The sequence below is a fragment of the Metaplanococcus flavidus genome (genome assembly GCF_042675885.1).
In the GTDB taxonomy this organism is placed as follows: Bacteria; Bacillota; Bacilli; order Bacillales_A; family Planococcaceae; genus Planococcus; species Planococcus flavidus.
Genome location: NZ_JBHTKI010000012.1, coordinates 1 through 112,958, shown reverse-complemented (window position 1 = coordinate 112,958; position 112,958 = coordinate 1). Strand labels below are relative to the sequence as shown.

Below are 112,958 nucleotides of genomic sequence, written 5' to 3'. Positions count from 1 at the left end.
AGCAGCTGCTCCAGCAATTTGAATTGATCGGTGTCCGTCACGCTCGTCTGTCTTCATTTTCAAAAGGAATGAAGCAAAAAGTGCTGATCATTTCCAGTTTGCTCCACAATCCGGACCTGTTGTTCTGGGACGAACCGCTAAGCGGGCTCGACGCCAACAGCATGATGGTCATCCAGGAAATTCTGTCTCAGCTGGCCGCTGAAGGAAAGACCATTTTTTATTCGTCCCATATCATGGACCTTGTCGAAAAGATCAGCAATCGTATCGTGCTGCTGGTGAACGGAGAAGTTGTCGCAGATGGCAGTTTTGAGGAATTGCAGGAACAGAGCGAGGAAGGTTCGTTGTCCGGGATTTTCAACCAATTGACCGGCTTTACGGAACATCGCGAGAAAGCGGCCCATTTCGTTTCTGTCGTAAGGGGAGACCAAGACGATGCGTGAGTTCCAATCACTCAAATTCATCGCATTGTTCAAGGGTCTGTTCAAACGTTTCGGTGTTGATTACGAAGTTATGATGATGATCCTGAAAATCAAATTGACGATGGACGAACGTCGGGTGCCGACAGTGTTCAATGAAATCGGCAAGAAAAAAGAAGGCAATCAATTCCTGAAGTCGCTGTGGATTTATGGGCTATATAGTTTGTTGCTGTTGCCGTTCCTGTTTATCGGCGAAAACTATATCTACCAGATGAGCATACAGTTCGGTATGATCCTGTTCATCCTGATGACATCGATGATTGCAGATTTTTCAGCAGTACTGCTCGATGTCCGGGATAAAAACGTGCTGCAGACGAAGCCGATTGATAAAAAGACGATTACCGTTGCGAAAACGATACATATTCTCATCTATATGAGCTTCGTAACCGGTGCTTTTGTGGCGTTGCCGGTTTTTGTAAGTCTATTCCAGCACGGTCCTCTATTTTCTCTGATTTTCCTGGGGGAAATTGTATTGGCAATGCTGCTTGTCGTAGTGCTGACATCACTGCTTTACTTGTTTGTGCTCCGCTATTTTGACGGGGAACGTTTGAAGGACATCATCAATTACGTCCAGATTCTGCTGTCGTTAGTTATGGTTATCGGTTACCAAGTGCTGATCCGGGCATTCGAATTCACCAGTTTCGATATGAGTTACGCATTCAGCCCTTGGCATTTCCTGATTCCGCCGCTTTGGTACGGTGCGCCGTTTGAGTTGATATTGAACGGCAATACGAGCAGCTACATGATTGCTTTCACCGTACTCGCGGTGCTGGTGCCATTCCTCGCGATTTATATTTACAGCCGTTTGATGCCGTCGTTTGAACGGAATCTGGAAAAACTGCTGAGCGATACGAAGGGACGGAAACCGGGAAGGTATCTAATCGATGGGTTTTGGTCGAAACTGCTCTGCTGCAGCAAGGAAGAACGCGTTTTCTTCCGGTTTTCCGCAATGATGATGAAAAAGGAGAGGGAGTTCAAGCTGAAGGTGTTTCCGAATCTCGGCATGGCGCTCATTTTTCCGTTTTTATTTATCTTCAATGAATTGCGAATCCGAAGCCTGGAAGATATTTCAGAAGGCAATATGTATCTGTTTATCTATTTCTGTAATATCCTCATTCCGGGTACGATTTTTATGCTGAAATTCTCGGGCAGTTACAAAGGCGGATGGATTTTTAAGGCGGCGCCGCTCGCCAGGGAATCAGCTGCCTACAGGGCGGCCGTCAAAGTGTTTCTCGCCAAGCTCTATTTCCCTGTATTCCTGCTGATCGGCGTTGTATATGTCGGCATCTTCTCGGTCCGCATTGTGCCGGACCTCGGTGTTGTGCTGCTGAGCGCGATCCTGCAATCGTTGATTACATACAACATGATGAAGGAAGAGGAATTCCCGTATACGCGCTCCTTTGAATTCGCACAGGATGCAGGCACCTCCCGTATACTCCTGCTTACGCTGATCATCGGTGCCTTCGTCGGCGTCCATTTCATCGCCAGAATGTTCGATTATGGCATCTATATTTACATGGCGCTGCTGATTGCAGCGATTATCGTCGGATGGCGCAAAGTGTTTCCGGAAAATCGGAAGCAGGCCGATGTGAAGGTGGCGTCTAATGCCGAAGCTGGGATATAAGTGCAGGAGAAATTGTTTGGAATATTATGCAATAAATATTTCCGAAGACTGAAATAATGAAACAGAAAGTATTTGGAACGATTTGGAAAGTATTCAAGTCGTTTTGGAAAGTATTTCGTCCAAAACAGAAAGTATTTCAAGGTATTCAGCAATTATATCCAAATAAATGGAAATACCAGCTTTCTCAGACGCATGCTTCTAAAATAAAACACACTGAATTCATCGGATGGTGGCTGCACAGCGGCCACCATCCCCGGAACATTCGCCCAGGCGAATGTTTTTCCGTTCCAAAGAAAAAGTCCGAGACGGCTGTGGCCGTCCGGACTTTTTTACATACTATGAAGCAACCCGATTACTCGTGAGTGCGTGCGTATTGTCCTCAGTGTCCACAAAGAAGGCCATCCAGGTTTCGGCCGGACCATTTTTGACGACGCAATGGGGAGGTCCGCTGAACACAATACCGCGTGATTGGAAATCGGCATAGGCTTGCTGAATATCCGCCACCTCAAAATACAGGACCGAACTTGCGTATGCGAATTCTTCTTTTTCCGGCAGGCTCAGCATGAGGCGCAGCCCCTTGCAGTCGAAAAATGCCATCGAATCCGTATTGAACATTATGGGAAGCTCCAGTTGTGTTTCATAAAATTGGATGGCACGCGCAAGATCTTTCACCGGCACACCGATCTGATTAATTTTTTGGATGGTAGTTCTTGTCATTGACTTGTTCCTCCTTCTGAAACTTTTCAATTTCTGCCATGATTTCTTTCAGTATATCGATGGAAGCAAGGGTCTTCCCAGGGATCTCCAGACTATGGTCGGTGCCGGGCACCAATTGAAGCTCCATTTGCGGATTCGTTTTTATTTGATTACAGCGTTCGGCATCATAAACCGGATCTTCATCGCCAATAAACCCTAGTGAAGATTGCGGAAACGTGCGCATGGCGTCAAATACATCTGAACGTTGAATGAGCGGTGTCAGCCAGATGGCTTTAGCTTCACGAAACACCGGACGCTCCAATTCGGACGCCATCGCAATGGTGCCGAGCGATTTACCGATCAGGCAGAAATTCTCGTAAGAAAATTCAGCCGTCACCTTGTCGATGATTTTTGCCACATCAAAGCGGATCGCGTCGCTCAGTTCTTCCATCGAAAAGCCGTCGTAAAACGGTTCGTTGTAACTGTAATTTACGATCAGCACATCGGAGCCATGATGAAGATGAATATTCGTCGCGTAATGCAGCAGTGGCGCCTTTGCTGTGTAGCCCGCACCTGGCAACACCACCGAAAGCCGTGCAGAAACTTCCTCTTGCCGGATCAGCAGATAATTAACCGTATTGCTCTTAAACCCTTCAATCGTTCCTTTTTCCAGTTTCATTGTTGTACCCCCTATTATTTCCAGTATAGCGAAATTTCGGAATTTTGAAACCGGAATTTAAAATTCAGCCATTTAAAAACACCTCATCAGGAGCAGTTGCTCCTGATGAGGTGTTCACATCTTTAATTCGTCCGCGTACGGTTATACTTCATCATCATCAAACGGTAACGGAGCGTGCAGCCGATGCAATAACCCATCAGCGCAATTCCGGCGGCGGCCATAACCATGATGCTGAAGATATAACCAAGCAGCGGAAGTCCTGCGATGAAGAAGGCGATCGATAATCCGAGGCACACCGTGGCAATCCACTGATTGAACAATTGCTGATCGCGGTCTTCCTGGACATATTGATCGGCCGGTTTTTTCAACAGCCGCTTAGCAGCGAGAATAACCGGATTTTTCTTTGTGGCCAATGTATAGACACCCACTGCGAAAGGCAGCAGCAGGAAGAGTGGTGTGATCAGCAGTCCGGCGATAACGGACAACACAATAAAACTTTGATTTATTTGAACGAGCGGTTTTGGAATCGTCATCATACAGCCCCTTTATTCTTTTGTTCATTATACCAAGTAATTTAATAGGAATAAAGGGAATAGAATTGGTGATTCATTTTTACATCAATTGTGAGATGAAAACTGTGGCGATGCCGAAATAGATCAACAGCGAAAGAATATCGTTGATTGTCGTGATCAGTGGGCCGGAAGCGATGGCCGGGTCAATATCTAATTTAAACAGAATCAAGGGAATGATGGTGCCTGCGATCGTCCCGATAATCAGCGTCAGAAGCAGCGAGCTGCCGACAACGAAGCCGAGCACGAGGCTGCCCTGCCAGAAATAAGCGATGCCGGTAATCAGCACGGCGCAGATCACACCGATGATGATGCCGACCCATAATTCCCGGACGATCAGTTTGATGCTTTGTTTGAAATCGGGTTTCTGCGACACGAGCCCGCGGACGACAACCGCCAGTGACTGTGTGCCAGTGTTGCCGGTCATGCCCGCGATCATCGGCATGAAGAACGTCAGGGCGACCACAGTTTCGAGTGTCGCTTCGAAGCGGCTGATGATGCCGCCTGACAGCAAACCGATGAACAATAAAAGCACAAGCCATGGCAGGCGCCGATAAGCAGCGATGACCGGTTTCGTTTTGAAATCGATCGATTTACCGGAAGCGGATAGTTTCTCGATATCTTCATTGGCTTCCTGCATCACGACATCGATTACGTCATCGACTGTTACAACGCCGACGAGCCGGTTATCACCTTCCACAATCGGCAAGGAGACAAAATCGTAGCGGCTGATCAGGTTGGCGACTTCTTCCTGATCCGTCAGCACATCCGCTTTCACAACCCGGGAGTACATGACATTTTTAATTTCTTCGTCAAGTTCACCCAACAGCAGATCCTTATAGGACACAACTCCTTCGAGGCGTTTATTGTCATCGACGACGTACAGGTAGTTCAGGAATTCGGCATAATGAATAAAGTGCTTGATCTTATCGATCGCTTCGCGGATCGTGTAATGGCTGGGAATCCAGACATAGCGAGGGTTCATGATGCGCCCTGCAGTTTCAGGCGGATAATTCATCAGATTCTGGACGATCGACGATTCGTCGCTGTTCATGTTCGCGAGTAATTCCTCGGCACGATGGGGTTCGATATCCGCAAGCAGCGAAGCGAGATCATCGTTATCCATCCGGTCGAGAACTTTCCTGGATTCGTCTACGCCCAGTTTTTGCAGAATTTCAAGCTGCTCCTCGCTGTCCAGCTCATCCATCAGTTCCGTCAATTGTGAAGTTGTTAAGTAGAGAAGGAACTTCGTCCGGTGCTTGACCGGAATCCGGAGGTAATGCTGCGCCATATCATACGGCTGCAACTCATCCATGACATCCTGGAACTCCAGGATCCGGCCTTCTTTCAGTGACTGGACAATCGCCAGCGTAATTTCGTTTTCGGTCATCGATAATGTCATGGGAATCTCTCCTTGAATCTACAGAACTTCAGCCATTCCCGCTAGCGGAAACACTATGTTCATTATCATACAGTATTCCCGGAATGCACAGACTTGAAAAGTGGATTTAAATAAAATAAAAAACCGCAGCCAAGGCTACGGTTTATCTGTCATTTCAGCTCTGTACGCTTTCTTCCTGGTATACCGGCACCCAGCCTTCCGACGTAACGAAGATGCGGACGGCGACGACTTTGCGGTCATCGGACAACGTGAAATAATGCGTGATGTTTTCCGGTACGGAAATCAGATCGCCCGGCGTCAGGTGGACTTCAAAAAAGCGCTCGTCTTTGCCTTGAATGATGAACACGCCGTGGCCGCTGACGATATAGCGGACTTCGTCGTCTGTGTGGATATGCTTGCGCTGGAAGTTCTTCAATAATTCGTCGAGCTTCGGATTGGAATCGGACAGGGAAATCACGTCAGCCGCTTTGTAGCCGCGGCGCTCGGAAATGTCATCGATTTCCGCTTTGAACGCCTGAAGAATTTCTTCTTTCTCCTCATCGCTCAAATCGAATTTTTCACGGAGCGGTTCCGGCAATTTTTCGATATCCCAATGCTCATAGACAACTTCCTGCTGCTCCAAAAATGCTGCGACTTCGTTTTGTGCTTCAATTGTTTCGTCGGTACCTTGAATTTTGATGATTGCCATTAGTAATCTTCCTCTCTGATTGGGTTTTATTTTAATTGGAGAAGGGCGAGCTGGTATTGAAATAAAAACTCGCTCGCTTCCAGCAATTTCTTCGCTTCAAACGCATCTTTGCCCCACACGGTGATGCCGTGGTTGCGAATCAGCACGGCGCCTTTATCGGCGGACAGATGTTCTTCGAAATCTTCAGCCAGCCGCGGGATACTGGCGTGGTTGGTAATGATCGGTATGGACAGCACCGCATCTTCGTCCCACAGGCCAAATGCCTTGATGAGTTCCTGCCCTTTAAAATCGATTTTGCCGTCGCGCCCGTAAAGCTCCGACAGGACGTTGTTGGCAACGGTGTGGACATGCAGGCTGCAGCCGGCGCTTGTTTTATTGAATATGGCGCTGTGCAATAAAGTTTCGGCGGAAGGTTTCAGGTGAGTGGTTTCGACCGGTTCGCCGTCCGCGCCGACGAGGAGGAAATCCTCATCGGTCCGTTTAGATTTATCCTTGCCGCTCGCCGTGACCAGAAACTGGAGCGGCTCACTGTTCACTTTGATGGCAAGATTGCCGCTCGTGCCCATGAACCAGTCGCGGGCGGCCAGCACATCTTTGACGTCCGCCAGCTCCGACCATTTTTCCTGTAAATGGTTTAATGTCTGTTGAGTCATGACCGCACCCCCAACTTCGCCTCGATAATTTCCGTAACATCTCCGAAATTTTCAAAAGGTTCATAAGGAATGTTCAGCTCTTCGCATTTTTCAATGAGGAAATCTCGGGCGATGACCAGGTCGGCATACTTTGCCGCCTGCAGATCGGTGATGGAATCTCCGATGACGATGCTGGTCGCACCATCCGCAAGCAACTTCCGGATGATTGATGGCTTGCAGCAGCCACAGCCCTGGCTCGCACATTGTTCGTCGCAGCCGTGCGGGAAATCGATTCGGATCAAGTCGCCGGAAAAATTCGCTTCATTGCAATAAATGCCTGCGAACGGTCCGAACGGTTCGAGCAGCGGATAGACGAAAAAGTCGATGCCGCCGCTGACAATATAGAGCGGAATATTGTGCTGTCTGGTGTAAGCGACGAATTCCCCGAAGCCTTCCCGAATCTCTGCCTGTTTGAGCACATAGGCGATTACTTCATCCTCTTTGGAGGATGGCAGGAGAGAGAACATCCTTTGGACACCTTCACGTATGGAGATGGTTTGTGCGAGAATCTCATCTTTGATGGGTTCCCAGCCAGGTGGATCGAAATGCTTCATGATGGCGATTAAATTATCGTTTGTCGTGATTGTGCCATCAAAATCACAAAAGATGATTGGTTGTTTCATAACTTACCCCCATAATTCCAATGCTGTTTTCAATTCCGGCTGCTGTTGGCTGGCATTTTCCAGTGTTTGATCCTTCAGCACCGCATCGACCGCCTGGCGGAAAGCTTTGCCGCCGCCTGCAGCACCGTCCGGATGTCCGTGGACGCCGCCGCCTGCATTGATGATACTGTCGATTCCGAAATCATTGACGAGTAACGGCACGAGTCCGGGATGGATGCCGGCGGAAGGAACCGGAAACGTCGGTTGCAGCAGGCTTTCGTTCGTCAACTGCTCGCCGAGAGAGAGTGCCGCTGTCTTCTCCATGGCAACACTGCCGTAAGGGGAGGGAAACAGCGAGAAGTCGGCACCGGCGTAACGCGTCAGCTTGCCGAGTGCCAGCGGAGCCGCAACGCCGTAGAACGGGGAAGAAGTGAACGCGCCGCTGAATGCTGGGTGCGCCATCAGCGGCAAAGCGATGTCATCGTCTTCCGCCAATTCCTGTAGCACATCAAGTCCGTATGCATGAACATTGAAGAGTAGGGCATCGGCGCCGAGTTCGCGAGCGCGTCTCGCTTTATCGCGAAGCTGGGATGTGCGGCCAGAAAGGTTGACTGCGTATAACGTGCGATGGCCGGTTTGGGTGTAGACTTCATGCAATACTCCTTTCGCTTCGGTGATGCGCTGTTCAAAAGGAGTCAACGGATTGTCGAACAGGATTTCGTCGTCCTTGACGAGATCGACACCGCCGAGCGCCTGCTGTCGCAGTTGTGCCGTTAAATAATCAAGGTCCCGGCCAATCACACCTTTGAAGATGCTCATGACGAGCGGGCGGCCATGGACGTCGAGCAATCCACGGATGCCGTCGATGCCGAAGCGTGGTCCCGGGAATTTTTTGAGCAAACCTTCTTCAAAATCGAGATCCAGTAATTTCACTTCGCCGTCGAGTGACAGTTTGCCGAAAACGGTGGTCAGGATGGCCGGCAAATCCGCCGAGAAGTTTGCGCTTGGATAAGAGATTTTGATATGTGCTTTGATTGCATCCGGCTTCAGTGGATGAGGACTTTGTGGAAATTCCTCCACCGATACCACTTCGCCTTTATGCTGCTTCAATTGTTCCTGCTCGAGTAGCGGCAAGTCGGTCCAGGATCCGATCGTCAGTCCGAGGGCGATGCCTTCCGCTTTCTTTTCAAATGACCCCGCTTTGCCGTATACCTGGTAGCTTGCTGACAGTCTGCTCATATATTTGCACTCCTTTATATAAAAAATAAAAAAACCTCTTCAAATAAGAAGAGGTTAAGGGCGTTAACGACTTCTTATTTCTCAGCCATAGCTTCTGGCTGCAAGAATTAGCACCGTGTCCATCGCTGGACCGGTTGCCGGGCTTCGTAGGGCTTGTCCCTCCACCTGCTCTAAATAAGAATTGGATATTCGGTTGGGTTTGTTGCAATAAAGTAATTCTGATTATTCCATGTGTGAAGAATTCTGTCAACAAGGAATTGTGAGAAACTTCTTAAGGAGAGATGGCGATGGGGAAATTGCAAAGTTGGAAGTGAGTGGGTGCCGCTCATGATCCGGCAGTTGGTGCAGCAAACCCATTCGAAATCACTGAATTCCCTAGAATCGGCCGGCAGTAAACGCCATTATTCCTCAAACGTCGAACATTTTTAGAGAAAAGCAGATGAAACCTCGACCGAAACCAGACTCCCTTTAACAAGCCCGACGAAACTGCTCCATAACCATAAAACAAGAAATGAAAAGCCTTCGCCTCCAGCGAAGGCTCCCTTCAGACACTGGAGTTTTTCGCACAGCGAAAAACATCCGCTTAAAGGGCTTTGATTTTTATAGGAGTGAGTGGGCAAGTGCAGATCACTAATCAACATAAATTCTTCAAAAAAATTTCCGTACAAATTTATCCGTATTTCTTCTATAAAAGTCTCTAAATTGGGATGTTAAGGGTCTTCACAATTTCAAAAAATCTTGTTGACAGTCAATTCTGACTCGTGATAGGATTCAACTCATAACAAAACTTCATACAAATTTTAGTACTCTTATCAAGAGCAGGCAGAGGGAAATTGGCCCTATGACGCCCAGCAACCGACCGTAATACCTTCGTGAGAAGGGGCGCTTTAGCGCCGGGATGAACATCCCGCAAGGCACGGTGCTAATTCCATCAGAAATTTTATTTCTGAAAGATAAGAGGCATGGAACCTCTTTATTCTGCGCCTCTTTCTTTCGGGAAAGAGGCGTTTTTATATTGAATTTGAGAGGAAGATGACCATGACAACTACAGCAATTTCCACATATGAGCCTTTGACGGAAGCGGCAGCCATCGAATTGGCGGCAGGGCTTTTGACGGAAGGCGCAAATCTTGAATGCCGGGAAATCGGTGATGGCAATTTGAATTATGTCTTCCGCGTGAGCGACCGGGAAAGCGGCAGAGGCATCATCATCAAGCAGGCGCTGCCTTATGCCAAAGTGGTGGGCGAAAGCTGGCCGCTGACACTGAAGCGTGCCGCGATCGAAGCGGCGGCACTCCGGAAGCACGGCGAGTTTGCAGCCGGCCTGGTGCCGGCAGTGTACGGCACGGATGACAAATTGGCCTACACAGTGATGGAGGACCTTTCACATCTGACAATTGCCCGCGAAGGCCTGATTCAAGGGAAGAGCTATCCGAAACTTTCCGCTCATATCGGTGAATACCTGGCGCAGACTTTATTCCATACATCCGATTTCGCTTTACATCCATTTGAAAAGAAACGACTGGCGGCGGAATTTTCCAATCCGGAACTGTGCAAGATAACGGAAGACCTGGTGTTCACCGATCCATTTTTCGACTACGAGACGAACGATTTCGAACCGGAGCTTCGGCAGTCGGTTGAGGCGATCTGGAACAATGACAGCTTGAAGCTCGAAGCGGCGAAGTTGAAACGCAGCTTCTTGACGGAAGCGGAGGCATTGCTTCACGGCGATCTTCATACCGGCAGCATTTTTGCTGATGACAATGAAACCAAAGTCATCGATCCGGAATTCGCGTTTTACGGACCGATCGGCTTTGATGTCGGCTTATTCCTTGCGAACTTAATTGTGCAAGGCATTACGCGGAACAGAGAAGGACGGGAGACAATCGTGCGGCATATTGAAAATACCTGGGACGTGTTCGAAACGCGCTTCACTGAACTGTGGGAAAGCAAAGGCATTGAAGACTTTAGGGATGTTCCGGGTTACCGGCAATCGGTGCTCCAAAAAATCTTCCGGGATGCGCTTGGCTTTGCCGGCTGTGAGTTGATCCGTCGCACGATCGGCCTGGCTCATGTCAAAGATCTCGACGGCATCGAAGACGCTGGACAGCGCATCCAATTCAAAAAACAGGCTCTCCGACTCGGGGAGACATTAATCATAAAACGCAGCGAACTGACTTCCATTCAGGATGTGACGGCGCTGGTAGAGGAGCTGTAGCAAATGGCGATTCCCTTATCAATTCAATGGATCAACGGCCAGTTGATCATTCTGGATCAGCAGAAACTTCCGCACGAAACGGAATATATTGCACTCAATACGATTGAAGATGTATATGACGCCATTGTTACCTTGAAAGTCCGCGGCGCACCGGCCATCGGCATCACGGCGGCATACGGATTGGCGCTTGCCGTGCAGCGGCATGACACAGAAACATTGGAAGTTTTCCATCATTACGTCAAAAAGGATGCGGTTTATCTTGGTTCATCGCGTCCGACGGCAGTCAATCTGGTGTGGGCACTTGGCAGGCTGCAGCAATCGATTGGATCGGCGCAAACAGTGGCAGCGGCAAAAGCGCAAATTCTGGCGGAAGCAAAACGCATCCATGAGGAAGATGAAAAAGCATGCCGCACCATCGGCGGCCATGCACTGGATTTATTGGAAGGCCGCTCGAGAGTCATGACGATCTGCAACGCCGGTTCGATTGCAACGGCGAAATACGGCACAGCACTGGCGCCATTCCATCTTGGCAAGGAACTGGGGCGTGAGTTTGAAGTTTATGCCTGTGAAACGCGTCCGGTGTTTCAAGGGGCGCGGCTGACGGTGTGGGAGCTGCAGCAGGCAGGCGTTGATGTGACGCTTATCACAGACAGCATGGCCGCCCACACGATTGGTGCGAAAGGCATCGAAGCAATTATCGTCGGCGCTGACCGCATCGCGGCAAACGGTGATACAGCCAATAAAATCGGAACTCTCAATCTGGCCATCCTGGCCGCTGCCTACAACATTCCGTTCTATGTAGCGGCTCCGGTTTCGACATTCGATCTGCAGATTCCGGATGGCAAAAATATTCCGATTGAAGAACGGTCAGCAGAAGAGATCACCCATAGTGCCGGGCAGCCCATCGCACCGAATGGCACAAAAGTCTTTAATCCGGTATTTGATGTAACGCCGGCACAATACATCACAGCGATTATCACGGAAAAAGGCATCATCCATCCGGATTATGAGCGGAATATAATCGATGTTTTTACAACAGTTAGTGGAAAAGGAGAGAAATCATGAAAAAACAATCATTTTTAATTATTGCGGCTTTATTATTTATCAGTATTGTATTGGCGGCGTGCCAGCCGAAAGGCGAGACGGTGACAGAAGCGGAAACGGATTCAGGGGAGAAATCGGAAGCGTCGGACCATGAGCTGGCAGGCAAGAACGTGGCATTGATCCTGCAGCAGAATCTGGGAACATTTTCAGCACAATACATAGCAGGCGTTGAAGAGCAGGCTGAGAAATTCGAAGGCAGTGTGACGGTTTTCAATTCAGAAGGGGATTTGGCGAAAATGGCATCCAATTTGGATGCTGCCATTAACCAGGGAGCGGACGCGATTCTGATTGACCACGGCACGAAAGAAGCTTTGAATCAAGGCGTGGAAAAAGCGGTGGAACAAGGGATTCCGGTCGTGGCGTTTGATGCGGGAGTCGACGTGGAAGGCGTTGTGTCACTTGAACAAGGCGACCAGCTGATGGCGGAACAAACCTTGCAGAAATTGTCGGATGACCATGACGGCGAAGCGAATATCGTGAAAATCTGGACGGCCGGTTTTGCACCGATGGAACGTCGCCAGGTCGCTTATGAGCAATTCCTGCAAGATAACACAGGCATTAAAGAAGTAGCGGCTTTTGGCGCTGCTACTCAAAATACAGCGCTCGATACACAGTCGCAAATGGAAGCGATTTTGAAGCAATATCCGAACGAAGGCGATATCACAGCCGTTTGGGCAGCTTGGGATGAATTTGCGAAAGGCGCGGTCCGTGCCATTGAACAGGCGGGGCGCACTGACATTAAAGTTTACAGCATCGACATGAGCGATGAAGATTTACAGATGATCCAAAAAGACGGCAGCCCGTGGGTAGCTTCAGCGGCAGTTGACCCGGCGGATATCGGACGCATCCAGGTGCGTTACGCTTACCAATTGATCAACGGCGAACAGCCTGAAGAGAAAGTCGTGCTTGAGCCTGTGTTCATCGATGCGGAGCAGCTTCCGGAAGAATCGGTGACAACGGAGAGCTTGAGCGAATACATCGAAGGATGGGGAGCAAGCGAGCAGGGTTATACGGATGACTTGCGGGAATTGGAAGGGCAATAATAAAAACGCTATCGGAGCCGCCATCGGAAATGGTTGGCTCCTTTCGGTGAAAGGAGGATTGCAGCGATGCAGCATTTATTGACCATGCAGGCAATCAGCAAGCATTTCGGCAAAGTGACGGCATTGCAAAACGGCGAGTTAACTCTTACGAAAGGTGAGGTTCATGCTTTGCTCGGCGTCAATGGAGCCGGTAAGAGCACAATGATCAAAATTCTGTCAGGTGTTTACGGTCCGGACAGCGGCGAAATCAGGCTCGACGGCAAAGTCGTTTCGTTGCGCTCACCGAAACAGGCAAAAGAGCACGGCATCTATTGCGTCTATCAGGAAGTGGATACGGCCATCGTTGCGGAATTGACAGTGGCGGAAAATATCCTATTGGACAGTTTTGCATCGGGCGGCAGTTTTCTGCTGTCCAAAAAGAAAATAAACAAACAGGCGCAGGAGGCGCTGGCTAAACTGCAGTCGGAAGAAATCTCGGTCACCCGAAAAGCAGGAACGCTTACTTTGGCGGAAAAGCAGCTGGTGCTGATCGCCCGCGCTTTGGTGCATTCGGCAAAGATCATCATTTTCGATGAGCCGACTGCGCCTTTGTCGCTGACGGAATCGGATAAATTGTTTTCAGTGATTCGGAAACTGAGCAGTGACGGCGTCGGCTGCATCTTCATTTCCCACCGGCTGCCGGAGGTTTTTAACATCAGCCACAGGATTACGGTAATGCGGGAAGGGGAATGGGTCAACACTTTCGTTACGGAAGAGTCACAATCCGACCAGATTATCGAATCGATGCTGGGGGAAGTGTTGAGCCAGGAACTTGAAAACCAGCCGCATCCGACCGGCGAGAATTTGTTGGAAGTCAAAGGCTTATCGGATGGCGGCAAGCTGCAGGATGTTTCCTTGCAAGTCAAAACCGGAGAAATTGTCGGCATTGTCGGACTCGTCGGCGCCGGCAAAACGGAGCTCGCAAAAGCCCTTTTCGGGGCAACGAAGACAGTCAGCGGAACGGTCGAAATTGCCGGGAGAAAAACGCGTCTTCACCATCCGGGCGATGCGATCCGTGCGGGAATGGCGCTGGTTCCGGAAGAACGCCGGAAAGAAGGCTTGTTCGTCCACGAGACGCTGCGTGCCAATGCATCTTTTCCGAATCTCCCGAAATTTTCAAAGCGGCTGTTCATGAATAAAACGTCAGAAAACAAATTTGCGGAAGACATCATCGATAAATTAAAGATCAAAACCGGCAATACCGAAACGCCGCTCATCCACCTGAGCGGAGGCAATCAGCAGAAAGTGGCCATCGGCAAGTGGATGAGCCTCGACTCGCTGCTTTACCTGTTCGATGAACCGACAAAAGGTGTCGATATCGGGGCGAAAGTGGATATTTTCAAATTGATCCGGGAACTGGCCGGAAACGGCAAAGGCTGCCTTTATTTCTCCAGTGAAATCCATGAAGCGATCGGCATATCCGATCGGATTCTGGTAATGTGCGATGGTCAGATCGTGAAAGAATTATCACGTCAAGAAGCGACCCAGGAAAGGATATTACTTTATGCAAGCGGTGGAAAAGAAGAGCTTACCCAAAACGAAAAACTCGGCGAAAGAAAACGCAGTCCAATTTCTGTTTAAATACGGCGCCATTATCCTGCTGATTGCCATCATCCTGTATTTCAGCAGCGTCAGCGACGCATTTTTCAGCTACGGCAACTTCTCGGACATTCTCCGGTCGATTTCGATCGTCACGCTGCTGGCGCTCGGTGTCACGTTCACACTGGTCGTGGACGGCTTTGACCTGTCTGTCGGTTCCACGATGTCCCTGTCGACTGTTGTGACGGCGTCTTTGATGGTGTGGTATGACATGCCGCTGTGGCTTGTACTCTTGCTGCCGCTATTGATCGGGGTGGCAGTCGGGCTCGTCAACAGCTTCCTCATAACCGTCATCGGCATTCCGGATCTCCTCGCGACACTCAGTATGATGTATATCGTGGCGGGCCTTCACCGCACGTATACGGAAGGTTATTCAATTTACAACAATATGCCGCTGACTTCCGGCGGCACGGCACCCGGTCAATTGTCCGAAGCGTTCCTGTGGATCGGCCAGGGTCAGATGCTGGGGCTTCCGGTGCCCGTGTGGATCATGGTGGTGATGGTGCTTGCGGCATATGTCATCTTGAACCATACGCGCTGGGGCCGCATTCTTTATATGACCGGCGGCAATGCGGAAGCCGCAACGTTGTCAGGTGTCAACGTGAAAAAGGTCAAGACTTCGGCGTATATCGTTTCGGGCGTTTTCGCATCAATGGCGGGCATCCTGTTTACGGCGCGCGTCGGTTCCGGCCAGATCGATGCCGGTGCGCCGCTCCTGATGGAAGCTGTCGCGGCAGTATTTGTCGGCTATTCGGTACTCGGTGCGGGCAAACCAAATGCACTTGGAACATTTTTCGGCGCAGCGGTCATCGGCATCCTGCTGAACGGGCTGACAATCCAGAATCTGCCGTATTACGCTTTCGATATTATTAAAGGAGCTGTATTGGTAGCAGCGCTTGCAGTTACGTATGTATATGCGAAGAATAAATTCGCGAAGAGTTAAGGGATTTTGGTTCGTAAATCTGATTGGAAAAAAGAGAACGTTCGTAAAGTGTGTAGACACGTTTGCGAGCGTTTTTGTTCTTTCCAGCTATTTTAATGTTGTTCGGAAAGGTGCAGTTTTACAAACAGTTATTTTCGTTAAGAATTATCTTTTCAACTTATATTTTAAAACTAATCTTCCGGCTGGCCCCAGCAGATACGCGTGCAGACGCCATCATGTTCTTCGTATTGAAAGAAAAGCTGATAACTCTTCTGGAGATAGTGATATTATTCTTTAACGATAAGGAATTTATTTTAATACCTAAAGAACCTGAGAATGAGACAATAGAACAAGTCAATAATAGGGTATGTAGAATATAAAAAGGAGGGGTTAGTATCAAATACCAAGCTATTAATCTAAATGAGAAATTTTCGAAATTCAGTGAACAGTGGTCACCAAAAGTCATTGCTGAAATGAATAATTATCAATTTAAACTCGTCAAGATAGAGGGGCATTTTGAGTGGCACGATCATCAAGATACCGACGAGGTATTTATCGTTCTAGAAGGTGAGATGTTCATTGATTTTCGCGATGGTCAAGTGAAAATTTCCCAAGGAGAGATGTTTACAGTCCCAAAAGGAATTGAACATAAACCTTTTGCGAACCAAGAGTGTCATATCATGTTAGTAGAGCCAAGGGGCGTTGTAAACACTGGCGATATTAAATCAGAATTAACAGCTGTAAATGATATTTGGATTTAATTTATTGAGTTACTGGTCGATTATATTATTAGACTTGCAGTTATAGAGCAAATTCTATTTCTACGCCCAATAAATTTAGTAATCTTTTCGTTTCGAGAAATAGTAATAATAACGCAATTATAGAACCATTAAATGTATTTAGTTCAGAATGAAATAGTAGTCAAAGTGATACCCTGAAGAAAAAGGATGTCCCATAAGTCTCTAAAATAAAACAGACGGAGAAGAAGAAGTCCTTTTTCTCCGTCTGTTTTTGATATAGCGTAGAATCGCCATCAAAATGTTAGGAGATAAAGAATGGGGGCTTTTCTTTGCACTAAAGAAAACTAATTTCCTAAATTTTAAAAATAATAAAGATTTATTAGGAAATTTATTGTAATCTGAAATAGATAGTACAAAAGGAGTGTGACCAATGGAGTGTAATAATTGTTCAGTTGCTGAGCTGAAGTTTGACATCAAGTTGGAAGGCGAGACCAATCTGTCCCTGATGGACATGATTGTGCACCATCTGCAACGAAGAGACATGGAAATTACAAGAAAAGACAATAGATTGCTTATGAAAGAGCCAGGGGCACAGGAATTTCTCGATTTCTGTCTGCATCTTATGGAACCGGAGCGGGTGCAGTTCCGCATCGATAAAGGCGAATGGAATGGGATTGAAGAAATGGAACAGGTTTTCAAAACGGAGTGGATCGATGAAGTGATCCGCAAGGAATTGCTCGTTTGCCATTACCAGCCGATTGTTACAGCGAATGAGGAAATTTTTGCCTACGAAATGCTGGCGCGTTTCCATCACGAGGACGGAACGATTATTTATCCGAATGAAATCTTCCCGGCTGCGAAGTCGCGCAGCAGACTCTACGCACTCGACCGGGTTTGCCGGATGGCGGCTGTCCGCCACGCAGCCGTTTTAAAAGATGTGAAAGCCTTTATTAATTTCATCCCGACTTCGATTTATTCGCCGGAATTCTGCCTGCGCTCGACGACGAACCTGGCGAACGAGCTGGGTGTGGATCCACGGCAATTGGTGTTTGAAGTGGTGGAGACGGAAAAAGTGGATGACATCGAACATTTGCGTGAAATCCTCGCTTTCTATAAGAAAAAAGGCTTCCAGTATGCGCTCGACGATGTTGGTGAGGGGTACAGCACAATTGAATTGCTGGCGGATCTGAAGCCTCATTATATGAAACTCGATATGCAATATGTGCAAGGTGTAGCGGAAGATGCGGGCAAACAGAAAACAGCACTGCGGTTCCTTGAAAAAGCCTTGGAAGTCGGTTCAATTCCGCTGGCGGAAGGGGTCGAAACAAAAGAAGATTTTGAATGGTTGAAGGAGCGGGGTTATCAATTATTCCAGGGCTATTATTTCGGCAAACCGGCAAAAGAGCCTCAGAAAATTTCAATTGTAGGAGCATAAGCGAGCATCTTTGGCGGAATTCATCACTGTTTCGGGTAAACTGAACGAAAAAGGAGCGATGGCCGTGTTAAGTTTTGATCCTTATCAACAGACAGAACGTGAGAATTATAAATTGCTGGTTGGCTCGATTATTCCCCGTCCTATTGCTTTTGTCACCAGTAAATCACCGAAGGGTGTAATTAATGCTGCACCTTTCAGCTATTTCAATATCGTGTCGTCCAACCCGCCGATGCTGTCTGTTTCTGTGCAGCGAAAAGGAGGGGAAGCTAAAGATACTGCGCGCAATATTCTGGCGGGCAAGGAGTTCGTCGTTCATATTGTCGATGAAGAGAATGTCTTTGAAGTAAATGAAACTGCGGCTTCATTGCCACCGGACGAAAGTGAAATCGATATAACCAAATTGACCTTGATCGACAGTGAAGAAGTTGATGTGCCGGCTGTCGAGCAGTCGAAAGTCCGTTTTGAGTGCGTCCTCCATCAGGCGATCGACCTGCCGAACACGGATCTTCTCATCGGCCGGATTGTCCGGGTCCATGTGGATGAGGCCATTTACAATGAAGGCCGCATCAATGCAGATCTTCTCAAGCCGGTCAGCCGTCTGGCAGGAACAAATTACGCGAAACTGGGTGAAATTTTTTCATTGAAGCGACCGGAATAACTTAGAAATTAGCTGTACAGAGTTCATGTTGGAAAGCGATGCTTTCCGGGATGGACTTTTCCTTTTCTATCGGGGTATGCAAAATTCAAAAGCTTAAGCGGATGTTTTTCGCTGTGCGAAAAACATCCGCTCTTTGAGGAAGTCGCCGCGAAAGTGGCGGCTTTTTCAAATTTGAAGTTTGGTTTTTTGCTGACCGCAACTAAAATGGCTGTAACCGCAACTAAATTGCTGATTTCCGCAACTAAAACAGTAAAAACCGCAACTAAATGACCGATAACCGCAACTAAATTATGAAATCGCGCAACTAAAATAAAATATACGGAAAATATTTCAAATTATTGTTCGCTTTTTTATATTTTTGCTTTGAATAATCCGAACACAAAAAACGCCATCTTTCCCACCGCAAAACGGTGAAAGAAAGATGGCGTTTTTTATGGAGCTTAATCCGAACCATCAAAAATCAAAATTATCCGGGTCCGGACCGGAACGTCGATTTTCATTCAATGCTGAAATACGTTCCATATCATTATCGGTCAATTCGAAATCAAATACTTGGCCATTCTGAATGATGCGCGGTTCTTTTGAAGATTTTGGAATGGTGACGACGCCAGTCTGAAGGTCCCAGCGCAAAATTACCTGTGCCGGCGTTTTCTCATTTTTCATCGCAATTTCTTCGATGACGGGATGATCGAGCAATTCACCTTTCATGAGCGGCGACCAGGCTTCCAATTGGATATTTCGGGCTTTGCAGAAAGCATGGAGTTCGCTCTGTGTAAGGTGCGGGTGGTATTCAACCTGATTGACCATCGGCACGATTTCCGCATCCGCCAGGAGGTCGTCCAGGTGATGGATCTGGAAATTACAGACGCCGATCGCTTTGACCCGGCCATCCTTATAGAGCTTTTCAAGCGCACGCCATGCGTCTTTGTATTTGCCTTTCACAGGCCAGTGGATCAAATAAAGATCGAGATAATCCAACTTCAATTTTTCAAGGCTCGTCTCAAAGGCGGCAAGCGCAGAGTCATAACCGAGATCCGAATTCCAGACTTTTGATGTGATGAAGAGATCGGCACGGGACAGACCCGTTTCTTCGAGAGCTTCGCGCACTCCTTGGCCGACGCCGGTTTCATTGCCATACATGGCCGCGGTATCGATACTGCGGTAACCGTTAATGATCGCCGCGCGGACGCAGCCGGCAGTCTCGGCGCCGTCTTTGAGGCCGGAGACGCCGAGGCCGAACCAGGGCATTTCGACGGCGTTATGCAAAGTGGCAGCAGCTTCCAAATTTTTCATCGGATGAACACCTCCAAATTGAAAATAACTCGTCTTTCAATATACCCATTCACCCGAATAAAAAACGGATTAGTCATTTACGATAGCTGTTTCACGCTTTTGCCGCCTGTCGTTTCTTTTCATTTTTATCAATGACATTCGACCCGACAAGGTCACCGGTCACATTCAGCATGGTTGCACCCATGCCGACAAGTGCGTCAATCGCAGTCAGGAGCGCGACTGCTTCCATCGGCAGACCAAGCTGGACGAAGACGGTGGCGATCATGACGATGCCCGCACCCGGCACACCCGCCGTTCCGATGGACGCTAATGTACCAACCAGCACCACCATCAGCATATCCGGCAAGGATAATGGATTGCCTGTTAGATTGGCGGCAAAGACAGCGGACACTGCAATGCGGATAGCAGCTCCGTCCATATTGATTGTTGCGCCGAGAGGCAGGCTGAAACCGTAAAGGCTTTTCGACATGCCGAGGCCCCGCGCCGCCTCAAGCGTCAATGGCAATGTGCCCGAACTGCTTTGTGTTACAAATGCCGTCAGCATCGGGGTCCGCGCATGCCGGAAGAAGAAGCCGGGTTTTATTTTAAATGCAATCAACAGCACGGTGTAAAGTACAATTTGCACCGCAATGGCGGTATACAGCACAAGCACCATTTCACCGAGGGACAACAGCGTATCGAGTCCCTGGCTGCCGACCACTTCCGCCATGATGGCGAAAATGCCGATCGGCACATATTGCAGGATCACTTTCAACACGACAATCGTCGCTTCATTCAAACCGTTGACGGTTTTATAGAGGTGCTCACCAAGATCCCCGAATTCCGTAGAACCGCGCATATATGAAATCGCCAATCCGAACGCGAAAGCGATGAAAATGATGCCCAGCAGATTCATTTCCGTAAAGGCAGTGAAGATATTTGAGGGCACAATATTCAGCAGTACGTTGATGAAACCGGGATTTTCCGGAACATCGAAGGTTTCATTTCCTTGCAGTGACATGCCGGAACCCGGCTGGAACAGGCTTGCGACAGATAGGCCGACAATAATGGCGAACGCGGAACTCAAAGCGTAATAAAGAAATACCTTGCCGCCCATCCGGCCGAGGTCATTCAACCGGCTTTGGTTCACCCCGACCATCAAAGTGAACAGAATCAGCGGAATGATCAGGAATGTCAGCAAACTCAGCAACAGATCTCCGAGAGGCGCCAGCACGGCTGCATCTTCACCGAAAATCAGGCCGACCGCGACACCCAGCACCAAAGCAATGGTGATTTTAACAATTAATGATGTATCCAAATAAGTTCTCCATAAGGTTTTCATGTGCTGCCTCCTTTAAAGTTATTGGCAAATATTTTAATCCATACAATATTACTTGGGATTATTCATTACGATAGAGGAAGGGGCAGCGGCTGTCAAAAGCATTGCTCAATTTGAAGAGTACATGGGGTATTAGAATAATTATATAAGTTGAGTCAATAATTTATAGGAACCGACATTCCGCAAAACAGCTTCGCTTGCCAAAACCCGTGCTCCTGCATCGCTGCGCTAGCTTCGTCGCAAAGAGTCGGCCGAACTTCCTTCGGCCAACTCTTGGCTCGCGCTGAGCTAACTCGGTCTCGTTTCACTTCGCCCGAGTGGATCTCAGCACTTCGCTTGGACCCCTGGGCGTCTGCGCTGTTTTGCTCCATATCTCTAGGAATTTCTCTCAGCGCCGATGCGACTGAGGAGCAGGCGGTTGCCAGCGGAGTAAAAGAGGAGTGGTCTTCTCGATTTATTGGGGGAGCATAATCTTTGCCCTTGACCAAAGTGCCGAAGCGTTATATTTAAGCTAATTCTTTATTTCATCAAATTAAAAAATAATAATCAAAAATTACTTAAGGCAAAAAACCCCCTACGAACGAACGGCAGGGGCTGATTTCTATAATCTCTTATGGGACATGGCTTCGCGCATATCCTGCAGCGATGCCTTTCCGGCGTCGCTTCGGGCAATCATCAGGTTCGTATACAGTGCATCGATCAGGCTCAGCTGGGCAATGCGGGAAGACAGCGCCTCAGACCGGAAATCGGTTTCCTCTGATATGGTATAGAGGCAAATATCCGATTCTTTCGTCAGCGGCGATTTTGCGAAATTCGTCAGGCAGATGATCGTCACACCTTTACTCCTCAGCACATGAAGCACATCCAGAATGTCGCGCGTCGAGCCGGAATGCGAAATAACGATTGCGGCATCCTGTTCATTCATCTGGGATGCCGACATGACCTGGACATGCGCATCAAGGTTCATCGCAACAGGCAATCCGAGCCGGATGAATTTATGGTAACCATCCATCGCGACGCTCGCGGAGCCGCCGTTTCCGAAGAATTCCACTTTGCGGGCGTTCAAAATGGTAGTGACAGCGTTTTCAATTGTTTCGCCATCAACAATCTGCAGCGTCGCTTCAAGTGTCTTAATATTGGAACGGAAGACTTTTTCAGCCACCGTTTTGACTTCGTCGCCTTCTTCAATCTGTTCATGGATATCTTTCAGCGGCGTTACGACTTCTGAAGCCAGGGAAATTTTAAAGGCCTGGAAACCTTTAAAGCCGATGCGCTGGCAAAAACGGAAAATGGTCGATTCCGCGATGTTCAGTTCATCCGCAATCTGGTTAATGGTTAAATGGATGATATTACGGGGGTCATTCAGGACAAAATCTGCAATTTTCTTTTCTTTTTCGCTGAATTGCGAATAGCTGCCGCGAATGGCCGCGAGCGCAAATTTTTGCTCTTTCATAGTAAGTTCCTCATTTCTGGACCGTTTCATACTGAATATTATACTATACTTCCCTTGTTTAAGGAAAAAAATTTGCTATAATAAAACCACTACGGAAAAAATTTCTTTAAGGGGCGGTTAAAATGGAAATTGGTTTGATTGGACTAGGAAAAATGGGCTTGAATTTGGCTTTGAATTTAGCAGATCACGGACATAAAGTGGTCGGATACGATAATTTTGCAAAGTTTGAAGAGGACAGCTTTGAACGTGTTTCTTCTATAGAAGAGATGGTGAACAGCCTGGAAACACCGCGCACAATCTGGCTGATGGTGCCGGCGGGTGACATCACTGAAACGGTAATCGGCGAATTGCTGCCTTTGCTTCAAAAAGGCGATACGCTGATTGACGGCGGCAACTCGAATTATAAAGATACGCTGCGCCGCGCGGCAATGCTGCAGGAACAGGGACTCTATTATTTCGATTGCGGCACAAGCGGCGGCACAGAAGGCGCGCGCAACGGCATCTGCTCGATGATCGGCGGAGACGAAGAGAAGTTCAAAGATATCGAACCTCTTTTCAAAGATATTTCCGTTGAAAACGGCTATTTGTACACGGGCAAAGCCGGCAGCGGCCATTTCCTGAAAATGATCCACAACGGCATCGAGTACGGCATGATGCAGGCAATTGCGGAAGGTTTCGATATCCTCAGCAAAAGCCAATTCGATTATAATTACGAAGAAGTGGCGGGCGTTTGGGATAACGGTTCGATCATCAGCTCTTACCTGATGGGCCTCACCCAAAACGCATTTTCAAAAGACGCCAAACTCGACGGCATCAGAGGCATCATGAATTCATCGGGCGAAGGTCAGTGGACAGTCGAAACTGCACTGGACCTGAAAGTGGCGGCACCCGTCATCACGATGTCGTTGATGATGCGCCACCGTTCACAGGAAGACGATACCTTCACCGGCAAAGTCGTGGCAGCGCTGCGCAATGAATTCGGCGGCCATGCTGTCGTGAAGAAATAAAGGATTATAAAAGTAATTTAATAATCTATAATAATCGATATTCCGCAAAACAGCTTGCTTGCGGGCCCACAGGATGTGGGTCATGCAGTCGGCGCGACAGGACGTCGCGGTGCCGACTGCCGGGGGCTCGCTCAAAACCCTTTGCTCCTGCATCGCTTCGCTGCTTCGTCGCAAAGAGTTGCCCTCGCAGGCTTCGTTCAACTCTTCGCTGTTTTGCTCCATATCTAAGATATCTCTCAGCGCCGGCGCGCCTCTGGACTGGGCGAAGCAATAAGACGAGTGGTCTTCTCGGCTTATTGCGGGAGTCAAGGTGTGCCATACGAAGATGGCGCCTCCTTTGCGACGAGCTTGGGCAGGAGCATAATCTTGGCTCTGTCCAAAGCGCCGAAGCGTTATGTGAAATATAATTCTGTAGTTCAACTTATATAGAAAGGCGATACCGGTTTTATTCGCGTATAATTTCAGTATATGAAAAGGAGGGTTCCCATGGCTGAACCATCGCATTATCTTGGAGTGGACATCGGGACGACTTCGACGAAAGCCGTTCTGTTCAATAAAACAGGGCAAGTTCTGGCGACGGAAACGATTCTGTATCCGTTGCACACACCAACACCACTCACGGCTGAACAGGATCCGGAAGAAATTTTCCGTGCAGTTCTCGGCACCATCCGGGAAACGATCCGTAAAAGTGAAATTGACCCCGCTTCACTCAAGCTGGTGTCATTCAGTTCGGCGATGCACAGCCTGATTGCGGTCGGAGCAGAGGATCAGCTGTTGACTGAAAGCATCACCTGGGCAGATTCGCGCGCGGCGAAACACGCCAGGCGCATCAAGGAAGAAATGGGCGGACACGCGATTTACCTGCGGACCGGCACACCGATCCATGCCATGTCGCTGCTGTCGAAAATCGTTTGGCTGAAAGAAGACAAGCCGGAGATTTTCTCGCAGACGGCAATGTTCGCAGATATCAAAAGTTTCGTTTTCCATAAATTATTCGGTAACTTCGTTGTCGACCATTCCATCGCTTCAGCAACGGGCCTGTTCAATCTTGAAAATCTCGATTGGGACACTGGCGCTCTCGAAGTCGCTGGTATCCATACTGGCCAATTGCCGCAACCGGTGCCGACAACACACTCCTTGAGCGGGCTGGCGACGGAATATGCCGCATTCATGGGCATTCCAAAAGATGTACCATTCGTCATCGGCGCTAGCGACGGCGTACTGGCCAATCTTGGCGTCGGTGCCATCGAGCCGGGCGTTGTCGCCGTGACCATCGGAACGAGTGGCGCAGTGCGCACCGTGTCACCGGTGCCGAAAACCGATCCGAAAGGGCGGACGTTCTGCTACGCGCTCACCGCTGATCACTGGGTTATCGGTGGAGCGGTCAATAACGGCGGCATCATTCTGCGCTGGCTGCGTGATGAATTTGCAGCGGCGGAAGTCGAAACGGCCAAACGCCTGTGCATCGATTCGTATGATGTGCTGACCCGCATTGCCTCGACCGTCAATCCTGGTTCCGACGGCCTGTTGTTCCATCCATATTTAACAGGCGAACGTGCGCCGCTCTGGGATTCCAATGCCCGCGGTTCATTTTTCGGCCTCAGCATCCATCATGAAAAGCAGCATATGATCCGTGCCGTGCTCGAAGGCATCGTCTATAACCTGTACACCGTCTTGCTCGCTGTCGAAGAATTGACCGGCGAACCGACACTCATCAAAGCATCCGGCGGCTTTGCCCGTTCCGAAATTTGGCGCCAGCTGATGGCCGACATCTTCGGCCAGCCGGTCACTGTGCCGGAAAGCTTTGAAAGTTCTTGTCTCGGCGCGGTTGTGCTCGGCATGTACGCACTCGGTGAAATCGACGACTTCAGCGTTGTCGGTGACATGATCGGGCACACACACACCCATCAACCTGATCAGGCGTCCACCGACATCTACAAAGAACTCTTGCCGATCTTCATCCGGCTGTCTCGTCTCTTGACCGATGAATACGAAAGCATCGCCGACTTCCAGCGTAAACACCTGGGCTGACGCGAATAAAACCCGGTACCCCGGTGAATGGGGTGCCGGATTTTTTTGGTTGTGAAAAATGAAAGATCCCCTTTTATATAGAAGAGAAATGAGAGCGGAGTTTTCGCTCTGCGAAAGCCCCGATGTTTGTAAGGAGACCTCCGCAGTTGTGGAGGTTTTTTCAAATTGGGGATTCGAATTTAGGGGGATAGTGAGGGAAGAGGCGCAATCCGATGGAAATATTATCTTTTATTTTTTCATTCATTGGTCACTTTCTCTATAACCCCAAGTTATGCGCGATTAGAAATTTATATGCGCGATTAAAAAATAATATGCGCGATTAAAAAAATTTGCGCACGATTAAAAAGATTTATGCGCGTTCCGCAAAATTTCCGCAATAAAAGCACAGTGGGGAGCTCTGTGAAATTAATTTTGGATAATATTTCCTAAAGTTAGAATGCAGCTTTCATTGTCAGAAAACAAAAACAATTAACTATAATTTACCATCTTGAAATGATACGATTAAGACAGAAAAAGCATCAACAAGGGGGAAACGGGGATGGAGTTCGATGTGATCGTAGTGGGAGCCGGATTGGCTGGATTGACGGCAACGGTGGAATTGGCGGATGCCGGCAGGAAAGTGTTATTGGTGGATCAGGAACCCGAAGCGTCATTCGGCGGACAGGCGTGGTGGTCATTCGGCGGATTATTTTTGGTCGATACGCCGGAACAGCGCCGCATGGGAATCAAGGATTCCAAAGAGCTCGCGTGGCAGGACTGGCAAGGAGCTGCGGGTTTTGATCGAACCGGCGACGAAGACTATTGGGGATTGAAATGGGCGAAGGCTTATGTCGATTTCGCAGCTGGTGAAAAGCGTCGCTGGCTCGCCGATCTGGGCGTAAAATTCTTTCCAGTCGTCGGCTGGGCGGAACGAGGCGGTTATCTTGCTGAAGGTCACGGCAACTCGGTGCCGCGTTTTCATATTGTGTGGGGCACGGGGCCGGGCATAGTTGAGCCGTTCGAGCGCCGCATCCGCGAGCATATGAAAAATGGTCTCATCGACTACCTTCCGCGCCACCAGGTGGACGGTTTATTAACCGAAGGCCACAGCGTCACAGGAATCCAAGGTTCGATTTTGGAACCGAGCGACGCGGCTAGAGGAGAAGTGAGTTCACGCAATAAAATCGGCAATTTTACATATAACGCAAAAGCTGTCGTTGTTACAAGCGGCGGCATCGGCGGCAATCACGAATTGATTCGGAAAAACTGGCCGGAACGGCTCGGCGAAGCGCCACAGCATATGCTGTCCGGTGTACCGGAACATGTCGACGGCCGAATGCTCGGCATCACGCAGCAGGCAGGCGGCCGCCTCGTCAATCGCGACCGCATGTGGCATTACACCGAAGGCATTAAAAACTGGAATCCGGTGTGGAAGAGTCATGGCATCCGCATTCTGCCAGGACCGTCTTCCATGTGGTTCGATGCCACAGGCAAACGGTTCCCGGCGCCGAATTTCCCGGGATTCGACACATTGGGCACTTTGGAAACAATCCAGAAAACCGGCTATAGTTATTCATGGTTCATTCTGACACAGAAAATTATCGAGAAGGAATTTGCTCTGTCCGGCTCTGAACAGAATCCGGATTTGACGGGCAAAAGCATTCGGCAGGTGCTGTCGCGCATCAAAAAAGGAGCAACGGCACCGGTCCAGGCTTTTATGGACAAAGGCGAAGATTTTATTGTCGCAGAGAATTTGGAGGATCTGGTTGCCGGCATGAACAATCTCACCGGCGAAAATTTGCTGGATGTGAAAGGTATTGAACAACAGATTATTGCGCGCGATCGCCAATTGGACAATAAATTTACGAAAGACCTTCAGGTGACGGCATTGCGCGGTGCCCGAAATTACAGAGGAGACCGGCTGATCCGCGTCGCATCACCGCATAAAATACTGGATCCGAAAAACGGTCCACTCATCGCGGTGCGGCTGAACATTGTCAGCCGCAAAACGCTCGGCGGCCTCCAGACAGATTTAAGTGCACGCGTCCTTAATGAGGCGGGCGAGCCAATCATAGGCTTATATGCCGCGGGCGAAGTCGCGGGTTTTGGCGGCGGCGGAGTGCACGGCTACCGCTCACTCGAAGGAACTTTTCTTGGCGGCTGCCTGTTTTCCGGCAGAGTGGCTGGGCGCGCAGCGGCAGAATTCAGCAGCTGAAATTCTGGCTGGTTTCTGACTTCTGTAAAATTGATGGAAGGGGTGATTGGATGAATAAAGATTATCTTAGGTTTACGTATGCAATATCAACAGCAAGCTTGATTATCGGCTTGGTCATGATTTTCAATAGCGTTTCCAGGGGGCAGTCTTTGGCAGATGCCGAGATTAACCGGCAATTCGGAAGCATGGACACCGATCAGTACAATATGGTTTATGAAGCCGGCATCAATCAATTTCTTGTTTTGGGAGGGATTTTTGCAGGCAGCGGCCTGTTGATCGCCATTCTGGTTTCTTTTGTTTTATTGCTTAAATCCAAGCCGGCAATTGAGGAAGAACTTCATGTTTGATATCTACTTCAGCTTTGCAAGTCCTTTGATGCCGGAATCTTTTGGATGGAGATTCACTTTGTTTATTGCGGGTTCAATATCGATCATCTATCTGGTCGATCTGTTTTTACGGAAGTTATTGGGTGTAGAAAAGCGGAAGCTCTTCAAAAGCCGTTACGTCAATGACCGGCATAAAAAAGTCGATTTCTATCTGCGAATAGCAGGGGCCGTCTTCTTAGTGGCCGCGTTGGCGTATGGGTATGAAAATGGCCCGTTGTATCCAATAGTCGCTACGATTGGCGCTGCACTGATGAGCGCTCTGTACCAGGCCTATATGGAGAAGCGATACGCCGAAAATCCGGGAGATCATCTTTATACAATTTTGGAGTTTCCTTTGACCATCATTCCTGTCCTGATTCTGGGAGGAACCTTGTTTCCCGAAATTCCTTTATATTAATAAAATACGAAAGCCACCTTAAAAAATGTTTCACGTGAAACACCTTTATGTCCATTTAATAAGAATTTGTCTGAATGAATTGCAGGAAGAAGGTGGGACAATGCGGGGCGAGAAGGTCCAACTGCATTTTTTAATGTTGAAAGATGCACAAGATAAATTGCAATTGGAAATAGATAATAAAGAATTCTTCGAAGAGTTTTCGGTCATCAACAGCGATGATTTTTATACTTTATTGATGCAGCAGGAAGTGATTGAACAAAGTACGGAAAACCGGGAAGCCGGCAGGGAATATAATTTCGGCATTTTTGAAAACGATACCGGTAAACTGGTAGGAACCATCAATTTATTTCGCATTTTCCGCGGTCCACTGCAGAGCGCAATGATCGGCTATGCGGTCGACAGAAACTACAATGGCAAAGGCTATGCCACAGAAGCCATCCGGCTGATGGTGGAGTATGCATTCAAGGAGCTGGGGTTGCACCGGATTGAGGCGGGTGTCATGCCGCATAATGCACCGTCGCTCCGTGTGCTTGAGAAGGCGGGGTTCGAACGGGAAGGAATTGCCAGAAAAAATGTGCAGATCAACGGCAAATGGCAGGACCATGTCGTGATGGCCATCATTAATCCGGAAGACGATTAAGGCCGTTGCTGAAACAGGAGATGTTGTATGGAAAATAAAGAAGAAATTTTGTCAGCTATTGCTGCAGACGAATGGATGATGAAAATACTCTGTACAGCTGAGACGCTCAAATTGCCGGATTGGTGGATTTGCGCAGGTTTTGTGCGTTCCAAAGTTTGGGATGCGCTGCATGGATACAGTAAAAGAACCCCTTTAGGGGATATTGACGTCATTTATTATGATAAAAATAGTATGGATGAAGAAATCGAAAAGAGATATGAAAGCCAATTAGATTTACTGATGCCCGGCATGCCGTGGTCGGTAAAAAATCAAGCGAGAATGCATAAGCTCAATGACTTGCATCCTTATTTGTCATCAGTCGACGCTATCTCCCGATTTCCGGAAACGGCTACAGCGCTGGGCATTAAGCTAGGGGCAAGGAGTGAATTGGAATTGACGGCTCCACACGGGTTGAAAGATTTATTGGCAATGAAAGTGCAACCGACCCCAGCTTTTAAAAGTGATGAGCGTCTGATGAAGACCTACAGGCAACGCATCTTTTCGAAAGACTGGACTCAAAAGTGGCCAAAGCTAACAATAGATTCAACAAAAGACGTGTTATAAGAAGGTGAAGACATGAAAATCGAGTCCGAAAGATTAATCTTTCGTCGTTACCAGGATGCGGACTTTCCATTTTTGAAGGCGATGACAGCGGATCCTGAAGTGATGAAGTATATCGGCAGCGGTGAAACGCGCGATAAAGAGGGGGCGCTGCGGTTTCTGTATTGGGTATATCAAGGGTATAAGAGAAATTCTGAAACCGGCCTTTTATTGCTCGTACGAAGGAGCGACGGAAAACCAATCGGCCATGCTGGGCTGGTATCTCAGGAAGTGGACGGAGCAGCTGAATGGGAGATCGGTTATTGGATTGCAAAAGAATATTGGTCTCAAGGCTATGCGACAGAAGCGGCAAGGACACTCCGGGACTATGCTTTCGAAAAACTCGGAAAAGAGCGGCTCGTCTCGCTGATTCATCCTGACAATAAAGGATCGCGGAAAGTCGCTGAAAATTGCGGGATGGTTTTGGACAAAAAGAGTCTGGTATCAGGCAGAATTGCATGTGTTTATGCAATTCACGAGGAGGGATAAGTATGAAATTCCCGGTATTGGAGACAGCTCGGCTCCGTTTGATTCAAATTGGGCCCGAACACATCGATGCTCTTTTTGGAATACTGTCGAAAGATGAAGTGACTAAATATTACGGAATGGACAGCCTGGAAGATCGGCTCATTGCGGAAAAAATGGTGGCTGCTTTTCAGTTCGGATTTGAAAGCCAGCGAAGCTACCGGTGGGGTCTTGAAGTAAAAGAAACCGGTAAATTTATTGGTACAGTAGGGCTGAATAACTTGAACCTGGAAGCCAAAAAATCGGAGATCGGCTATGAATTGCATCCGGCATTCTGGCGCAGAGGGCTGGCTAAAGAAGCAGTGATCGGAGTGCTCCGGTTTTCCTTCGAAGAATTGGGGATTTACCGGATGGGGGCCGTGACCTATCCGGCCAATGAGGTTTCGAGCGGTATGTTGAAAGGACTTGGGTTCAAAGAAGAAGGAACGCTGCGGGGTTATCTATACCAGCGCGGCAAATCGCACGACGCGCTGATTTTTTCTCTTCTTGAACCGGAATGGAAGACAGGGAAATTACAGGACGGAGCGATAGAATGATGAAAGTCGTGGATACAGCGGGATATTTTTTGGAACACTATGACGGAACGATCGAGTTTTTAAAAACATATTATGAGAAATATCCGGCGATTTTCGAAGAGTACTTCACTTATCATTGCAAAAATACAGAAGAGCGCCATCAACTGGCGCTCGGTAAATATCCGCTGTCAATTGAAGGAATTGAAGCGGCAAGGTGGCGGTTGCCGGCGATTATTGAAGAAATTGCCAAAGCTTATGAACGTCTTTATGGCATTAAGTTCCCCATCGATGTCAATTTACTGGTCGGCGGATACGGATCTAATGCCTATACATATCGGGAAATTATTCCGAATATCAGCTTCGCCCTGGAAAAGCTGTCTCCCGAACCCGACCATTTGCGGGTCATTGCGGCTCATGAATTTGGCCATGCAGCGCATCACATACTTTCTGACGGGGCAGGCACAGATTGGACGAAAATCCAATGGACCAGCCCGTTGAACTGGCTTTACCAGGAAGGAGTGGCAATTCATTTCTCAAGAAAGACCGCAACCGGAATGGATGCAGCAATGTATTACTCCTTCAACGATGAGGAAAGGGAATGGCTCCGCTATGCCGAAAAGAATACCACGGAAATAAAACGCGCATTTGCGGAGGATTACCTGAAATTGAATTCGACAGACATTTTCAAGGAATGGTTTTCAATCAATGGTGGCAAGCGTTTTGGCTTCCAAAGATTTGGTTATTTCCTGGGAAATAATCTGTTCCAGAGTCTAATTGAAAACATGGGTGAATTGAAAGCTCTGTTGCACTGGGGAAAAGAGGATTTTCAGGAGTCAGTTAAACACTGGCTCTATGAAGAGGAATGAAAATTGCACGGGTGACTGTCACCAAAGGGGGCGAAATGATGGAATACTTCAAAGAGCTTAGAAAGTTTGTCGGCCATCGCCCACTGATTTTGCCAGGGGCAGTGGTGCTGATCATCAATGAACAGAATGAAGTCCTGCTGCAGCACCGGATTGACGGAAATTGGGGGTTGCCTGGTGGGTTGATGGAGCTTGCCGAAAGCCTGGAAGGAACAGCGGCGCGGGAAGTTGAGGAAGAAACAGGATTAAAAGTCACGACTCTGGAGTTGGTGGGAGTTTTTTCAGGACCCGAGTATTACATGAAAGTGTCGAATGGCGACGAATTTTACTCGGTAACGGCCGTTTATGCCACCAAGGATTACAGTGGCGATATGGAGCCCAATCCCGACGAGACCCAGGACTTGCGCTTTTACGCATTTGATCAACTTCCCTCCGGTTTATCACAGTCCTACCGGAATTTTATCGAAGCTTATTTAGTGCAACAGCGTCAATAGCTGACGCAGGGGAATAAAGACAAACTGCTTTTATTGCCATGAGCGCCATAATAAACTGTACTGATAAGAATATGTTGAAATTTAGGTAATAGAAATTGCAGGGGGAGACTATATGCTGAGTAAGCAAGGGTTCGATTTATGGGCAAATGATTACGACCGTACCGTTCAGTTGAGCGAAGAAAATAACGAGTATCCGTTTGCGGGATACAAGGGAATCCTTAATTTAATTTTTAATGAAGCGATGCAAAAAGAAGGATCTGCTGTACTCGACATCGGGTTTGGCACCGGCGTACTGGCGGCCAAACTGTATGAGCGCGGCCATCAAATCGACGGCATCGATTTTTCCGAAGAGATGATTGCCATCGCCCGGAAGAAAATGCCGGAAGCGCGGCTGATGCAATGGGATGTTACGAAAGGCTTGCCGGAAACAGCGGCCAACAGCAAATACGATACCATTATCAGCACCTACGCGCTGCACCATCTGACGGATGAGGAAAAAGTGGTGTTTATCAAAATTTTACTGGAACAGTTAAAGCCGGATGGCCGGATTTTCATCGGCGACATCGCATTCCGGACGCGGGAAGGCCTGGCACAATGCCGCTTGAACAACTTTAAATATTGGGATGAAGATGAATTTTATTTCGCTTATGATGAATTTGAAAGAGCTCTCGGGAATAGTTGCACCAGTGAATTCCATCCGGTTTCTCACTGCGGCGGCGTCATTATTTTATCGAAATAAAATACTTACTTTTCGTCATTACAGAACATCGACAGAAATCGGAGGAATCCAGCCATGAAGTTTGCTGTGATAACGGATGTCCACGGCAACGCGCAGGCTTTGAGAACGGTGCTTGCTGAAATTGATGCGGCCGGGGATATAAGCCATATTTATTGCCTGGGGGACATGATTGCCATCGGCCATGAAACGAATCGGGTGCTGGAGTTGCTGTTCGGTCGCGATGATGTTTCGATGATTACCGGCAACCATGATGAAGCCGTACTGGCGCTTGCTGCCGGCCGGGAATACCCGAGAAGCCATCTGCACGTACTCGCGCATCACCAGTGGATAGCGGACAATCTGGAATCCGGTTATATCGGAAAACTCGAGAAATTGCCGCGCGTCATTCGAGAAGAATTCAATGGGCATCGTGTCCTTTTCACCCATTACCATATGGAAAACCGGAAAGTGAAAGCGCCGATCAGCGATGATCCGTTTTCGCAGATTGTCGAGCCGGATCTCGACAATGCGGAAAAGATGTTCAGCGGCCACAATGAGCGCCTGATTTGTTTCGGGCACCATCACCCGCAGCATTTCTTCCAGAATGACCGGACGATTTATCTGAATCCCGGAGCTCTCGGCTGCAATCATAAATCCGAAGCGCCATATGCCGTCATCAAAGCGAAGAATGACGGTTTTGATGTGGAGATTAAACAAGCTGTTTACGACAATAAAATATTCCTTGAAGCATACGAAGAGCTTCAGGTGCCGGAGCGGGATTTCATCCTGCGCATTTTCCACGGTGGCCAATCGAGTAGTGCACTTAAGGAAGAATAGGGTAATAATGAATGAATTTCCAACAGAATTGTCCATACTGTAACTTCACAGAAGATCCGAATCAGCATATCTTATTTGAAAACGATACCTGTTATTTCCTGCAGCATGAACGTCACCAGGGAGTATTGGAAGGTTCCGGTATCATCATTCCGAAAAGTCATCGGGAAAATACATTCGAACTGACAAAAGAAGAATGGAATGATACGTATGAGCTAATGCAGCAGGTACAGGAATACCTGAAGAAAAAATATTCCCCTGATGGCTTCACCCTTGGCTGGAATGTCGGCGAAGCCTCAAATCAATCGATTCAGCATAGTCACTTTCATATTATTCCACGTTACAATGACGAACCTTACGCCGGTAAAGGGCTGCGCCACTGGATCAAAAAGCCGGAAAACAAGCGGCCGCAGCTGAAGGATTGATTTTTTTCTGAATTCCATAGGGTGACTGTCACCACCAGAGCATATCTCCATTTTCCGGCATGTGCTTTTCAGTTTTTACTATTCTATGGTTGAAAGTAATAATTGGTGAAATTTTAAATTTCTTTTATAAAAAAGAATTTTTATTTTAATTACCATATTTGGGAACTTTTCTCCAATTTAATCGTAAAAGAAGAGTGGAAAGTAAAATTCGGAGGTGCACAACATGACAAAGCCGGCTATGCAATTGGTGAATTTGAAAAAGACGATCGGCAAGAAGCCGATTATCAAAGGATTGGATTTTGAAATCAGAGCAGGTGAAGTGTTCGGATTTTTGGGGCCGAACGGAGCGGGCAAGACGACGACGATCCGGATGATGGTCGGATTGATCGACATTACAGACGGGGATGTGCTGATCGAAGGCAAAAGCATCAAAACGGACTTCAAAGGTGCTATCCAACATGTGGGTGCAATCGTCGAAAATCCGGAAATGTATCCCTTCCTCAGCGGCTGGAAAAACCTGAAGCAATATGCACGGATGGTCGAAGGCATTACAGATGAGCGGATAAAAGAAGTGGTGGCTCTTGTCGGACTGGAAAAGGCCATTCACGAAAAAGCGGGACGCTATTCACTTGGTATGCGCCAGCGCCTGGGCATCGCACAGGCTCTTCTTCACGGACCATCAATTCTGATATTGGATGAACCGACAAACGGATTGGATCCTTCGGGAATCCGAGAAATCCGGAAATACATACGCAATCTTGCGGAACAGGAAAATGTTGCGGTTATCGTCTCAAGTCATTTATTGACGGAGATCGAATTGATGTGCGACCGGATCGGCGTTATCAAAAATGGTGAGTTGATTGCCATCGAAGAAGTGAAAAGTGTTGAGAATGAGGAAGCGCTGAAAGAGGTTTATATCGAAGTCGAGCCGATGGACACGGCTAAAGTCTACCTCGATGGCCACTTGGAGAATGAAGTCGGAGTCGGCACCAAGGAACTTTCCATGTCGGTCAAACGTGAAGAGATTCCTCAAATCCTGAGAAATCTGATGGAGCAGGGAATCAGTATTTACGGTGTGCGCGTCCTGCAGGCGACGCTGGAAGATAAATTCTTTGACCTGATTGGAGAGAATACCATTGAGTAACTTATTGAACTTAATCTGGAATGAACAGATAAAAATGTATGCCAAAAAAGGGACATGGGTCATGTTTGCAGTCCTGTTGGTCATTGCGATCGGCGGCGGGCTTATCACAAAATTCACGAGTGCAGAATCCGAATTCAAGGAATACGGTGACAACTGGCAGACTGAATTGCAGGAAGAAAATGCACAGCTGACTGCCGAAATGCAAGACGAAGAATTTGGCGGCTTCATGAATGAAATGATTATTGAAGAAAACAGTTATCATTTGGAAAACAATATCAAACCGACACCTTATGACGGCTGGGAATATGTGCTCGAAAACAGCTTCCTGACGTCGATCATCAGCTTGTTTACCATCATTGTGGCGGCCGGCATTATTTCGAATGAATTTAAATGGGGGACGATCAAATTATTGCTGATCCGTCCGATATCACGGACAAAGATTCTCGTGTCCAAATATGTGTCTGTCCTCATTTTCGCCTTTTCGTTACTCGTGTTCCTGCTGCTTTCCTCGTGGATTGTCGGCGCCATCCTGTTCGGACTGAACGGTTTGAATCCGGTGGTGGTTCAGGATATGATGCCTGGTTATGTGCAAAACGATGTACTGGGTGAAATTGCGAAATCTTATGGCTTCAGCCTCGTGACGCTTGTGATGATGGCGACTTTTGCCTTCATGATTTCCGCTATTTTCAGAAGCAGCGGAATGGCAATCGGCCTGGCGATCTTCCTGATGATGGCCGGCAACACGATTGTCGTGTTCCTATCTGAATACGAATGGTCAAAATACATTCTATTCGCCAACACGAACCTGAACCAGTATACGAATGGCATGGAACCGATGATTCCGGGGATGTCGCTGACCTTCTCAATCGTTGTACTGGTCGTTTACTTCGTCATCTTCATGGCAGCGGCCTGGACAGCCTTTACGAGACGTGACGTAGCAGGGAATTAGGAAAATTATTGCAAACGAAAAATTTTAGGAGGAATAAAAATGAAACGTACAGCAGAAGTAGTATTAGGGATTATCGGGGCGCTTGGATTCGCTCTCTCAGCAGCAATTGGCGGGTTTTTCCTGTGGTTGCAGGATAATAGAGATCTAGTTGAAGAATCAATGACTGAAACAGGCGATCCAACCACTGAATTCTCAATGGAGGAATTTGAAATGGCGATGGATTTCCTCGGCTCCGGCGGTTGGGTATTATTAATCTCATCTATCGCTGCAATTGTCTTGGGAATCGTTGCAATGGTCTTGCTGAAAGGCAATAGGAAGCCGGTCATCGCTGGAATCATCTTCATCGCAACTGCGGTAATCGTCTCAATCATTACAGCGGGCGTTGGAATCCCGGCCGGGCTATTCTACCTGATTGCGGGTATCCTCTGCCTTGTGCGCAAGCCGAAAACTACACTTGAAATGTAATTGTTAAGATAGAAGGCTTTTCGCTCAGCGAAAAGCCTTCTTTTTTTGTTTTTGGGGCTTGGGGAGAGGCGGAGATGTTGTGGTGGAGGACTTGCGTGCGATTAACTTCAGGTTGCGTGCGATTAAAATGATTTGCGTGCGATTAATCCCGGCTTGCGCGCGATTAGATGAGGTTATGCGCGATTAGAAAAAAATACGCGCGATTAGAAAAAAATACGCGCGATTAGAAAAAAATACGCGCGTTTAAAAATACTTATGCGCGTTCCGCAAAAAAAACCCTGGAAAAATAAATTTTCCAGGGGGCTCGCTATTACTTCTGCTGTCTCGGGCGGATCAAGATTTCATTCACATCGACATGCGCAGGCTGTTCGACTGCATAACCAATGGCGCGTGCGATATCTTCCGCCTGCAGAAACTCCATTGAAGGGCCGCTCGCAAATCCGGAAAGAATGTCTTCGTCGGTAATTGTTTCCGTAAGTTCCGTCGCCACCGCACCCGGTGACACGATCGTCGCGCGGATGTTCATCGCCGGATCGAGTTCCTGGCGAAGGCCTTCCGTAATTGCGCGCACCGCGAATTTCGTTCCGCTGTATACGGCGCTGCCTTTTGTGACATCATGTCCAGCCACGGAAGAAATGTTAATGATATGGCCTTCCTTGCGCTCTTCCATGTGTGGAAGAACAGCCGCGATGCCGTACAACACGCCTTTGATATTGACGTCGACCATTTGATCCCATTCGTCGATCTTCAATTTGTTCAGGAATGACAACGGCATCAAACCCGCGTTATTGAGCATGACGTCAATCCCTCCGAACTGCTCGATGGTCGCTTCCGCCAACGCTTTCATTTCAGCGGCTGATGTGACGTCGGTTACTTTATACGCCGCTCGTCCGCCGGCATCTTCGATTTCTTTTTTCAACTCGACGAGGCGGTCTTCACGCCGCGCTGCCAGCATGATGGAAAATCCTTTATTCGCTAGTTCTTTAGCTGCTGCTTGTCCGATGCCGCTGCTGGCCCCGGTGATGATTGCTGTTTTTTCCATCATCGATCCACTCCATTTCTGTATGCTGAATTGCCTCTTATGAAAATAAAGCAGGCAGGTAACCTTCAAGAGGTCCCTGCCTGTTAGTGTACGCTTATCATTTTTTCAGTTCAATTTTAACGTCTCCATTGATGTAGTTGGGGTAGGCGAATAGATCAACTCTCACCGGGTTGGCGTAGCCGTTGCCCTCAAATCCGATGCTAATCGACTGCACACCCTCTTGAGGTGAGGACAGTCCGGAATATTGCATAACCATTGGTTCACCATTGGTATCTGAAATTTTCCTGTCGAGTCCGTAAGGGAACCCATCCTCTGAATCTATTTTTAATGTCATTTCGAATCCCGTACGGCTGGATTGGATCAGCTCCAATCGGCCATCTTTCGGGCTGTGAAGCAATAGGTTCTTATCAGTATCGACCAGGAAATAAGAATCTTCTATATCCACCGCCTGCATCTTATTGATGCGCAAATATAGTTCATCCGGCGCCTCGAAATAATTGCTTTGGAGGTAAAAAATCATTTCACCTTCATCGATGTCCCCGGTTGCGGAAAGGCCATTTAAAATCGAACCCCATACTTCGCCGTTTTCATCTTCAAGGCGCATATCCTCAAATTGCAAAATCTTTTTCGTATTATTCGGGTCAAATGAAATCTTAATTCCGACACGCAAAGGGTGAACGGTCACTTCTTCAACGCTAAATTTTTGCCCTTCAACTTCCACTTCTTGATGCATGTCATAAGTGACACTTGGTTCGACATTTTCAGGTACTGTGAATGGCATAGAGAAATCAAAATCTTCACCGTCCACGGTAACTTTCAAGTCCAGGATGAAATCAAGGCTATCAAATTTCATTGGTTCCTGAAAGTTGAATCCCAATATATCCGTATAGATTTTTGGCGAGTCTTCCTGGGTCACTGGATGATTATACGAGATGCCGCCTAGAGGAATCTCCTGCTGGTTCTCCAACACTGGCGTATCGATGACAATATCCTCCATCTCCACCGCCGACTGGATCGTATAAAAAATATTCATCCCCGACTCATCCAAAATAACCCCGTCAATCGTCAGCGTCGCACTGCCAACTGTTTGTGACTCGCCGATTGGCTGGTAATAGTCATTTTCAAAAACAGCATTCAAACCTTTGTCATTTTGGATCAATTCCACAAACTTTTCCATGCCGGGAATTGACGCCACCGCATTGGCAAAAGCGGGGGATACCCGAATCGTCGCAGCTAAAGTTAAAACGAGCAAAGCCACCGCGGCCAAACTCCAAAGCGTTCGTTTGCGCGTTACTCGCTTCTGCATCTTCTCGCGTTTGGCGCGTTCCAATCCCTGAATGATTGCCCCGTCCGCGGCTTCCAAAGGGAGAGGGATCTGCTGAAGGCGATCTTTGAAATCATTCAACTTCTTTTCCTCATTCTCATACATTATCCATCTCTCCTTTCCCTTCGAAATGGCTGCGCAGCGTCCGCAGCGTTTTATGCAGCCGCGATTTTACCGTGCCTTCCGGAATCTTCTCGATGGCGGCGATTTCTTTGATTTTGACGCCTTGGAAATATTTCATATGGATCAAGTGCTGCTCATCAGCAGACAGCGTGCTCAACGCTTCCTGCAATTCCAGCTGGGTGGAGTCGAGGGAAACCGTAGACTCAGCGGATTCTCCATCTCTCACGTAATGTTTGTCTTTTTTCAATTGATCCTGGCAATAGTTAATGGTGATGCGGATTAGCCAGGTTTTCGCGTAGGCTGGCTCTTTCAATGTATGAATTTTCCTGAATGCGCGGTAGGTCGTTTCCTGCAGGGCTTCAAGCGCATCATGCTCATTTTTCAGAAAAGCCAAAGCCGTCCGCAGCAAGGCTTCTTTATGTAATTGCATCAAAGCGACAAATGCTTCCTCGTCACCATTTATCGCTTTTCGGGCGACTTCGACTTCGTCCACACCCAACACCTCATTTCTCTCTGGTTATACATTAGACATGGCAAAGCCGAAAAAGTTCATAAGAAATAAATTCTTTTATACGCATAAAAAAAATCCCGGTTCCATAACCGGGGCAATACTAGTCTTCAGTCCGGACACCCCGGGCTCTTTTCAGGATGAACCAATTCATGAAGAGGTAAACCGGATAAAGGAGAAGCACCAGCCCATAACTGAAAACCCAGTGGATATTCCCATCCGCTGTTCCGATAGTCATAGACTGAAACCAGCCGAAAATCAGCATCAGGCTGAGAAGGCTCGCGATGAAAATACTGATAAAGCCGATAAAAAGGTTCTCGGAAATTTTGGTGACGAACCAGGCAATCACCATACACATGACAGCTGCAGCGGCCAGAAAGAAAATGTACAGATTCAGAACCGTATCCACATCCATCCGCATGTCCCCCCAAAAAAATCAATTTAGAATCTGCCATTGGATTCCTCGTAGGCATTGCTGTAATAAATTCATTTTACCTCATTTGAAGGGAAATAGTGATGTATAATTGTGTATTAGTACAAATATTCCGAATTTTTATTGTAAATGAAGCGTTTGAACGGTAAAATTTACCTACACAGCAATCAAAAAGCTTCGCGGAACACTTCGAAACGATTGCCATTATAAAAGAAGGTGCAAACATGAATTTTACTGCAGAACCAATGACTAACGTGGCCGCCGCTGAAATCCTGAACTGGCGATATCCATATCCCTATGATTTCTATAATAATGAAATGACCGAAGAATCGTTGATCGAATTCCTGGATGGCACCTACAGGGCGGTTCGGGATGAAAATAGGAATCTCTTCGGTTTTTATTGCACCGGAAAGTCGGCCCAGGTTCCCGCTGGCAGAAAAGTAGGGGCTTATCCCGAAGGGTTCATCGATTTCGGCCTTGGCATGGAGCCCAAAGAAACAGGGAGGGGAAAAGGAAACGCGTTCTTCGACTTTATCAGGCTGGAGATTCACGAGCTGCAGCCGGAAAAACCTTTACGGCTGACCGTCGCTGCATTTAACGAACGTGCAATTCATCTCTATGAAAACTTCAGTTTCGTGAAGGATAAGGAATTTAAAACCGATTTCGCGAAGTTTCAGACAATGGTGGCAGACAGAAACAGAACGGAACCCGAGAAAACGCCTCGGCTGCTCACAATTACACATCTTGAGGAGATGAAATAAATGATCGATTACGTCATCAAAGCGCAAAAAGGCTATGCCGATAAAATTGGGGAACTGGTTTCGATGCTCGAGCACGCTCGCGCAGTTACCTTGTGGGAAATAGGAGGGATGGGCGAACAGGATCTGGATCATTTGCAGACGCGCGATGGCAACTCAATAGGCGCATTGCTGATGCATATCGCTTCGATTGAAAAGGTTCATCAGGTGATTTCGTTCGAAAAGCGGGAGTTCTCTGAAGAAGAAATGGAAAAATGGAGTTCTGCAGTGGATCTTGGGGAAGAAGGACGACGGGATATCAAAGGGCAGCCGCTGGAATATTACCTGGAAGAACTGGCGGAAGTCCGCCGTGAAACGTTGAAGCAGCTGAAGTCCAGGGACGAAGCCTGGCTGTTTGAAGAAAATACCTGGCCAAATGGCGTCATCTACAATAATTACTATCTTTGGTTCCATGTGCTCGAAGATGAAATCAGCCATCGCGGCCAGATTCGAATGCTGAAACGGGGACTGAAGAAAAGAAACAGGAAGGATTAAATGAAAAACCTTCTTTTAGATGTAATCAGGAACGGGTAAAGTAAGACGGCGATCTGATTTTACTGAAGAGGAAGTGGCATCAATGATTAAGTTGTGTTATTTTGAACCGGCTGACTTCAAGCAGCTGATTGATTGGGTGGAGACTCCTGAATTTATGCTCCAGTGGGGAGGGCCAAGTTTCGTCTTCCCGTTAAACAAGCTTCAGTTGCAGGAATATCTCAAAGGCGCAAACGGGAAAAATTCGGCGTCTTTTATTTACAGTGTGATTGATACCGAAACGGAAGCGTTGATCGGCCATATTTCCCTTACCCGAATCGACATGAACAATCGTTCTGCGCGGATCGGCCGCGTATTGGTTGGCGATCAGGATGCAAAGGGGACAGGGGTCTGCAAACAAATGATGCAGCAGGTGCTGAAAGTTGCCTTTGATGAACTTCAGCTTCACCGTGTAACGCTGGGTGTCTTTGATTTCAATAAACCAGCTATCGCCTGCTATGAAAGAGCCGGATTTCAGAAAGAAGGCTTGATGCGGGATCACCAGAAATTCGGAGATGAGTACTGGAGTCTATGGGAAATGGCGATTTTGGAGGATGAGTGGTTAGGGACTGCTGGGCAAGCGGTTATGAAGTGAAAAATGAGAAGAAAAGCCGAAGCCCGTGGAAAGGCTTCGGCTTTTTCAGCAATTTAGTGTATTAAGGGGAACCAATCTGCAATTATTTCCCGGGAAATATTCTGGAAGCAGCTCAACTCTATTTCATTTTTTCGAATTCCTGCACCATCTGGTTGTAGTTCATAGCGCCATATGCGATAAAGCTGATCATCCCATCTCCATCAATCAGGTATGACGTAGGGTAAGCCTTCACGTTGTAAGCAGAAGAAAGTTCACCTTCTGTGTCCATCAGGATGGGGAAAGTCAAAGCTGTTTCTTCCACAAATGATGCTACGTCTCCTTCGCTCTTTTCCGTATCCGTCAAATTGACGGCGAGCACTTCGATATCCATATTGCCGTAAAGTTTCTCCATGTCGGGCATTTCAGCGCGGCAAGGCGGACACCAGGTTGCCCAAAAATTGACGAAAACCGGCTTGCCGCGGAAGTCCGACAGTGATGCTTCTTCGCCATCAAGGGTCTGGAGCGTGAAATCCGGTGCGGTTTCGCCCACCGCCAGTCCGGTTTCAACAGCTTCACCGGAATCCGCTGACTGCGGATTATCAGAACTGTTGCCAGGCAATGTGAAATCATAAATGGCCCATGCCAGCATGGCGCCGATAATAGTGAAGAATAATGCCTTTTTCATTGAAATGCCTCCAAGAAGTTAATGTGTTTCGGAATGCGGTTCGTCCTGCGGGTCTTTGATGAGCAGCCCAAAACATGCGGCAAGCAGCAAAGCAAGAAACCACGGTTCCATGATATAGCCGAACAAAGTAAGATACGGCAGCATAAAATTGATGGCAAAGAATCCGGCAGCGCCAACAGCGAGCACAATGCTGATTTGGTTCTGCGGCTTGGCTCGTCCCTGTAAAAGATGGAACAATGCCAATAAAACGCCGAAAACGATGAGGTAATGAAACGAAAATGGATTGTCGCGCCACACAAATTGAATAAATTCATAAAAGAACGAAGCGGCCAAAAATACCTGTAAAAAAGAATGTGCCAGCAAAACACCGGTGATCTTTTTTTGCCTCCTTTTATAAAAAAGCAGAACACCGGTAAACAGTGTCGCCAGGTAAAAGGCTTCCGAATTGCTCGGATAAGCGAGTACAGCCAGCGGGTCCTGGACAAATAACTGCAGGTTCAGCAAAATTTTCGCCAGCCACAGAAACAATACGAAGTTGATCAACTGCGATATGATTTCGCCAATCTGCTCCTTCCGTTGCTCCTTGGACAAAGGGCTTATCAGATAAAAGGCCAGAAACGCCAGCGCAAAGCTGATTACAAGTATGGATATGATGGTTAATTTGCTGATGATTGCCATGGGAACCTCCGTCAGAATTCTATCTTTATATTTTAAACTTATAATCTGTAGTAGTCGATATTCCGCAAAACAGCTTCGCTTGCCAAAACCCGTGCTCCTGCATCGCTGCGCTGCTTCGTCGCAAAGAGCCGGCCTTGCAGGCTACGGCCAACTCTTGGCTTGCGCTGAGCTAACTCGGTCTCGTTTCACTTCGTCCGAGTGGATCTTGCACTTCGTCGGCATTCGCCTGCTCCCCTGGGCGTCTTCGCTGTTTTGCTCCATATCTATAGAGATTTCGCTCAGCGCCGGCGAGCCTCCAGAGCAAAAGACGAGTGTTCTTCTCAGCTTATTGCGACGAGCTTACTCAGGAACATAATCTTTGCCCTTGTCCAGAGCGCCAAAGCGATAGTTAAAATATAATTCTTATCTTCAACTTACATACCATATACTATACAGGGTATCCGAGAAAAAATAATGCTTTCTGCTTAAAAGCTGTGTCTACTGTCTGCAATAAGTATCAACACAAGTGAGCGGGAAATATTGTCAGACTATTACAGCTTCTGCTATAGTGGGGGTGAGGGTGGTATCTGCATGGAACTGCACCGGCATGACAAATGCACAGCCAAATAAATACATTCTGCCTTGATCAATCAATGACAGGGACGGAGGAAACCAGCTGATGACAATCCTGTCCTTCTGTCCATTTCTGGAACAGAAGGCTTTTATGTTCGGTTTTCTTCCTGAAAAGGAGAGAAAAAAGATGAAGAACACAGCCACATTTATGAAGATGAAAAAAGAAGGTGAGAAAATTGCGATGCTGACGGCTTACGATTATCCGTCGGCAAAAATCGCCGAAGAAGCCGGCATGGACCTCATTCTTGTCGGGGATTCGCTCGGAATGGTCGTACTTGGTTATGACTCGACAGTGAAAGTGACAGTTGAAGACATGATCCATCACGGCAAAGCCGCACGGCGCGGAGCACAGGATACATTCCTTGTAGTCGACATGCCGTTTGCTTCATTCCACGGTGACATTGACCGCACACTTCAAACGGCGGTTCGCATTTTTCAGGAAACTGGAGCGGAAGCGCTGAAGCTTGAAGGCGCTGATGAAGTTGTTGACGTTACTCGACTGCTGACACGTACCGGCATCCCTGTCGTGGCACATCTCGGTTTATTGCCGCAGACGGCGGGTGTACTTGGCGGATTTAAAGTTCAGGGCAAGACGGCGGATGCTGCAAAAAAACTGATTGAAGACGCCAAGGCATGTGAAGCGGCAGGCGCATTTATGCTGGTGCTGGAATGCATCCCATATCAATTGGCAAAAGAAGTGACAGATGCGGTATCGATTCCGGTCATCGGTATTGGAGCCGGCAGTGAAACGGACGGCCAGGTGCTGGTGTACCACGATACTGTCAAATACGGCTCGCACCATCTTCCGAAATTTGTACGTTCTTATGCAGAAGCCGGCGAAGTCATGAAAAAGGGATTGAGCGCGTACGTCAGCGAAGTGAAGGCCGGCGCATTTCCAGCCGAAGAACACCGTTTTACGATGAAAGAAGAAGAGCTCCAGCAATTATACGGCGATAAATCCTGAAGACGACGAAAAACCGGATCCCATTCAGATAAGGGATCCGGTTTTTCATGTTCTTTCAACTGACCGATTCAAGCGGCTCCAATGCCTGGAGAGCGGCTGACAGGCGGGCAGCAAAATCTCGCGGGCATTCCGTTGTCTCCAGGTGCAGGCAAACGATATTCGGATTTTTTTCACAGCGTTGCTTGAAATTTACTGGCAGCGGCCGATCGAAACTGGACCAGGCAACGTTAAATGCAGGCAGTTCTTCTGGTAATAAAAGAATTTCCGCTCTATTTAAGGCATGCTCATTTTCTTTCAAATTTTTGAACGAGATATCCAATTCCAGCAAGCAGGAAAAACTGGTTTGATCGGTATGGATATCCAAACGTCTTTTCTTTTTGACGTGGCATGTGTTTCCAATAATTTCAATGTCCGCATCCATAAGGGAAGATACTTCGTTGGCTGTTTCTTGTAACTGGTTCATATAACCCACCTCTTTCAGTATATTAATGTAAATAAAGTCACTAAAAAACGCCCAAAAGAATCCAATGATTCTTTCCGACGTTGCCACCAGCGCAATTGTCTGTGTCATCCTGTCCGAAGTCTGCTGGAAATGAATTTGAATAATAGTAAAATTAAAATTTTTCCCTTAAGCAGAAACGCAAATTGTTTTCTGTTCTATACATTTAATATCCAAGTATGATACGTGATTAAACCTGAATATAATAAAATGGTTCTTTACACACAGCAAGATCAAAATAAAATTCACCGAAAAATAAAGCCGCTTCCTATTAAACAGGAACCGGCTTGTGTTATTCAAATCGAAAAATCGGGTGCAGACTCATCTGTTTGCGATTCTTCTTCGGTCCGTACGACGAGGACGTCACATTTCGCATAGCGCACGATGCTTTGAGAAATGCTGCCCATAATAATTCTCTCCGCTCCAGTCAGTCCGGTTGCTCCGCAGATGATGAGATCGGCACTGGTTCGTTCAGCAAATTCCCTAGGAATCATTTGTTTAGGTACCCCGTATTCGACAAACGTATTGACTTCTTCCACACCGGCTTTTTCTGCTTCTGCTTTGTACTTTTTCATAATCTCTCTCGCAATGATTTTTGCTTTTTTCACGCTGTTCCGGTCATAAGCTTCTATCATGCCGAAGGATTGATTGTTGATAATATTTACCAGATTCAGCACCGCATGATTCCGCAGCGCGATGCCTACAGCTTTCTTGAAAGCCCATTCGGCTTGTTTCGAGCCGTCAACAGCCACTAATATATGAGAATACTTCAGGGTCATCCAATCTCCTCCTTAAATCTCTAGTAATAAGTGAATTCTCTATGCGTTTTGTAATTCCCTGCTTACAATGGTAAAGATTTATCGATAAATCAAACTGAGGTTTCGTTTTAATAGGAAATAAATCTCTGATTTTAGAGTTTGCAAATCGTTTTTATGATATTCTTGAATAAACTTAATTTTGGAAAGTGGGGACTGCATGAATAGACTAAATGTGGAAATCGATATGAAAAAAACCTTGCTGGATCTTGAAACAATCCGCCACACCAAAAGAAAATACGAGAAAGGCAGCTACCTGTTCCGGGAAGGTGATCCGATCAGAGGGATATACCTGTTAAAAGCGGGAAAAGTTCAGATTGGCAAAGTGACCCCGGAAGGCAGGGAACTGACTTTGAAGCTTTGCGGAAAAGATCAGATGGTGGGGGAAATCACTGTGTTTTCAGGACCTTCCCAATACCGGCTGGATGCCAAAGCGCTCGAAGATACCATATGCCTCAAGATAGCAATCGAAGATCTTGAAGAAGCGTTGCAGCGGTACCCAAATCTGGCAATCTCTTTCATGCGTTGGACAGGCATCGATCAGCAGAAAACCCAGACGAAATTCCGCGACCTTCTCCTGCACGGGAAAAAAGGCGCGCTTTACTCGACGCTGATCCGGCTGAGCAACAGCTATGGGGAGACACATGCGGATGGGGTGTTGATTGATATGGTGCTGACCAATCAGGAATTGGCCAATTTCTGCGGTATGACGCGCGAAGTGGTGAACCGCATGCTGAGCGACTTGAAGAAGGATGGAATCATCTCGATGAAGGAAGGCAAAATCATCATCCACCAAATTCCGCGGTTAAAAGACGAAATCAATTGTGAAGAATGTCCAATCTATTTATGTAAAATCGATTAAAGGAAGCTGAACCGGAGACGGGGAAGCTTCTTTTTTTGTCCAAAAATTGACACTTGCGCCAAAAAATGTCCGAGTGTGATATTTATCACAATGTCTGGAAGAGTAAAAGCATAAGCTGACACTATAGAACGAATGACGTAAGAGGTGAAATGGATGAGCAAAAAAAATGAGCACGACGAATTGGACCTACGGGGGACATTTGCCAGTGTCATGGTAGTCGGTGTCATCATCGTCGTAATGTGGGTTGTTGTGTACCTTATGTATTTGGGCAGATAGGGACAGAGGGGGAATATTGAAATGCATTTGCATAAATTTGAAAAGATTTGGCTGGTTTTTGGAATTATATCTTTAATTGTATTTTTAAGTATTGTGGGCGTTACCGCTTTTTCGCATGACCATCATCCGTCCGGCGGCACGGACACGATCGACCCGAAGAAAGTTGACCAGACAGCGCCATTTGATAACCCGGGGGTGACGCAGATTGATGAAGACACCTACCAGGTGGCAATTGTCGCCAGCGCTTTCAGCTATGCACCGCTGGAACTCAGAGTGCCGGCTGGAAAAGAAATCATTTTTAAAGTGACGAGCAAGGACGTCGTCCACAGCTTCACGATCGATGACACGAAAGTGAACATGATGGTCGTTCCCGGACAGATTACGACACGTGCTTACACTTTCGAAAAACCCGGTAAGTATTTGATCCTTTGCAATGAATACTGTGGAACGGGCCACCATTTTATGTTTACAGAAATTGAGGTGCACTAAGCATGATCGCTCTGCAAGATCGCAAATTGGCATTATGGTATATCGGCGTTGCATACATAGCTTTCCTGATCGGAACCTTGATGGGCTTGCTGCAGGTATTCATCCGCAACGACAAACTGGCGTTGCCCGCATGGCTTGATTATTACCAAATCTTAACGGCACACGGCGTGCTGCTCGCACTTATTTATACGACTTTTTTCATCTTTGCATTTTTTGTTACCGGTATGAGCAAGAGCATCGGCACATTCGGACCGAAAGTAAGACTCGTGTCCTGGATCGGCTTCTGGGTCACATTGATCGGAACGGTTATGGCGACTGTTATGATCGTCATCGGCGAAGCCTCCGTTCTCTATACATTTTATGCGCCACTGATGGCCAGTGGCTGGTATTACGTCGGTCTGGCGCTATTCGTCGTCGGTACCTGGATTTCAAGTTTTGCATTGATCGGCCATTACCGTGTATGGCGCAAGAACAATAAAGGCGAATTAAGCCCGTTATTCGCTTTCATGACCATCACAACGATCATCCTTTGGTTGATTGCGTGCCTCGGAGTAGTGGCAACGGTCCTGTTCCAATATATTCCGTGGGCATTCGGCTGGACTGATACTATCAATGTTGAACTCAGCCGTTCGCTGTTCTGGTTTTTCGGACATCCACTAGTCTATTTCTGGTTGTTGCCGGCTTATATCGCATGGTATGTCATCGTGCCGAAACTTTTGAACGTCCCTGTGTTCAGTGATTCGCTGGCACGTCTTGCTTTCGTTTTATTCATCCTGTTCTCGATTCCGGTAGGTTTCCACCACCAGTTGACAGAACCGGGTATCTCGAACTTCTGGAAATTCCTGCAGGTCGTCCTGACGTTCATGGTTATCATTCCGTCACTGATGACGGCATTCACGATGTTCGCGAACTTTGAAATTTCCGGACGCAAAAAAGGGGCAACCGGCCTGTTCGGCTGGTTCAGGAAATTGCCTTGGAAAGACGTCCGTTTCACATCCATTTTTGTCGCAATGGCGTTTTTTATTCCCGGCGGAGCGGGCGGTATCATCAACGCAAGTTTCCAGTTGAATGAAGTCGTCCATAACACGCTTTGGATTGTCGGGCATTTCCACATCACAGTCGGTACGCCGGTTGCGATGACATTCATGGGCCTCACATTCTGGCTCATCCCGTATTTGACGGGGCGCAAGTTCACAAAATCCATGCAGATCCTGGCATTCGTCCAGATTATCACCTGGTCGGTCGGCATGCTGCTCATGTCGACAGCCCAGCACATTTTGGGCCTCCTTGGTGCACCGCGCCGGACGGCATATTCCAATTACAATAACCACCCGAGCGCGATGGAATGGTTCGACGGCATCCTGACGAGCCACGTTACGATGGCTGTCGGCGGCAGCATCCTGTTCGTCTCCGCCATGATCCTGATCTACATCGTCGTCATGTCGATGTTCCTGTCACCGAAAGCGCTGAAAGTGGAAGACCAGGTCGAATTCCCAATGGCCGAAAGCGACAAATCGAACACACCGAAATGGCTCGAAAACTGGTGGATCTGGATCGGCATTGCTTTTGCCCTGATCATCATCGCCTACGCGATTCCGCTTTCTTCCATGATCATGCACGCACCACCTGGTTCAGAAGGATTCAAAACTTGGTAGGAGTTGAATAATTATGTTCACAATGGTCATTTCCATGATGCTGATTTTCATCCTGTTTACAGCGATATTAGTTGAAGTAAGTGTTTCCGACGAGGAATAAAGCGATTTTACCCCGTAGGCATATTAATACGGAAAAATTAAAGGGTTAAGAAGAGCTGGCTGCTGAAAAACAGCCAGTTTTTCTATTTGGAGAGTGACAGCGGGGGAGGTTTTTCTGGTTTTAAGTTTTTGTGTGTGATAATCGAGTTTTATGTGCGATATTTTGAATTTGTGTGCGATAATCGGGTTTTATGTGCGGTAATCAAGATTTGTGTGCGGTAAACAGAATTTGTGTGCAAAATGACATTTATATATGAAAATTATTAATTTTTCATTCATCCAGCATCCAGCAGCACTATTCCCGACAACCAAACGGATTAGTCCCATACCCGAAACCCAAAAACTCCAATCCCTTAAAGAAAGGCTTCGCATCCGCGAAGCCTTTTTCAAACCAGTCTTTCATCAAAACAAAAACAGCCTGCACATCAAATGATGCGCAGGCTGTCAGGCGTTATAGAGAGATATATTTTGCAGGGTTTACTGCATTTGAACGTGCACCGTTCCATAGGCCTTCATGGATTTCAAAGTGCAGGTGGGATCCGAAAGAACGTCCGGTATTACCCATTCCGCCGATTCTTTGACCTTGTGAAACAGACTGTCCTGCAGAAACTTCAATGGAACTTAGGTGAGCGTAAGCTGTCGCATATGTTCTGCCATTTATATAGTGGGTAATGATAATTACGTTACCATAACCATTCATCCAGCCGGCCTTTGATACTTTACCGCTAGCTGCTGCTTTAATCGTTGTGCCGACACCGTTGGCAATATCTACACCCTGATGGAATTCAGGGCCAGCTCCGATATTTCTCCAGCCGAATTTAGAAGTGTAACGGCCGGAAGCCGGAGTGATAAAGGTTGAACTTTGTGCCGGAGCTGACACTACTGGTGCTGAAGCGGAAGATCCGGAGTTCGAGTTGGATACCGGTGAAGTTGCCGCTTTTTCTTTCTTAGCTGCTGCAGCTTTTGCCGCTGCTTCTCTTTCTTCAGCCGCCGCTCTTTCAGCTGCGTTTTTGGCTGCTGCTTTTTCAGCTGCCGCACGTTCAGCCGCCGCTCTTTCTTCAGCCGCGCGCTCAGCTGCTGCTTTCTCAGCTGCAGCCTTTGCCGCCGCTGCTTGTTCAGCTGCCGCTTGTTCAGCCGCTGCCTTCTCGGCTGCAAGTTTGCGTTGGCGCTCTTCTTCAGCTTTTCTTAGCTCTTCAGCAATACGCTCTTGTTCAGCAACGATTTGGTTTTCGAGCTCTGAACTGACTTCGATAACGTCTGAATACTCTTCATTCAAAACAACTTTTTCGCTTTCAAGGCGTTTTTGTTCTGCTTTCAATTCTTCAGCCAGAACACCCTGTTCTTTTTTCTGGCCATCAAGGTCTGCTTTCAAACCTTTGAGTTCAGCGTTGCGTGCTTCCTGCTCCGCCAATTTTGTTTCGACAGAAGCTTTCTGCTCTGCCAGTAATGCTTTATCTTCAGCCTGTTCACTCATGATTTCGCGGTCGGCATCGATCAATGTGCTGACTGCTGAGAAACGGTCGATGAAATCAATGAAGCTGCTGGCGCCAAGAAGTACATCTATGTAGTCGACAGATCCGCCACTTTTTTGAATCGCGCGTGCACGGTCTTGAAGCAATTCAGTACGTTCTTCTATTTTGATTTTCAATTCTTCGATCGAATTTTTCAATTCTTCGATTTCCTCTTTTGTCTGGTCGATATCAGCCTGGACGCTGTTGATTTTGCCTTCAGTTTCCTTGACTTTATTGTTCAATTCTTCGATTTTACCAAGGATTGTCTCCAAAGTGGATTTCGTTACCTTGATTTCCTTGTCTTTTTCAATGATTCCCGAGTTCAATTCGTTCTTTTTCTGCTCGGCTTCCTGCTGTTGCTGTTCGAGTTCATTTAAGGTATTCGCAGTGGCGTTATTAGTTGGCAATAAGATTGAGATGGCCAGTAAAGATGAAATACCGGATAGCATCCATTTTGATTTCAAGTTCAAGTTGTTTTTCCCCTTTCGAATATACGGTCTCTTTCTATTTAATGAATCTATATAATACTGTCAAATAGTTTTTTTGGATAAGATTTTGATGCCTTATTATTGCAGCACGTTCATTATAACAGCTCTAAACCTATTTTATATTACAGTTGTATATCAATTTAGGCGCAATAATTACAGAGATAATGAGCCTAAAGACCTGCATGTAGATTTCTTGTAAATAAAATATAAAAAGACTGAACCAAAAGATGTCCCTTCTCGTTAAATTTTATGAATTAGAAAGAAAAATGAGCAGAAGTACAGTAGTCTAAAGGGTTTTCAATCTTTCGACCGGCCTTCCAAAATTCCCCCTGAAATTTGGAACAAAAAAGACGATAGGGAAAAATCGCATTTCACTCTAATAAACTGAATTATTGAAAACCAGAGAGGGTATATTCTCCTGCATTTAATTAGAGTAGAACAGGTCAGAAAAATTACTGGGACAGAAATACATGTTCAAGGAAAAGTTAGAGTAAAACTTATGGAAGGATAATGATTCTTAGAAGTTAATCTGGAGGGGTAGCCTATTTTCCGGGGCTGCCGAATGAGAGTGGGTGCCATGGGGGCACGCATCGTGTTATAATGCAAGATAGTTATGGAGTGATGGAAATGGCAAAAGAAAAGAAAAAAAGCGGCACGGGCCAGGGAACTGGCAAAAAGGGCTGGAATCGCTGGAAAGCGGGATCCAACAAAGCCAAGAGTTTTAAGCCGTACACAAGTAAAAATAACAAAAAATCAGACGGAAATAAATCAGGTGAAAAAACAAATCCTGAAGAACCCGGCTGGATTGATGGATAATTGAAGAAATGAAAAAAGCTGTCCTGAAAAGGATGGCTTTTTTTATTTCTCTTTTTATAGCGGCACCTCCTTCTTTTGCTTCGATAAAGAATTTGCGTATCTGTTAATCCAAAGGAATAATATAGGTACTGGAGAATACAGCAGGGGGTTATGGAGATGACGATGATGAAAAAGCACATTAACCGCGACAGTAGTTTACCGCAAGCCAGACGACAACTTTTGGAAAGAGCACGAAAAGATCTTGAACAGGATCCGGATGTGCTGGCCATCTATCTTGCCGGTTCGCTTGCCAAAGGAAATGCGGACAATTTCTCGGATATAGATCTCCATACCATTGTGAAGATGGAAAAGTTGTCATCATTTATTGCAGAGAAAAAAGAACGAGCTCAGAAATGGGGCAATGTATTGTTCTTTGAAGGCATCGCCTCGTCACCGGTCATTGTCAGCCACTTCGATTGTTTCGTGAAAGTGGATTCCTGGTATCACAGCATCGAAGAGATCGAGCCTTCGATTTGGTTGAAGGGAATGGAAGTCCTCTATGACCCGGCCGGCATTCTGAAAAAAATCCAGCAGTCATCCAAACAACTGCAATATAAAATTACGGCAGGCGAAGTGGGATTCTGGCGCATGAAAATGTTGGCATTCATCCACGAAACCTACCGGGCTGCCATGAGAGGAGAAGCGTATTACGCCCTCGCCAATCTCGACAGCACGCGCTGGCTCATGGCATCCGGCTGGTATATGGAAATGGAACAGCATCTCGACAGTCCTTATCAGGTATGGTCGAAAATTGAAGGCAGCAGAAGCCGTCTCACCGAGGGGCAGCTCCAATTGCTGTCAGATTGGGAAGCGGATCGAAATCCAGGCACCATACTGAAAGCGCTCGAGAACATTTCAAAGGAATTTGTCCCGCTCAATAAAATACTGAGCGAGCGGGTTGAAACAGAAGATTGCAGTGAAATGGTGAACAAGGCACTCGGTATGGTGCTGTAGAGAGACAATTGCGGCTATTCTATAGATGGAATTAGAGGAAGCGGGTGATGCCATTTGAGGAAAGTGATCGTTTTGTCGTATGACACCCAATGGGCTTTATTATTTGAAGAAGAAGCAGAACAACTGAAAGGAATTTTAGCCAAAGAAATCGTTGCCATCCATCACTTTGGCAGCACTTCTGTTCCTAAACTGGATTCGAAGCCGGTCATTGACATCCTGGCTATTGTAAAAGAGATTGATTTGATTGATGCCTATAATGATGAACTCCAGGCAATGGGTTATGAAAGTAAAGGAGAAAATGGCATTCCCGGACGCCGTTATTTTCAAAAAGGCGGAGATGACCGGACGCACCATCTCCACATTTACGGAGATGGCAGTCCCGAAATCGAACGGCATTTGGTGTTCAGGGATTATCTTCGTACCCATCCAGCTGTTATGAAAGAATATGGTGGACTGAAGAGGAACTTGAGCCGGCAGTTTCCGTTTGACATCGATTCCTACATCCTGGGCAAGGAAAAGCTGGCCGCAAAAATTCAGAAGCAGGCTTTGGCGTGGTACAGGACCCGCAGGGAATAAAAATATATGTAAATTTACGGCTGGCTTGAGGATGATTGGATAAAAGGGGATTGCAGTGGCCACGAGTTTAGAGAATCTTTTAACGGCTGTCCAGCTCATTTCCGATTGTCCTGAAATAATAGAAGCGCCTAAAGAGTTTTAATCTCTTAGGCGCTTTTATTAGCAGCGGAAAATTTTTTATTCAACAGCAAGGAACAACTGAAAATGAAAAATGCAAGAACGGTGGAAAATATCAGGGCCGCCTGTTCTCCTCCGTAGTCAATGATCCACGTGTAAACAAGAGGTGCAATGGCTGAAAAGAGAAAGCCCGGAACGAGCAGCTTGCCCACAAATGCCCCATATGTGGCGGTTTCAAATAAAACCAGCGGCAATGATCCGCGTGCGATGGTCAAAAGGCCGTTTCCGGCGCCAAAAAGAAATGAAAAGATGAGGGCCATTGCAAGAAAACGGCCGCTAAGCAAACCGAAGAGAAAACCTGTAAGCAGTAAGGAAGAAGCAAAAACCGTCAGCGTCAAGGAATGGAGGCGCCGGCCGAAAAGGACTTCGCACAGCCGGGCAAAAGATTGTCCTACTCCTCTGAGTGCTGACACCCAAACCGAAAGTGCCGCTGTCAGGCCGAGCCCTGCAAGCAGATTGATCATATGTGCCGACATGGCCGAATTTAAAAAGTTAAGAAGAGTAAAAATCAGTACGAAAAGACTTCCGGCAATCGTTCGCGCCCGTTTACTTTGTGCCAAAGGCAAAGGATGGGGGATGGCACTTTTTTGATTTGCCATTCCAACGAGGCCCCGATCTTTTGGAATGGCGAGATGGAGCGGTATCGTTAAGAGGGCGATAAACGAATAGACGCCTAGTGCACCGCGCCAACCGAAGAAATCGGCAAGAAAGAAACCGATCGGCCAAAAGACCGTAGAGGCCAGGCCGCCCAACAGTGTGACCTGCGATTTGGGCAGTTTTGCATTCGCTCCCGCAATGTGTACCAGGGAGGCAAAAGCCGCATCGTAAAGAGTCAGCCGCATTGCAACCCCCAAAACCATCCATGAAAGATAATAATGGGGGATGGAATGGGCTGAAGCAATGCCGAAACAGCCCAAGGCCAGCAGAAAGGAACCGATCGTCATGATGGAACGCCCCCCGTGGACGTCGATCAGCCGGCCGGTAAAAGGGGAGGTGACAGCCATGATGACGAGTGCCGCTGAAAATCCCCCATACACCACCGTTCCACTCCAGCCAAGCTCAAACGAAATCATCTCTCCGAAGACCGCAATCAAGTAATAGGAAATGCCCCAGCAAACAAGCTGGGATATTCCGAGGAACAGGACTGTTTGACGCTGAATCATCGCTTCTTCTCCCGGTAAGAAGTTTGATCATGAAGAGCTCTCATCACCTTAAACGCCTCCTATGGAACCAATGACATCTGAAAAGGTTCTTCATCCTGATTTTGTGCTGCCCCGAATTTAAATTTATAAGCCGGACAAAATCATAGAGCCTATTTAATAGTAGAATACCATAAGCAGACTCGTCGGATGCTGATTAAATACAAAGGGGAAAAGACTGGTGGCAGTGCACTTTCTTTGAGAAATATCACGAAATTTTATTCTGAAAGATAAATAATGGTAAAATAAGTATATTGGAGCATGAAATCTGCAATAAAAGAATTTGCCGCTTGTTTATGAGCCTTAACAAAAGAATGTGGTAATTTTTGGAAGAGTTGATTTGAATTGATGAAAGGAGAAGTTTGATGAATCTTGGTCTAAAAAAGGATGAAGTAAAGATAGTGGAGTATACACGCGAGTGGAAAGAAGAATTTATTCGCGTGCAAAAAGAATTGGTTGAATATGCAAAGCTTGATGAAAACCGTATTGAACATATTGGCAGTACCGCGATTGAAGGGATGAGCGCAAAGCCGATCCTGGATTTAGCCGTTGGAGTCGATGACTTGAGTCAAGTGGATAAAGATTTGCTGCAGGCGTTACAAAAAGCAGGTTTCCTGCGGTTGAAAGTGGAGCGGCCAGGAGAAGTGGTGCTGGCGAAATTTAGGGATGACAGTTATCAGGAAAAAACACACTTCATCCATTTAATCGAGTATCAGCAAGAGCTGTGGAACGACCTGGTTTTCTTCAGGGATTATTTAAACGGGAACGAAGCAGCCAGAATGCAGTATTTGGGAATCAAATTGACGTATTTAAAAACTTCCTCTACAGGCATAAAGGAATACACAGATTTTAAAGAAGCATTCGTGAAAGAAACCCTGCAAAAGAGGGCAGATTCCATTTAAATAGAGAAGGGCGTTTTCGGTTTATCCAATGGAAGGAGTGCATGGCATGAAGAGAACCTTGGTTATCAGTGATATTCACGGAGAACTTGAACTGTTTGATGAGCTGCTGCGGAAAGCGGAATATGCCCCCGATCGAGACCAGTTAATTTTACTGGGTGATTACGTGGACCGCGGTCCGGATTCCAAAGCAGTTTTGGAGCGGGTGATTGAATTGAAAAACGGTGGCGCTATCGTATTGAGCGGCAATCATGATGCAATGATGGTGGCCGCGGTAAATGGCGAACCCGGCGCCCTGGAGAGGTGGGGCAGAAACGGGGCACTTCCTACACTGCAGAGCTATGACTCCTCAATAAAAGAAATGGAGTTTCCGGATTCCGAAACGTTTCGGGAGCATGTTTCATTTTTAGAGGAACTGGATTTCTATCATGAGACAGACGAGTACATTTTTGTGCATGCGGGTATTCAGCCGGGAACGCCGGTTCGGAAAACGGATCCCCATACACTGATATGGATTCGGGAGGAATTTTACGAGGCTTATGGAGGCGAAAAAACAGTGGTGTTTGGCCACACGCCGGCATTTTTGCTGCGGGGATCTTCGGGCAATAATGATATTTATTTTGGCGACAATAATATCATCGGGATTGACGGTGGCGCAGCTTACGGCGGGCAGCTGAATTGTCTGGAATTGCCGAGCCGGAAAAGCTATGTCGTGAAGAAAAAGTAAAGTTGGAGGAGTGGCCGGGTGAAGAATAAGGTGAATTCTAACTCGTAAAAAGCTGATCGCTCATAGAACTCAGATAACCGCTCATAGAACTTGAAATACCGCTCATAGAATCCAATAACCGCTCATAGAACTTGAAATACCGCTCATAGAATCCAATAACCGCTCATAGAACCTGAAATACCGCTCATAGACTTCCGGCACCATAGATAATGAGTCTGTAGAGGGTAAGCGGGACAATGGTTTCTTATGAACTGTGGAAGTTACTGGAAAAGATATATGTTACAATCGAAAGAAGCGCTGGAAGGATGGTTTAATGAGCAGAAACGTTAAAACCTTAATCGGTGCTGTATTAGGCGGTATTATTGGCGGCATAATAATAACCCTGTACTCTGAAGACGACTCCTCTATTCTCTCAAATGTACTTCCCATCGTTGTGGGATGCGTTATCGGTTTCTTTATTATCAATTACATTACAACTCAAGTAAAAAAGGCGAAAGAAGACTAGGTGTGTGGAGCTCCTCCAAGGATCAACTTGGAGGGCTTTTTTATTGTTCTGTTGAATGAAATATGCCGGAACATTTGCGATGGTGGAGGTTCTTTCAAATATAGCTTTAAATTCTAAATACATTTATATGTACAAGGAAATTTTCACTTTATATTAAAAAAGAATATTCAGACTATTTATTTGAATTTAAAAGCCTGTTCTCTTATGATGTAAGGACATCGAGATGTGAAAATCCAGAGTTTGAGAACTTAATTCCAATGGAGGAGGCATCATATTCATGACCAAGATTGGCATCATAACAGGAAGTACGCGGCCGGGGCGTAAAAGTCTCGATGTGGCGAAATGGGTCAAAGGCATTGCTGACAAACGGGGAGACGCCGAATACGAAATTGTCGATCTGGCGGAATTTAATCTGCCACTGTACGCCGAACCGGTTTCTGCTGCATACAGCCAGGACTACCAGGCACCAGAAGCACATCCATGGTCGAAAAAAATCGCTGAATTGGACGGGTACGTTTTTATCTGTCCGGAATATAATCGCGGTGTTACGTCAGTCCTGAAAAATGCGATTGATTATTTATATTACGAATGGAACAATAAAGCAGCGGGAATCGTCAGTTACGGTAGTGCAGGTGGGGTCCGTTCAACAGAAGCCCTCCGAATTATTTTGGCTGAATTGCAAATCGCCACCGTGCGGGCGCATACGTCCATGTCGTTATTTACGGATTTCGCGAAAACGGGTGAATTCCAACCGGCTGCATTCCATGAAAAAACGGTCAATACACTGCTGGATCAGCTCAATGCATGGACCAACGCACTTCAACCATTACGCAATAAATAAAGAAACGACAATGGAAAACTTCATAATAAACGCCAAAAGAAGAAACTTCATCTGAAGTTTCTTCTTTTGAGCTTGTTTAGAAAGTAAAAATGAAAANCTTGGCTCGCGCTGAGCTAACTCGGTCTCGTTTCACTTCGCCCGAGTGGATCTCAGCACTTCGCTTGGACCCCTGGGCGTCTTCGCTGTTTTGCTCCATATCTCAGCTCTTTTTCTATAAAGGAATAGACGTTTAAGTGTGTGGTATGTGAGAAGGTAAACACTTGCATTATCAGCACAGAACAGAATGAAGCGGCAGGCGGCGACTCCATCGGGAACCAGAGCTAGTCCTGAGACCCCGCAGTGAAGGTTTGGCAACAGCATTCGGTCGAACCTTTGCGACGAAGCGCAAGGCGCTGCAACGCCCTTTCATGTCTCGAATCTAGCGCAGCGTTGCAGGGGCAGAGACAGGAGCATCGGTTTTCAACGCGAAGCGAGCGAGCGAGGAGGCTTGGGCGTGAGCCCGCGGAAAGCCCACACCGGAACAGAAAGCAACCGTTCTTTCACCTTATTTCGTCAACTCCTTAGATGAAATATGAGAAAAACACTTGACTGCGCATAAGAAAGCGTCCGCCTAGAGCGAAATGATTGGAGAAGTTGCCGGTTTCTCAACAGCCTGAAGAAGAAACTTCATCTGAAGTTTCTTCTTTCATTTTAAAAATATTCTCACATGCTCTTCGGTCATTACGCCCAAACACATTTGAATTTTTGAGAAGAGAAAACATCGATGTCCATCGTATCCAAAAGTTCACAAATGTAGTAAAACGCCTGAAGATTTTTAATCCCCAGCCCTTTCTCTTTATGCACGTCCAAATAGATGATGGTTTCTTCTTTGGAATTAATGGAGCGCGCAGCAGTGTAGAAAGGAATGTTTTGCTTTTGAATATTTTTTTGGTCGGAAAGGGTGAATTTTGAAAGCTGGAAAATATCAATCACCAGGTAACTTCCTTCCATGGAACAAATAAGAACCATGTCGAAACGTTTGAAAATGTTGAGTGTTTCTTCTTTTGTCATTAACATGCTTTCGATTGTTTTACTGACAAAAGTCTGAATCTCTTTTAAATCCATATCTGAAACTGAATATTTTCTTTTTACCAGGAACATATAAAACACCTCCAATAGTTGATGGGAAAAGCAGTATGCACTTCGAGAGGTTCGGATGAAAAAATAAAAAGCCGAAAGTCCTATTTTGAAAAAATAAAGAAATTCAAATCGTTGGTTATTTATAAAAATGTAACAATTTTTACTACAAAGAAGTTTGGTAAATCCTTTTATTATAAGCTTGATGATCGCTATAAATAATAAATGAACCTAAAGTGCTTTTAATAATGTTTCAAATATAGATAAATTGGCTTATATAGAGGTTGTGTTAATTAAATTATATAATTTAGAAATATAACTTAATATAGTTATATATAACTAAATAAAAAATATTTTTAATTGTTAAATCCAACAAATACTCTGGTAATTTGCCTTATGATTTTCTGACTAGATGAACGGAAAGCATGGCTATCCATAAATTCGAGGAATGGTAAAATCAGTACAGGGATGTCCTGAATATTGTTTTGGAGGAAGTAAATTCTAATAAATGGAAACTTGATACAAAAGCGAAGGAGCGATTGCATGTTCAATCATAAAAGGATACGTGATTACGGAGTAAGAATCGGCAGGCTCCAAACAGGGCCGCGCAACGCCATCACCGATGTGGAAGGAGTGACAGTCGGCCATGTAACACTCAGCGAGGAGAGCAGCCAAACAGGTGTAACCGCCATATTGCCGCATCAGGATAATATCTTTAAAGAGAAATTGGTCGCCTCGAGCCATGTCATCAACGGTTTCGGCAAAACCACGGGAACCATTCAAATGCAGGAACTGGGTACATTGGAGACGCCGATTCTTCTGACGAATACACTTGGTGTCGGCGTTGCTGCCGATGCATTATTCGATTATATGTTGGAGCGGAACCCCGAAATCGGGCGCACAACCGGAACAGTGAACCCTGTTATCGGTGAATGCAATGACATGTTCTTAAATGATATACGTGCTAAATTCGTGAAGCGCGAACACATTTTCGAAGCACTCGAAAATACGTCATCCGAATTCGAAGAAGGAGCAGTCGGTGCAGGGACCGGCATGTTGTGCTACTCGCTGAAAGGTGGCATTGGTTCCGCATCCCGGATCATGGAATTGGACCATGGGAGCTATACACTCGGCGTAATGGTCCTTTCGAATTTTGGTATCCTGAGCGATTTACTGGTTCAGGGCAAAACTGTGGGGCAGGAATTGAAAGAGGCTCTCTGCGAATCGTATAAAGAAGAAGACAAAGGATCCGTCATGATCATCGTCGCAACTGACTTGCCTGTATCCGAACGCCAGTTAAACCGTATCCTCAAAAGAGCGGTTGCCGGTTTATCGAGAACAGGTTCTATCATTACAAACGGCAGCGGGGAAATCGTCATTGGCTTTTCGACCGCCACAAGGATTCCGCACGACAAGCCGGAGAAGCCGCTTGCATTAACCCAAATCCACGAAGAAGATATGGACACTGCTTTTCGGGCGATAGGAGAAGCAACGGAAGAAGCTGTATTGAATTCATTGGTGACCGCAGAGGCTGTAAAAGGGCGCGATGGCAACGAACGACCGGCTTTCAAGGATTTGATCGAGAAGTTTGGCGTTTCGCTGAAACCATAAAATACATAACGCATGCCCATCAGAAGGGCGATTCGAACTCTCGCGTAACGTCTTTTCGCATTCCAGGCAATACTTGGGCAGTTAGGGCGAGAATCAGCAATTCAGAGAATTTATCCATAGCCACTTGAACATATAAGCATATGCTGATATGATGTTTTTAGTTTCAGAAACAAGTAAGAATAAATGTCTTATTAAAATAATCACTAAAAAAAGAGGTGAAATATAAAATGGAAGCGACAGTAAAAGAAATTGAAATCGAAAAAGCCGGGATGGTGCTTAAGTTATTGGGGGACAAGACGAGGCTCGCGATGATGAAGCTTTTGGAAAAGAACGATTGCTGCGTTTGCGAATTTGTGGAAATCTTCGGGATCAGCCAGTCGGCCATCAGCCAGCATCTCCGGAAACTCCGTGATGTCGGATTGGTGAAAGAAAAACGGAAAGGTCAATGGATCTTTTACTCGTTGAATAAAGACAGTGAAATGTATGAAATGGTTTTGCGAATCCTTGAATTTATTCCAAGCCAGGACGAACGCATCAAAGAATTGGAAAAACAGGGACTGCGAATCAGTTGTGAATAGTGGAGGGAATTGAATGGCACAAGGTATTTTGGCATCGCTGATTTTCCTCATCACTCTGATACTCGTCATTTGGCAGCCGCGCAACCTTTCCATCGGTTGGTCAGCCATTGGCGGGGCCGTTGTAGCCTTGATAGTAGGAGTAGTAGATTTTCAGGATGTAGCAGATGTAGCAGGTATAGTTTGGAACGCAACACTGGCGTTTATCGCCATTATCATCATCTCGCTGATTTTGGACGAGATTGGATTTTTTGAGTGGGCAGCATTACATATGGCCCGCATCGCAAAAGGAAACGGCTTGCGCATGTTTATTTTTGTCAGCATCCTTGGCGCGCTGGTCGCAGCTTTGTTTGCGAATGACGGAGCCGCATTGATTCTCACGCCGATTGTTCTGGCAATGGTCCGGAACTTGAATTTCTCGGAAAAAATGATTTTCCCATTTATCATCGCCAGCGGATTTATCGCCGACACCACGTCATTGCCTTTAGTGGTCAGCAACCTGGTGAATATCGTTTCCGCCGACTTTTTCGGAATCGGCTTCGTGGAATATGCTTCAAGAATGGTAGTGCCGAATCTTTTTGCACTCGTATCCAGTATTCTTGTATTGTATTTATTTTTCCGCAAGGACATCCCGAAAAATTATGAAATGAAGAATTTGAAGATACCGAACGATGCCATCAGGGACCACAAGATGTTCCGCTTGTCGTGGGTCGTGTTGGCCGTATTATTAATCGGTTATTTCTCAAGTGAGTTTATCGGCATTCCTGTTTCCATCGTGGCCGGCATCATCGCAATTTTCTTCCTGCTGATGGCGCGTAAAAGTCCGGCTGTCCGCACGCGCGTCGTTTTGCGCGGCGCACCGTGGAGCATCGTCTTTTTCTCACTCGGTATGTATGTGGTTGTTTACGGCCTGCGGAATGTCGGATTGACGGGTGTCTTATCGGAAGTCATTCAGGCTGCGGCCAATCAGGGTTTATTTGTCGCAACGATGTCGATGGGCTTTATCGCAGCCATCCTGTCATCGGTGATGAACAATATGCCGACCGTAATGATCAACGCGCTCGCGATTTCAGAGACGCAAACAAGTGGAACCATCCGCGAAGCATTGATCTATGCAAATATCATCGGCTCGGATCTGGGTCCAAAAATCACGCCGATCGGATCCCTCGCAACCTTGCTGTGGCTCCATGTCCTGTCATTAAAAGGTGTGAAGATCTCATGGGGCACATATTTTAAAGTCGGGATCATCCTCACAATCCCAACCCTTATCGCGACATTGGCCGGATTGTATTTATGGTTGTTGGTTCTTTAAAATTTATTTATATATGTTGAAAATAATAATCTTTAGCAGCCGATATTCCGCAAAACAGCTTCGAAGACAGTAGACGTGTCCTGCACGGAAACTGTCTTTGCGACGAAGTGCGCAGCACTGCAGGAGCACGATTTTAAGGCTGCTCCTGCATCGCTGCGCTGCTTCGTCGCAAAGAGCCGGCCTTGCAGGCTACGGCCAACTCTTGGCTCGCGCTGAGCTAACTCGGTCTCGTTTCACTTCGTCCGAGTGGATCTCAGCACTTCGCTTGGTCCCCTGGGCGTCTTCGCTGTTTTGCTCCATATCTCTAGAGATTTCTCTCAGCGCCGGCGCCTCCTTTGCGACGAGCAGTGCGCAGGAGCATAATCTTTGCACTGTCCAAAGCGCCGAAGCGGCATATAAATGTTAGTTCTTTAATTTAAATTATTTAAAATCAAAAGGAGTTTTTATGATGACGAAAAAAACATTGTACTTCCTATGCACAGGTAATTCATGCCGCAGCCAGATGGCAGAAGGCTGGGGGAAACAGATTCTTGGCGACGAATGGCAAGTGCTGAGTGCGGGAATTGAAGCGCACGGTTTGAACCCGAATGCGGTAAAAGCGATGAACGAAGTGGATATCGACATTTCGGAACAGACATCCGACATCATTGATACGGAAATTTTGAACAATGCAGATTTCGTCGTCACTTTGTGCGGCGATGCTGCCGACAAATGCCCAATGACGCCGCCCCATGTGAAGCGCGATCACTGGGGCTTTACAGATCCGGCAAAAGCGGAAGGAACCGATGAAGAGAAGTGGGAAGTTTTCCAGAACGTCCGCGATGAAATCGGGGAACGCATCCGTAAATTCGCTGAAACAGGACAGTAACAGTGAAACGAAGAGAAAGCCTGACCTTATGTCAGGCTTTCTTTATCAACATGGTATCAGCATATACGAATATCATAATCGAGGAGGAAACAACATGAAAAAAGTTGAAATCTTTGATCCCGCCATGTGCTGCTCGACCGGTGTCTGCGGACCTGTGGTTGATCCGGATTTAACCCGCATTGCATCCGCTGTTTATTCGCTGGAGAAAAAAGGCTTCCAGATTGATCGATATAATTTAAGCAATGACCCAAGTGCATTCGTCGAAAATCAAAAGGTGAATCAGGCATTGGCTGATGGAGGACCAGACGCGCTTCCGCTGGTACTTGTCGATGGTGAAATCGTAAAAACGTCAGAATACCCATCAAATGACGAGTTGGCCCAATGGTTCGGCACGACGCCGAGTGAGCTGCAGGAAAAACCGAGAGTCCGCGTTTCCGTTGAATTTGGAAAATAAAGGAGAGAATCCCATGCATTCATTGTTCAATCCGAAGAAGATGGCATTGACGCCGTTTCTGTTTTTCACCGGAAAAGGCGGTGTCGGCAAAACGTCGACAGCCTGTGCGACGGCAGTGGCACTGGCCGACCAAGGTAAGAAGGTGCTGCTCGTCAGCACTGACCCGGCTTCGAATTTGCAGGATGTGCTGGAAGTGGAATTGACGAATGAACCGGCAGCGATTGCAGCTGTCGACAATTTGTTTGCCTGCAATATCGATCCCGAAGAATCGGCGCGCGCCTACAAGGAAACGGTGGTAGGGCCTTACCGCGGCAAATTGCCGGATGCCGTGTTGGCCACAATGGAAGAGCAATTATCCGGCGCCTGCACAGTGGAAATCGCCGCATTTGATGAATTTTCACATTTACTGGCGGATGAAAGCATATTGGACGAATACGATCACGTCTTGTTTGATACGGCACCGACCGGGCACACACTTCGCCTTCTGCAATTGCCGACAGCGTGGAGTGGGTTTTTGGAAGAAAGTACACATGGCGCTTCCTGTTTGGGGCCACTAGCAGGTCTTGAAGGCAAAAAAGAACTGTATGCCAAGGCGGTCACATCGCTGGCAGACCCTGACAAGACAACTTTGCTGCTGGTTGCGCGTCCGGATAACTCATCGTTACTAGAGGCGGACCGCGCTTCTGCTGAACTGAAAGAAATCGGCATCAAGAATCAAATCCTCATCGTCAATGGCCTGTTGCAGACGCATCGTCTGGAAGACGAAATATCAACGGCGTTCTATAATCGCCAGCGGGTGGCTTTAAGCAAGACACCACAAGCTTTAAAGCAAATCATGGCGTATTCACTGCCATTCGTGTCGTATTCACTGACGGGTATCAAGAATCTGCGTTATCTATTCAGTTCTTATGCCATCACAACGTCGGATGCGGAAGAAATCACCGGCCAAATGTCCGACCTTCCGGGCTTGAATGGAGTCATTGATGATTTCTCTGAAAAAAATACACGCGTTATTTTCACAATGGGCAAAGGCGGCGTGGGGAAAACGTCGATTGCGTCAGCGATTGCAGTCGGGCTGTCTGAAAGAGGTCATCGCGTCCATTTGACGACGACGGATCCTGCTGCACATCTTGCTTACACATTTGAGGGCAGTGCGATGGAGGACAATTTGTCCATCAGCAGCATCAATCCTGAAATTGAAGTGGAACGCTATAAGAAAGCGGTTATCGAAAATGCAGGGAACGGACTGACAGAAGAAGAGCTGGCTTATCTGCAGGAAGACCTGGAATCACCGTGCACTGAAGAAATTGCTTTATTCCAGGCGTTTGCCGCAGTCGTGGAAAAGTCGGAGAACGAGATTGTGGTGATTGATACGGCGCCGACCGGCCATACATTGCTCTTACTGGATTCGACGGAAGCCTACCATAAAGAGATGAGCCGTTCGACGGGCGACGTGCCGGAAAACGTGAAAAAGCTTTTGCCTCGTTTACGCAATCCGGAGGAAACTGGGGTAGTCATCGTCACATTGGCCGAAGCGACTCCGGTTCTCGAGGCCGCGCGTCTTCAGGAAGACTTGGAGCGTGCCGGAATCGACCCGAAATGGTGGGTCATCAATCAAAGCCTGGCGGCAACGGATACGACAGATCCGGTCCTAAGAGGCCGTGCAAATTCCGAAGCGAAATGGATCGCCAAAGTGAACAACGAATTGGCATCCAATTGCGCTGTTATTCCGTGGCTGAAGGAAGAAAAAATTGGCTATCAGCAATTGAAGGAATTCAGCTTATAAGAGCTGAAGGAAGGGGGAGACAATTTGGATAAAGAATATCAGGAGCTTGTCAAAGACCGCATTTTCATTGGCGGAGCAGCAGATGCACAGGCCGCTGTAGAATCAGAAGGCATCGATGTCGTGGTTGACCTGCGGGCAGAAGTGGCTGAAGGCGATTACGAATATCTCCGGATTCACAGCCCGATTGTGGACGATTCCCTTGAACAGCAGGATGATTCGATCAAAGAAGCGGTTGAGCAGATAGTGGATGCTTACAACGACGGCAAGAAAATCTACTTTCACTGCGCAGGCGGCAGCAACCGAACCGGCACCGTAGCAATCGGCACGCTGCTGGCTTTGGGTAAAGCCGACAGTATCGAAGAAGCGGAACAACAGGCGACTTCCGTACGCCAGAAGATAAAAGTCAAAGAACCTCTCAAGGAATCATTGGCGAGAATTTTTCCGTCATCTTAAGAGTGGGATATCAAAAAGCAAAAGGAGAGATGATACAAATGATGATTACAAACGAAGCGAAACAATATATCGAGTCTATTCTGGAAGAGCAAAATGCAGAAAGCCTGCGGATTTTCACAACAGCCGGGTGCTGCGGACCTCAAATCGGCATGAGCTTGGATGCGCCGGAATCGACGGACGAACTGGCTGACGTCAACGGCATTCGGATGGCCATCGCGCCGGAAGCGAAGCAGGCAGTGGAAAGCTTAACCCTGGATTTTGAGAAAGAAGGCGAACAGGCAGGCCTGGTGATGATTGGTGCGCCGACGGGCTGTTAAATATTAATTTGGACAAGCAAGACCAGACGGCAAAAAGCAATCGCCGTCTGGTCTTTTTCTTTTGTATTAAGATTGTATGTGGAAAACATTCATTCTTCGTTTTCCAGATCTTCTATCAATCTTTTCATCTCGGCGATTTCTTCGCGTTGCGATTCGATGATTTCGTCAGCAAGCTCCTGTACACGGGGATCTGAAAGTTCCGCGCGTTCACTTGTCAGAATGGCGATCGAGTGGTGGGGAATCATCGCTTCCATCCACTTGACGTCTTCAATCAGCAACTGGCTGCGCACCAGCCAAAGCGATAGGGCGAATACGACAGCGGCACCGGCCAAAATACCTGAATTCACCTTTTTGTTCTTGTACATCGGCCACATGTACAGCATCATAACAATAGCCATGATGGATCCCATAATCAACGCCATATAAATCCTGGTTTCACTGTAAAAGATGTGGTCGAGTTGGAATACGTTCAAAAACATCAGCCAATACATCAGGAAAGTCGACGTGGCAATCATCAAGCCGAATTTTACGTAATTATTCATAATAATTCCTCCTTACATATTTTTGAATTTGGTTGACGGGACTTTTTGCTGCTGAATAAGTGCCTACCTTACATGTATACCATCAGAAGCGCGGAATAAACTCCATAAAAAGTGCATAATTACTTTTGAAATAAAAAAATGCGACCAATCGATTAGCCGTAGGCAACTTTTAAATAAAAACGAGCGCTGCTCCAAGGGGAGATCAGCGCTCGATTATTATTCCGCAATAAGATTAGGGTTGCGCAGAGATAACTGCTCTATTCTGCCGACAGTTCATCTTCCGTCATCCATTTGTGATTGGTCACCTGATCGCCGTCATCCAAAGGCATGAAATCGATTATATAGACAGTTGTTTCTTCAACCGAATCAATTGCAACCGTGGCACCATCCATTCCGGCCATATGGTCAGCAGAGACAATGACTTCATCGCCAGCCTCCAGTGGTTCGCTGCCTGGGTTCTCAAGTTCTTCGTGGATAACCCATTTATGGTTCCTTACAGGACTTCCGCCATCGGTTGGCGTATAAGAGATGGCATAAACAGTCGTATCATATGCACCGACAATCGTCGCTTCTGCACTGTTCATCCCGCTCATGTGATCCGCTTCGACGTTTACCTGGCTTCCAACTTCAAATGCCGGATTTTCTGCTTCCTGTAAACCATCCGGAACTTCCCCGGACCCTGAATGATTCATCCCCATATGACCGTCATCCTGGTCTATCTGGTCGTTCGGCATATTCTCCGAATCCATGTGTTCCTGAGGTGCATCATTTCCTGCATTACATGCGCTTAACAGCAGAATGAACAAAAGAGACAGTATTCCTGTCAGTAACTTTTTCGATAACATCGGTATCCCTCTTTCCTTATTTTTTATTATATTACTTAAAAATAATGCATATTGTGTGCAGGAAGCGTTACAGTTTGAGGGAATAGACTGTAAGCAGTTCCGGAAATACATGTGTACATTATTATATAGAAGAAAATGCACAAAAAATTGAAACTTTTCCGTTACACTGAAAAAGAAAACATTTTGAAAATGAGCTGCCATAATTGTTTCACCAATTCAAATCCGAAGACTTTCAGGTGCAGCCGGCTTTTTGCGGAAGCACTCCGACAAGTGGCAGAGAGGGATGCTATGTTAAACAGGCTTGCATTAAAAATAGGCTTATTATTTTTTGTTTTTATTATCGTCATTGAATCTGTCCTTTTTTTGACACTCTACTTTACTTTTGTCGACGAGCGGGTGGATGAAGTTATGACGAATTTACTGGCTCGGGGAAATACCCATAGCGAAGTTTTGGAAGACAGCTTTGAGCCTGATACTTTGAATCATGTGGCCTTGATGGAGTCGGCTTCTGATTTTATCGTGATTATTACAGACGGAGCCGGCAATGAGCTGGCGCATTCCGATTCAATTGAAACCGAAATGAGAGATGTGCTGGTCCATACCGACTTTGAGCAAATGCCGCAGGAAGGGGTAATCGTCGAAGACCGGTGGGATGAAAAAGAGTTTATTGCCACCGACAGCCCGATTACGATTGCAGGCGAACACCGCGGCCATGTGTTCATGTTTGCGGAAACGAATCATATAAAGCAAATGGTCAGTAATCTGAGAAATCAATTTCTGATAGTGGGACTGATTGCTGTCGCTCTGACTGTCATCACAATTTTTCTGTTATCCCGATTGATCACGCTGCCTTTGATCCGGATGAAACAAGCCACTGAGCAGATAAGCAAAGGAAACAATCAGGTAAGACTTACGATTGACCGAAATGACGAATTGGGTGGACTGGCAAACGCCATTACCACTTTATCGAATGATTTGGACCGGTTGAAAAATGAACGCAATGAATTCCTGGCCAGTATCTCGCACGAATTGCGGACGCCGCTGACTTATATTAAGGGTTATGCCGATATTGCAAGCCGGCCCAACGTTTCTGATGAAGAAAAGGGTGAATATATGGCGATCATTCGTGAAGAGACAGCTAATTTAACCGTGTTGATCCAACAATTATTTGAATTGGCGCAGCTGGATCATAATAAATTTGAAATAGACAAAGAATACTTTTCCCTGGATATGCTTTTTCATTCCGTTGCGGACCTTGTTCTTCCGGCCTTTGAAGAGAACAAAATCTCCATGGTGATTCAGTCTGATCCGAACATTTCAGCTTACATTGATCCAAAACGAATTCAGCAGGTACTGATTAATGTGCTGGATAACGCACGGAAACATTCACCCGAAGGTACGCACGTGACAATTAGGGGAACTCAGGAAGAAGAACGAATCGTGATCAGTATCATCGATGAAGGAGAAGGTGTTCCGGAAGTGGACGTGCCTTTTGTCTTCGAGCGATTGTACCGGGTCGATAAATCCCGATCGAGAGAATACGGGGGAAGTGGCCTTGGACTGGCAATTGCCAAAGAAATTGTCGAATCGCACGGAGGTTCCATTTCGCTTAAAAGTGAGCGGGGGAAAGGTACCCTTGTCCGTATCCAATTGGAAAGTGGGGATTCTAATGCAGAAAGTTCTGTTGGTCGATGATGAAAAACGGATGCTGGATTTATTGGAGCTGTATTTAAAGCCGCATCATTATCTTTGCAAAAAAGCAGTAGGAGCATACGAGGCTCTCACTTATCTGGAAACAGAAACTTTCGATATCGTCCTATTGGATATCATGATGCCGGAAATGGACGGCTGGGAATTGTGCCGGGAAATCCGGAAGTTTTCTGATGTGCCTATCATCATGCTCACCGCCAGGGAACAGCAGGAGGATATCATCAGAGGTTTGAATCTTGGTGCGGATGATTACATGACGAAGCCATTTAATGAAGAGGAGTTGCTGGCGCGCATGGCCGCACTCCTTCGCAGAAGAACACCGGGCCCTATTATTGAAGTGGATGGTTTGTTGTGGGAAGAGGACCGTTTTGAGCTCACCTACCAAAAACACACCATCAAATTGACGCCTAAAGAGTTTATGATGGTCGGCCATTTGATGAAACATCCCAATAAAGTTTTTACGCGGGAACAGCTGATTCAGCTGATTTGGGGGTTTGATTCGGAAACAGAAGGCAGAACAATTGATTCGCATGTACGAAATGCGAGGGAAAAAATCAGGCATTCCGGTTTTCCGATTGATGATTATTTCATCACCGTGTGGGGGATCGGCTATAAATGGACCAATAAAGAGTAAGGGTAATGGAATGATGGATAGCAGCAGGAGCAAAGTTTTCCAGCTGTTTTTTTGAGTGTAAACCGGGGGTAAATCGGCTTCTCGACAAATTCTCGATAATCCGGTTTTATAATGGAAAAGAAAACTGGAAGTAAGAAAAATTTGGTTGAGAGGTGAAATCCGATGGCAAAACATGAAGGAAACCATCACAATCATCATGAAACTCCAGATGCAACAGAACCAAAACACCATCCGTCAGATCAGTATGAAGATGACACGACGATACAGGAAGAACATACAGAAATGGACCACGATAAACATGATCATCACGGCCATAATGGACACGGCGATATGGTGGAGGATTTCAAGAAACGCTTTTATATCTCATTGCTTCTGGCCATTCCGATTTTGGCTTTGTCTCCGATGATCCAGCATTTTATGGGCGTGGACTGGCGCTTTGACAACGATATGTACATCTTATTCGCCTTATCGAGTATAGTGTTCTTCTACGGAGGCTGGCCGTTTCTGACAGGCGGAATTGCGGAACTGAAAGACCGGAATCCGGGCATGATGACGCTGATTGCCCTGGCGATTTCCATTGCCTATACCTACAGTACGTTTGTTGTTTTTGGCTGGGATGGCAACCAGCTCTACTGGGAGCTGGCGACGCTTGTCGTCATTATGCTGCTCGGCCATTGGATTGAAATGCGTTCCATTATGGGAGCTTCGAATGCACTGGAGCAATTGGTGAAATTAATGCCGAGTGAAGCACATAAGCTGGATGAACACCATCAGGTACGGGATGTTCCGTTATCAGAAATTCGCAACGGCGATTGGGTTTTGGTCAAACCCGGCGAAAAGGTGCCGGTCGACGGAGTGATTGTCGAAGGGCAATCGACAATAGATGAATCGATGCTGACTGGTGAATCGATTCCAATTGAAAAAGAAGAAGGCGATGCAGTGATCGGCGGGTCGGTGAACAAAGGCGGTTCGTTGGCCGTTGAAGTCGAGAAAACAGGGGAAGAGTCCTATTTGTCCCAAGTGATCACGATGGTCAAAGAAGCACAGGAATCAAAGTCCAAAACTCAGGATTTAACGAACCGTGCTGCAAAATGGTTATTTTATCTTGCACTGGTTGCCGGCTTCGCTACATTGTTTGCCTGGTTGGCGCTCGGCTACCCGCTTGATACTGCTATTGAACGCATGGTGACCGTCATGGTCATCACCTGCCCTCATGCACTGGGGCTGGCAGCACCCCTGGTTGTGGCTGTTTCCACTACAATTTCAGCTAAACAGGGCTTGCTGATACGGAACCGGGCCGATTTTGAAGGGGCGAGAAATTTGAATGCTGTCGTATTCGATAAAACCGGAACCCTGACGAAAGGGGAGTTCGGAGTTACGAATATTGTAGCCGAAAGCAACTATACTGATGAGGAAGTGTTGCGTTTAGCGGCTGCAATCGAGCAAAATTCGGAGCACCCGCTTGCGGCTGGAATTGTCGCTTCTGCAAAAGGAAAAGGGATCCACATCGGCCAAGTGACTGATTTTGAATCGATTACGGGGAAAGGCATCCAAGGCAAAGTCGACGGGAAGAAAGTCAATGTCGTCAGCCCGGGATACGTTAACAGCAGCGGATTAAGTTATAATCAGGAGCTATTCGAAGGGTTGTCGGAAGAAGGTAAGACTGTCGTCTTCGTGCTCGTGGAAGAGGAACTCGCCGGTATGATCGCACTGGCCGATATCGTACGGGATACAGCAAAAGAAGCTGTGGCAGCATTAAAAGCAAAAGGCATTCATTCGATTATGTTGACCGGCGACAATCGGAAAGTGGCAAATTGGGTGGCGGCGCAATTGGGAATTGATGAAGTATATGCTGAAGTGCTGCCGGACGACAAGGCCAACCAGATCAAGCGGATCAAAGAAAAAGGATGGCGTGTGGCCATGACTGGTGATGGCGTGAACGACGCACCGGCTCTTGCAACAGCAGATCTTGGCATCGCTATCGGAGCTGGAACGGATGTGGCGATGGAAACCGCCGATGTCGTTCTCGTGAAGAGCAATCCGAACGACGTTGTGGCATTGATTGACCTCTCGAAAAAAACTTATCGCAAAATGGTCCAGAATTTATGGTGGGCAACCGGCTACAATATTTTCGCCATACCGTTAGCTGCAGGTGTATTGGCTCCATGGGGAATTGTGGTGAGTCCGGCGATTGGAGCGGTCTTCATGAGTGCAAGTACAATCATCGTGGCCATCAATGCGAAACTGTTAAAAGCATGAAGCATCAATACAGATAATTTTTTCAAAAATAAAGGAAGAGAAACTGCTCGAATCCGGCAGTTCCTCTTCCTTTTGTATTGTAAAATATAATTTTTTTATTTCTCCAACGTATACCCTATATTATTCAATGCCGATTCGATGTCCATAACGTATTCCGTTTGAAGGTCCGTTAAATGGTCGCGTACTTCCGGCATTTTAACGAGCCAAGGCGGCAGTCCCGTCATCATGACTTTGATGCCCATGATATTCAGGCCGAGCACCAGATTTTTCAATATGTCGGGGAACCGATTTTCCAGCAGAACAATCTGGGACAAATCAATGATAAAAGAATGGCTGCCATTTTTGGCTGCATAACTCAATGTATCTTCCATAATCTTTTGGGAACGTTCCTCGTTGATATTGCCCTGCAGCGACAGAATTGCCAGGCCTTTCTTAATCGGAATGATCGGTACGCTCAGCAATTCGAGGTCTGCAATGGTATTGTCCAGATGAATAATATAAGAAAGAACACCAGCCATATTTTTCATAAATTGGATATTCTTTTCGGTGAACTCTCTCTCTTCTTTATCCATAACGCATAAAGTTCCAAATACATTGCCATAGAAATCGCGAAGTGTCACTCCGAGAAAACCTTTGACCTCAAGCTGTTCGGTCACCTCCAGCTCCTTTGTCAGGTTGAATGACCCCAGATTATTCGTATGCATCGCTTCCTCATCACTTTGGATGATCAAGCGGCAATAAGTTCCATCGTAATCGACCTCATAGCCTTCAGGAATAATATAATGATCTTTATTGAAGGAGCTGATCACTTCCATGGCTTTCGGTCCTCGTTGCGTCACATAAGCGGTGTTCACATCCAACTCATCGCTGATCACTTCGAACAGTTTATATGAAACCGCTTTTAATGAATCGTGAGTGGATATTCTCTTCGTTTCCTGCATGTATCAATTTCCTCCTCGATGGCTGCCGGCAGTTGCTGCGCTTTCAGCAAAAACTGCTTGTTCAAATGTAAATTCCATTGGTAACACCCGTTTTTTATGGGTATTTTAATAAAACCGTCAGTTACATGGACCGTAATCTTCAATTTCTCTATTATTAACCCTATTATAAACGGCTTTATACGGTCAAGAAAAAAGCCCATCATTTAATACTAGAGCATGCCCCTGAAGTGCTATAGACTGGAGTTAGAGGAAAGTTTCTTTTGCTGAAGGCTTGGTTCGTAAAGTTACGAGCTTTCCATGAATATAAACGTGAGGGGGTTTCATATGCTGAATTTAAAATACTTGGATTTATTGGCGCAGAAATATGACAGCGAGGAAAAAGTCGCAACTGAAATCATCAATCTGGAAGCGATACTGAATTTGCCGAAAGGCACAGAGCACTTTGTCAGCGATTTGCACGGCGAGTATAATGCGTTCCAGCATGTTCTGCGCAACGGTTCAGGGAACGTGAAAGTGAAAATCAGGGATTTGTTCAAGGATGAATTAGCGGAAAAAGAATTGAATGAATTTGCGACACTCGTTTATTACCCGGAAGAGAAACTGCAATTGATCAAAAGCCATTTCACCAGCAAACGGGAATTGCACGAATGGTATATAGAAATCATCGAGCGCATGCTGAAACTGGTATCCTATGCCGCTTCAAAATATACGCGTTCGAAATTACGTAAGGCTTTGCCGAAGCACTTTGTTTACATTATTGAAGAACTGCTTTACAAAACGGATGAGTTCACGAATAAAAAAGAATATTATGCGAAGATGGTTGATCAAGTAATCGCGCTTGGCCAGGCGGACAAACTGATAGTCGGCCTCGCGTATACGATACAGCGTCTTACAGTGGATCACCTTCATGTAGTTGGCGATATTTATGACAGGGGACCGGATCCGCATAAAATCATGGATACGCTCATCGATTACCATTCCGTAGACGTTCAATGGGGCAACCATGATGTGCTTTGGCTCGGCGCTTTTTCAGGATCCAAAGTTTGTCTGGCAAACATAATCCGGATTTGTGCACGTTATAACAACCTGGACATCATCGAAGATGTCTACGGCATCAATTTGCGGCCACTGTTGAATTTAGCGGAATCGTATTATGAGGACAATCCGGCATTTCACCCGAAACGGATTACCGGTGAAAACCTGACAGAACAGGAACAGCTGCAAATTACGAAAATCCATCAGGCGATTTCCATCATCCAATTCAAGCTGGAAAGCCCGATCATCAAAAGGCGTTCGTGCTTTGATATGGAAGACCGCCTTTTGCTTGAAAAAGTAGATTACGAGAAAAATGAAGTGACGATTCACGGCAAAACCTATCCGCTCGTAAACACTTGTTTCGCCACAATCGATCCGGAGCAACCCGATAAATTATTGGACGAAGAACAGCAAGTCATCGATAAATTGCTGTTTTCCATCCAACATTCTGAGAAACTGGCACGTCATATGAATTTCCTGATGAAAAAAGGCGGCCTTTATTTGCAGTACAACGGCAACCTGCTGATTCACGGCTGCATTCCGCTGGAAGAAAACGGCGATATGAAAAAGATGGAGATCGAAGGCAAGAACTACGCGGGCCGCGAATTGCTTGATGTCTTTGAGCAGTATTTGCGCCACGCGTTCGCCCACCCGGAAGAAACCGATGATTTTGCGACCGATATGGCCTGGTACCAGTGGACGGGTGAAAATTCCTCCCTTTTTGGAAAGCGTGAGATGACGACTTTTGAGCGTTATTTCATCGAAGAAAAAGAGACACATAAAGAACGGAAAAATCCTTATTACCATTTACGCGAAGACGAAGACATGTGCCGCAAGATGCTCGCTGAATTCGATTTAAATCCGGAACACGGCCGCATTATCAACGGCCATACCCCGGTGAAAGAAATTGACGGCGAAAATCCGATCAAGGCGAATGGCAAGATGATCGTCATCGACGGCGGATTCTCAAAAGCCTATCAGTCAACAACCGGAATCGCCGGCTATACGCTGCTATACAATTCCTTTGGCATGCAGCTTGTCGCTCATCAGCTGTTCACTTCGAAAGAGGAAGTGCTGAGCGATGGAACCGACGTCCTGTCCATCAAACGCCTGGTCGATGAAGAGCTGGAGAGGAAAAAAGTCCGCGAAACCAATATCGGCAGCCAGCTCCAGCAGGAAATCGCCAATTTGAATAGCCTCCGGAAGCATCGGTATATGGATTAAGGCTTTGACCTTAGAGCCCCTGAACGGAAGACTCTTGTGAGTTTTTCGGTTGGGGGTTTTGTTGTTGGGCGATTGTATTTCAATTGGAATGGGGAGGGCGGAGCCGCTGGAAAAGGGAGTTGGGCATAAAAGTGGGAAAGTTGAGCATATCTCGGCTAAAGTTGGGCATAAAAAATTTCGACCTAAACCCAGGGAGACTCAAAACCCCATTTGATGATATTTTTCGTTCATTTCGGATAAAAATAAGATGTGCAGGGGGCTAAAAGAGCCACTTGGGAATAAAAGAGGAAAAGTTGGGAATAAATCGATGGAAGTTGGAAATAAGCAAAACTTCCACCCAAAATCCGGCAGACCTGACCCAAGACCAAAATACATATGGATGCTTTTCGCAGGCGAAAAGCGAAAGACCGCCTATCAGGATTAGTTCAGTAATCTTCCCTGAAAAATAGTAAGGCACAGGGAAGAGGACCCTGATTATTTTTACTGTTAAACGAAAGAAAGAGAGCCTGCAGCGGGCAGGCTCTCTTTCTTATTCTCCCCTTAAGTTTCTATAATTTCTACGCAACTGATGACTGCCGGCAATTATAAGCGCAGTCATGGTGAGCAGTTTAAAAGGTAAAGGAAAAGAGCTCGCTGTGAACAGCAGAATGACAAGAAAGAACGAAAAAATTCCTACTTATACGGTCCGTTAATCTTTGAATAGGATCAGTAATTCAAGGAGAACTTAGATTGGACTAACAGTCACGGCCGATGTTCCTTTCAAGGTGCCGAGAAATCCTTGGGGTGATTCATCCTCAGATTTCATTAATTACATTACACATGAAATTTTCTGAAAATAAATGGCCATAAAAGAAAATCTTGGATATAGTGAAAAGACAGAAATGTAATTGAGTCACTTTCTATAAAATGTAATGGACACAGGAATAATAGGAGATGAATGTTTTGTTCGAAACAGAAAGATATTTTTTAACCAGATTTCAGGAATCAGATTTTAAAGATGGTTTAAATCTTTTTACAAATCCGAAAGTCCGAAAGTATCTCGGAGGGGTTCAGAATCCAGACTTCATCCGAGCAACACTCGACGCTATGCTTGCTCCGGAAGACGGCTCATTCTACTGGGTGATCAGAGAAAAAAGCATTGGGGAATTTATTGGCTTGGTATCTCTTGATCCGCATCATGACGGGATTTGCAAAGAAGTTTCATATCAACTTCTGCCGAATTGGTGGAGTAGAGGATTTGCAACTGAAACGGTAACGGCAATCCTCGATTTTGCCATGAATGATTTACAATTACCGAAACTAGTGGCAGAAACTCAAAGCAGTAATCAACCTTCGTGTAATTTGCTGGTGAAACTGGGCATGACATTGGAGCGGAAAGTTTCTAGATACGGAGCCGAACAATCCATTTATTCCATCCAATCTCATTAAGGTTTTTGAAAGTAAAAAACAAGGATTATCAAAGCCTTTTAGAGAATAGTTTTAGCAGTAAGCAAAAGTCAGGATGTGCTGAAGATGCTTAAAACGCCTATTCATCTAATAGAAGAAACCGTTTTTTCAATCCAGGATGCCGACGGTGCAGAATGCTCGATTCGTGATGCGGATTGGTGCGATCAAGACGGACTGGTTTTATATGTATTTGCCAAAATGAAGAGTTGGATCATCATTCAAAATGATTGGATTCCATCACCCATTGCTGACGATAGCGCATTTGTCCGCTGGCTTGATGGAGAGCGTATTCTTCTTGTTCGACGCAGGAGCAGCGGCCGGGATCCCAATGTCTTCCTCTTGAATCTGACTGGTGAAATTATTGATTCCTTTCATGCGGGTGATGCAATTGAAGGCGTGGTTGTTGGGTCCGAAGGAGTTTGGATCAGCTATTATTACGGAGAATTCAGGGAAGGGTTGCCAGGTGAAAAGCTGATACTGTTTGATTTGCAGGGCAATCCGATTTTCAAATACAAAACAGACTTGTCAACGAAACCAGACATACTGGAGATATTGGCCTTGGTCAAAGGCAAGAATTCGTCAGTCTGGATTGCTCCTTTGATGAAACCGTTGATGAAGATCGTTCCGGAATCGGAGGTCATTACTATCCATGAAGACCCGAAGCTGGTCAATGCCGGAACTTTTGCCTTCAGCATCCGCGGAGATTTTGTCTATTTTGTCCTGGAAGATTCCAAGTGGGCCTATGCCTGCCGACTCGGTGAAGAGGAGGCGCAACCCATCGGCAAAATCGAAGGAGTATCGCGAGGGCTCGGACCCAGGGAATCGTATAATTTTATTGCGCATCCGAGAAACAGCGGAGAAGTGAAGTTGTACCGCATCGAGAATAAAGAAGAGTACTTTTTGGCAGAGGTGCTTGAATAGCTGGGATAATATATAGTAGGGTAAGATTCATTAACTAGAAAATAACTAAACCATGACGTTAATGAACAGTTAGTGCTTATAGGTTATTGTGGAAGTTATTTAAACGTATGCGTTAAAAAATGTAAATACACAAATAAGGAAGTGCAAACCATGAATTCCGAAACTGTAATGCAGGAACTCGAGGCGTTGAGCAAAGAACGGATGAAGAAAATATACATGTCGAACGGTGCACACGAGCCGCTTTTTGGCGTAGCGACAGGCGCCATGAAACCGATTGCCAAAAAAATAAAAATTGATCAGCAATTGGCCGAGGAATTATACGCGACCGGAAATTACGATGCCATGTATTTTGCCGGCATCATTGCCAACCCGAAAGGCATGACTGCAGAAGATTACGACCGCTGGTTGGATTCCGCGTATTTTTATATGCTATCTGATTATGTAGTGGCCGTAACTTTATCGGAATCGGATATCGCGCAGGAAGTTGCGGACAAATGGATTGCCAGCGGCGAAGAACTGCGGATGTCTGCGGGATGGAGCTGTTATTGCTGGCTCCTCGGCAGCCGCAAAGATGAAGAGTTTTCGGAAAGCAAGCTGTCTGAAATGCTGGATCTCGTAAAGGATACGATTCATGATGCGCCGGAACGCACAAAGTCTGCGATGAATAATTTCATCGAAACAGTAGGAGTTTCCTTTAAGCCGTTGACCGACAAGGCGTTGGAAACGGCAAAGCAGGTGGGTACCGTGGAAATGAGGCGTGAAGGCAAGAAAAACAGTCCTTTGAACGCCACCGCAGCCATCGAAAAAGCGATGGAAAAAGACAGAATCGGCTTTAAGCGCAGATATGTCAGATGCTAAATGGATAAGAAAAGGAAAATTAGTTAACATCTTTCTTGTAACGTTCACCCGTATTGATGTAAATTAATCCAAAAACAATCAGGACCACCATCAATACAGTTCCGGCTATTATTAGTCCATTCATTCGAAGCAGGCTTCCCAAAGAAATCAGCGCAATGGTGAACGTGAGGCCGAGGATAAATTTTCCTGTCGCTTTGCATAAAGCCACTTCATCGTATTTTTCCTTTTCTTCCTTCGGCATAGTATTATAGCCGGCGATCAGCATGGCACCTTTGCCCTGAAGCATGTAAAGGCCAAGGCTCAGCAGCAAAAGGATGCTGCCTGTCGATACAATAATTTCTGTCATCATTAGAGAATCACCTCCTTGAATATATTTCCTTATGCTTATTCTGAACGGTTGAAGAAAGATTTTCAATTGATTGGTGGATTTAGTGGATGTTCGCACATATTTAACCGAATTAATTGCCTACACACCCCCAAAGCAGCAACTCTCCATCGAGTTGCTGCTTTTTTATTGCCTGAAAGTGAAATGATTAGAAAACCCGAATCCTATTTTTTTGTAGAAGTACTTGCAGTTTTCGGAAGAACCTTATATGCTATAAAACGTAATCATTACTATTTAAAGAATTATTGTTTATCAGAATGGAGGAAGACAGATGGATACGAAAATTCCAGTGACGGTCTTGAGCGGCTATTTGGGCTCAGGCAAGACCACCTTGCTGAATAATATTCTGCATAATCGCGAAGGGCTGAAAGTTGCAGTCATTGTCAATGACATGAGCGAAGTGAACATAGATGCTTCATTGATTGAACAGGGAGGATTTTCGCGCACCGAAGAGAAGTTGGTCGAAATGCAGAATGGCTGTATTTGCTGCACGCTCCGGGAAGATTTGGTCCTCGAGGTGGAGAAACTGGCGAAGCTTGGAACGATTGATTACATAGTCATTGAATCTTCGGGGATAAGCGAACCGGTTCCGGTGGCGCAGACTTTTTCCTATCTGGATGAAAACCTCGGGATCAACCTGTCCGATATTTGCACCCTCGACACGATGGTGACTGTGGTCGATGCTGCCAGGTTTTGGGCTGATTTTGCTTCGGGTGAGACGCTGCTCGAACGAAAAGAAGCGGCCACAGAAGATGACGAGCGGGAAATTGCCGATTTATTGATCGATCAGATTGAATTTGCGAACGTATTGGTCGTAAACAAGTTGGATGGGGTGACGCCAGAGAAAGCCGAGGAGTTGAAAGCCGTATTGAAGCGCTTGAATCCGGATGCCAAAATCATCGGCACGGTGTATTCACAGGTCGACATCCAGAAAGTGCTCCACACGAAGCGTTTTGATTTTGAAAAATCCAGCCAAAGCGCAGGGTGGATAAAGGAATTGAATGAAGAACATATACCTGAGACCGAAGAATATGGCATCAGCTCTTTTGTCTTCAGCAGCACCAAGCCTTTTCATCCGGGACGGTTGATGGAATGGATTGTCGATTGGCCGGTGGAAGTGGTCCGGGCAAAAGGTTTTTTATGGCTTTCCACACGTGACGGATTTGCGGTGCTGCTTTCTCAGGCGGGGCCTTCTTTGAGCATTGAAAGAGCGGGCGCATGGGATGAAGATTACGGAGTGAAGATGACGGAACTTGTCCTGATCGGAGTCGGAATGGATCAGCAGGCCATTACGCAGCAATTGGAAGACTGTGTGCTGACCGAAGAGGAAATGGCGCTGGATTGGAACAGTTTCGAGGATCCCTTACCGGCATTTTACGAAGAAGTTTAACCGGGAGAGGAGGTAGCTGAAATGCGCGTTAACATTACATTGGCATGCACCGAAACGGGTGACCGCAATTATTCGACGACGAAAAACAAACGCAATAACCCTGAGCGGATCGAAATGAAGAAATACTGTCCGCGACTCCGAAAGGTCACGTTGCACCGGGAAACGAAGTAAAAAAATTTCAGTGATTTTAAAACGTAAACATTACTATTTAGGAGGAGAGATGGACATGGCCAAAAAATCAAAAGTGGCAAAAGACCACAAACAGCAAAAAATGGTGGCCCACTATGCGGAGCTTCGCCAGGAGTTGAAAGAAAAAGGGGATTACGAAGCGTTAAGAAAGCTGCCGCGGAATTCTTCGCCGACCCGTTTGAAGAACCGCTGTGAATTAACAGGAAGGCCAAGAGGCTATATGCGAAAATTTAACATGTCCCGGATTGCGTTCCGGGAACTTGCCCACAAAGGTCAGATCCCTGGAGTCAAAAAAGCCAGCTGGTAAAAAGGGTATATACTTTTCATCACACCAATGAGCGGGGACGTGCAAAAAATGAATGAACGGTTAATGGATTTTTTATTGAAGAGTGAAATCGCCAGGCTTCCTGGGGAGGAGCGGAAACTGTACCAATTCGTTACCGAGGCAGAAGATTCACTGGCTGAAAAAGCGGCGACAGTAGATGAATTTTACAGCCTGGTGCTGGCGGACTCCCCCGTCAACTCTGCCATGAATTATTTCCAATGGCCTTACGATAAAGTTGTCGCGATGCTCATGGCTGTTGAAGAGGAGCTGGATTGGAAAATCAAGCAGCGCAGCAAGGGAGTGAAATGGATTGAGTTCAAGACAAAGCGGGATGCGATAGCAGCAGAAAACAAAAAGGTGTTTTTATTCATCAATTAGCTGTTTGGCGACTCTTGAACGAATCTGATAAGGATAGATAGTGGAGACGCGTATTGAAAAGGAGTGCTGAAACATGTTCAAATGGATAATTGTCGGCGGCGGAATTCAAGGGGTAACGATGGCGAGTTACCTGATCAAACAGAAAAAAATTGCCGTCGAAGACCTGATAATCATCGATCAGCATGCAGAACCCCTGGCGAATTGGCGACGCTGCACCAATGCTATTTCCATGGCTTATTTGCGCTCCCCGGGTGTCCATCATTTGGACGTGAATCCTTTCAGTTTGGACGCATTCGCCAAAAACAATGTTGCCGGCGAAGCGGCTTCTTTCTATGGAAGATATAAACGGCCTTCGCTGCTCTTGTTTGAAAACCATTGCGATCATCTCATCAACGATTTGGAGTTGGAGCAGGCATGGGTTCAAGGAACAGTGGAAGCCGTCAGTAAAGTCACGGCAGGTTGGCAGGTTCATCTGCAAAATGCGCAAAAGGTACAGGGAGAAAATTTGGTGCTGGCCATTGGCAACAGCGAACAGCTCAGTTGGCCGGAATGGGCTGCAGCGTTAAAAGAGCAATTCCAGGCGCCGGTCCATCATATTTTCGATCCGTCTCTTCCGGATTTCGGGGAAATGACAGCGCCTTTTACGGTTATCGGCGGAGGGATCACGGCGGTCCACTTGGCGATGAAGTTGAGCGCGCTGTTTCCGGAACAGGTGACGTTGCTGAAGCGGCACCCTTTCCGAATCCGCGATTTTGATAGTGATCCGGGTTGGCTCGGTCCAAAGGAGCAACTCCCTTTTCGCAAAGCTGTGTCTTATCAAAAGCGGCGGAACCTGATAGCGCAGGCACGCCACAAAGGTTCCATTCCCCGCGATTTGCACATCAAGCTGCTGCATCAACAACGGAAAAATAAGCTGCGCGTCGAAGAACTGCAAATCCATCATGCCCGATTTGAAAAAGACGCCATCCAGCTGTATGACGAGACTGGCCGGATGATTCAGCAGAGCGGGACCGTCCTCCTGGCAACCGGCTTCGAGTCGATGATGCCGGGAGGAGATTGGCTGCCATCGGTCATCAAAGAAAATGGGCTCCAATGTGCAAATTGCGGATTTCCGATCGTCAATGGCAATCTGCAATGGGGACAGAATCTTTACGTAATGGGCTCATTGGCAGAACTCGAAATCGGACCGATCGCCAAAAATATCTCCGGCGCCCGGCAGGCAGCTGAGCGAATCATTCAAGCACAGTAACCCGGTTTCACATGATTTTTCGGCTAGTGGAAGTAAGAACTCTAAGAAAAGGCACTGCCCGAAAAATCGGGCAGTGCCTTTTTGCTGATTATTTGCTTGGCCAGTTCTTTGAAATGTAATTCTCAAAAACCTGCCGTGATGTGAAGGTCGGTGTAAATCCGAATTCCTGTTTCAGCCGTGTGTTATCCAACACCGGCCGGTAGCGCACGAAATTGATCTGATCTTCGCCGTATTGGGTCAGGTTCAAGCGTTTCAACACAAACAATCCATTTTTCACGACACCTGCCGGCAAGCGCAGCACTTTTTTTTCAAGCAGTCGGCCGAGATCGGTGATGGTCACGGCTCCGTCGCCGGCCACATTGAATACGCCGGTCGTCCTGCTTGAAATTGCCTGAATGAGACAAGCCACCACATCCTGATCCCAAATGAAAACAAATGGACTTTCCGATCCCCGAATGCCGAGAACAAACGGTTTTTCAAACAAGGCAGTGATTTGATTGTTCACATTGTTGCCGAGAATGGTCCCGATGCGAAAAATGACCTGCTCAAGTTCCGGACGTTTCTCACGGTAATCCGCCATCATTTCCTCGACCAGCCTTTTATGGTGGGAATAGGCGAATTCTTCATTGCCTCGGAGCGGGTCAGTTTCCGTCAGCCACTCCGGATTATCGGCATGATAGCCGTATGCGGCGCCGCTCGAAGTCACGATAATCCGTTTGACTCCGGCTTCCACACAAGCATCAAGTACGTTTTTCGTACCTAGGACATCCACAGAATATTCGAATTCGCGGTTGCTCTTCTTGCCGGGCGTCACAATGGTCGCCAAGTGAACGACGGTATCGATTTTTTGGCTTTTCACAAATTCCACTAACGCAGAATCGCGGACGTCTATTTTGTGATATTCCGTATGCGCACCGGTTTCGTAATGAGGCGAATCCCTGATATCCGTCGCAACGATGCGCCACGGTTTTTCTTCATTCGAAATTTCCTTCTCCAATTTCTGCACGAGCTGGCTGCCGATATAGCCGGCAGCTCCTGTTATCAATAGGGTCATATCGTTACACTCTCTCTTTTGGGAGCGGGACGCTTAGACCAGAATGTCGCAAGCGCCAGCCCGGAAATAATGTGCCAGATTGACCACCAGGCGGCCACAATTGCCATACCGCCCAACCCGTCGAAAAAGTTGAAGACAAGGATAAGCGCAAGTCCTGAATTCTGAATGCCGATTTCAATCGCAATCGCACGACGATCCTGTTCCGGCAGTTTGAATGCGCGAGCGGAAAAGTAACCCGTTAAGATGGCGATCAAATTATGCAGGAATACCGCCACGACAACCATGCCGACAAATTCCAGGAAGTAATTGAAGTTCGCCGCCAAAGCTCCGGCAACGAACACTAAGAAGAAACCGATCGAAAAACGCTTCATCACGCGGCTGGCTTTCGCAGACCAGCGGGGTGCTCTATAGTTCACATACATTCCGAGTGTCAAAGGAATGCCGAGCAGGATGACGATCGTCTGGATGAGATCGACAGGCTGAATCATGAAAGAACGCAGGATTTCACGCGTCGGTCCGTATAATGAACCCCAAAGCATCGTGTTCAACGGGGTCATGATGATGGCGAAAGCGGTTGATACCGCAGACATGCTGATGGAAAGCGGCGTATTGCCTTTTGACAGATGGGTCAAAAAATTCGACAGATTTCCTCCCGGAGCAGCGGCTACCAGGAACATTCCAAGCGCAATGCTGGGCTGTGGCTGAAGAATCAGCACCAGCAGGAACGTCAGCGCCGGCATAATGACGAATTGTGCACTCAGCCCGATGAGGAAAGGCTTTGGCGAGCGCAGCGTCCGTTTGAAATCGGCGGGTTTCAAATCCAGTGCGACACCGAACATGATGAACCCGATCAAGATATTCATCAACAGCAAAGTCGTCGGATTGAAATTGAGTTGAATCTCATCGATGCCCATGGTTTATTTCCCCTTCGGTTCGGCATGTAAGTCTTTGAAGTATTTCAGACCCGGCGCCCACATGTGCTGGACCGGATTGACGTCGCAATGGATGACCGCGCATTTGCCGGTTGCGTATGCCTGCTCCAGTGCAAACTGCAGATCTTTTGGATCGCTGACGCGCGCACCGTAAGCGCCCATACTTTCAGCGAGCTTATCGAATGCGATTTCACCTAAATCCGATTTGATGCTTTCTTCTGCACTGAGCGATTTCTTGATAAGGGTCTTCACCGGTTTCAGGGCGAAATGCTGATTCATCTTCACCATGCCCCATTGCTTGTCGCAGAACACGATGTAAATCACTTGCAGATTATTGCGCACAGCCGTTTCAATTTCCTGCGGATGGAAGCCCATTGCGCCGTCGCCGATCATGCAGACGACCGGTTTACCGGGATTTGCGACTGCTGCACCGAGTGCCTGCGCCGTTCCGGCTCCGAGCATGCCGAATTTAAACGTTGAAAAGACGGAGCCCGGTTTCTCGATCTGATAATAGAAGTTCGCCCAGATCGTCGTGTTGCCGCCGTCAAAGACGACAGGTGTATCTTCCGGAAAGACCTTTTGGACAGTGGACGGAATAATGGCGGAATTCATCGGCGCAGAAGTATCGGAAAGTTTTTCATCGAGTTTTTTCCGGTCTTTTGCACGTTCCTGGCCAAAGCGTTCGACATATCTCTTCATTGATTCTGTATTTAATTGGTCTTTTTTCATCTCCAGTTTTTTGTGAAGCTTTGTCAAAAAGCTCAAGATGTCGCCGTGGATGGCGAGTTCCACGGGTTTATTGCCGCCCAGAACAACGGGATCCAAATCCACTTGAATCACTTGTTGATCCTTGTTCCAATAAGGCGCTTTGCCCCACCAATCCGTTTCGCCGAGGCGGGAACCGAGCACCAGCACCAAATCGGATTCATTGCGGATATTATTATTCGCTTCGATGTGGACCATCGGCATGGCGTGAGGACTGCTTTCCGGAATCGCACCGCGTCCTGCCCAGCTTGTCGTTACGAGAGTGTTGAGCAACTTGGCCACTTTTTCGAGCTGCTCCGAAGCCTGCGCATGAATAACGCCATAACCCGCGTGGATGATCGGGAATTTAGCTTTCAACAGCAATTCCACTGCCTGATCGATTTGTCCATCGGAAGGTTCCGGCTGTGTCATGGAACGGTATTGATGCGGCTGCCAGAAAGCAGGCTCATCTTTGAATTTGCCATTCATGATATTCTCGGGAATGTCGAGATGCACCACGCCCGGCCGGCCATCGTAGCATTTGCGGAGCGCACGCCGCATCATTTCCGGAATCCGGTCAAAGGAAGGCACAGCTTCACTCCACTTCGCCATTTGTGAAATCACACCGGATTGGTTGAAGCATTGATACGTTCCAACCCGGTCCGGATACATGATGCCGGTGCGGCGTGAGCTTGTGATGACGAGGACGCGATTTCCTTCCGCTTCCTCGACCACCAGACCAGGTAAAATATTCGCTACGCCCGGACCATTGCTGGCCATGCAGACGCCCAATTTTCCTGTGGCGCGGGCATAGGCACCTGCCATATGTGCAGCGCTTGTTTCATGTCGCGGTGTTACCAGTTCAATGCCGTGCGGTTCGAGTTTGGAATAAAAGCCGAAATACGTTCCATCGATAATGCCGAATACATTTTGAACCCCTTCAATTTGCAGCATTCTTGCCAATACTTCGCCGCCTGTAATTTCTCCCATTTTTCATTCCCCCATTAAGTCTGTCACCAGATTTTTGTAAATTTCCGTGATGTCTTGTCGTGTTGGGATTTTACGGTTTGTTTCGATGCCATTGCCGGACAGTGCATCGTCTACCAAAATCGGAATGGATCTTTCTAGTTCATCCAAATCAAGCAGTTTTTTGGCTTCTTCTTTTAGTTCAAATAAAACATTCAGTTCTTCAATAAATACAAGGACGCTTTCCGTGCCGAGCGCGTCTGCAATGGCGGCATATCGGTCATGTGCCGCGTCCAACCCAAAAGCGACGACATACGGATGCATCAGTGCGACACTCAGTCCGTGCGGCAGCAAAAATCGTGTGCCAAGGGGCCTCGCAGTCGCATGAGCCAGGTTGGTGGAACTGTTTGAAAAGGCGAGCCCCGCAAACATGCTGCCCTGGAGCATGCCGTCACGCGCCTGCAAATTTTGCGGTTCCTGGTAAGCGGCCCGGATGGATCTGCCGATGGAGCGGATCGCTTCAAGTGCGAAAGTATCGCTGATCGCTGTGGCGCGAGTGGAGACATACGCTTCAATTGCATGCGCCAGGGCATCGAGACCCGTTTCGGCGGTAATTTTGGGCGACATGCTGAGTGTTAATTCCGGATCCAATAACACCCCATCTGGAATCAAAGCCGGATGGCCCGGATTCAGTTTACGCTTCAGCGCGGTATCCGTGATGACGGTGACCTTCGTGACTTCGCTGCCGGTTCCGGCTGTGGTCGGCACCGCAATCAACGGGATTTTATCCAATTGTTCCTGTTGTGCGATATCACCTAACGTTAGAGTTTCGTTTGCAGCCAGTACTGATAAGGCTTTCGCCAGATCCAGTGCAGTGCCGCCGCCGATTGCGAGAATTCCATCTGCTTTGGAAAGCTCGAAATGATGCAATGCCGATTGCAAATGATCGGTCGTCGGTTCACTTTGGAAATCAGTGAAAAAGTGAAGCGATATGCCATTTGCTGTGAGCTGTTCAAAATGATTCGCTAAAGACTGTTTGGTGCGTTCACTAAGCATTACAAAAAGAGAAGTGGTCCGAATCGCACGGCAGGCTTCATCCAGTTTGTCGATACTTCCCGCACCGTGAATGATTCGTGGTGCAAAGTAAGTCGTTGAAACCAACCGCCTCACCGTCCCTGCCTGGTCATTTTGAGACGGAAAACATACATTTCAGGCTTTACGACACTTGTGTAATATTCAATCGGCTGACCCGCAGTATCTGTTATCAGCCGATCTACCACCAGTCCGTTGATTCCCGGTTCGAGCTCAAGTTTTTCAGCATCATCATTTTGTAAGGGCTTACATGTTATGGCTTGCTCAGCTTCGTTCATCGTGACATTTAGGTCATTTTCCAAAACTTCGTAGATAGTGATGTCATCCAGATTGTATGCTTCGAGTGCAGCCCCCAGCTCCGTCGCGTAATAATGGCTCTCGATCGCTATCGGTTCGCCGTCCGCCGTTCGCAGCCTTTTGATCAAATGCAACCGGTCTTTCTTCATATAAGAAGCAATCGCATCTGGCGCATCGATCACGCCGCTGAACAATAATTTCGAACCCGGCTTCATGCCCATCCCTTTTACCGTATCGGTCAAACTGTGGATTGCATGCAGCCATTCGTGCACTTGTTTATTGCGCTTGATGAACGTGCCTTTGCCATGAACTTTCTCCAATATCCCATCATTGACAAGGTGGTTGATCGCTTCCCGGATTGTCGTGCGGCTGACAGCAAAACGTTCCATCAACTCACGTTCACTCGGCACTTTTTCCTGATGCGCCCCGTCTGCAATCTCTTGCTTCAATAAATCCCGTATCTGAAAATGATAGGGAACAGGGCTGTCTGTATCGAACATTCGAATCCCCCTTATATTCATCATGACGTCACTACCAGTTGGTATACTTATTATTATAATGACAGAGGTGGGGAATTGCTAGACTAAGTGTTAAATTATTCTAAAAATTCTGCTTTGGAAAATAAAAATAGCCCAATCATATTTTGATTGGGCTATCCTGGCTGGCGAGAAACTGTTCATTTCTCAAATCATTTCGCTTTAGACGGACGCTTTACTCGTGTTCAAGGTAAAATCGGAATGCTTGTTTCTTGAAATTGACTTAAAAGTATATGCTTTTAGAGAAAGCAATATGAGATATGGAGCAAAACAGCGAAGACGCCCAGGGGAGCAGGCGAATGCCGACGAAGTGCAAGATCCACTCGGGCGAAGTGAAACGAGACCGAGTTAGCTCAGCGCGAGCCAAGTGTTGGCCGAAGGAAGTTCGGCCGACTCTTTGCGACGAAGCTAGCGCAGCGATGCAGGAGCACGGGTTTTGGCAAGCGAGCTGTTTTGCGGAATATCGGTTTTCACTTTCTCAACAAGCTGAATAGATTTAATTTTCTTCTTTGCTGCCTTCTTTGGATCTTGCTTCAATTTGAAAGATCCCATAGCAGAGTAAAGCAATAATTACTGCCATAAACAAATAAGGAAAGAGATTGAAGTTGCCACTACCTGGCTCGCCAAATAAATATACCAACAAATCATAAAAGCCCCTAGACTCATCAAACAAAGGAGGAATTATAAATAAGCCCATCAGGAAGGCGGAAATCCACGACAATCGGCGCTTTGCCTTTTGACTGATGTTTTCATTCATTTCGCTGATCCGATTCACTGTTCTTCCCACTATATTTGGCGTTATTTGATAGGTTTGGGCTATAATATACGCCATTAACGCCGGTAGTATCAATGCGAGGCCAAATATAACCATTAAGCTGACATTAACTGTACCGGTGACAATTCCTTCAATAATCAGTCCGATAAACAGGATGCTTACAAGCAAAGAATAACTTAGTGAAGCACTCCTCTTTTCTATTGCTTTTCCTAACTCTTCACTGGGTAAAATCCCATCTTTGTTCTTCTTCCGGGACCCCCATGTGATTGTAAATAAGAAATAAAAGAAGAAAAGACTTGTGATCAATAATTCCGTGAATCCGACCGTTAGACCCACAGAGAACCGATAAATCAGATTGCCGATCAACGCTATACTCCCTAAACCTAATAATATTGTAAGCACCTTTCTACTCTTCATTTTTTTCCCCACCTTCATTAAGAAATAACGTATCCACGGTGACTCCTAAATTTTTTGCCATATCAAATGCTAACTGTAAACTGGGATCATACTTGTTGTTCTCGATTGCGTTGATTGTTTGCCGACTGACATTGCACAGGTCTGCGAGCTTTCCTTGAGAAATATTTTTCTTTTCACGTAACCCCTTGATTTGATTTTCCATTGTTAACATCCTTTACAGGGTAAGTGTGTAAAAAACTTTTTACACCCTAAGTGTAATAAAAGACCCCCAAGTTGTCAAATATGTTTGACAACTTGGGGGTCTTTATATTTATTCCCGAAGCAATTCGAGATTGTAAATTAATTCAGCAAAAGCTATAATGATTATAGAATACAAAATATTCGTTCACTTATCGATTGTTTAAAAGGATTTGGAAAAAGTGCTGAACCAGCGATTCGATTTGCAGTACGGGATTTTATGAAATGCTAAGGGGGAGTTTTTATGAAAAAATTCACATGGCCGATCGCATTAAGTTGTCTGATTCTTATTGGAGGAATTTTTATGATCCTTTCAAATTACAAAGCAGACGCAGAATTATCAGGGTTTCCGATTCCACAAAATGCAGAGCTTGTCGAAGAAAACGACTACGGCAAGAACTTTGACTGGCCGAAAGCGTCGGGCGATCACGGCATTCCGTGGAGCTATGGACTGGCATTGAAATTGGATGGCTGGGAGAAAGTGAAAGGAGAGCTTACACCGATCTATCAGAAAAATGGCAAGAAAGTGGATTTGATTGCCACTACCGATCACTTGAGTGTGTTGAAAGTTAAATAATATTTTCTTGAAAGCAGGAATTGAATGATTTATAAAGCGAATGACGACGTACGAAAGAGTTTGGTCCCCATGTTTGAAAATATCGACAGCACGATTGTGCAATCGTATCTGCAGGGACATATGGGAACTGCTTATGTGGACGACCTCAAAAATCCGACCGTTGCGCAGGTAGTTGTAGGGATTTTCGTTTTCTATGCGGGAAATCCTGATACGGAAGCAGCAGAGGAAATGCTGAATAATCTTCCGGATTATAACCTGGTAATTGTGGGTTCTGACGATTGGAAGAGGCGTATTGAATCAGCCCGTAGGAATGGAGTCGAGAAATTTCCTCGCTACAGTCTCGAAAAGAATCCGGCCCATTTGGATAGAAACCATATTCAAAGCATATTGGCCACCTTGCCTGATGGTTATGAAGTTAAAAAAGTTGATAAAGAAATAGCGGACAAAGCGTCTTTCGACGAACTGTCTGAAGACTTTGTGAGCCAATTTGAGTCTGTTGATGACTTTCTTGAACGAGGCAAGGGTTATGCCGTTTTATTCGAAGGAAAAGTTGTTTCGGCAGCGACATCTTTCAGCATATTCGATGAAGGCATAGAAATCGAAATCGCCACAGATCCGGATTATAGAAGAAAAGGTTTGGCGGCTGTAACGGCCTCTGCACTGATATTGGACTGCCTGGATAACGGGCTGTACCCGAGCTGGGATGCCGCGAATGCCGAATCACTTCAGTTAGCCGAGAAATTGGGATACGTTTTCAAAGAAACGTATGATACCTATTTTATCGATACCGGAAAATGACTTGTATAGTAGGATTTATTCAATAAAAGAATGGAGAACAATAATATGAATGTTGAATTGACGAAGTTTCGTGTGAAGGAAGGCAAGTCTGCAAAAGTGGACGAATGGCTGGCATTCTTAAATGACAATATGAAAGACGTCCTGGTCACTTTAGAAGGAGAGAAAATGTATGTAGAGACGATTTTCAGGGAGTCTCTCGACTGCGTAGAGTATCTTTATTGGTATTCCATCCAGGGAGAAGGCGGCCAGGAGGTTGAAACTTCAACACACTGGATCGATGAAAAGCATATGGCTTTTTGGCATGAATGCATCGATTCGACATTTCCGCCGGTTGACTTGCCGGCTGCGGTAATTATGATTCCGTCAGATATTAAAGAAGGTATGAAATAATTTCATTATAAAAAACGGAATTCCTGTCCATACACTGGAGCAGGAATTCCGTCTTTTTATTCAATCAAAGCATTATATCCGATCCAAAAACCCCTGCATCAACTTATCCCCGTCCGGTGTACCAATCGACTCCGGATGGAATTGGATGCCGTAAATCGGATAATCGTTGTGTTTGATTGCCATGATCGTATCATCGTCCTCGGCAACCGCCTGGACCTCAAGGCAGGAGGGAAGCGAGTCTGCTTCAAGCGCCAGTGAATGATAGCGCATCGCTGGAAGAGGATTCACCATTTCAGCGAATATACCTTTATTGCCATGGGAAATATCGGATGCTTTTCCGTGACGGATAACCGGCGCATGAATAATTGTTCCGCCGAAAGCCGCACCGATCAGCTGATGGCCGAGGCAAACGCCGAGTACGGGAACAGAATTGCCGGCAAGCCGGATCAGGCGAATGGACTCCGGTGCAGCATCGGGATGCCCCGGACCGGGTGATAGAATGATGGCTTTCGGCGACTTTTCAAGAATTTCCTCTGCAGTCAGCACCCCGTAGCGCACAACTTCCACTTCATGGCCCATAGCAGCCACTGCCTGGTAGATATTATAGGTAAAAGAATCGAAGTGATCGATTAAGAGAATCATCCAAACACCTCCGTCAGGGAACGTGCTTTGTGAAGAGTCTCTTCAAATTCCGCCTGTGGAATCGAATCGTAGACGATGCCGGCACCCGCTTGGACATGGACCTGGCCGTCTTTGATGACAAATGTCCGTATAGCGAGCGCCATATCGAGGTTGCCATTGGTGCCGAGGTAACCGACAGCCCCGCCGTAGACGCCTCTTCGCTCTTCTTCAAATTGCTGGATCAATTGCATCGCACGGACTTTCGGTGCTCCTGACACCGTGCCGGCCGGCAGACAGGAAACGAGTGCGTCGAGCGGGTGCATTTCGTCGCCGAGTTCGCCCGTCACTTCCGAAACGAGGTGCATGACGTGCTGGTAACGCTCGATTTCCATATACTTCGGTATTTTCACGGAGCCGATCGCGGCCACGCGGCCCACATCATTGCGGCTCAGATCCACGAGCATCTGATGTTCCGCCCGTTCTTTTTCATCGTGCTCCAGATCATTTGCCAGGAACGCGTCTTCTTCTTCGGTCCCTCCGCGTTTCCGTGTGCCGGCAATCGGATTGGTCACCATATGGCCGTTCCGCAGGGTCAATAAACTCTCGGGCGACGCACCGACCACCGCGTAATCCGTAAAGTCGATATAAAATTGGTAGGGTGACGGGTTCTGCTTGCGCAATTTCCGGTACAACGTAAAAGAATCGCCGGCATAATCGGCTGATAATCGCTGCGACAGGACAATCTGGAACACGTCACCGTCCTCGATATGTTTTTTGGCGCGCTCCACTTTGCTTTTATAAGAGTCCGCATCCGTTTTCGAACTGAACACGAGCGGCTGTTGCGATTCGGGTATTTCCGGGGTTTCCACCATATGCAGTTGCGCTTCAACTTCTTTAGCTTTGCCTTCTGTGGACACTATCGTAACGTCATGCTTTACGTGATCGAATATCACGATGGTTTCATAATAATGCAAATGGATATCGGGCATCTGCAGACTGTTTATCCGCGCAGCTTCTACCGGTTCATATGCTCCGATTGCATCATAACCGATGTAACCGAGCGCGCCGCCCGTGAAAGGCAAGCCTTCGATTGTTTCAAGATTTGTCGGAACCAGTTCCTTCAGCAATTCCAGCGGCTTTCCTGGATGAACTGTTTCCTGTCCGCTCCTGCAATCGATTTCCATCAATTGATTGCCTTCGCCGATGAATGTTTTCGACGGGTCTGCGCCAATAAAGGAATATCGCCCGGTGTGTGAAGTTTTCAACGAACTTTCAAGCAAACATTTCTTCGGTCCCTGGAGCCGGTTGAATACCGCAATCGGCGTCAGTAAATCTCCTTCAATTTTTCTGATCTCCATCTCTGCTCATCTCCTCTGTTCTCAGTGCGACAATGTCAGCCAATAAAAAAAGTCCTCTGCAAAGAACAGGACTGTTCCTTGCAGAGGACGGATTGACCGCGGTGCCACCTCACGTTAAAGCTGTTTCAGCTTTCACTTGGTCCCCAGTAACGCGGGGGAAACGGGCAGCCCTACTTGATTTTTCGGGCCGCCACTCATAGGTCCATTCACGCATTAGCCCCGCCGGTTTCCACCTGCCACCGGCTCTCTTGGAGGGGCTGCTGTGCGCTACTCTTCCTATTCGACGATTTACTCTGCTATGCTCAGCTCGGCTGTACTCAGGCGACGCCGCTCCCGGCGCCTTCTCCCATGTCCGTACAAAAGCTTGTCCTTATTCTATGCAAGAGAGCGTGTTTTGTCAATTGGTTGCTGGGGTTTTAAATAATTCATTGAGTACTAGACAATGAGTCAGAAGAAATGCTGAATTTATAGCACTTTTAGTCATTGGACAGTATTTGACTTCTAATGGACAGTATTTGGTCTCTAACGGACAGTATTCAAGTGCTAACGGACAGTATTTCAAGCATAATGGACAGTAAATCCAAAATATGGAAATAAAATCACTGTGAGTCAATCATTTGAGAAGGCATTCGCACCTCTAACCCCACAATTCTCTTAATTTTGATGAAAAACCGACAGATTTCAGCAACTCATCCCCCTGCATAAATTAAAAGTCGTATGACGGCGACCGAAACTGGGTTAAAATGACACAAAATTCACCAAAGCCAACAAAAAACCCAAGTGCAACAGCGGATGTTTTTCGCAGCCGCGAAAAACTCCAGTCTTTAAAGGAAATCTTTGCATCCGCAAAGATTTTTTCATCTCAATCCCTTAACTCAACAAAGACTCGATAAAGTACTGCAGTTCAGCTGTCCAGATATTCAAGTAAAGCATTTTATCGAAGTAAATCATCACGCCGAGCACCACGATGATCGCGCCGCCGAATTTCATCAGGGCGGATGAATATTTCAGGATGAAACGCGTCTTGCCGATGAAAAAAGCCATAATGATGAAAGGGATGCAGAAACCGAGCGAATAAGCAGTTACCACGGCAATAGTCTGCGCGGGATTAACCAGGCTGCCATAAGTAAGGATTGCGCCGAATATCGGTCCGATGCACGGCGTCCAGCCGGCCGAGAAAACAAATCCGACTATAAAGGAATTCAGATAACTGGCCGGTTTCTTTTTATGGTCCAAGCGTTTTTCCTTGAACATAAACTCAGGCTTGATAATGCCCATTAAAAATAATCCCATGAATACCAGGAAAATACCGCCGAGCATCTGGATAAGCGTTTCGTGCTTAATAAACAAACCGCCTACAAAGCTCAGCGAAAATCCGAGTATGTAATAGATGACGGAAAAGCCGAGTGAAAAGAAAATCGAATGGATCAACACTTTTTTTCGGAAAGAAGCTTGCTTGTTTTCTTTTAATTCATTGATGGAAACACCGGTTATGTAAGAAACGAATGACGGATACAACGGCAGGCAGCAGGGAGATATGAACGCCAGAAACCCGCCGGCCAGCGCGACCAATATAGTAACATTTTCCAAATTCAACACCTCTATGATATTCTAGCATAGAAGAGTTAACTAATATCCCCATAATTTCTATAGGATTTTACAAATATATGAACAGAGGCGGACGGCTGATGGATAAGAAAAAGAAACGGTTGATTTACCGGGTTTCGGTATTGGGGCTGCTCGCCGCGATGGTGTTTTATGCAGCGTATCAGGGTATCAAAGAGGAACCGGAAACGGCGATGACTTCGCACGGCAACGATGCACCGAACTTTGCCGGTGTGACCCTGGCAGAAGAGATGCTGGTTTTATCAAATGAAATCGAAGGCAAAACGCTTATCAACTTCTGGGGAACTTGGTGTGAACCCTGCAAACGGGAAATGCCAGCATTGGAAACTGCCTATACGCAGTATAAGGAAGACGGCTTTAAAGTGATTTCCATCAATTTGGGGCAATCCGAATTTGTGACAAACCAATTTGTCGATCAGTACAAGCTGACATTCCCAGTAATGATCGATTCAGACGGCTCAATCAAAGAGGCGTACAGCGTCCACAATTTGCCTGCCTCCTTTTTAGTTGATGAAAACGGCGTGATCGAACAGATCCACGAGGGGGAACTGTCGGAAGAGATGCTTGAGGGATGGATAAACTAGAAGTAGATAGCGAGATTGATCTTCTGGCAAAGGCCTGAACTAATAGCCATAGGAATGGAATTCGGTTTCTGATCTGAAAACTTTAAGAGGACTTTTAAAGAAAGTATAGAAGTAGCTTTAATAGAGGTAAATTGGAATTAAGGTTTTATTGAATACATAGGTGATTCCTGAATTGCCATATAATTGATACGAGAAGGCCAATCCGTTGAAAAAACTGACCTATCTATTATTTTTACTGCCATTCCTCATTCTCACCGCCTGCTCTTCTGAAGCAGCTGATTCGACCAGTGCGATAGAGGACCGGGCAGCAGAGGAGTTTGAGGCAGAAATCTCGGTGCCTGAGTTTGAGGATTATCCGATTGTGTCTGCGGAAATCGTTTCCGTTCCAATGGCCAGTTTAAAGGAACTGCATGTGAACTATGCCAGTGAAAAAGGGGCTTTATTGAGCGATGAAGATATTGCCAAGTATGAAGAGAACGCGGATTCAGAAGTAATATATGGTGTGTACGAAAGCGAATCCAGTTTCTTCAATATGGTTTACGACGAAACTGAAAAATTCAGCGGGGATGGCAGCCATGAAACGGAGACAATCGACGGAGTGGATGTGCAATACCTGGAGGCTGACAGCGGAGGAAATGCTTTTTTGATGGCTTTCTTTAATGCGGAAGCAGGTTCTTATACTTTCGAATTCGCATTGGATGAAGACCTTACCCGCGAGAAAGCCTTTGAAATGATCGGCACAGTAATTGGAGACGCAGATATGTAACTTATCGGTAAAATGATTTTATTAATAAAAGCAGCAGAAGAGAGCGCCAGTCCATTGGGGCTCTCTTCTATTTCAAGTTTTACGAGATAAAGGGCGATGCCGAAGACGAGCCCGGTACTGTCCGTAATCCAACACTGAAAGGAGCCAATACAATATGCCAGTTGTAGAGCATGAAATTTATATTGAAGCGCCAGCTGATGTTTGTTTTGATCTAACGAGAAACGTTGATGTGCATACCGAAACCACCGCCAAATCAAAAGAGCGGGCTGTGGCTGGCGTAACGTCAGGGTTAATGGAAAAAGGCGATTCGGTCACGTGGGAAGCCACTCACCTTGGGGTGAAGCAGAAGCTGACAGCCAAAATAACCGAAATGGAAAAGCCCCGCAGCTTTACGGATACTATGGTGAAAGGTGCTTTCCATTCGTTTGTGCATACCCATGAATTTATTGAGAAAGGGAACGGCACAATCATGAAGGATCGCTTTGTGTATCGTTCTCCGCTTGGAGTTCTGGGGAAAATTGCAGATCGCCTGTTTCTTGAAAAGTACATGAACAGGTTTATTGCGGAGCGGGCGACGGAGCTGAAACGGATAGCGGAGAGCAGATAATGCGGTTGGAATGATGTTTAAACAAAGAAAAAACAGGCCGGGGAAGAAACATTTCCCTGGGCTGTTTTGTATATTTACATTTAAAAATGAAGATTTTATCCTTTAAATCGGTTCAACATCAATAGACTCGTCGCTGATTTCGCCGACGATTTCTTCCAGGATATCTTCCATTGTCACCAGACCGACAGTTGTCTTGCCGTCTGTGCCGGTAACCACTGCCATATGTGTCCGGCTTTGCTGCATTTTAGTCAGCACTTTCTGGATAGGAGTTGTTTCCGTGAAACTTGGCATCTCGTGGATAAATGATGCCGGTTCCTGCTGTCTCCCTGCAGCCATGCTGGTCAGGAGCTCTTTTGTATTGATGTAACCGAGCAGCCGGTCTTTATTGCCGCCATCGGTCACGGGGTAACGTGTAAATTCGTGATCATCCAATACCGCGAAAAACTCCGAACGGGAAAAAGCTCGATCGACGGAGACCATTTGCTCCCGCGGAATCATGATGTGCTTAACCACGCGGTCATCAAAGGCGAAAATATTCTTGAGGTATGTCAATTCGGTCTGGTTAATCTCACCACTTTGGAAACTTTCCGCCATGATCAGCTTCAATTCTTCTTCCGAATGGGCTTCTTCATGGCCAACTGGTTCGACTTTGAAAGCTCTCAGTAGTAATCGGGCAGAACCGTTCAATACATAGATGAACGGGCCCATAATTTTCCCGAACCAGTAAAGCGGTGGCGCAAGCAGCAAAGTCATGCGTTCTGCGTATTGAATCGCCAATGTTTTAGGTGCCAATTCTCCGATAACAACATGGAGAAAAGTGACAATACTCAATGCAATGGCGTAAGAAAGGATAGTGGCTGTTGCTTCACCCAATGCAAAGTATTCGAATACAGGATGCAGCAGACGCTCGACAGTCGGCTCTCCCAATGCACCGAGTATTAAGGCGGTGATGGTGATTCCGAGCTGGCAGGCTGACAGATAATAATCCAATTCGTTTGCGACTTCTTTGGCACGTATCGCTTTTTTATTTCCTTCTGAAATCAATTGATCGATTCTGGACATGCGCACTTTCAAAATGGCAAATTCAGCTCCGACGAAGAATGCTGTCGCGAGAATCATCAGCGCGACGAGCAGTAGATTGATAATTATTTGTCCATCCAATATGGTTCCCTCGGGAAGAGGGATTCACCTCCGTGTCGTATTTCTTCAAAATTTCGGTTTTATTGAGCTTTCGGATGATACAGGACCTGCTTAATCTGCTGGTGATCCATCTCAATCACTGTCCAGGTGCCATTATCGCCGGTGAATTCGTCACCTGTCTGGATGTCGCCTGTGCTTTTGAAATGAACCCAGCCACCGATTGTATCGATTTCATCGCTTTCTTCAAATTCGAGGCCAAAGCGGTCTTCGAGATCCCGGAGCAGCACGCGTCCGTTGATCAGATAATCGGTTTCGTCCACCTGGCTGATATCAGGCACTTCGTCTGCATCAAACTCATCGCGGATTTCCCCGACGATTTCCTCCAGCAGATCTTCCATCGTAATCATACCAGCGGTTCCGCCATATTCATCCGCCACCAATGCGATATGAACGCGGGACTGCTGCATTTTCAGCAAGGCGTTTTGTAAACCGGTCTGTTCAAAAACAGTCGGTAATTCCCGGACGAAATTCTGAAGTTCCCATGGACGTCCCGCTACGATATGAGGGAGCATCTTTTTGGCGCTGACAAATCCGATGATGCGGTCTTTGTCTCCGTCTTCTGTGACAGGGTAGCGCGTGTAATTATTTTCATCAAGTATCTCGACGATTTCCTCCAGTGGCATATCTTTGTCGAGCGTTACCAGTTCTGTGCGCGGCACCATAATTTCTTTTGCGGCCCGCTCATCGAACGTAAAGACATTTTCCATGTAAGATAATTCAGTTTCATTGAGCGCGCCGCCTTCAAAACTTTGCGCCATGACAATTTTCAATTCCTCTTCCGAATAGGCTTGTTCAAGTCCGGGCTGTATACCGAATGTGCGCAATAAAATCCGGGCAGCTCCGTTTAAAGTCCAAATGAAAGGTTTCATAACCTGGCCGAACCAATAGAGGTAAGGGGCAAGAAGGAGCGACATCTTTTCAGCAAACTCGATTGCCAGCGTTTTCGGTGCCATTTCGCCAACCACCACGTGAAGATAGGTGACAAGCAGGAATGCGATGGCATAGGAAGATGCCGAAGCAACCGTATCGGACACAGCAAAAAATTCGAAAACCGGATACATCAGCCGTTCGACAGTCGGTTTACCGAGCGCACCAAGCCCAAGCGCTGTAACCGTAATGCCCAATTGGCAGGCGGACAGGTAATAGTCCAGGTTTTCTGCCACTCTTTTTGCCATAACCGCTTTTTTATTGCCTTCTGCTATCAATTGATCAAGACGTGACATCCTGATTTTGACGACCGCAAACTCTGAACCGACAAAAAATGCCGTCAGACCGAGTAAAACGACCAATAAGATTAAATTCAGTAGCGTAATTATATCCACTTATATTCCCTGTAAAAGGGATTCACCTCCGGGGTTTATTGGAGCAAAGCAATTAGAGCCGTAATGGCAGCCATCTGGCTTGCAAGTGCATTGCCCGCTTGCGTTTTCGTATGCGGCGGAGCATCTTTCAGCTGTTCTTCCAGCCGGACAATCTTTTGCTGCAGCCCTTTGAATTCATCAATGACTTCATCAACCAGTTCTACCGTTACCGGCGTTTCGCCTGCACAAATGATTTTCTTAATCTCCGCGATGGACATACGCTGTTTTTTCAATACTTGAATCCGTTCGAGTGTCTGCAGAACATTGGTCGGGTAAAGCCGGTAATTGGCCTCTGAGCGTTCAAATGCCAATAAACCCGAGTTTGTATAATAATCAATGGTTCTAGTGGACACTCCACTCAATTTTGCAACTTCACCGATCTTCATTAAGTCCTTCCCAACGTAAACACCCCCAGTGTGATTTAGAATATACTACCATATAAAAGCTCCAACCATACAGTGGAATGTGATGGTTTTGATTGGAAATAAAAAAAATTAAAAAGTTTTCACTATTCCGACAAATATGTATTGCTATTTCTCTATAGCGGGTACTATATTGTTCTTACAACTCAATAGACTTTTGACTTTCGTCAAAGGGGAGTAGCTATAGGGAAACCTATTTCACAGTCGTCATTACGTGGTTCATCGCCACCGGTTGTGATAGCAGTTAATTTTGCTTAGCAAGACCTTTGCCTTATAAAAGGCATTGGTCTTTTTTGTTGCAAAAATTATCTGGAGGTTTACAAGATGGAAGCAATTTTACTGGAATATGTATGGGTGCTGCTCGTTCTTATCGCACTCGAAGGATTACTCGCTGCGGATAACGCGGTGGTCATGGCGGTCATGGTCAAACACTTGCCGAAAGCGCAGCAAAAAAAGGCGTTGTTCTATGGCTTGATGGGAGCATTCGTTTTCCGCTTTGCCGCTTTATTCCTCATAACCTTACTTGTTGACGTTTGGCAAATCCAGGCTTTGGGAGCGGCATACCTGTTGTTTATCGCCTTCAAGCATATTTACGACCAGCGAAAAGGCAAAGAGCATTCGCTGGAGCCTGAAGCTACTAAAGGTGCAGGTTTCTGGATGACGGTATTGAAAGTCGAGCTGGCGGATATCGCTTTCGCAATCGATTCAATGCTTGCAGCAGTGGCTTTGGCGATTACGTTGCCTCATTTGGGCGCCATGGAAATCGGCGGCATCAACGGAGGCCAGTTCGCCGTTATGCTTACCGGTGGGTTAGTCGGACTTGTCATCATGCGTTTTGCGGCTCATAAATTCGTCAGATTACTGGCAGAATATCCGCAATTGGAAACAACTGCCTTCGTCATTGTCGGCTGGGTCGGCGTGAAATTGACCGTCCTCACACTGGGGCATAAAAACCTCGGCATCCTGCCGTATGATTTTGTCCACTCAGCAGAATGGAAGCTTATCTTCTGGGGAGTATTGCTCGGTATCGTCTTAGTTGGCGCGTTGGTCAGCGTGAAGAAAAAGAGAGAACAGGAAAAACTGGCTTAATCGTTTAAAAGCAGTTCCTACTATATAAATATCAGCCGGTGCAGGAGAGTCAATCTTCTGTGCCGGTTTTTTATGGAATAAAATCTGGATGGGTGTGAATGAATGATGGAGATAAGCGGATTATGGGTGGGGAGCGGGAGGTTTTTGTGCGCAGAAAAAGGATATATGAACGGAAAAGAAAAACTCTGCGCTGAAAACAAGATTTGAAGACTTAGTGGTAGACTGCTAGCCACCTTTACCCCACAAATTTTAAAAGTACTGGAGCGGATGTTTTTCGCTGCGCGAAACCTTTTCATCTCAAAAGTACACGGGTAAGAAGAGAATATAGACATTGACAAAGTATTTGCCAAAAAAGAGGCCATTTTTAACGAATTTGTTCATTCACTAGAAGATTTCGTTGAAATTTAATGTGAAGGGAGTGGAAAAGCATTAGTCGGAGGTGCGAAGAAGCTGAAAACTGCCTCCTGGCAAGCAATATTTGATGAAGAAATGATGCTGATTTTATTCCCTGAAATTTGTGTGCGATAAATAAGATTTATGTGCGGTAACAGCGATTTGTGTGCGATAAACAAAGTTTGTGTGCGGTAAAAAGGATTTGTGTGCGATAAATCGAATTTGTGTGCAGAATGATAATTACGTGTGGTATTTAGTAAAATTTCATCACCAAACGCACCGACAAATTTCTCGCCTATCCATTAAAAGAAGGCTTCGCATCCGCGAAGCCTTCTGCTTTGAGTATTTAATCAGAGCTTATTTTTCCACTGCTCGAACTTCATAGCTTCGCATTGATCCGAGATCGCCTCTTGCCAGCACCTTACCCGAATGGATCAGTGACCGAAGCCGGTAATCAATCCAGGCATCGGAATAGATATGATACGAGTGGCCCAGGACTTCGCCGACAACACGAACGGCTTTTACAAAACCGTCTTTCGCATTCTCTTCTTCCTGCTCACGCACACAGTCCAAAATGAATTGATCATCTCGCGTTTCTTCTGCCTCCAGGATTTCCCCATCCTGCAATGAACGCAATAAACTCGGACTAGCGAGCAACCGCTCTGCATCCTGCGTTAAAGTGCCGATCGTAGCTTCGGACAGTCGAGTTCTCGAATGCTCATAAAAATGAGAAAGCTGCTTCGCGTTAAATTCACCTGAATGGCGGACTTCAATTTGAATAGCTGAGCCCCTCATCAGCTCATCCATTGCTTCAGGTGTTTTGACAACCGACAGCTCCAGTTTCCGGTCTGCCGTGAGATAACATGCGAGACGCAATCCAATTTGCTCTGCCGCATTTTCACTCGTCCAAATCGTCACTTGTTCGCCGTCTTTCAAACTTTTTAATTTTATCAAGGTCTGGCGGTACTTCTCCTCTTGATGCGCCAATTCATCGTCTTCGTAAATAAACGAAGATTTGAGCCAATCGAAATGGCGCCGGATGCCTTCTTCTTCGTGGATTGCCGCAGTCGGCCCCACTGACAAATCAAGCGGCAACGCATAAATTTGATGATCCTTCCCGCGAAAAGCAAGCTTTAAAGTGCCGGCAACCGAATCGCCGATAACAAAATGTATCATAGTAAAAACCCTTTCTTTTTGAAAGATTCTCTGTTATTACATAATATTCCATGTCTCTCTAGCTTATCATAAGATATCAAAACCATTTCCCCACTTTTCCCCTATACTTTATTCGTATGAAACTATTTTCTGAAAACTTGCGTCTATGAGGTGTTCAGGAAGGGATGGGAACTTATGCCGGTGCATGATTACACAAAACTGACCGATGAGGAAATGAAAAACATTATGGACAGCCACGGGGAATACATGATCCGGCTGGCGTATTTCTACGTGAAAGACTGGGCCACGGCCGAAGACATCATGCAGGAAGTGTTCATCAGTTATTACCGCAAAGGCGATCAGTTCGACAACCGGTCCTCCCTGAAAACCTATCTATCCAAAATTACAGTCAATAAATGCCACGATTATTTGAGAAGCTGGAAGAATAAACGCTCGCTGTTCTCGAACTCACTCGGCGGGTTGATTTCCAACGCAAAGTCACCCGAAGAAACTTACGTCCAGCAAACAGACCAAAGCAATCTCACCAATAAAATCCTGGAACTTCCGATTAAATACAGGGAAGTGATCCTGCTGTTTTATTATCAGGAATTCACTTCAAAGGAAATCAGCGAACTGCTGGAATGCTCGGAGAACACCGTCAAAACACGATTAAGGCGTGCCAAGGATCTGCTGCGGCAGAAAGTGGATTTGAGAGAATGGGAGGGGATGCAGGATGAATAAATTCAAACGCGATCTGGACGAGTTTGGCGGTGATTCGCCGCGCTTCAAAGAACCGCTGAAACGGAAAATTCTGAGCGACATGAAAAGGGAGCGGCGATCGCCGAATCGCTTTGGAACCTTTCAAGCTGCCGCTGTGTTGGTGCTGCTTTTGACGGTTGCGACCCTTTTTCTGGTGCTCAATCCTAATGGAAATGGAACGGATTCCTCCGGTCCCGTGGGCACACCGGTATTGACGGATCCGAATACGGTGGAGGAAATTGAGAGATTTTTTGAAGTAACGGAACCGCAGGAAGTTTTTGACTTCGGGTACGATTCGATGGACCGTGGTAATTACGATTATTATGAATATCCTTTATTGATCGATCCAGCCGCTTATCAGAAGAAAGATGTTGCCAGGGGAGACGTCGTTATCTATGAAACAGATCTTTTCGATGGCAGGGGCCAAACAGTTGGCAGGATCGTCGCTTTGCCGGGAGAAAGTGTGGAAGTCATAGAAGGACAACTTTACATCAACGACCAGAAGCTGGACACGTTTTACGGCCGGGCTTCTCGCCTGGGATACAGTTCGAATGAAGAATACAATGAGGCTGTGATAGAAGGCGGGACAACACAAAACCTCGATTCTATGAAAGAAATATTTTCCCAGTCAATTGAAACTTTTACGTTAGGTGAGAGTGAAGTTTATGTGACAGGTGATGATTGGTTCAGGAGCAGACAGGAAATCGTCAAAGTAGATGAAATCCAAGCGGAAGTTTTGGGATACTATGTGGAATAGACTAGGCCTGCTTGGTTAAGAGAGAAGAAAGGCTGCAGTTGAAAATAGCCTTTCTTCTTTTTTACGGCTTTTCTTTTCAAGTCATCCTGAGTTTAAAAGGAATTTTCAGGAAAATGGAGAATTTAGTATTAAGAACGTGTTTACTAAGTTTATTTCATCAAATCGATAAAGCAAAAGAGGAGAGAATCATTTGAAAAAAATACTCTTTGCAGTATTGATGGCTATTATTATTTTTGCTCTTTATAGTTATCAAAAACCAATGCTCAGCACAGAAGAGGCGATTGTCCAAGCATATGAACATCTTAGAAATCCACCTTCCAATTTAGAATTGAATCTCGCGCCAATTCAAATCGAATTGGATGAAATACCGGCAGAAAATATAAGTTTAAGCCTTCGGCAGCAGAAAGGGTTTCTTAACCAGCTCTTCAATCATCAGCAATGGGAAGTGACGATAAGTTACGAAGATGTAATTCCCACTGTCGTGATTGATGCAGTTACCGGAAAAATTCTGGACATCACCGGCCCCATGAATTAAAAAGCAGCCTTCTTAAAATCAAAATTCAACATACCAAGCCAAAAAAGCGTCGTACGAAAAATTCGGATGGCGCTTTTGCTGTAGCTTTTAGAATGATTTTGAATGAATCCAGTTAAAAAATTTAAGAATTCACCTAGTTGCCAGAATCTGAGTTTGTTAAGATTAGAAAGAATCGTAATGGGAAATAAATGGAATTTAATTATTTCAAAGTCAATTAGAAGAAAGGAGAGAGAACCATGAAAGCATCCATAATCACGATTGTGCTGTTTTACATAATTGTCTTTATAATTGGCGTGGCGATACAGGACTTCATCTTTCCGTGGGGAGGCGTGGCAGAAAGCCATTTGAAGCCGATCTACATGGGCCTTATTGTGCTGAGTGGGTTAATTGTCGGTTGTACGGTGTATCTGGCTGATGCCTTAAAGGAAAGCAGAACAATTCAGGACAATCAATAAGTAAAAGCCATCACAGCAGAAGAGATCATCTCTTTTCTGTGATGGCTTTTATTTATTCTTTATTGGTTAAGAAACGATTCTTCGAAGAAATCCAAAAGATATTCCAGCGTGATCGGATCACTGTAAGTGGAAGCTTTCGTGTTGATCTCGAAGACCTGATCATTCTTTACAGCCGGGATGTTCTGCCATACATCCGTTTCGGTGAATGAATTATCGACGTCCGGTTCTTACTGAAAATCACGTAATCACCGGCAAACTCAGACAATACTTCGGATGAGAACGTGTAGATGCCGGATTCCTGCGCCAGTTCTTCAACTTTTTCAGGCATCTTCAATTCCATCGCCTGATACAAAATCTCCGTACCTCGCGCATAATTGTCGCCGAACACATAGAATTCCTTGTTGCCGCTTTCGATTACAGAAACCGTAGCGTCTTCGCCGATTTCTTCACGGATTTGAGTTCCGATATCCGCAGCGCGGCTTTGGAAATCTTCCACCCAGTCCTTTGCTTCCTGTTCTTTGTTCAACCAGTTTGCCGATCTCGACTTGCTGGTCCAGATAATCGAGTTTGCCCCATGTGAATGCGACGGTTGGCGCAATTTCGCCTAGCTTATCAAGGTTTTTCATGTGAGAGCCGGCGATGATCAAATACGGGTCCAATTTAATGATTTTCTCGAGGTTATCTTCAGTGACGATTTCCACGCCTTCCAATTTTTCCTCGAACAGGGGATTCATCCCCGTCCAGTCATCGATACCGACAATATTGCCATCCATCGCCAATACGTTCGGGCCGTTTGTCAAGGAGATGATACGTTTTGGTTCTTTCGGAACTTCGACAGGCCCGGTTTCTGATTCATATGTAAATGTGTATGACTCATCTGTTTCGGCAGCTTCGCTCGCATTTTCTGTATTCCCGCAGGCCGCAAGAAACAGGACTAGTGTAAGTAAAAAGAGGACAGCAAATTTTTTCTCCTCAATTCTGATAATGATAATCATTTTCATTTAGATATTATAGGTAAATGAAAATAATGTCAACAAGCTGCTTATAAATCCGCAGACGAATTTTCTCGAAATTGTACTTATGGGAATAAAGCAGTCTAATTTTGCTTATACTGAAGAGCATCCGGTTCAGTATAATAAAGGAAGAAATAATATACAGGAAAGCTGAGACTGAAAGTAAGGAGAGAAAAATGGATAAACTGACAGAGGAAATCGTAAATTGGATAGAGTCGAAAGACAAAAGGCTTGTCATCGGCGTGTCCGGACACGGGGCGGCGGGGAAAACAAGCTTTACACAAAAACTGCTGGAACGATTGGGCGGGCATGGAGTTAATTGCCTCAACACCGACCCCTATATCGTCAGTTCGGATATTCGCAAGCATTCGGCGATTGAATATACATATGCAAATATTGCTCATCATTATAAAATGACGGCGTGCCATCCCGCCGCTCATCACATTGGCGCTTTGGAGCGGGATGTGCGGATGGCTAAAGACGTTTTGGACTTCTATACGCTCGGCACCCATTACAGGAAGAGTGAGCTGATATCTTCAGCGAATCGACTGACGATTGTGGAAGGGATGAGTGCGGCTTTTATTGATCCGGAGCTTTTTGATCTGAGAATTTACTTTTATACGGACGGTGAAACGGAATTTGAGAGAAGATCTTCGCGCGATATCACGGAAAGAGGGGCGGACCTGAATTATTTGAAGGCATCGCACGACCAGCGGCGCATCCAGTATGAATTATTCATGCATCCATACAGCCGGCACTTTGATATTGTGGTCAAGTCAGCTGCGGATTGTGAAATTGTGGAGAAGATGGCGTTTGATTTTAGTGAGTAACGACTGGCCATTTGCGAAAGAGCTGCTGAACGCCGGAATAATCTTCTGAACGCCGAATTAATTCGCTGAGCGCCGGAATAATTTTTTGAACGCCGAATTAATTCTCTGAACGCCGAATTATGCTTTAAAGCTGAATAATGAATGGGAAAAAACAGCGCGAGAAGCCCTCTAAAGGAAAAATCGCTATCACTTCTAATCATTCTCTCTCCAAAACCCAAGATCAAAAGCCAAATGGCTGCTTTTCGCAGGCGAAAAGCGAAAAACCAAGTACCGAAAAGAAAAATCCCGTGCGGGTGACTGGCACCCGCACGGGATTTTTAGTATATAGCAATTTCACTCATCCCAGCTTAGCAAACGCAACGAGGCTCCCCTTATCGCATGATTGAAAACCGTTCTTTTCATAGAAATGGCGGACATCTGCCGCTTCTTCCGTCAGCAGAACTTTCTGCCGCACATCATTATATTTTTCCAGTACGCGGTGCATCATTTCACTCGCGAGCCCCTGATTCCGCCGGCTGTTCAAAACGAGTATGTCCTGAATATAGATGATGGTGAGGCCATCGCCGACAACTCTTACCAGCCCAATCAACTCTTCATTGTCCCATACCGACAGCACATATAACGACTGGACCAACGCATCCGCCAATCCATCCAGATCCCTTGTGTAGGCGAACCATTCAACATCTTCATACAGCGATTTCAATGCCTCTTTATCAATTTGCTTGTCTTCTTTGAATGTATAAGTCATTTATTTTCCTCCTCAAAATTTTAATTTGAAGAGTGCATACGCAATTTTTCCACTGTCTTATGCCTCCTTTTCCAACAATTTCCTGAAGCAATCATTTGTTTAACTATATCCAAATATTCCAATTGTTACAACTTTTATCAGGAGCCTTGGTTTATGATGAAATAAATGAAGCATTTGCTGCTCACAAAAAAACTTTGAAAAACTGACTGATTTTTATTCCTTAATCGTCTATTGGTAAAAGGAGGGGAAGATATGCTACGGGACATGGAATTCCAAGAAATATACGAAAAACATTCGGAACAAGTTTATCGCTATATATTCTATTTATTGCGTGACAAAGAGTTGTCGGAAGACTTGACTCAGGATGTATTTTTAAAGGTTTATCGAAACTTGAAGCAATTCAATCATGACTCCACAATTGCTACCTGGATTTTGAAGATTGCGCGAAACCTTACATATGATTATTTACGCCGGAAGAGAATCGTTTCATTTTTACATATGGAAAGTCGAAGCTACTCATCAGAAGAGAAATCACCCGAAGAATCGTTCCTCACAAAAGAAAGTGCTGAGCACCTGTACATTTCCATGGGCAGATTGAAGAGGGATTACCAGGAAGTTCTTATTCTGAGGAAAATAAATGACTGTTCGATCAAAGAAACGGCTGAGATATTGGGATGGACTGAAAGCAAAGTGCAAACTAAAACGGCTCGCGCTTTGAAGAAATTAAGAACAGAAATGTTGAAACAGGAGGGGAAATATGATGAACAGTCGAAAAGAATATGATGAGCTTTTCAGCGAACTGAAAAAGGCTGATCGTTCGCCTGCTGTCAGACAACGAACCCTGGATAATATTCTTTTAAACGAGGAGAGAGAAACTGGAGTTCAGAAAAAAGAAAGACGGCATTTCGTTCCGGCATTCATAAGCCTTGCCGCAGTGGCAATTGCGTTATTTCTCGTTTTCTCCGTCATGAGTGAACCTTCGATAGAAGCTCCTGTAACGTCAGCCTTTGCCGACTTAGAAATTGAAAGAAGTATTGTGGCCGAGAATGGCAGTGTTCAATCTTTTAAGGCGACTTTGCCTTTGAAAATGAATGTTAGGTCTATAGAGGATGCCAGATGGAATCAATCTGTAGAGAAAACTTTGACAACCCTGGAAGAAGTCGCTGACGCTCCAGAAATTCCGCCTGCGTTCGATTTATCCTTTTTTACAGCAGAGCAAAAAAATTATCGGTTCAAGATATGGGATAGCCCTGATGCATTGTTTCTGATGGACATGGATTCAAAAAAGATATACTCGAGCAATTCAGAAGACGCGGCGAATATGTTATTGATGCTGAAAGGGATGTATGGGCAGTAAACAATTGAAGCTGTTTCCCCCTGTCCACACTCAGCACAAACGGACAGGATAACAACCGAATCGCTTGATAAAATCAGTGTAAGGAGTGTGAGGGCTATGGGATGGGTGGAATCGCTGCAGCGTGCTATTGATTATATGGAAGAGCATATCGAAGAACATTTATCGGTCGAGCAGATTGCGAAAGAGGCAAACTCTTCTGTGTTTCATTTTCAGCGAACGTTTGCAATCTTGACGGATTGTTCGGTCGCTGAGTATTTACGCAGAAGGCGGCTGACGCTGGCGGCGCAGGAATTGTCTGCTACGGACCAGAAAGTTATCGATATCGCCTATAAATATGGCTACGACACTCCCGAGGCTTTTTCAAAAGCGTTTCGGCGGCAGCACGGTATCACACCGAGTGAAGCCAGAAAACATTTGGGCGAGCTGCAATCTTTTAACCGCCTGGCGATCCAGGTGAATCTGAAAGGAGCCCTTCCGATGAAATACCGAATTGTAGAAAAGGAAAGTTTTCAGGCCATTGGAGTAAAGCGTGATTTTTCGATGAGTGACGGGGAAAACATGAACGGAATCCCACAGATGTGGATGGAAGTGAATCAGGACGGCACAAGTGATGCAATCGCCCAACTGAGCAACGGCGAAATCAATGGCCTGCTCGGTATCTGTACCAACTACCAGAACGGGGCGACAATGGATTATTGGATCGCTGCCGAAAGCAATCAACCGGTGCCGGAAGGTTTCCTGGAGATGGAAGTGCCCGCCTCCAAGTGGGGAATCTTCGAAGTGCATGGCGCGATGCCGGAAGCCATGCCGAAAGTATGGAAACAGATCTTTTCGGAATGGTTCCCGTCCAATCATTATGAGAACGCCGGAACTGCAGAGATGGAAGTGTATCCAGCTGGAGATGCATACAGTGATGATTATGTTTCTGAAATTTGGATTCCGTTGAAAGGGAAGAAATAGGTAGAGAGAAGACAGCCGGTTTGGATCAGAGGCGTGATAGAGTGAAGTGGCAATAAAGTCATTCAACTTTATCCAAAGTCATCCGTTCGTAAATGTGCCGGAAAAAAGGTGGACGTTCGTAAAGTGTTTCAGGACATTTACGAACGTCTTTTTTGTTGGAGTCAGGATGATTTTGAAGTGTTCGTAAAGGTGTACTTTTGCGAACGCTCTATTTATTCCTATAAGTAGTTTTTCTTTGAGAAAGAGCTAAAAAAACGATAAAAAATAGGAGGGAAATAATGGTATAATTCTCTGGGATGCACAAAAAGATGAAATATTCTTGAACATTTATAAAATCTGAGGAGTGTCAATTATGAAAACCATACTACAAAAAATGACAGACGAAGAATTTGATCATTACTTGGCATATTTTATACCTGACTATGCTAAAGACTTATCCGAAAACTTTATGATTCCGTTAGAAAAGGCGATGGAAGAATCAAAAGATTTGATGGAACAACTACTTCCAAATAAACAAGACACAGAAGGTCAATTAGTTTACAATATTTATTCAATTGACGAAGATAAAACAATTGGCGTGATCTGGTACAATATCCAAACCGAAAGTAACAAAGCTTATATCTATCATATTTTAATCAAGGAAGAGTTTAGAAAGAAAGGGTTCGCTACCTTCGTATTACAAGAATTAGAAGAAACCATGAAAAGTACTGGGATTACTTCCATGGGATTGAATGTTTTTGGCAAAAACCCTAATGCTTATAAACTTTATGAAAAACTCGGCTATCAAACGCAATCAACGGCAATGGGGAAAAGAATCTAAAATAAAAAATGAAGAAGTTTACATATCGTGCGGTTATCGGAAGTATAAAGGAAGACTGGATGCTTTCAACGTTGCATCCAGTCTTCCTTTATTTAGAGAGATAATTTTATTTTTGAATAACAACCTGTATTTGTTAGATTAGACAATAAACTTCGTGAACCACGCTATGTATCTTGCTCCAGGTAAAAAGAATAATTGAGCAAGTATCGTACCAAGTAAGCGGGAAGCGATCATCATTACAGCAATGCTTTTAAGATTCAGGTAACTGCCGCGCCGATTGAGGACATCATCGGCTAGCACAGAGATTTTTGGATCGACAAAAACAATTAGCAGGATGGTGGCCAATCCATTGATTAGACCAGAAGCCATGATTGCTGTAGCAGCCCTTTCGGGAACAATGATGGCTGCATAAAGCGCAGAAAGAACGCCAATTGTGTAAACAGCGGTAATGATCATATTAATGAAAAATAACTGAACCGGAATATCTTTTAAACGGACGCCCTTTAAGTAAGACAGTTTTGGCAGACGGATATGTCCGATTCCTCTTTTAATATAGCCAATATTCATTCCTTTTCTGACCAGTCCAAGTATAGATCCTCTTTCGGCTGAAAGGTGAATGATTGCACGCGAAAAGATAGAGATGAAAGTCGGAAGCAAAAGAATCCCGATTATCGTTCCCATTGTAGAAGCACCGATGATGATTCGGTATTGGGTCTCGACGAATTCAAATGTGTTTGTTTCTGGTGCCGAGTCAATTAAACTTCCGGTAAATGGCTGCTGCATCATATTGGCTAAACGGGAAACCATTACCATGACATTGAACAAGGAAAGAGCAGATGCCAATAGGCGTACTCGTACTCCAGATAAGCGAACGGCATAGGCAAGTGTTTCGATGGAGTGGATGATCAAAACGAATAGAGCAATCATAATTAATTTATCTGTGAAAAATTCCAAAAGAAAACCTACTTTTATTTTTATCCTTATATTACCATAGCCTTTCAGTTTGAAAATGAAAAATGAAAATATTGATTGCCAATTTTAGATTTTAATTGATATTTTATATTTTAAAGCAAGAATATTTTTAGAAGACTGTCCTAGTTAACATATGAGGGATTATCGGAAGCTTCTATAAAAGAGTTTATATTTCTAAAAACCAGTTCCTTTTTTAAGGTTACTGGTTTTTTAAAATGCTGTGCAAATTAAAGTCTCACTTCCTACTGGTCACTTCTATAATACGTTTGACTACCGTAGTTTAAATTATAATTGTTATTTGATCAACAGGGTATGACTAATAGAAAAACTGCGTATGTTCGCATGTTATAAGTGGTAAAGTTATAATGAAGAAAGGGTCGTATATTTATAGTGATAAGATATGGAAGTATAAATAACTCAACTTTCGCAGAGTGAAATTGGCAAATAAGCCTTGATGTAACTGGGCAGACCGCCAATCCAAAGCTGTAGTTGACTTTCAATTAGTTTTTTCATTTTCGTG

The 112,958-nt window shown here is 46.2% G+C and carries 120 protein-coding genes, 1 pseudogene, 2 riboswitches and 1 other annotated feature (1 of these 124 running past the window's edge); of the genes and pseudogenes, 78 read left to right on the top strand and 43 right to left on the bottom strand.

The window, feature by feature from the left end; all coding sequences use genetic code 11:
* Both ACFQ1X_RS09480 and ACFQ1X_RS09475 read left to right on the top strand, forming a co-directional pair.
* Positions 1–440 carry the 3' portion of an ABC transporter ATP-binding protein gene (locus ACFQ1X_RS09480; protein WP_144839905.1) on the top strand. 361 nt of this gene lie to the left of the window's left edge, so the window shows 440 of its 801 coding nt (coding positions 362–801); the start codon falls outside the window, past its left edge; the stop codon is at positions 438–440.
* Positions 433–2,100: a hypothetical protein gene (locus tag ACFQ1X_RS09475; protein ID WP_144839907.1), complete on the top strand. Its 1,668-nt coding sequence runs from the start codon at positions 433–435 to the stop codon at positions 2,098–2,100. Before ACFQ1X_RS09480 ends, ACFQ1X_RS09475 begins: the two co-directional genes overlap by 8 nt.
* Positions 2,101–2,436: 336 nt before the next feature.
* Here ACFQ1X_RS09475 and ACFQ1X_RS09470 read toward each other — a convergent pair whose 3' ends face one another.
* From ACFQ1X_RS09470 to mtnW, 8 genes are all read right to left on the bottom strand, one after another.
* On the bottom strand, positions 2,437–2,817 hold the full coding sequence (locus ACFQ1X_RS09470; RefSeq protein WP_144839909.1) for a VOC family protein: 381 nt from the start codon (positions 2,815–2,817) through the stop codon (positions 2,437–2,439).
* A complete protein-coding gene (locus tag ACFQ1X_RS09465) occupies positions 2,789–3,475 on the bottom strand; it encodes an alpha/beta hydrolase (RefSeq protein WP_144839911.1) in 687 nt (228 codons plus the stop codon). The genes ACFQ1X_RS09470 and ACFQ1X_RS09465 overlap by 29 nt, the downstream gene beginning before the upstream one ends.
* Positions 3,476–3,597: 122 nt before the next feature.
* Entirely contained in the window at positions 3,598–4,008 is a 411-nt protein-coding gene (locus ACFQ1X_RS09460; RefSeq protein ID WP_144839913.1) for a DUF4395 domain-containing protein, read from the bottom strand.
* 79 nt (positions 4,009–4,087) lie between these two features.
* On the bottom strand, positions 4,088–5,446 hold the full coding sequence (gene mgtE, locus ACFQ1X_RS09455; protein WP_144839915.1) for a magnesium transporter: 1,359 nt from the start codon (positions 5,444–5,446) through the stop codon (positions 4,088–4,090).
* A 154-nt stretch (positions 5,447–5,600) separates the two neighbouring features.
* Positions 5,601–6,134 carry a 1,2-dihydroxy-3-keto-5-methylthiopentene dioxygenase gene (locus ACFQ1X_RS09450; protein ID WP_144839917.1) on the bottom strand — a complete coding sequence of 178 codons (534 nt, stop codon included), beginning with the start codon at positions 6,132–6,134 and terminating at the stop codon, positions 5,601–5,603.
* Positions 6,135–6,160: 26 nt separating this feature from the next.
* Positions 6,161–6,787 (bottom strand): methylthioribulose 1-phosphate dehydratase, encoded by a 627-nt coding sequence (locus ACFQ1X_RS09445; protein WP_144839919.1) that lies wholly within the window; start codon positions 6,785–6,787, stop codon positions 6,161–6,163.
* Positions 6,784–7,449, bottom strand: coding sequence for a 2-hydroxy-3-keto-5-methylthiopentenyl-1-phosphate phosphatase (locus ACFQ1X_RS09440; RefSeq protein WP_144839920.1), 666 nt, complete (start codon positions 7,447–7,449; stop codon positions 6,784–6,786). Before ACFQ1X_RS09440 ends, ACFQ1X_RS09445 begins: the two co-directional genes overlap by 4 nt.
* 3 nt (positions 7,450–7,452) lie before the next feature.
* On the bottom strand, positions 7,453–8,667 hold the full coding sequence (mtnW, locus tag ACFQ1X_RS09435; RefSeq protein WP_144839921.1) for a 2,3-diketo-5-methylthiopentyl-1-phosphate enolase: 1,215 nt from the start codon (positions 8,665–8,667) through the stop codon (positions 7,453–7,455).
* A 71-nt stretch (positions 8,668–8,738) separates the two neighbouring features.
* Positions 8,739–8,848: riboswitch (SAM riboswitch) on the bottom strand.
* A 625-nt stretch (positions 8,849–9,473) separates the two neighbouring features.
* A riboswitch (SAM riboswitch) is annotated at positions 9,474–9,627 on the top strand.
* A 78-nt stretch (positions 9,628–9,705) separates the two neighbouring features.
* On the opposite strand from mtnW, the gene mtnK reads away from it, so the two are divergent.
* From mtnK to ACFQ1X_RS09395, 8 genes are all read left to right on the top strand, one after another.
* A complete protein-coding gene (mtnK, locus tag ACFQ1X_RS09430; RefSeq protein WP_144839922.1) occupies positions 9,706–10,884 on the top strand; it encodes an S-methyl-5-thioribose kinase in 1,179 nt (392 codons plus the stop codon).
* Positions 10,885–10,887: 3 nt separating this feature from the next.
* Positions 10,888–11,949 (top strand): S-methyl-5-thioribose-1-phosphate isomerase, encoded by a 1,062-nt coding sequence (mtnA, locus tag ACFQ1X_RS09425; protein ID WP_144839923.1) that lies wholly within the window; start codon positions 10,888–10,890, stop codon positions 11,947–11,949.
* Positions 11,946–13,031, top strand: coding sequence for a sugar ABC transporter substrate-binding protein (locus tag ACFQ1X_RS09420; protein ID WP_144839924.1), 1,086 nt, complete (start codon positions 11,946–11,948; stop codon positions 13,029–13,031). The genes mtnA and ACFQ1X_RS09420 overlap by 4 nt, the downstream gene beginning before the upstream one ends.
* Before the next feature lie 66 nt (positions 13,032–13,097).
* Positions 13,098–14,651, top strand: a complete 1,554-nt coding sequence (locus tag ACFQ1X_RS09415; RefSeq protein WP_144839925.1) for a sugar ABC transporter ATP-binding protein — start codon at positions 13,098–13,100, stop codon at positions 14,649–14,651.
* Positions 14,575–15,612: an ABC transporter permease gene (locus ACFQ1X_RS09410; RefSeq protein ID WP_144839926.1), complete on the top strand. Its 1,038-nt coding sequence runs from the start codon at positions 14,575–14,577 to the stop codon at positions 15,610–15,612. Before ACFQ1X_RS09415 ends, ACFQ1X_RS09410 begins: the two co-directional genes overlap by 77 nt.
* Positions 15,613–15,986: 374 nt before the next feature.
* Positions 15,987–16,352: a cupin domain-containing protein gene (locus ACFQ1X_RS09405; protein ID WP_144839927.1), complete on the top strand. Its 366-nt coding sequence runs from the start codon at positions 15,987–15,989 to the stop codon at positions 16,350–16,352.
* 409 nt (positions 16,353–16,761) lie between these two features.
* Positions 16,762–17,766 carry an EAL domain-containing protein gene (locus ACFQ1X_RS09400; RefSeq protein ID WP_144839928.1) on the top strand — a complete coding sequence of 335 codons (1,005 nt, stop codon included), beginning with the start codon at positions 16,762–16,764 and terminating at the stop codon, positions 17,764–17,766.
* A 64-nt stretch (positions 17,767–17,830) separates the two neighbouring features.
* On the top strand, positions 17,831–18,424 hold the full coding sequence (locus ACFQ1X_RS09395; RefSeq protein WP_144840114.1) for a flavin reductase family protein: 594 nt from the start codon (positions 17,831–17,833) through the stop codon (positions 18,422–18,424).
* Between the two features lie 453 nt (positions 18,425–18,877).
* Here the strand turns inward: ACFQ1X_RS09395 and ACFQ1X_RS09390 are convergent, their stop codons facing one another.
* The 3 genes from ACFQ1X_RS09390 to ACFQ1X_RS09380 all read right to left on the bottom strand — a co-directional run bounded on the left by ACFQ1X_RS09390 (position 18,878) and on the right by ACFQ1X_RS09380 (position 22,488).
* Positions 18,878–19,717, bottom strand: coding sequence for an aldo/keto reductase (locus tag ACFQ1X_RS09390; protein ID WP_144839929.1), 840 nt, complete (start codon positions 19,715–19,717; stop codon positions 18,878–18,880).
* 91 nt (positions 19,718–19,808) lie between these two features.
* Positions 19,809–21,038: a dicarboxylate/amino acid:cation symporter gene (locus ACFQ1X_RS09385; RefSeq protein ID WP_144839930.1), complete on the bottom strand. Its 1,230-nt coding sequence runs from the start codon at positions 21,036–21,038 to the stop codon at positions 19,809–19,811.
* Positions 21,039–21,636: 598 nt separating this feature from the next.
* Positions 21,637–22,488, bottom strand: a complete 852-nt coding sequence (locus ACFQ1X_RS09380; protein ID WP_144839931.1) for a MurR/RpiR family transcriptional regulator — start codon at positions 22,486–22,488, stop codon at positions 21,637–21,639.
* A 122-nt stretch (positions 22,489–22,610) separates the two neighbouring features.
* Here ACFQ1X_RS09380 and gnd point away from each other — a divergent pair, with 122 nt between their 5' ends.
* The 17 genes from gnd (at position 22,611) to ACFQ1X_RS09295 (ending at position 36,714) form a co-directional block, all read left to right on the top strand.
* On the top strand, positions 22,611–23,495 hold the full coding sequence (gene gnd / locus ACFQ1X_RS09375; RefSeq protein ID WP_144839932.1) for a phosphogluconate dehydrogenase (NAD(+)-dependent, decarboxylating): 885 nt from the start codon (positions 22,611–22,613) through the stop codon (positions 23,493–23,495).
* A gap of 486 nt (positions 23,496–23,981) precedes the next feature.
* A complete protein-coding gene (gntK, locus tag ACFQ1X_RS09370) occupies positions 23,982–25,526 on the top strand; it encodes a gluconokinase (protein ID WP_144839933.1) in 1,545 nt (514 codons plus the stop codon).
* Between the two features lie 538 nt (positions 25,527–26,064).
* Positions 26,065–27,720, top strand: coding sequence for an FAD-binding dehydrogenase (locus tag ACFQ1X_RS09365; RefSeq protein WP_144839935.1), 1,656 nt, complete (start codon positions 26,065–26,067; stop codon positions 27,718–27,720).
* A 50-nt stretch (positions 27,721–27,770) separates the two neighbouring features.
* Positions 27,771–28,067, top strand: a complete 297-nt coding sequence (locus ACFQ1X_RS09360) for a hypothetical protein (protein ID WP_144839937.1) — start codon at positions 27,771–27,773, stop codon at positions 28,065–28,067.
* Positions 28,060–28,503 (top strand): DUF4181 domain-containing protein, encoded by a 444-nt coding sequence (locus ACFQ1X_RS09355; RefSeq protein WP_144839939.1) that lies wholly within the window; start codon positions 28,060–28,062, stop codon positions 28,501–28,503. Before ACFQ1X_RS09360 ends, ACFQ1X_RS09355 begins: the two co-directional genes overlap by 8 nt.
* Positions 28,504–28,603: 100 nt before the next feature.
* The gene (locus ACFQ1X_RS09350) at positions 28,604–29,143 is read left to right on the top strand and encodes a GNAT family N-acetyltransferase (RefSeq protein ID WP_144839941.1); all 540 of its coding nucleotides are present in this window, start codon (positions 28,604–28,606) and stop codon (positions 29,141–29,143) included.
* Between the two features lie 27 nt (positions 29,144–29,170).
* Positions 29,171–29,746 (top strand): nucleotidyltransferase family protein, encoded by a 576-nt coding sequence (locus tag ACFQ1X_RS09345; RefSeq protein WP_144839943.1) that lies wholly within the window; start codon positions 29,171–29,173, stop codon positions 29,744–29,746.
* A gap of 12 nt (positions 29,747–29,758) precedes the next feature.
* Positions 29,759–30,271, top strand: coding sequence for a GNAT family N-acetyltransferase (locus ACFQ1X_RS09340; protein ID WP_144839945.1), 513 nt, complete (start codon positions 29,759–29,761; stop codon positions 30,269–30,271).
* A gap of 2 nt (positions 30,272–30,273) precedes the next feature.
* Entirely contained in the window at positions 30,274–30,843 is a 570-nt protein-coding gene (locus ACFQ1X_RS09335; RefSeq protein ID WP_144839947.1) for a GNAT family N-acetyltransferase, read from the top strand.
* Complete coding sequence (locus ACFQ1X_RS09330) at positions 30,840–31,688, top strand: hypothetical protein (protein ID WP_379082255.1); 849 nt, start codon at positions 30,840–30,842, stop codon at positions 31,686–31,688. Before ACFQ1X_RS09335 ends, ACFQ1X_RS09330 begins: the two co-directional genes overlap by 4 nt.
* The gene (locus ACFQ1X_RS09325) at positions 31,685–32,179 is read left to right on the top strand and encodes an NUDIX hydrolase (protein ID WP_379082252.1); all 495 of its coding nucleotides are present in this window, start codon (positions 31,685–31,687) and stop codon (positions 32,177–32,179) included. The genes ACFQ1X_RS09330 and ACFQ1X_RS09325 overlap by 4 nt, the downstream gene beginning before the upstream one ends.
* Before the next feature lie 112 nt (positions 32,180–32,291).
* Complete coding sequence (locus ACFQ1X_RS09320) at positions 32,292–32,918, top strand: class I SAM-dependent methyltransferase (RefSeq protein WP_144839951.1); 627 nt, start codon at positions 32,292–32,294, stop codon at positions 32,916–32,918.
* A 54-nt stretch (positions 32,919–32,972) separates the two neighbouring features.
* Positions 32,973–33,734 (top strand): metallophosphoesterase family protein, encoded by a 762-nt coding sequence (locus ACFQ1X_RS09315; RefSeq protein ID WP_144839953.1) that lies wholly within the window; start codon positions 32,973–32,975, stop codon positions 33,732–33,734.
* Between the two features lie 11 nt (positions 33,735–33,745).
* Positions 33,746–34,156 carry an HIT family protein gene (locus ACFQ1X_RS09310; protein WP_144839955.1) on the top strand — a complete coding sequence of 137 codons (411 nt, stop codon included), beginning with the start codon at positions 33,746–33,748 and terminating at the stop codon, positions 34,154–34,156.
* A gap of 223 nt (positions 34,157–34,379) precedes the next feature.
* The gene (locus tag ACFQ1X_RS09305) at positions 34,380–35,300 is read left to right on the top strand and encodes an ABC transporter ATP-binding protein (RefSeq protein WP_144839957.1); all 921 of its coding nucleotides are present in this window, start codon (positions 34,380–34,382) and stop codon (positions 35,298–35,300) included.
* Entirely contained in the window at positions 35,293–36,249 is a 957-nt protein-coding gene (locus tag ACFQ1X_RS09300; protein WP_144839959.1) for an ABC transporter permease, read from the top strand. Before ACFQ1X_RS09305 ends, ACFQ1X_RS09300 begins: the two co-directional genes overlap by 8 nt.
* A 39-nt stretch (positions 36,250–36,288) precedes the next feature.
* Positions 36,289–36,714, top strand: coding sequence for a DUF4064 domain-containing protein (locus ACFQ1X_RS09295; protein WP_144839961.1), 426 nt, complete (start codon positions 36,289–36,291; stop codon positions 36,712–36,714).
* 310 nt (positions 36,715–37,024) lie between these two features.
* Here the strand turns inward: ACFQ1X_RS09295 and ACFQ1X_RS09290 are convergent, their stop codons facing one another.
* From ACFQ1X_RS09290 to ACFQ1X_RS09275, 4 genes are all read right to left on the bottom strand, one after another.
* On the bottom strand, positions 37,025–37,756 hold the full coding sequence (locus tag ACFQ1X_RS09290; protein WP_144840116.1) for an SDR family oxidoreductase: 732 nt from the start codon (positions 37,754–37,756) through the stop codon (positions 37,025–37,027).
* 97 nt (positions 37,757–37,853) lie between these two features.
* Positions 37,854–39,185, bottom strand: a complete 1,332-nt coding sequence (locus ACFQ1X_RS09285) for a DUF4179 domain-containing protein (RefSeq protein ID WP_144839963.1) — start codon at positions 39,183–39,185, stop codon at positions 37,854–37,856.
* A complete protein-coding gene (locus tag ACFQ1X_RS09280) occupies positions 39,178–39,696 on the bottom strand; it encodes a sigma-70 family RNA polymerase sigma factor (RefSeq protein ID WP_144839965.1) in 519 nt (172 codons plus the stop codon). Before ACFQ1X_RS09280 ends, ACFQ1X_RS09285 begins: the two co-directional genes overlap by 8 nt.
* 118 nt (positions 39,697–39,814) lie before the next feature.
* A complete protein-coding gene (locus tag ACFQ1X_RS09275; RefSeq protein ID WP_144839967.1) occupies positions 39,815–40,126 on the bottom strand; it encodes a hypothetical protein in 312 nt (103 codons plus the stop codon).
* Positions 40,127–40,368: 242 nt separating this feature from the next.
* Between ACFQ1X_RS09275 and ACFQ1X_RS09270 the strand changes: the two genes are divergently transcribed.
* From ACFQ1X_RS09270 to ACFQ1X_RS09260, 3 genes are all read left to right on the top strand, one after another.
* Positions 40,369–40,905 carry an N-acetyltransferase gene (locus ACFQ1X_RS09270; protein WP_379082244.1) on the top strand — a complete coding sequence of 179 codons (537 nt, stop codon included), beginning with the start codon at positions 40,369–40,371 and terminating at the stop codon, positions 40,903–40,905.
* Positions 40,906–41,436: a DinB family protein gene (locus ACFQ1X_RS09265; protein WP_144839969.1), complete on the top strand. Its 531-nt coding sequence runs from the start codon at positions 40,906–40,908 to the stop codon at positions 41,434–41,436. It abuts the gene before it with no gap.
* Positions 41,437–41,518: 82 nt separating this feature from the next.
* Positions 41,519–42,067 (top strand): GNAT family N-acetyltransferase, encoded by a 549-nt coding sequence (locus ACFQ1X_RS09260; protein ID WP_144839971.1) that lies wholly within the window; start codon positions 41,519–41,521, stop codon positions 42,065–42,067.
* A 118-nt stretch (positions 42,068–42,185) separates the two neighbouring features.
* Here the strand turns inward: ACFQ1X_RS09260 and ACFQ1X_RS09255 are convergent, their stop codons facing one another.
* Together ACFQ1X_RS09255 and ACFQ1X_RS09250 are read right to left on the bottom strand one after the other, a co-directional pair.
* Positions 42,186–42,731 (bottom strand): TlpA family protein disulfide reductase, encoded by a 546-nt coding sequence (locus ACFQ1X_RS09255; RefSeq protein ID WP_144839973.1) that lies wholly within the window; start codon positions 42,729–42,731, stop codon positions 42,186–42,188.
* An 18-nt stretch (positions 42,732–42,749) separates the two neighbouring features.
* Positions 42,750–43,409 (bottom strand): hypothetical protein, encoded by a 660-nt coding sequence (locus ACFQ1X_RS09250; protein WP_144839975.1) that lies wholly within the window; start codon positions 43,407–43,409, stop codon positions 42,750–42,752.
* A 739-nt stretch (positions 43,410–44,148) separates the two neighbouring features.
* Here ACFQ1X_RS09250 and panB point away from each other — a divergent pair.
* On the top strand, positions 44,149–44,985 hold the full coding sequence (gene panB / locus ACFQ1X_RS09245) for a 3-methyl-2-oxobutanoate hydroxymethyltransferase (RefSeq protein ID WP_144839977.1): 837 nt from the start codon (positions 44,149–44,151) through the stop codon (positions 44,983–44,985).
* Positions 44,986–45,040: 55 nt separating this feature from the next.
* Here panB and ACFQ1X_RS09240 read toward each other — a convergent pair whose 3' ends face one another.
* Together ACFQ1X_RS09240 and ACFQ1X_RS09235 are read right to left on the bottom strand one after the other, a co-directional pair.
* Positions 45,041–45,448 carry a hypothetical protein gene (locus ACFQ1X_RS09240; protein ID WP_144839979.1) on the bottom strand — a complete coding sequence of 136 codons (408 nt, stop codon included), beginning with the start codon at positions 45,446–45,448 and terminating at the stop codon, positions 45,041–45,043.
* 332 nt (positions 45,449–45,780) lie between these two features.
* Positions 45,781–46,263, bottom strand: coding sequence for a universal stress protein (locus ACFQ1X_RS09235; protein WP_144839981.1), 483 nt, complete (start codon positions 46,261–46,263; stop codon positions 45,781–45,783).
* Positions 46,264–46,486: 223 nt separating this feature from the next.
* On the opposite strand from ACFQ1X_RS09235, the gene ACFQ1X_RS09230 reads away from it, so the two are divergent.
* The 4 genes from ACFQ1X_RS09230 to ACFQ1X_RS09215 all read left to right on the top strand — a co-directional run bounded on the left by ACFQ1X_RS09230 (position 46,487) and on the right by ACFQ1X_RS09215 (position 49,581).
* On the top strand, positions 46,487–47,161 hold the full coding sequence (locus tag ACFQ1X_RS09230; RefSeq protein WP_144840117.1) for a Crp/Fnr family transcriptional regulator: 675 nt from the start codon (positions 46,487–46,489) through the stop codon (positions 47,159–47,161).
* 153 nt (positions 47,162–47,314) lie between these two features.
* Positions 47,315–47,437, top strand: coding sequence for a cytochrome C oxidase subunit II (locus ACFQ1X_RS09225; protein ID WP_144839983.1), 123 nt, complete (start codon positions 47,315–47,317; stop codon positions 47,435–47,437).
* A 21-nt stretch (positions 47,438–47,458) separates the two neighbouring features.
* On the top strand, positions 47,459–47,926 hold the full coding sequence (locus ACFQ1X_RS09220; protein ID WP_144839985.1) for a cytochrome c oxidase subunit II: 468 nt from the start codon (positions 47,459–47,461) through the stop codon (positions 47,924–47,926).
* Positions 47,927–47,928: 2 nt separating this feature from the next.
* Positions 47,929–49,581 (top strand): b(o/a)3-type cytochrome-c oxidase subunit 1, encoded by a 1,653-nt coding sequence (locus ACFQ1X_RS09215; RefSeq protein ID WP_144839987.1) that lies wholly within the window; start codon positions 47,929–47,931, stop codon positions 49,579–49,581.
* A gap of 550 nt (positions 49,582–50,131) precedes the next feature.
* On the opposite strand, the gene ACFQ1X_RS09210 is transcribed toward ACFQ1X_RS09215, so the two are convergent.
* Positions 50,132–51,661 (bottom strand): murein hydrolase activator EnvC family protein, encoded by a 1,530-nt coding sequence (locus ACFQ1X_RS09210; protein WP_144839989.1) that lies wholly within the window; start codon positions 51,659–51,661, stop codon positions 50,132–50,134.
* 645 nt (positions 51,662–52,306) lie between these two features.
* Between ACFQ1X_RS09210 and ACFQ1X_RS09205 the strand changes: the two genes are divergently transcribed.
* The 3 genes from ACFQ1X_RS09205 (at position 52,307) to ACFQ1X_RS09195 (ending at position 54,064) form a co-directional block, all read left to right on the top strand.
* Complete coding sequence (locus tag ACFQ1X_RS09205; protein WP_379082236.1) at positions 52,307–52,495, top strand: DUF3934 family protein; 189 nt, start codon at positions 52,307–52,309, stop codon at positions 52,493–52,495.
* A gap of 156 nt (positions 52,496–52,651) precedes the next feature.
* Positions 52,652–53,488, top strand: coding sequence for a nucleotidyltransferase domain-containing protein (locus ACFQ1X_RS09200; protein ID WP_144839993.1), 837 nt, complete (start codon positions 52,652–52,654; stop codon positions 53,486–53,488).
* A gap of 63 nt (positions 53,489–53,551) precedes the next feature.
* Positions 53,552–54,064, top strand: a complete 513-nt coding sequence (locus ACFQ1X_RS09195) for a GrpB family protein (protein WP_379082373.1) — start codon at positions 53,552–53,554, stop codon at positions 54,062–54,064.
* A gap of 146 nt (positions 54,065–54,210) precedes the next feature.
* Here ACFQ1X_RS09195 and ACFQ1X_RS09190 read toward each other — a convergent pair whose 3' ends face one another.
* Positions 54,211–55,404, bottom strand: coding sequence for an MFS transporter (locus ACFQ1X_RS09190; RefSeq protein ID WP_144839997.1), 1,194 nt, complete (start codon positions 55,402–55,404; stop codon positions 54,211–54,213).
* Positions 55,405–55,805: 401 nt separating this feature from the next.
* On the opposite strand from ACFQ1X_RS09190, the gene ACFQ1X_RS09185 reads away from it, so the two are divergent.
* From ACFQ1X_RS09185 to ACFQ1X_RS09170, 4 genes are all read left to right on the top strand, one after another.
* Positions 55,806–56,342 carry a GrpB family protein gene (locus tag ACFQ1X_RS09185; RefSeq protein WP_144839999.1) on the top strand — a complete coding sequence of 179 codons (537 nt, stop codon included), beginning with the start codon at positions 55,806–55,808 and terminating at the stop codon, positions 56,340–56,342.
* Positions 56,343–56,388: 46 nt separating this feature from the next.
* Positions 56,389–57,066 (top strand): metallophosphoesterase family protein, encoded by a 678-nt coding sequence (locus tag ACFQ1X_RS09180; protein WP_144840001.1) that lies wholly within the window; start codon positions 56,389–56,391, stop codon positions 57,064–57,066.
* A gap of 313 nt (positions 57,067–57,379) precedes the next feature.
* Entirely contained in the window at positions 57,380–57,571 is a 192-nt protein-coding gene (locus ACFQ1X_RS09175; protein ID WP_144840003.1) for a hypothetical protein, read from the top strand.
* Positions 57,572–57,848: 277 nt separating this feature from the next.
* On the top strand, positions 57,849–58,412 hold the full coding sequence (locus tag ACFQ1X_RS09170; protein ID WP_144840005.1) for an NADPH-dependent FMN reductase: 564 nt from the start codon (positions 57,849–57,851) through the stop codon (positions 58,410–58,412).
* A 720-nt stretch (positions 58,413–59,132) separates the two neighbouring features.
* Here the strand turns inward: ACFQ1X_RS09170 and ACFQ1X_RS09165 are convergent.
* A complete protein-coding gene (locus ACFQ1X_RS09165; RefSeq protein ID WP_144840007.1) occupies positions 59,133–59,552 on the bottom strand; it encodes a hypothetical protein in 420 nt (139 codons plus the stop codon).
* Positions 59,553–60,071: 519 nt separating this feature from the next.
* Here ACFQ1X_RS09165 and ACFQ1X_RS09160 point away from each other — a divergent pair.
* The 8 genes from ACFQ1X_RS09160 (at position 60,072) to ACFQ1X_RS09125 (ending at position 66,904) form a co-directional block, all read left to right on the top strand.
* A complete protein-coding gene (locus ACFQ1X_RS09160; RefSeq protein WP_144840009.1) occupies positions 60,072–61,139 on the top strand; it encodes a DmpA family aminopeptidase in 1,068 nt (355 codons plus the stop codon).
* Positions 61,140–61,366: 227 nt separating this feature from the next.
* Complete coding sequence (locus tag ACFQ1X_RS09155) at positions 61,367–61,717, top strand: ArsR/SmtB family transcription factor (protein ID WP_144840011.1); 351 nt, start codon at positions 61,367–61,369, stop codon at positions 61,715–61,717.
* A gap of 13 nt (positions 61,718–61,730) precedes the next feature.
* Positions 61,731–63,026, top strand: coding sequence for an arsenic transporter (locus tag ACFQ1X_RS09150; protein WP_144840013.1), 1,296 nt, complete (start codon positions 61,731–61,733; stop codon positions 63,024–63,026).
* Positions 63,027–63,474: 448 nt separating this feature from the next.
* Positions 63,475–63,894 (top strand): arsenate reductase (thioredoxin), encoded by a 420-nt coding sequence (arsC, locus tag ACFQ1X_RS09145; protein WP_144840015.1) that lies wholly within the window; start codon positions 63,475–63,477, stop codon positions 63,892–63,894.
* A gap of 94 nt (positions 63,895–63,988) precedes the next feature.
* Entirely contained in the window at positions 63,989–64,348 is a 360-nt protein-coding gene (gene arsD / locus ACFQ1X_RS09140; RefSeq protein WP_144840017.1) for an arsenite efflux transporter metallochaperone ArsD, read from the top strand.
* A 13-nt stretch (positions 64,349–64,361) separates the two neighbouring features.
* Positions 64,362–66,134: an arsenical pump-driving ATPase gene (gene arsA / locus ACFQ1X_RS09135; RefSeq protein WP_144840019.1), complete on the top strand. Its 1,773-nt coding sequence runs from the start codon at positions 64,362–64,364 to the stop codon at positions 66,132–66,134.
* Between the two features lie 24 nt (positions 66,135–66,158).
* On the top strand, positions 66,159–66,587 hold the full coding sequence (locus tag ACFQ1X_RS09130) for a protein-tyrosine phosphatase family protein (RefSeq protein WP_144840021.1): 429 nt from the start codon (positions 66,159–66,161) through the stop codon (positions 66,585–66,587).
* A gap of 38 nt (positions 66,588–66,625) precedes the next feature.
* Positions 66,626–66,904, top strand: coding sequence for an iron-sulfur cluster biosynthesis family protein (locus ACFQ1X_RS09125; RefSeq protein ID WP_144840023.1), 279 nt, complete (start codon positions 66,626–66,628; stop codon positions 66,902–66,904).
* Positions 66,905–66,993: 89 nt separating this feature from the next.
* Here ACFQ1X_RS09125 and ACFQ1X_RS09120 read toward each other — a convergent pair whose 3' ends face one another.
* Complete coding sequence (locus tag ACFQ1X_RS09120; RefSeq protein ID WP_144840025.1) at positions 66,994–67,446, bottom strand: DUF305 domain-containing protein; 453 nt, start codon at positions 67,444–67,446, stop codon at positions 66,994–66,996.
* Positions 67,447–67,703: 257 nt separating this feature from the next.
* On the bottom strand, positions 67,704–68,291 hold the full coding sequence (locus ACFQ1X_RS09115; protein WP_144840027.1) for a YdhK family protein: 588 nt from the start codon (positions 68,289–68,291) through the stop codon (positions 67,704–67,706).
* Positions 68,292–68,579: 288 nt separating this feature from the next.
* Here ACFQ1X_RS09115 and ACFQ1X_RS09110 point away from each other — a divergent pair, with 288 nt between their 5' ends.
* The 3 genes from ACFQ1X_RS09110 (at position 68,580) to ACFQ1X_RS09100 (ending at position 72,894) form a co-directional block, all read left to right on the top strand.
* The gene (locus tag ACFQ1X_RS09110; RefSeq protein WP_144840029.1) at positions 68,580–69,986 is read left to right on the top strand and encodes a sensor histidine kinase; all 1,407 of its coding nucleotides are present in this window, start codon (positions 68,580–68,582) and stop codon (positions 69,984–69,986) included.
* Complete coding sequence (locus tag ACFQ1X_RS09105; RefSeq protein ID WP_379082222.1) at positions 69,961–70,635, top strand: response regulator transcription factor; 675 nt, start codon at positions 69,961–69,963, stop codon at positions 70,633–70,635. The genes ACFQ1X_RS09110 and ACFQ1X_RS09105 overlap by 26 nt, the downstream gene beginning before the upstream one ends.
* A gap of 162 nt (positions 70,636–70,797) precedes the next feature.
* Positions 70,798–72,894: a copper-translocating P-type ATPase gene (locus ACFQ1X_RS09100; RefSeq protein ID WP_144840031.1), complete on the top strand. Its 2,097-nt coding sequence runs from the start codon at positions 70,798–70,800 to the stop codon at positions 72,892–72,894.
* Between the two features lie 95 nt (positions 72,895–72,989).
* Here the strand turns inward: ACFQ1X_RS09100 and ACFQ1X_RS09095 are convergent, their stop codons facing one another.
* Entirely contained in the window at positions 72,990–73,835 is an 846-nt protein-coding gene (locus ACFQ1X_RS09095; RefSeq protein WP_144840033.1) for a GAF domain-containing protein, read from the bottom strand.
* 327 nt (positions 73,836–74,162) lie between these two features.
* On the opposite strand from ACFQ1X_RS09095, the gene ACFQ1X_RS09090 reads away from it, so the two are divergent.
* From ACFQ1X_RS09090 to ACFQ1X_RS09075, 4 genes are all read left to right on the top strand, one after another.
* Complete coding sequence (locus ACFQ1X_RS09090; protein WP_144840119.1) at positions 74,163–76,094, top strand: fructose-1,6-bisphosphatase; 1,932 nt, start codon at positions 74,163–74,165, stop codon at positions 76,092–76,094.
* A gap of 942 nt (positions 76,095–77,036) precedes the next feature.
* On the top strand, positions 77,037–77,522 hold the full coding sequence (locus tag ACFQ1X_RS09085) for a GNAT family N-acetyltransferase (RefSeq protein WP_379082217.1): 486 nt from the start codon (positions 77,037–77,039) through the stop codon (positions 77,520–77,522).
* 84 nt (positions 77,523–77,606) lie between these two features.
* Positions 77,607–78,461 carry a hypothetical protein gene (locus ACFQ1X_RS09080; RefSeq protein WP_144840037.1) on the top strand — a complete coding sequence of 285 codons (855 nt, stop codon included), beginning with the start codon at positions 77,607–77,609 and terminating at the stop codon, positions 78,459–78,461.
* A gap of 150 nt (positions 78,462–78,611) precedes the next feature.
* On the top strand, positions 78,612–79,319 hold the full coding sequence (locus tag ACFQ1X_RS09075) for a DNA alkylation repair protein (protein WP_144840039.1): 708 nt from the start codon (positions 78,612–78,614) through the stop codon (positions 79,317–79,319).
* Between the two features lie 19 nt (positions 79,320–79,338).
* Here the strand turns inward: ACFQ1X_RS09075 and ACFQ1X_RS09070 are convergent, their stop codons facing one another.
* Positions 79,339–79,668: a DUF3784 domain-containing protein gene (locus ACFQ1X_RS09070; RefSeq protein ID WP_379082214.1), complete on the bottom strand. Its 330-nt coding sequence runs from the start codon at positions 79,666–79,668 to the stop codon at positions 79,339–79,341.
* Positions 79,669–79,975: 307 nt separating this feature from the next.
* Between ACFQ1X_RS09070 and ACFQ1X_RS09065 the strand changes: the two genes are divergently transcribed.
* The 5 genes from ACFQ1X_RS09065 to ACFQ1X_RS09045 all read left to right on the top strand — a co-directional run bounded on the left by ACFQ1X_RS09065 (position 79,976) and on the right by ACFQ1X_RS09045 (position 83,235).
* Positions 79,976–81,094, top strand: coding sequence for a GTP-binding protein (locus tag ACFQ1X_RS09065; RefSeq protein WP_144840041.1), 1,119 nt, complete (start codon positions 79,976–79,978; stop codon positions 81,092–81,094).
* Positions 81,095–81,115: 21 nt separating this feature from the next.
* A complete protein-coding gene (gene rpmG / locus ACFQ1X_RS09060) occupies positions 81,116–81,265 on the top strand; it encodes a 50S ribosomal protein L33 (RefSeq protein WP_144840043.1) in 150 nt (49 codons plus the stop codon).
* A 55-nt stretch (positions 81,266–81,320) separates the two neighbouring features.
* Positions 81,321–81,590: a 30S ribosomal protein S14 gene (rpsN, locus tag ACFQ1X_RS09055; protein WP_144840045.1), complete on the top strand. Its 270-nt coding sequence runs from the start codon at positions 81,321–81,323 to the stop codon at positions 81,588–81,590.
* A 48-nt stretch (positions 81,591–81,638) separates the two neighbouring features.
* Positions 81,639–81,986, top strand: coding sequence for a hypothetical protein (locus tag ACFQ1X_RS09050; protein ID WP_144840047.1), 348 nt, complete (start codon positions 81,639–81,641; stop codon positions 81,984–81,986).
* Positions 81,987–82,059: 73 nt separating this feature from the next.
* Positions 82,060–83,235 (top strand): FAD-dependent oxidoreductase, encoded by a 1,176-nt coding sequence (locus tag ACFQ1X_RS09045; RefSeq protein ID WP_144840049.1) that lies wholly within the window; start codon positions 82,060–82,062, stop codon positions 83,233–83,235.
* An 88-nt stretch (positions 83,236–83,323) separates the two neighbouring features.
* Here the strand turns inward: ACFQ1X_RS09045 and ACFQ1X_RS09040 are convergent, their stop codons facing one another.
* From ACFQ1X_RS09040 to ACFQ1X_RS09010, 7 genes are all read right to left on the bottom strand, one after another.
* Complete coding sequence (locus ACFQ1X_RS09040) at positions 83,324–84,289, bottom strand: SDR family oxidoreductase (RefSeq protein WP_144840051.1); 966 nt, start codon at positions 84,287–84,289, stop codon at positions 83,324–83,326.
* Entirely contained in the window at positions 84,286–85,203 is a 918-nt protein-coding gene (locus ACFQ1X_RS09035) for a bile acid:sodium symporter family protein (protein ID WP_144840053.1), read from the bottom strand. The genes ACFQ1X_RS09040 and ACFQ1X_RS09035 overlap by 4 nt, the downstream gene beginning before the upstream one ends.
* Before the next feature lie 3 nt (positions 85,204–85,206).
* A complete protein-coding gene (locus ACFQ1X_RS09030; protein ID WP_144840055.1) occupies positions 85,207–86,955 on the bottom strand; it encodes a thiamine pyrophosphate-binding protein in 1,749 nt (582 codons plus the stop codon).
* Between the two features lie 3 nt (positions 86,956–86,958).
* Positions 86,959–88,092: an iron-containing alcohol dehydrogenase gene (locus ACFQ1X_RS09025; protein ID WP_379082206.1), complete on the bottom strand. Its 1,134-nt coding sequence runs from the start codon at positions 88,090–88,092 to the stop codon at positions 86,959–86,961.
* A gap of 5 nt (positions 88,093–88,097) precedes the next feature.
* A complete protein-coding gene (locus tag ACFQ1X_RS09020) occupies positions 88,098–88,820 on the bottom strand; it encodes a GntR family transcriptional regulator (RefSeq protein WP_379082203.1) in 723 nt (240 codons plus the stop codon).
* Between the two features lie 532 nt (positions 88,821–89,352).
* Positions 89,353–90,048 (bottom strand): hypothetical protein, encoded by a 696-nt coding sequence (locus ACFQ1X_RS09015; RefSeq protein WP_144840061.1) that lies wholly within the window; start codon positions 90,046–90,048, stop codon positions 89,353–89,355.
* Positions 90,038–90,250 (bottom strand): helix-turn-helix transcriptional regulator, encoded by a 213-nt coding sequence (locus ACFQ1X_RS09010; RefSeq protein WP_144840063.1) that lies wholly within the window; start codon positions 90,248–90,250, stop codon positions 90,038–90,040. The genes ACFQ1X_RS09015 and ACFQ1X_RS09010 overlap by 11 nt, the downstream gene beginning before the upstream one ends.
* Positions 90,251–90,529: 279 nt before the next feature.
* On the opposite strand from ACFQ1X_RS09010, the gene ACFQ1X_RS09005 reads away from it, so the two are divergent.
* Genes ACFQ1X_RS09005 through ACFQ1X_RS08995 form a run of 3 tightly spaced genes read left to right on the top strand, consistent with a single transcriptional unit; the run spans position 90,530 to position 92,050 of the window.
* Positions 90,530–90,862: a hypothetical protein gene (locus ACFQ1X_RS09005; RefSeq protein WP_144840065.1), complete on the top strand. Its 333-nt coding sequence runs from the start codon at positions 90,530–90,532 to the stop codon at positions 90,860–90,862.
* Between the two features lie 24 nt (positions 90,863–90,886).
* Positions 90,887–91,660: a GNAT family N-acetyltransferase gene (locus tag ACFQ1X_RS09000; protein WP_144840067.1), complete on the top strand. Its 774-nt coding sequence runs from the start codon at positions 90,887–90,889 to the stop codon at positions 91,658–91,660.
* 45 nt (positions 91,661–91,705) lie between these two features.
* Positions 91,706–92,050 (top strand): DUF6176 family protein, encoded by a 345-nt coding sequence (locus ACFQ1X_RS08995; RefSeq protein ID WP_144840069.1) that lies wholly within the window; start codon positions 91,706–91,708, stop codon positions 92,048–92,050.
* A 72-nt stretch (positions 92,051–92,122) separates the two neighbouring features.
* Here ACFQ1X_RS08995 and ACFQ1X_RS08990 read toward each other — a convergent pair whose 3' ends face one another.
* The 3 genes from ACFQ1X_RS08990 to ACFQ1X_RS08980 all read right to left on the bottom strand — a co-directional run bounded on the left by ACFQ1X_RS08990 (position 92,123) and on the right by ACFQ1X_RS08980 (position 95,619).
* On the bottom strand, positions 92,123–92,692 hold the full coding sequence (locus ACFQ1X_RS08990) for an anthranilate synthase component II (protein ID WP_144840071.1): 570 nt from the start codon (positions 92,690–92,692) through the stop codon (positions 92,123–92,125).
* Positions 92,689–94,029: an anthranilate synthase component I gene (trpE, locus tag ACFQ1X_RS08985; protein WP_144840073.1), complete on the bottom strand. Its 1,341-nt coding sequence runs from the start codon at positions 94,027–94,029 to the stop codon at positions 92,689–92,691. Before trpE ends, ACFQ1X_RS08990 begins: the two co-directional genes overlap by 4 nt.
* 80 nt (positions 94,030–94,109) lie before the next feature.
* Positions 94,110–94,322 (bottom strand) — a binding site (T-box leader).
* Positions 94,323–94,899: 577 nt separating this feature from the next.
* Complete coding sequence (locus tag ACFQ1X_RS08980; protein ID WP_144840075.1) at positions 94,900–95,619, bottom strand: cytochrome c biogenesis CcdA family protein; 720 nt, start codon at positions 95,617–95,619, stop codon at positions 94,900–94,902.
* A 98-nt stretch (positions 95,620–95,717) separates the two neighbouring features.
* Here ACFQ1X_RS08980 and resA point away from each other — a divergent pair, with 98 nt between their 5' ends.
* From resA to ACFQ1X_RS08965, 3 genes are all read left to right on the top strand, one after another.
* Entirely contained in the window at positions 95,718–96,239 is a 522-nt protein-coding gene (gene resA / locus ACFQ1X_RS08975; RefSeq protein WP_379082196.1) for a thiol-disulfide oxidoreductase ResA, read from the top strand.
* A 205-nt stretch (positions 96,240–96,444) separates the two neighbouring features.
* Entirely contained in the window at positions 96,445–97,005 is a 561-nt protein-coding gene (locus ACFQ1X_RS08970; RefSeq protein ID WP_144840079.1) for a hypothetical protein, read from the top strand.
* Between the two features lie 154 nt (positions 97,006–97,159).
* Positions 97,160–97,612 carry an SRPBCC family protein gene (locus tag ACFQ1X_RS08965; RefSeq protein WP_144840082.1) on the top strand — a complete coding sequence of 151 codons (453 nt, stop codon included), beginning with the start codon at positions 97,160–97,162 and terminating at the stop codon, positions 97,610–97,612.
* 102 nt (positions 97,613–97,714) lie between these two features.
* Here the strand turns inward: ACFQ1X_RS08965 and ACFQ1X_RS08960 are convergent, their stop codons facing one another.
* From ACFQ1X_RS08960 to ACFQ1X_RS08950, 3 genes are read right to left on the bottom strand one after another with little or no spacing between them, the layout of a single operon-like run.
* Entirely contained in the window at positions 97,715–98,773 is a 1,059-nt protein-coding gene (locus tag ACFQ1X_RS08960; RefSeq protein WP_144840084.1) for a hemolysin family protein, read from the bottom strand.
* Between the two features lie 59 nt (positions 98,774–98,832).
* On the bottom strand, positions 98,833–100,134 hold the full coding sequence (locus ACFQ1X_RS08955; protein WP_144840086.1) for a hemolysin family protein: 1,302 nt from the start codon (positions 100,132–100,134) through the stop codon (positions 98,833–98,835).
* 35 nt (positions 100,135–100,169) lie between these two features.
* Positions 100,170–100,559 carry a MerR family transcriptional regulator gene (locus tag ACFQ1X_RS08950; RefSeq protein ID WP_144840087.1) on the bottom strand — a complete coding sequence of 130 codons (390 nt, stop codon included), beginning with the start codon at positions 100,557–100,559 and terminating at the stop codon, positions 100,170–100,172.
* A gap of 360 nt (positions 100,560–100,919) precedes the next feature.
* On the opposite strand from ACFQ1X_RS08950, the gene ACFQ1X_RS08945 reads away from it, so the two are divergent.
* Positions 100,920–101,684 carry a TerC family protein gene (locus ACFQ1X_RS08945; RefSeq protein ID WP_144840089.1) on the top strand — a complete coding sequence of 255 codons (765 nt, stop codon included), beginning with the start codon at positions 100,920–100,922 and terminating at the stop codon, positions 101,682–101,684.
* A gap of 750 nt (positions 101,685–102,434) precedes the next feature.
* Here the strand turns inward: ACFQ1X_RS08945 and ACFQ1X_RS08940 are convergent.
* Positions 102,435–103,253 (bottom strand): DUF1835 domain-containing protein, encoded by an 819-nt coding sequence (locus ACFQ1X_RS08940; protein ID WP_144840091.1) that lies wholly within the window; start codon positions 103,251–103,253, stop codon positions 102,435–102,437.
* A 174-nt stretch (positions 103,254–103,427) separates the two neighbouring features.
* Here ACFQ1X_RS08940 and ACFQ1X_RS08935 point away from each other — a divergent pair, with 174 nt between their 5' ends.
* The 4 genes from ACFQ1X_RS08935 to ACFQ1X_RS08920 all read left to right on the top strand — a co-directional run bounded on the left by ACFQ1X_RS08935 (position 103,428) and on the right by ACFQ1X_RS08920 (position 105,738).
* Positions 103,428–103,973, top strand: a complete 546-nt coding sequence (locus ACFQ1X_RS08935; RefSeq protein ID WP_379082189.1) for a sigma-70 family RNA polymerase sigma factor — start codon at positions 103,428–103,430, stop codon at positions 103,971–103,973.
* Positions 103,966–104,748, top strand: a complete 783-nt coding sequence (locus ACFQ1X_RS08930; protein WP_144840093.1) for a S26 family signal peptidase — start codon at positions 103,966–103,968, stop codon at positions 104,746–104,748. The genes ACFQ1X_RS08935 and ACFQ1X_RS08930 overlap by 8 nt, the downstream gene beginning before the upstream one ends.
* A gap of 190 nt (positions 104,749–104,938) precedes the next feature.
* A complete protein-coding gene (locus ACFQ1X_RS08925; protein ID WP_144840095.1) occupies positions 104,939–105,283 on the top strand; it encodes a hypothetical protein in 345 nt (114 codons plus the stop codon).
* Between the two features lie 236 nt (positions 105,284–105,519).
* Positions 105,520–105,738, top strand: a complete 219-nt coding sequence (locus ACFQ1X_RS08920) for a hypothetical protein (protein WP_144840097.1) — start codon at positions 105,520–105,522, stop codon at positions 105,736–105,738.
* A 59-nt stretch (positions 105,739–105,797) separates the two neighbouring features.
* Here the strand turns inward: ACFQ1X_RS08920 and ACFQ1X_RS08915 are convergent.
* Positions 105,798–106,733 (bottom strand): annotated as a pseudogene (locus ACFQ1X_RS08915) (iron-hydroxamate ABC transporter substrate-binding protein).
* Positions 106,734–106,927: 194 nt separating this feature from the next.
* Between ACFQ1X_RS08915 and ACFQ1X_RS08910 the strand changes: the two are divergent.
* Positions 106,928–107,581: a uridine kinase family protein gene (locus ACFQ1X_RS08910; RefSeq protein ID WP_144840099.1), complete on the top strand. Its 654-nt coding sequence runs from the start codon at positions 106,928–106,930 to the stop codon at positions 107,579–107,581.
* 337 nt (positions 107,582–107,918) lie between these two features.
* Here ACFQ1X_RS08910 and ACFQ1X_RS08905 read toward each other — a convergent pair whose 3' ends face one another.
* Positions 107,919–108,329: a GNAT family N-acetyltransferase gene (locus ACFQ1X_RS08905; RefSeq protein WP_144840101.1), complete on the bottom strand. Its 411-nt coding sequence runs from the start codon at positions 108,327–108,329 to the stop codon at positions 107,919–107,921.
* Between the two features lie 252 nt (positions 108,330–108,581).
* Here ACFQ1X_RS08905 and ACFQ1X_RS08900 point away from each other — a divergent pair, with 252 nt between their 5' ends.
* The 4 genes from ACFQ1X_RS08900 (at position 108,582) to ACFQ1X_RS08885 (ending at position 111,466) form a co-directional block, all read left to right on the top strand.
* Positions 108,582–109,112, top strand: coding sequence for an RNA polymerase sigma factor (locus ACFQ1X_RS08900; protein WP_144840103.1), 531 nt, complete (start codon positions 108,582–108,584; stop codon positions 109,110–109,112).
* Positions 109,087–109,686, top strand: a complete 600-nt coding sequence (locus tag ACFQ1X_RS08895) for a hypothetical protein (protein WP_144840105.1) — start codon at positions 109,087–109,089, stop codon at positions 109,684–109,686. The genes ACFQ1X_RS08900 and ACFQ1X_RS08895 overlap by 26 nt, the downstream gene beginning before the upstream one ends.
* 96 nt (positions 109,687–109,782) lie before the next feature.
* The gene (locus ACFQ1X_RS08890) at positions 109,783–110,646 is read left to right on the top strand and encodes an AraC family transcriptional regulator (RefSeq protein WP_144840107.1); all 864 of its coding nucleotides are present in this window, start codon (positions 109,783–109,785) and stop codon (positions 110,644–110,646) included.
* Positions 110,647–110,998: 352 nt separating this feature from the next.
* On the top strand, positions 110,999–111,466 hold the full coding sequence (locus ACFQ1X_RS08885) for a GNAT family N-acetyltransferase (RefSeq protein ID WP_144840109.1): 468 nt from the start codon (positions 110,999–111,001) through the stop codon (positions 111,464–111,466).
* A gap of 138 nt (positions 111,467–111,604) precedes the next feature.
* Here the strand turns inward: ACFQ1X_RS08885 and ACFQ1X_RS08880 are convergent, their stop codons facing one another.
* Positions 111,605–112,393, bottom strand: coding sequence for a lipid II flippase Amj family protein (locus ACFQ1X_RS08880; protein WP_144840122.1), 789 nt, complete (start codon positions 112,391–112,393; stop codon positions 111,605–111,607).
* Positions 112,394–112,958: the final 565 nt, after the last annotated feature.

Excerpts from the sequence above, each read along its gene's own strand:
- ACFQ1X_RS09475 (WP_144839907.1), top strand. The coding sequence starts at position 433 with ATGCGTGAGTTCCAATCACTCAAATTCATCGCATTGTTCAAGGGTCTG.
- ACFQ1X_RS09470 (WP_144839909.1), bottom strand. The coding sequence starts at position 2,817 with ATGACAAGAACTACCATCCAAAAAATTAATCAGATCGGTGTGCCGGTG.
- ACFQ1X_RS09465 (WP_144839911.1), bottom strand. The coding sequence starts at position 3,475 with ATGAAACTGGAAAAAGGAACGATTGAAGGGTTTAAGAGCAATACGGTT.
- ACFQ1X_RS09460 (WP_144839913.1), bottom strand. The coding sequence starts at position 4,008 with ATGACGATTCCAAAACCGCTCGTTCAAATAAATCAAAGTTTTATTGTG.
- mgtE (WP_144839915.1), bottom strand. The coding sequence starts at position 5,446 with ATGACATTATCGATGACCGAAAACGAAATTACGCTGGCGATTGTCCAG.
- ACFQ1X_RS09450 (WP_144839917.1), bottom strand. The coding sequence starts at position 6,134 with ATGGCAATCATCAAAATTCAAGGTACCGACGAAACAATTGAAGCACAA.
- ACFQ1X_RS09445 (WP_144839919.1), bottom strand. The coding sequence starts at position 6,787 with ATGACTCAACAGACATTAAACCATTTACAGGAAAAATGGTCGGAGCTG.
- ACFQ1X_RS09440 (WP_144839920.1), bottom strand. The coding sequence starts at position 7,449 with ATGAAACAACCAATCATCTTTTGTGATTTTGATGGCACAATCACGACA.
- mtnW (WP_144839921.1), bottom strand. The coding sequence starts at position 8,667 with ATGAGCAGACTGTCAGCAAGCTACCAGGTATACGGCAAAGCGGGGTCA.
- mtnK (WP_144839922.1), top strand. The coding sequence starts at position 9,706 with ATGACAACTACAGCAATTTCCACATATGAGCCTTTGACGGAAGCGGCA.
- mtnA (WP_144839923.1), top strand. The coding sequence starts at position 10,888 with ATGGCGATTCCCTTATCAATTCAATGGATCAACGGCCAGTTGATCATT.
- ACFQ1X_RS09420 (WP_144839924.1), top strand. The coding sequence starts at position 11,946 with ATGAAAAAACAATCATTTTTAATTATTGCGGCTTTATTATTTATCAGT.
- ACFQ1X_RS09415 (WP_144839925.1), top strand. The coding sequence starts at position 13,098 with ATGCAGCATTTATTGACCATGCAGGCAATCAGCAAGCATTTCGGCAAA.
- ACFQ1X_RS09410 (WP_144839926.1), top strand. The coding sequence starts at position 14,575 with ATGCAAGCGGTGGAAAAGAAGAGCTTACCCAAAACGAAAAACTCGGCG.
- ACFQ1X_RS09400 (WP_144839928.1), top strand. The coding sequence starts at position 16,762 with ATGGAGTGTAATAATTGTTCAGTTGCTGAGCTGAAGTTTGACATCAAG.
- ACFQ1X_RS09390 (WP_144839929.1), bottom strand. The coding sequence starts at position 19,717 with ATGAAAAATTTGGAAGCTGCTGCCACTTTGCATAACGCCGTCGAAATG.
- ACFQ1X_RS09385 (WP_144839930.1), bottom strand. The coding sequence starts at position 21,038 with ATGAAAACCTTATGGAGAACTTATTTGGATACATCATTAATTGTTAAA.
- ACFQ1X_RS09380 (WP_144839931.1), bottom strand. The coding sequence starts at position 22,488 with ATGAAAGAGCAAAAATTTGCGCTCGCGGCCATTCGCGGCAGCTATTCG.
- gnd (WP_144839932.1), top strand. The coding sequence starts at position 22,611 with ATGGAAATTGGTTTGATTGGACTAGGAAAAATGGGCTTGAATTTGGCT.
- gntK (WP_144839933.1), top strand. The coding sequence starts at position 23,982 with ATGGCTGAACCATCGCATTATCTTGGAGTGGACATCGGGACGACTTCG.
- ACFQ1X_RS09365 (WP_144839935.1), top strand. The coding sequence starts at position 26,065 with ATGGAGTTCGATGTGATCGTAGTGGGAGCCGGATTGGCTGGATTGACG.
- ACFQ1X_RS09360 (WP_144839937.1), top strand. The coding sequence starts at position 27,771 with ATGAATAAAGATTATCTTAGGTTTACGTATGCAATATCAACAGCAAGC.
- ACFQ1X_RS09355 (WP_144839939.1), top strand. The coding sequence starts at position 28,060 with ATGTTTGATATCTACTTCAGCTTTGCAAGTCCTTTGATGCCGGAATCT.
- ACFQ1X_RS09350 (WP_144839941.1), top strand. The coding sequence starts at position 28,604 with ATGCGGGGCGAGAAGGTCCAACTGCATTTTTTAATGTTGAAAGATGCA.
- ACFQ1X_RS09345 (WP_144839943.1), top strand. The coding sequence starts at position 29,171 with ATGGAAAATAAAGAAGAAATTTTGTCAGCTATTGCTGCAGACGAATGG.
- ACFQ1X_RS09340 (WP_144839945.1), top strand. The coding sequence starts at position 29,759 with ATGAAAATCGAGTCCGAAAGATTAATCTTTCGTCGTTACCAGGATGCG.
- ACFQ1X_RS09335 (WP_144839947.1), top strand. The coding sequence starts at position 30,274 with ATGAAATTCCCGGTATTGGAGACAGCTCGGCTCCGTTTGATTCAAATT.
- ACFQ1X_RS09330 (WP_379082255.1), top strand. The coding sequence starts at position 30,840 with ATGATGAAAGTCGTGGATACAGCGGGATATTTTTTGGAACACTATGAC.
- ACFQ1X_RS09325 (WP_379082252.1), top strand. The coding sequence starts at position 31,685 with ATGAAAATTGCACGGGTGACTGTCACCAAAGGGGGCGAAATGATGGAA.
- ACFQ1X_RS09320 (WP_144839951.1), top strand. The coding sequence starts at position 32,292 with ATGCTGAGTAAGCAAGGGTTCGATTTATGGGCAAATGATTACGACCGT.
- ACFQ1X_RS09315 (WP_144839953.1), top strand. The coding sequence starts at position 32,973 with ATGAAGTTTGCTGTGATAACGGATGTCCACGGCAACGCGCAGGCTTTG.
- ACFQ1X_RS09310 (WP_144839955.1), top strand. The coding sequence starts at position 33,746 with ATGAATTTCCAACAGAATTGTCCATACTGTAACTTCACAGAAGATCCG.
- ACFQ1X_RS09305 (WP_144839957.1), top strand. The coding sequence starts at position 34,380 with ATGACAAAGCCGGCTATGCAATTGGTGAATTTGAAAAAGACGATCGGC.
- ACFQ1X_RS09295 (WP_144839961.1), top strand. The coding sequence starts at position 36,289 with ATGAAACGTACAGCAGAAGTAGTATTAGGGATTATCGGGGCGCTTGGA.
- ACFQ1X_RS09290 (WP_144840116.1), bottom strand. The coding sequence starts at position 37,756 with ATGGAAAAAACAGCAATCATCACCGGGGCCAGCAGCGGCATCGGACAA.
- ACFQ1X_RS09285 (WP_144839963.1), bottom strand. The coding sequence starts at position 39,185 with ATGTATGAGAATGAGGAAAAGAAGTTGAATGATTTCAAAGATCGCCTT.
- ACFQ1X_RS09275 (WP_144839967.1), bottom strand. The coding sequence starts at position 40,126 with ATGGATGTGGATACGGTTCTGAATCTGTACATTTTCTTTCTGGCCGCT.
- ACFQ1X_RS09270 (WP_379082244.1), top strand. The coding sequence starts at position 40,369 with ATGAATTTTACTGCAGAACCAATGACTAACGTGGCCGCCGCTGAAATC.
- ACFQ1X_RS09265 (WP_144839969.1), top strand. The coding sequence starts at position 40,906 with ATGATCGATTACGTCATCAAAGCGCAAAAAGGCTATGCCGATAAAATT.
- ACFQ1X_RS09260 (WP_144839971.1), top strand. The coding sequence starts at position 41,519 with ATGATTAAGTTGTGTTATTTTGAACCGGCTGACTTCAAGCAGCTGATT.
- ACFQ1X_RS09255 (WP_144839973.1), bottom strand. The coding sequence starts at position 42,731 with ATGAAAAAGGCATTATTCTTCACTATTATCGGCGCCATGCTGGCATGG.
- ACFQ1X_RS09250 (WP_144839975.1), bottom strand. The coding sequence starts at position 43,409 with ATGGCAATCATCAGCAAATTAACCATCATATCCATACTTGTAATCAGC.
- panB (WP_144839977.1), top strand. The coding sequence starts at position 44,149 with ATGAAGAACACAGCCACATTTATGAAGATGAAAAAAGAAGGTGAGAAA.
- ACFQ1X_RS09240 (WP_144839979.1), bottom strand. The coding sequence starts at position 45,448 with ATGAACCAGTTACAAGAAACAGCCAACGAAGTATCTTCCCTTATGGAT.
- ACFQ1X_RS09235 (WP_144839981.1), bottom strand. The coding sequence starts at position 46,263 with ATGACCCTGAAGTATTCTCATATATTAGTGGCTGTTGACGGCTCGAAA.
- ACFQ1X_RS09230 (WP_144840117.1), top strand. The coding sequence starts at position 46,487 with ATGAAAAAAACCTTGCTGGATCTTGAAACAATCCGCCACACCAAAAGA.
- ACFQ1X_RS09225 (WP_144839983.1), top strand. The coding sequence starts at position 47,315 with ATGAGCAAAAAAAATGAGCACGACGAATTGGACCTACGGGGGACATTT.
- ACFQ1X_RS09220 (WP_144839985.1), top strand. The coding sequence starts at position 47,459 with ATGCATTTGCATAAATTTGAAAAGATTTGGCTGGTTTTTGGAATTATA.
- ACFQ1X_RS09215 (WP_144839987.1), top strand. The coding sequence starts at position 47,929 with ATGATCGCTCTGCAAGATCGCAAATTGGCATTATGGTATATCGGCGTT.
- ACFQ1X_RS09205 (WP_379082236.1), top strand. The coding sequence starts at position 52,307 with ATGGCAAAAGAAAAGAAAAAAAGCGGCACGGGCCAGGGAACTGGCAAA.
- ACFQ1X_RS09200 (WP_144839993.1), top strand. The coding sequence starts at position 52,652 with ATGACGATGATGAAAAAGCACATTAACCGCGACAGTAGTTTACCGCAA.
- ACFQ1X_RS09190 (WP_144839997.1), bottom strand. The coding sequence starts at position 55,404 with ATGATTCAGCGTCAAACAGTCCTGTTCCTCGGAATATCCCAGCTTGTT.
- ACFQ1X_RS09185 (WP_144839999.1), top strand. The coding sequence starts at position 55,806 with ATGAATCTTGGTCTAAAAAAGGATGAAGTAAAGATAGTGGAGTATACA.
- ACFQ1X_RS09180 (WP_144840001.1), top strand. The coding sequence starts at position 56,389 with ATGAAGAGAACCTTGGTTATCAGTGATATTCACGGAGAACTTGAACTG.
- ACFQ1X_RS09175 (WP_144840003.1), top strand. The coding sequence starts at position 57,380 with ATGAGCAGAAACGTTAAAACCTTAATCGGTGCTGTATTAGGCGGTATT.
- ACFQ1X_RS09170 (WP_144840005.1), top strand. The coding sequence starts at position 57,849 with ATGACCAAGATTGGCATCATAACAGGAAGTACGCGGCCGGGGCGTAAA.
- ACFQ1X_RS09165 (WP_144840007.1), bottom strand. The coding sequence starts at position 59,552 with ATGTTCCTGGTAAAAAGAAAATATTCAGTTTCAGATATGGATTTAAAA.
- ACFQ1X_RS09160 (WP_144840009.1), top strand. The coding sequence starts at position 60,072 with ATGTTCAATCATAAAAGGATACGTGATTACGGAGTAAGAATCGGCAGG.
- ACFQ1X_RS09155 (WP_144840011.1), top strand. The coding sequence starts at position 61,367 with ATGGAAGCGACAGTAAAAGAAATTGAAATCGAAAAAGCCGGGATGGTG.
- ACFQ1X_RS09150 (WP_144840013.1), top strand. The coding sequence starts at position 61,731 with ATGGCACAAGGTATTTTGGCATCGCTGATTTTCCTCATCACTCTGATA.
- arsC (WP_144840015.1), top strand. The coding sequence starts at position 63,475 with ATGACGAAAAAAACATTGTACTTCCTATGCACAGGTAATTCATGCCGC.
- arsD (WP_144840017.1), top strand. The coding sequence starts at position 63,989 with ATGAAAAAAGTTGAAATCTTTGATCCCGCCATGTGCTGCTCGACCGGT.
- arsA (WP_144840019.1), top strand. The coding sequence starts at position 64,362 with ATGCATTCATTGTTCAATCCGAAGAAGATGGCATTGACGCCGTTTCTG.
- ACFQ1X_RS09125 (WP_144840023.1), top strand. The coding sequence starts at position 66,626 with ATGATGATTACAAACGAAGCGAAACAATATATCGAGTCTATTCTGGAA.
- ACFQ1X_RS09120 (WP_144840025.1), bottom strand. The coding sequence starts at position 67,446 with ATGAATAATTACGTAAAATTCGGCTTGATGATTGCCACGTCGACTTTC.
- ACFQ1X_RS09115 (WP_144840027.1), bottom strand. The coding sequence starts at position 68,291 with ATGTTATCGAAAAAGTTACTGACAGGAATACTGTCTCTTTTGTTCATT.
- ACFQ1X_RS09110 (WP_144840029.1), top strand. The coding sequence starts at position 68,580 with ATGTTAAACAGGCTTGCATTAAAAATAGGCTTATTATTTTTTGTTTTT.
- ACFQ1X_RS09105 (WP_379082222.1), top strand. The coding sequence starts at position 69,961 with ATGCAGAAAGTTCTGTTGGTCGATGATGAAAAACGGATGCTGGATTTA.
- ACFQ1X_RS09100 (WP_144840031.1), top strand. The coding sequence starts at position 70,798 with ATGGCAAAACATGAAGGAAACCATCACAATCATCATGAAACTCCAGAT.
- ACFQ1X_RS09095 (WP_144840033.1), bottom strand. The coding sequence starts at position 73,835 with ATGCAGGAAACGAAGAGAATATCCACTCACGATTCATTAAAAGCGGTT.
- ACFQ1X_RS09080 (WP_144840037.1), top strand. The coding sequence starts at position 77,607 with ATGCTTAAAACGCCTATTCATCTAATAGAAGAAACCGTTTTTTCAATC.
- ACFQ1X_RS09075 (WP_144840039.1), top strand. The coding sequence starts at position 78,612 with ATGAATTCCGAAACTGTAATGCAGGAACTCGAGGCGTTGAGCAAAGAA.
- ACFQ1X_RS09070 (WP_379082214.1), bottom strand. The coding sequence starts at position 79,668 with ATGATGACAGAAATTATTGTATCGACAGGCAGCATCCTTTTGCTGCTG.
- ACFQ1X_RS09065 (WP_144840041.1), top strand. The coding sequence starts at position 79,976 with ATGGATACGAAAATTCCAGTGACGGTCTTGAGCGGCTATTTGGGCTCA.
- rpmG (WP_144840043.1), top strand. The coding sequence starts at position 81,116 with ATGCGCGTTAACATTACATTGGCATGCACCGAAACGGGTGACCGCAAT.
- rpsN (WP_144840045.1), top strand. The coding sequence starts at position 81,321 with ATGGCCAAAAAATCAAAAGTGGCAAAAGACCACAAACAGCAAAAAATG.
- ACFQ1X_RS09050 (WP_144840047.1), top strand. The coding sequence starts at position 81,639 with ATGAATGAACGGTTAATGGATTTTTTATTGAAGAGTGAAATCGCCAGG.
- ACFQ1X_RS09045 (WP_144840049.1), top strand. The coding sequence starts at position 82,060 with ATGTTCAAATGGATAATTGTCGGCGGCGGAATTCAAGGGGTAACGATG.
- ACFQ1X_RS09040 (WP_144840051.1), bottom strand. The coding sequence starts at position 84,289 with ATGACCCTATTGATAACAGGAGCTGCCGGCTATATCGGCAGCCAGCTC.
- ACFQ1X_RS09035 (WP_144840053.1), bottom strand. The coding sequence starts at position 85,203 with ATGGGCATCGATGAGATTCAACTCAATTTCAATCCGACGACTTTGCTG.
- ACFQ1X_RS09030 (WP_144840055.1), bottom strand. The coding sequence starts at position 86,955 with ATGGGAGAAATTACAGGCGGCGAAGTATTGGCAAGAATGCTGCAAATT.
- ACFQ1X_RS09020 (WP_379082203.1), bottom strand. The coding sequence starts at position 88,820 with ATGTTCGATACAGACAGCCCTGTTCCCTATCATTTTCAGATACGGGAT.
- ACFQ1X_RS09015 (WP_144840061.1), bottom strand. The coding sequence starts at position 90,048 with ATGAAGAGTAGAAAGGTGCTTACAATATTATTAGGTTTAGGGAGTATA.
- ACFQ1X_RS09010 (WP_144840063.1), bottom strand. The coding sequence starts at position 90,250 with ATGGAAAATCAAATCAAGGGGTTACGTGAAAAGAAAAATATTTCTCAA.
- ACFQ1X_RS09005 (WP_144840065.1), top strand. The coding sequence starts at position 90,530 with ATGAAAAAATTCACATGGCCGATCGCATTAAGTTGTCTGATTCTTATT.
- ACFQ1X_RS09000 (WP_144840067.1), top strand. The coding sequence starts at position 90,887 with ATGATTTATAAAGCGAATGACGACGTACGAAAGAGTTTGGTCCCCATG.
- ACFQ1X_RS08995 (WP_144840069.1), top strand. The coding sequence starts at position 91,706 with ATGAATGTTGAATTGACGAAGTTTCGTGTGAAGGAAGGCAAGTCTGCA.
- ACFQ1X_RS08990 (WP_144840071.1), bottom strand. The coding sequence starts at position 92,692 with ATGATTCTCTTAATCGATCACTTCGATTCTTTTACCTATAATATCTAC.
- trpE (WP_144840073.1), bottom strand. The coding sequence starts at position 94,029 with ATGGAGATCAGAAAAATTGAAGGAGATTTACTGACGCCGATTGCGGTA.
- resA (WP_379082196.1), top strand. The coding sequence starts at position 95,718 with ATGGATAAGAAAAAGAAACGGTTGATTTACCGGGTTTCGGTATTGGGG.
- ACFQ1X_RS08965 (WP_144840082.1), top strand. The coding sequence starts at position 97,160 with ATGCCAGTTGTAGAGCATGAAATTTATATTGAAGCGCCAGCTGATGTT.
- ACFQ1X_RS08950 (WP_144840087.1), bottom strand. The coding sequence starts at position 100,559 with ATGAAGATCGGTGAAGTTGCAAAATTGAGTGGAGTGTCCACTAGAACC.
- ACFQ1X_RS08945 (WP_144840089.1), top strand. The coding sequence starts at position 100,920 with ATGGAAGCAATTTTACTGGAATATGTATGGGTGCTGCTCGTTCTTATC.
- ACFQ1X_RS08940 (WP_144840091.1), bottom strand. The coding sequence starts at position 103,253 with ATGATACATTTTGTTATCGGCGATTCGGTTGCCGGCACTTTAAAGCTT.
- ACFQ1X_RS08935 (WP_379082189.1), top strand. The coding sequence starts at position 103,428 with ATGCCGGTGCATGATTACACAAAACTGACCGATGAGGAAATGAAAAAC.
- ACFQ1X_RS08930 (WP_144840093.1), top strand. The coding sequence starts at position 103,966 with ATGAATAAATTCAAACGCGATCTGGACGAGTTTGGCGGTGATTCGCCG.
- ACFQ1X_RS08920 (WP_144840097.1), top strand. The coding sequence starts at position 105,520 with ATGAAAGCATCCATAATCACGATTGTGCTGTTTTACATAATTGTCTTT.
- ACFQ1X_RS08910 (WP_144840099.1), top strand. The coding sequence starts at position 106,928 with ATGGATAAACTGACAGAGGAAATCGTAAATTGGATAGAGTCGAAAGAC.
- ACFQ1X_RS08905 (WP_144840101.1), bottom strand. The coding sequence starts at position 108,329 with ATGACTTATACATTCAAAGAAGACAAGCAAATTGATAAAGAGGCATTG.
- ACFQ1X_RS08900 (WP_144840103.1), top strand. The coding sequence starts at position 108,582 with ATGCTACGGGACATGGAATTCCAAGAAATATACGAAAAACATTCGGAA.
- ACFQ1X_RS08895 (WP_144840105.1), top strand. The coding sequence starts at position 109,087 with ATGATGAACAGTCGAAAAGAATATGATGAGCTTTTCAGCGAACTGAAA.
- ACFQ1X_RS08890 (WP_144840107.1), top strand. The coding sequence starts at position 109,783 with ATGGGATGGGTGGAATCGCTGCAGCGTGCTATTGATTATATGGAAGAG.
- ACFQ1X_RS08885 (WP_144840109.1), top strand. The coding sequence starts at position 110,999 with ATGAAAACCATACTACAAAAAATGACAGACGAAGAATTTGATCATTAC.
- ACFQ1X_RS08880 (WP_144840122.1), bottom strand. The coding sequence starts at position 112,393 with ATGATTGCTCTATTCGTTTTGATCATCCACTCCATCGAAACACTTGCC.